General features: G+C 47.6%; 105 protein-coding genes, 1 tRNA gene and 1 pseudogene. 56 read left to right on the top strand and 51 right to left on the bottom strand.

Annotated elements, in window-relative coordinates:
* Window positions 1-146 precede the first annotated feature (146 nt).
* The gene (locus KME12_10955) at window positions 147-971 is read left to right on the top strand and encodes a mechanosensitive ion channel family protein (GenBank protein MBW4488295.1); all 825 of its coding nucleotides are present in this window, start codon (window positions 147-149) and stop codon (window positions 969-971) included.
* A gap of 354 nt (window positions 972-1,325) precedes the next feature.
* On the opposite strand, the gene KME12_10950 is transcribed toward KME12_10955, so the two are convergent.
* Together KME12_10950 and KME12_10945 are read right to left on the bottom strand one after the other, a co-directional pair.
* Window positions 1,326-2,777, bottom strand: a complete 1,452-nt coding sequence (locus KME12_10950) for a TIGR04222 domain-containing membrane protein (GenBank protein ID MBW4488294.1) — start codon at window positions 2,775-2,777, stop codon at window positions 1,326-1,328.
* 198 nt (window positions 2,778-2,975) lie between these two features.
* The gene (locus KME12_10945) at window positions 2,976-4,259 is read right to left on the bottom strand and encodes a glycosyltransferase family 1 protein (protein MBW4488293.1); all 1,284 of its coding nucleotides are present in this window, start codon (window positions 4,257-4,259) and stop codon (window positions 2,976-2,978) included.
* Window positions 4,260-5,536: 1,277 nt separating this feature from the next.
* Between KME12_10945 and KME12_10940 the strand changes: the two genes are divergently transcribed.
* Both KME12_10940 and KME12_10935 read left to right on the top strand, forming a co-directional pair.
* Window positions 5,537-5,628: transfer RNA gene (locus tag KME12_10940), tRNA-Ser, on the top strand.
* Window positions 5,629-5,766: 138 nt separating this feature from the next.
* The gene (locus tag KME12_10935) at window positions 5,767-7,098 is read left to right on the top strand and encodes an ABC transporter substrate-binding protein (GenBank protein ID MBW4488292.1); all 1,332 of its coding nucleotides are present in this window, start codon (window positions 5,767-5,769) and stop codon (window positions 7,096-7,098) included.
* A 143-nt stretch (window positions 7,099-7,241) separates the two neighbouring features.
* On the opposite strand, the gene KME12_10930 is transcribed toward KME12_10935, so the two are convergent.
* Together KME12_10930 and KME12_10925 are read right to left on the bottom strand one after the other, a co-directional pair.
* The gene (locus KME12_10930; GenBank protein MBW4488291.1) at window positions 7,242-8,096 is read right to left on the bottom strand and encodes a hypothetical protein; all 855 of its coding nucleotides are present in this window, start codon (window positions 8,094-8,096) and stop codon (window positions 7,242-7,244) included.
* 343 nt (window positions 8,097-8,439) lie between these two features.
* Window positions 8,440-9,390, bottom strand: a complete 951-nt coding sequence (locus KME12_10925; GenBank protein ID MBW4488290.1) for a class A beta-lactamase-related serine hydrolase — start codon at window positions 9,388-9,390, stop codon at window positions 8,440-8,442.
* Window positions 9,391-9,572: 182 nt separating this feature from the next.
* Here KME12_10925 and KME12_10920 point away from each other — a divergent pair, with 182 nt between their 5' ends.
* Window positions 9,573-10,307 (top strand): C40 family peptidase, encoded by a 735-nt coding sequence (locus tag KME12_10920; GenBank protein MBW4488289.1) that lies wholly within the window; start codon window positions 9,573-9,575, stop codon window positions 10,305-10,307.
* A 127-nt stretch (window positions 10,308-10,434) separates the two neighbouring features.
* The gene (locus KME12_10915) at window positions 10,435-11,451 is read left to right on the top strand and encodes a glycosyltransferase family 2 protein (protein ID MBW4488288.1); all 1,017 of its coding nucleotides are present in this window, start codon (window positions 10,435-10,437) and stop codon (window positions 11,449-11,451) included.
* Window positions 11,452-11,457: 6 nt separating this feature from the next.
* Here KME12_10915 and KME12_10910 read toward each other — a convergent pair whose 3' ends face one another.
* Window positions 11,458-12,597 (bottom strand): glycosyltransferase, encoded by a 1,140-nt coding sequence (locus tag KME12_10910; protein ID MBW4488287.1) that lies wholly within the window; start codon window positions 12,595-12,597, stop codon window positions 11,458-11,460.
* 363 nt (window positions 12,598-12,960) lie between these two features.
* Here KME12_10910 and KME12_10905 point away from each other — a divergent pair, with 363 nt between their 5' ends.
* The 5 genes from KME12_10905 to KME12_10885 all read left to right on the top strand — a co-directional run bounded on the left by KME12_10905 (window position 12,961) and on the right by KME12_10885 (window position 16,047).
* Complete coding sequence (locus tag KME12_10905; GenBank protein ID MBW4488286.1) at window positions 12,961-13,392, top strand: hypothetical protein; 432 nt, start codon at window positions 12,961-12,963, stop codon at window positions 13,390-13,392.
* Window positions 13,393-13,457: 65 nt separating this feature from the next.
* Complete coding sequence (locus KME12_10900) at window positions 13,458-14,165, top strand: tetratricopeptide repeat protein (GenBank protein MBW4488285.1); 708 nt, start codon at window positions 13,458-13,460, stop codon at window positions 14,163-14,165.
* A 225-nt stretch (window positions 14,166-14,390) separates the two neighbouring features.
* Window positions 14,391-14,756 (top strand): hypothetical protein, encoded by a 366-nt coding sequence (locus tag KME12_10895; GenBank protein MBW4488284.1) that lies wholly within the window; start codon window positions 14,391-14,393, stop codon window positions 14,754-14,756.
* On the top strand, window positions 14,756-15,394 hold the full coding sequence (locus KME12_10890; GenBank protein MBW4488283.1) for a GNAT family N-acetyltransferase: 639 nt from the start codon (window positions 14,756-14,758) through the stop codon (window positions 15,392-15,394). The genes KME12_10895 and KME12_10890 overlap by 1 nt, the downstream gene beginning before the upstream one ends.
* A 71-nt stretch (window positions 15,395-15,465) precedes the next feature.
* Window positions 15,466-16,047 (top strand): hypothetical protein, encoded by a 582-nt coding sequence (locus tag KME12_10885; GenBank protein ID MBW4488282.1) that lies wholly within the window; start codon window positions 15,466-15,468, stop codon window positions 16,045-16,047.
* A 322-nt stretch (window positions 16,048-16,369) separates the two neighbouring features.
* On the opposite strand, the gene KME12_10880 is transcribed toward KME12_10885, so the two are convergent.
* From KME12_10880 to KME12_10870, 3 genes are all read right to left on the bottom strand, one after another.
* On the bottom strand, window positions 16,370-16,756 hold the full coding sequence (locus KME12_10880) for a hypothetical protein (protein MBW4488281.1): 387 nt from the start codon (window positions 16,754-16,756) through the stop codon (window positions 16,370-16,372).
* Window positions 16,750-17,298: an HNH endonuclease gene (locus KME12_10875; GenBank protein ID MBW4488280.1), complete on the bottom strand. Its 549-nt coding sequence runs from the start codon at window positions 17,296-17,298 to the stop codon at window positions 16,750-16,752. The genes KME12_10880 and KME12_10875 overlap by 7 nt, the downstream gene beginning before the upstream one ends.
* Before the next feature lie 62 nt (window positions 17,299-17,360).
* Window positions 17,361-17,546: a hypothetical protein gene (locus tag KME12_10870; GenBank protein ID MBW4488279.1), complete on the bottom strand. Its 186-nt coding sequence runs from the start codon at window positions 17,544-17,546 to the stop codon at window positions 17,361-17,363.
* A gap of 163 nt (window positions 17,547-17,709) precedes the next feature.
* Between KME12_10870 and KME12_10865 the strand changes: the two genes are divergently transcribed.
* Window positions 17,710-18,045, top strand: a complete 336-nt coding sequence (locus KME12_10865) for a hypothetical protein (protein MBW4488278.1) — start codon at window positions 17,710-17,712, stop codon at window positions 18,043-18,045.
* 65 nt (window positions 18,046-18,110) lie between these two features.
* Here the strand turns inward: KME12_10865 and KME12_10860 are convergent, their stop codons facing one another.
* Both KME12_10860 and KME12_10855 read right to left on the bottom strand, forming a co-directional pair.
* Window positions 18,111-19,433, bottom strand: coding sequence for an MATE family efflux transporter (locus tag KME12_10860; protein ID MBW4488277.1), 1,323 nt, complete (start codon window positions 19,431-19,433; stop codon window positions 18,111-18,113).
* Window positions 19,434-19,438: 5 nt separating this feature from the next.
* Window positions 19,439-19,672, bottom strand: coding sequence for a hypothetical protein (locus KME12_10855; GenBank protein ID MBW4488276.1), 234 nt, complete (start codon window positions 19,670-19,672; stop codon window positions 19,439-19,441).
* A 168-nt stretch (window positions 19,673-19,840) separates the two neighbouring features.
* Here KME12_10855 and KME12_10850 point away from each other — a divergent pair, with 168 nt between their 5' ends.
* The gene (locus KME12_10850) at window positions 19,841-20,602 is read left to right on the top strand and encodes a hypothetical protein (protein ID MBW4488275.1); all 762 of its coding nucleotides are present in this window, start codon (window positions 19,841-19,843) and stop codon (window positions 20,600-20,602) included.
* Window positions 20,603-20,729: 127 nt separating this feature from the next.
* Window positions 20,730-21,365 (top strand): type I restriction endonuclease subunit R, encoded by a 636-nt coding sequence (locus KME12_10845; GenBank protein ID MBW4488274.1) that lies wholly within the window; start codon window positions 20,730-20,732, stop codon window positions 21,363-21,365.
* Between the two features lie 485 nt (window positions 21,366-21,850).
* Here the strand turns inward: KME12_10845 and KME12_10840 are convergent, their stop codons facing one another.
* Entirely contained in the window at window positions 21,851-22,066 is a 216-nt protein-coding gene (locus KME12_10840; GenBank protein ID MBW4488273.1) for a Nif11-like leader peptide family natural product precursor, read from the bottom strand.
* Window positions 22,067-22,829: 763 nt separating this feature from the next.
* On the opposite strand from KME12_10840, the gene KME12_10835 reads away from it, so the two are divergent.
* From KME12_10835 to KME12_10825, 3 genes are all read left to right on the top strand, one after another.
* Window positions 22,830-23,255, top strand: coding sequence for a hypothetical protein (locus KME12_10835; GenBank protein ID MBW4488272.1), 426 nt, complete (start codon window positions 22,830-22,832; stop codon window positions 23,253-23,255).
* A gap of 97 nt (window positions 23,256-23,352) precedes the next feature.
* Window positions 23,353-23,904: a heme NO-binding domain-containing protein gene (locus KME12_10830; GenBank protein MBW4488271.1), complete on the top strand. Its 552-nt coding sequence runs from the start codon at window positions 23,353-23,355 to the stop codon at window positions 23,902-23,904.
* Between the two features lie 7 nt (window positions 23,905-23,911).
* Window positions 23,912-25,246, top strand: a complete 1,335-nt coding sequence (locus tag KME12_10825; protein MBW4488270.1) for a GHKL domain-containing protein — start codon at window positions 23,912-23,914, stop codon at window positions 25,244-25,246.
* Window positions 25,247-25,333: 87 nt separating this feature from the next.
* Here the strand turns inward: KME12_10825 and KME12_10820 are convergent, their stop codons facing one another.
* Window positions 25,334-26,149 carry a hypothetical protein gene (locus KME12_10820; protein MBW4488269.1) on the bottom strand — a complete coding sequence of 272 codons (816 nt, stop codon included), beginning with the start codon at window positions 26,147-26,149 and terminating at the stop codon, window positions 25,334-25,336.
* A 254-nt stretch (window positions 26,150-26,403) separates the two neighbouring features.
* Here KME12_10820 and KME12_10815 point away from each other — a divergent pair, with 254 nt between their 5' ends.
* The gene (locus tag KME12_10815; GenBank protein MBW4488268.1) at window positions 26,404-27,243 is read left to right on the top strand and encodes a fatty acid desaturase; all 840 of its coding nucleotides are present in this window, start codon (window positions 26,404-26,406) and stop codon (window positions 27,241-27,243) included.
* 323 nt (window positions 27,244-27,566) lie between these two features.
* Here the strand turns inward: KME12_10815 and KME12_10810 are convergent, their stop codons facing one another.
* The gene (locus KME12_10810; protein ID MBW4488267.1) at window positions 27,567-28,292 is read right to left on the bottom strand and encodes a LuxR family transcriptional regulator; all 726 of its coding nucleotides are present in this window, start codon (window positions 28,290-28,292) and stop codon (window positions 27,567-27,569) included.
* A 111-nt stretch (window positions 28,293-28,403) separates the two neighbouring features.
* Between KME12_10810 and KME12_10805 the strand changes: the two genes are divergently transcribed.
* The 3 genes from KME12_10805 (at window position 28,404) to KME12_10795 (ending at window position 29,867) form a co-directional block, all read left to right on the top strand.
* A complete protein-coding gene (locus tag KME12_10805) occupies window positions 28,404-28,868 on the top strand; it encodes a hypothetical protein (protein MBW4488266.1) in 465 nt (154 codons plus the stop codon).
* Window positions 28,869-28,984: 116 nt separating this feature from the next.
* A complete protein-coding gene (locus tag KME12_10800) occupies window positions 28,985-29,401 on the top strand; it encodes a glutathione S-transferase domain-containing protein (protein MBW4488265.1) in 417 nt (138 codons plus the stop codon).
* Window positions 29,402-29,462: 61 nt separating this feature from the next.
* A complete protein-coding gene (locus KME12_10795) occupies window positions 29,463-29,867 on the top strand; it encodes a hypothetical protein (GenBank protein MBW4488264.1) in 405 nt (134 codons plus the stop codon).
* A gap of 19 nt (window positions 29,868-29,886) precedes the next feature.
* Here KME12_10795 and KME12_10790 read toward each other — a convergent pair whose 3' ends face one another.
* From KME12_10790 to KME12_10780, 3 genes are all read right to left on the bottom strand, one after another.
* Window positions 29,887-30,420 carry a PspC domain-containing protein gene (locus KME12_10790; protein ID MBW4488263.1) on the bottom strand — a complete coding sequence of 178 codons (534 nt, stop codon included), beginning with the start codon at window positions 30,418-30,420 and terminating at the stop codon, window positions 29,887-29,889.
* A 424-nt stretch (window positions 30,421-30,844) separates the two neighbouring features.
* Window positions 30,845-33,064 carry a HAMP domain-containing protein gene (locus KME12_10785; protein ID MBW4488262.1) on the bottom strand — a complete coding sequence of 740 codons (2,220 nt, stop codon included), beginning with the start codon at window positions 33,062-33,064 and terminating at the stop codon, window positions 30,845-30,847.
* 112 nt (window positions 33,065-33,176) lie between these two features.
* Complete coding sequence (locus tag KME12_10780) at window positions 33,177-33,437, bottom strand: carbohydrate porin (protein ID MBW4488261.1); 261 nt, start codon at window positions 33,435-33,437, stop codon at window positions 33,177-33,179.
* A gap of 118 nt (window positions 33,438-33,555) precedes the next feature.
* Here KME12_10780 and KME12_10775 point away from each other — a divergent pair, with 118 nt between their 5' ends.
* Window positions 33,556-34,314: an alpha/beta hydrolase gene (locus KME12_10775; GenBank protein ID MBW4488260.1), complete on the top strand. Its 759-nt coding sequence runs from the start codon at window positions 33,556-33,558 to the stop codon at window positions 34,312-34,314.
* A 236-nt stretch (window positions 34,315-34,550) separates the two neighbouring features.
* Here KME12_10775 and KME12_10770 read toward each other — a convergent pair whose 3' ends face one another.
* The gene (locus KME12_10770) at window positions 34,551-34,763 is read right to left on the bottom strand and encodes a hypothetical protein (GenBank protein MBW4488259.1); all 213 of its coding nucleotides are present in this window, start codon (window positions 34,761-34,763) and stop codon (window positions 34,551-34,553) included.
* 54 nt (window positions 34,764-34,817) lie between these two features.
* Between KME12_10770 and KME12_10765 the strand changes: the two genes are divergently transcribed.
* The 4 genes from KME12_10765 (at window position 34,818) to KME12_10750 (ending at window position 38,964) form a co-directional block, all read left to right on the top strand.
* Complete coding sequence (locus KME12_10765) at window positions 34,818-36,422, top strand: ATP-binding cassette domain-containing protein (GenBank protein ID MBW4488258.1); 1,605 nt, start codon at window positions 34,818-34,820, stop codon at window positions 36,420-36,422.
* Window positions 36,423-36,435: 13 nt separating this feature from the next.
* Window positions 36,436-37,338: an ATP-grasp domain-containing protein gene (locus KME12_10760; protein MBW4488257.1), complete on the top strand. Its 903-nt coding sequence runs from the start codon at window positions 36,436-36,438 to the stop codon at window positions 37,336-37,338.
* A 211-nt stretch (window positions 37,339-37,549) separates the two neighbouring features.
* Window positions 37,550-38,095 (top strand): RNA 2'-phosphotransferase, encoded by a 546-nt coding sequence (locus tag KME12_10755; protein ID MBW4488256.1) that lies wholly within the window; start codon window positions 37,550-37,552, stop codon window positions 38,093-38,095.
* Between the two features lie 23 nt (window positions 38,096-38,118).
* Window positions 38,119-38,964, top strand: coding sequence for a GNAT family N-acetyltransferase (locus KME12_10750; protein MBW4488255.1), 846 nt, complete (start codon window positions 38,119-38,121; stop codon window positions 38,962-38,964).
* A gap of 64 nt (window positions 38,965-39,028) precedes the next feature.
* On the opposite strand, the gene KME12_10745 is transcribed toward KME12_10750, so the two are convergent.
* The gene (locus KME12_10745) at window positions 39,029-39,673 is read right to left on the bottom strand and encodes a GIY-YIG nuclease family protein (protein MBW4488254.1); all 645 of its coding nucleotides are present in this window, start codon (window positions 39,671-39,673) and stop codon (window positions 39,029-39,031) included.
* A 216-nt stretch (window positions 39,674-39,889) separates the two neighbouring features.
* On the opposite strand from KME12_10745, the gene KME12_10740 reads away from it, so the two are divergent.
* Both KME12_10740 and KME12_10735 read left to right on the top strand, forming a co-directional pair.
* A complete protein-coding gene (locus KME12_10740; protein MBW4488253.1) occupies window positions 39,890-40,255 on the top strand; it encodes a cupin domain-containing protein in 366 nt (121 codons plus the stop codon).
* A 543-nt stretch (window positions 40,256-40,798) separates the two neighbouring features.
* Window positions 40,799-41,395 (top strand): retroviral-like aspartic protease family protein, encoded by a 597-nt coding sequence (locus KME12_10735; GenBank protein MBW4488252.1) that lies wholly within the window; start codon window positions 40,799-40,801, stop codon window positions 41,393-41,395.
* 327 nt (window positions 41,396-41,722) lie between these two features.
* On the opposite strand, the gene KME12_10730 is transcribed toward KME12_10735, so the two are convergent.
* Window positions 41,723-41,881 (bottom strand): hypothetical protein, encoded by a 159-nt coding sequence (locus tag KME12_10730; protein ID MBW4488251.1) that lies wholly within the window; start codon window positions 41,879-41,881, stop codon window positions 41,723-41,725.
* Window positions 41,882-42,255: 374 nt separating this feature from the next.
* Entirely contained in the window at window positions 42,256-43,656 is a 1,401-nt protein-coding gene (locus tag KME12_10725) for a PQQ-dependent sugar dehydrogenase (protein ID MBW4488250.1), read from the bottom strand.
* A gap of 452 nt (window positions 43,657-44,108) precedes the next feature.
* On the opposite strand from KME12_10725, the gene KME12_10720 reads away from it, so the two are divergent.
* Window positions 44,109-44,330, top strand: a complete 222-nt coding sequence (locus KME12_10720; protein MBW4488249.1) for a Calvin cycle protein CP12 — start codon at window positions 44,109-44,111, stop codon at window positions 44,328-44,330.
* A 113-nt stretch (window positions 44,331-44,443) separates the two neighbouring features.
* Here the strand turns inward: KME12_10720 and KME12_10715 are convergent, their stop codons facing one another.
* Window positions 44,444-44,683, bottom strand: coding sequence for a hypothetical protein (locus KME12_10715; protein MBW4488248.1), 240 nt, complete (start codon window positions 44,681-44,683; stop codon window positions 44,444-44,446).
* A gap of 297 nt (window positions 44,684-44,980) precedes the next feature.
* On the opposite strand from KME12_10715, the gene KME12_10710 reads away from it, so the two are divergent.
* Together KME12_10710 and KME12_10705 are read left to right on the top strand one after the other, a co-directional pair.
* The gene (locus tag KME12_10710; GenBank protein MBW4488247.1) at window positions 44,981-45,205 is read left to right on the top strand and encodes a hypothetical protein; all 225 of its coding nucleotides are present in this window, start codon (window positions 44,981-44,983) and stop codon (window positions 45,203-45,205) included.
* 28 nt (window positions 45,206-45,233) lie between these two features.
* Window positions 45,234-45,500 carry a hypothetical protein gene (locus KME12_10705; GenBank protein ID MBW4488246.1) on the top strand — a complete coding sequence of 89 codons (267 nt, stop codon included), beginning with the start codon at window positions 45,234-45,236 and terminating at the stop codon, window positions 45,498-45,500.
* 20 nt (window positions 45,501-45,520) lie between these two features.
* Here KME12_10705 and KME12_10700 read toward each other — a convergent pair whose 3' ends face one another.
* Window positions 45,521-45,967, bottom strand: a complete 447-nt coding sequence (locus tag KME12_10700) for a hypothetical protein (GenBank protein MBW4488245.1) — start codon at window positions 45,965-45,967, stop codon at window positions 45,521-45,523.
* A gap of 187 nt (window positions 45,968-46,154) precedes the next feature.
* Here KME12_10700 and KME12_10695 point away from each other — a divergent pair, with 187 nt between their 5' ends.
* Window positions 46,155-46,388 (top strand): hypothetical protein, encoded by a 234-nt coding sequence (locus tag KME12_10695; GenBank protein MBW4488244.1) that lies wholly within the window; start codon window positions 46,155-46,157, stop codon window positions 46,386-46,388.
* A gap of 73 nt (window positions 46,389-46,461) precedes the next feature.
* On the opposite strand, the gene ugpC is transcribed toward KME12_10695, so the two are convergent.
* Window positions 46,462-47,568 carry a sn-glycerol-3-phosphate ABC transporter ATP-binding protein UgpC gene (ugpC, locus tag KME12_10690; protein ID MBW4488243.1) on the bottom strand — a complete coding sequence of 369 codons (1,107 nt, stop codon included), beginning with the start codon at window positions 47,566-47,568 and terminating at the stop codon, window positions 46,462-46,464.
* 3 nt (window positions 47,569-47,571) lie between these two features.
* On the opposite strand from ugpC, the gene KME12_10685 reads away from it, so the two are divergent.
* The 3 genes from KME12_10685 (at window position 47,572) to KME12_10675 (ending at window position 50,281) form a co-directional block, all read left to right on the top strand.
* Complete coding sequence (locus KME12_10685; protein MBW4488242.1) at window positions 47,572-47,856, top strand: hypothetical protein; 285 nt, start codon at window positions 47,572-47,574, stop codon at window positions 47,854-47,856.
* Window positions 47,857-47,894: 38 nt separating this feature from the next.
* Window positions 47,895-49,685, top strand: a complete 1,791-nt coding sequence (gene typA / locus KME12_10680; protein MBW4488241.1) for a translational GTPase TypA — start codon at window positions 47,895-47,897, stop codon at window positions 49,683-49,685.
* A gap of 302 nt (window positions 49,686-49,987) precedes the next feature.
* Window positions 49,988-50,281, top strand: coding sequence for a hypothetical protein (locus KME12_10675; protein MBW4488240.1), 294 nt, complete (start codon window positions 49,988-49,990; stop codon window positions 50,279-50,281).
* Between the two features lie 249 nt (window positions 50,282-50,530).
* On the opposite strand, the gene KME12_10670 is transcribed toward KME12_10675, so the two are convergent.
* The 4 genes from KME12_10670 to KME12_10655 all read right to left on the bottom strand — a co-directional run bounded on the left by KME12_10670 (window position 50,531) and on the right by KME12_10655 (window position 53,374).
* Window positions 50,531-51,526, bottom strand: a complete 996-nt coding sequence (locus KME12_10670) for a hypothetical protein (protein MBW4488239.1) — start codon at window positions 51,524-51,526, stop codon at window positions 50,531-50,533.
* Between the two features lie 2 nt (window positions 51,527-51,528).
* Window positions 51,529-51,960, bottom strand: a complete 432-nt coding sequence (locus KME12_10665) for a hypothetical protein (protein ID MBW4488238.1) — start codon at window positions 51,958-51,960, stop codon at window positions 51,529-51,531.
* Window positions 51,961-51,979: 19 nt separating this feature from the next.
* Window positions 51,980-52,375, bottom strand: coding sequence for a hypothetical protein (locus tag KME12_10660; protein MBW4488237.1), 396 nt, complete (start codon window positions 52,373-52,375; stop codon window positions 51,980-51,982).
* Between the two features lie 99 nt (window positions 52,376-52,474).
* Window positions 52,475-53,374, bottom strand: a complete 900-nt coding sequence (locus tag KME12_10655; protein ID MBW4488236.1) for a hypothetical protein — start codon at window positions 53,372-53,374, stop codon at window positions 52,475-52,477.
* A gap of 357 nt (window positions 53,375-53,731) precedes the next feature.
* Between KME12_10655 and KME12_10650 the strand changes: the two genes are divergently transcribed.
* The gene (locus tag KME12_10650) at window positions 53,732-56,002 is read left to right on the top strand and encodes a PAS domain S-box protein (GenBank protein ID MBW4488235.1); all 2,271 of its coding nucleotides are present in this window, start codon (window positions 53,732-53,734) and stop codon (window positions 56,000-56,002) included.
* 10 nt (window positions 56,003-56,012) lie between these two features.
* On the opposite strand, the gene KME12_10645 is transcribed toward KME12_10650, so the two are convergent.
* The 5 genes from KME12_10645 to KME12_10625 all read right to left on the bottom strand — a co-directional run bounded on the left by KME12_10645 (window position 56,013) and on the right by KME12_10625 (window position 61,307).
* Entirely contained in the window at window positions 56,013-56,921 is a 909-nt protein-coding gene (locus tag KME12_10645; GenBank protein MBW4488234.1) for a MoxR family ATPase, read from the bottom strand.
* A gap of 126 nt (window positions 56,922-57,047) precedes the next feature.
* Entirely contained in the window at window positions 57,048-57,983 is a 936-nt protein-coding gene (locus KME12_10640; protein MBW4488233.1) for a bifunctional riboflavin kinase/FAD synthetase, read from the bottom strand.
* Between the two features lie 76 nt (window positions 57,984-58,059).
* Window positions 58,060-58,968 (bottom strand): MBL fold metallo-hydrolase, encoded by a 909-nt coding sequence (locus tag KME12_10635; GenBank protein MBW4488232.1) that lies wholly within the window; start codon window positions 58,966-58,968, stop codon window positions 58,060-58,062.
* Between the two features lie 248 nt (window positions 58,969-59,216).
* Window positions 59,217-60,029, bottom strand: coding sequence for a 5'/3'-nucleotidase SurE (surE, locus tag KME12_10630; protein ID MBW4488231.1), 813 nt, complete (start codon window positions 60,027-60,029; stop codon window positions 59,217-59,219).
* Window positions 60,030-60,110: 81 nt separating this feature from the next.
* Window positions 60,111-61,307, bottom strand: coding sequence for a transposase (locus KME12_10625; protein MBW4488230.1), 1,197 nt, complete (start codon window positions 61,305-61,307; stop codon window positions 60,111-60,113).
* Between the two features lie 298 nt (window positions 61,308-61,605).
* Here KME12_10625 and pheS point away from each other — a divergent pair, with 298 nt between their 5' ends.
* A complete protein-coding gene (gene pheS / locus KME12_10620) occupies window positions 61,606-62,607 on the top strand; it encodes a phenylalanine--tRNA ligase subunit alpha (protein MBW4488229.1) in 1,002 nt (333 codons plus the stop codon).
* Window positions 62,608-62,648: 41 nt separating this feature from the next.
* On the opposite strand, the gene KME12_10615 is transcribed toward pheS, so the two are convergent.
* Window positions 62,649-65,900: an EAL domain-containing protein gene (locus KME12_10615; GenBank protein MBW4488228.1), complete on the bottom strand. Its 3,252-nt coding sequence runs from the start codon at window positions 65,898-65,900 to the stop codon at window positions 62,649-62,651.
* A gap of 431 nt (window positions 65,901-66,331) precedes the next feature.
* Window positions 66,332-67,621 (bottom strand): phosphopyruvate hydratase, encoded by a 1,290-nt coding sequence (eno, locus tag KME12_10610; protein ID MBW4488227.1) that lies wholly within the window; start codon window positions 67,619-67,621, stop codon window positions 66,332-66,334.
* A 241-nt stretch (window positions 67,622-67,862) separates the two neighbouring features.
* Here eno and gloA point away from each other — a divergent pair, with 241 nt between their 5' ends.
* The 3 genes from gloA (at window position 67,863) to clpB (ending at window position 73,587) form a co-directional block, all read left to right on the top strand.
* The gene (gene gloA / locus KME12_10605; GenBank protein ID MBW4488226.1) at window positions 67,863-68,297 is read left to right on the top strand and encodes a lactoylglutathione lyase; all 435 of its coding nucleotides are present in this window, start codon (window positions 67,863-67,865) and stop codon (window positions 68,295-68,297) included.
* Window positions 68,298-69,409: 1,112 nt separating this feature from the next.
* Entirely contained in the window at window positions 69,410-70,789 is a 1,380-nt protein-coding gene (locus KME12_10600; GenBank protein MBW4488225.1) for an iron uptake porin, read from the top strand.
* A 131-nt stretch (window positions 70,790-70,920) separates the two neighbouring features.
* Complete coding sequence (clpB, locus tag KME12_10595; protein ID MBW4488224.1) at window positions 70,921-73,587, top strand: ATP-dependent chaperone ClpB; 2,667 nt, start codon at window positions 70,921-70,923, stop codon at window positions 73,585-73,587.
* A gap of 66 nt (window positions 73,588-73,653) precedes the next feature.
* Here clpB and KME12_10590 read toward each other — a convergent pair whose 3' ends face one another.
* From KME12_10590 to KME12_10580, 3 genes are read right to left on the bottom strand one after another with little or no spacing between them, the layout of a single operon-like run.
* Window positions 73,654-74,649 carry a glycosyltransferase gene (locus tag KME12_10590; protein MBW4488223.1) on the bottom strand — a complete coding sequence of 332 codons (996 nt, stop codon included), beginning with the start codon at window positions 74,647-74,649 and terminating at the stop codon, window positions 73,654-73,656.
* Window positions 74,650-74,682: 33 nt separating this feature from the next.
* Window positions 74,683-75,660, bottom strand: a complete 978-nt coding sequence (locus KME12_10585; GenBank protein ID MBW4488222.1) for a glycosyltransferase — start codon at window positions 75,658-75,660, stop codon at window positions 74,683-74,685.
* 34 nt (window positions 75,661-75,694) lie between these two features.
* Complete coding sequence (locus KME12_10580) at window positions 75,695-76,690, bottom strand: glycosyltransferase (protein MBW4488221.1); 996 nt, start codon at window positions 76,688-76,690, stop codon at window positions 75,695-75,697.
* A gap of 159 nt (window positions 76,691-76,849) precedes the next feature.
* Between KME12_10580 and htpG the strand changes: the two genes are divergently transcribed.
* From htpG to KME12_10540, 8 genes are all read left to right on the top strand, one after another.
* Window positions 76,850-78,835 carry a molecular chaperone HtpG gene (gene htpG, locus KME12_10575; GenBank protein ID MBW4488220.1) on the top strand — a complete coding sequence of 662 codons (1,986 nt, stop codon included), beginning with the start codon at window positions 76,850-76,852 and terminating at the stop codon, window positions 78,833-78,835.
* A 105-nt stretch (window positions 78,836-78,940) separates the two neighbouring features.
* Window positions 78,941-81,598 carry an O-antigen ligase family protein gene (locus KME12_10570; GenBank protein ID MBW4488219.1) on the top strand — a complete coding sequence of 886 codons (2,658 nt, stop codon included), beginning with the start codon at window positions 78,941-78,943 and terminating at the stop codon, window positions 81,596-81,598.
* Window positions 81,599-81,696: 98 nt separating this feature from the next.
* Window positions 81,697-81,933, top strand: a complete 237-nt coding sequence (gene rpmB, locus KME12_10565) for a 50S ribosomal protein L28 (protein MBW4488218.1) — start codon at window positions 81,697-81,699, stop codon at window positions 81,931-81,933.
* A gap of 618 nt (window positions 81,934-82,551) precedes the next feature.
* Window positions 82,552-88,560 (top strand): hormogonium polysaccharide biosynthesis protein HpsA, encoded by a 6,009-nt coding sequence (hpsA, locus tag KME12_10560; GenBank protein MBW4488217.1) that lies wholly within the window; start codon window positions 82,552-82,554, stop codon window positions 88,558-88,560.
* 42 nt (window positions 88,561-88,602) lie between these two features.
* Complete coding sequence (hpsB, locus tag KME12_10555; protein MBW4488216.1) at window positions 88,603-89,286, top strand: hormogonium polysaccharide secretion pseudopilin HpsB; 684 nt, start codon at window positions 88,603-88,605, stop codon at window positions 89,284-89,286.
* Between the two features lie 113 nt (window positions 89,287-89,399).
* Window positions 89,400-90,335 carry a hormogonium polysaccharide secretion pseudopilin HpsC gene (gene hpsC / locus KME12_10550; GenBank protein ID MBW4488215.1) on the top strand — a complete coding sequence of 312 codons (936 nt, stop codon included), beginning with the start codon at window positions 89,400-89,402 and terminating at the stop codon, window positions 90,333-90,335.
* Window positions 90,336-90,380: 45 nt separating this feature from the next.
* Window positions 90,381-91,064 carry a prepilin-type N-terminal cleavage/methylation domain-containing protein gene (locus tag KME12_10545; protein MBW4488214.1) on the top strand — a complete coding sequence of 228 codons (684 nt, stop codon included), beginning with the start codon at window positions 90,381-90,383 and terminating at the stop codon, window positions 91,062-91,064.
* Window positions 91,065-91,169: 105 nt separating this feature from the next.
* Window positions 91,170-91,742, top strand: coding sequence for a prepilin-type N-terminal cleavage/methylation domain-containing protein (locus KME12_10540; GenBank protein ID MBW4488213.1), 573 nt, complete (start codon window positions 91,170-91,172; stop codon window positions 91,740-91,742).
* 86 nt (window positions 91,743-91,828) lie between these two features.
* On the opposite strand, the gene glgB is transcribed toward KME12_10540, so the two are convergent.
* From glgB to KME12_10525, 3 genes are all read right to left on the bottom strand, one after another.
* Window positions 91,829-94,135: a 1,4-alpha-glucan branching protein GlgB gene (gene glgB / locus KME12_10535; protein MBW4488212.1), complete on the bottom strand. Its 2,307-nt coding sequence runs from the start codon at window positions 94,133-94,135 to the stop codon at window positions 91,829-91,831.
* Between the two features lie 377 nt (window positions 94,136-94,512).
* Window positions 94,513-94,797 carry a hypothetical protein gene (locus tag KME12_10530; GenBank protein ID MBW4488211.1) on the bottom strand — a complete coding sequence of 95 codons (285 nt, stop codon included), beginning with the start codon at window positions 94,795-94,797 and terminating at the stop codon, window positions 94,513-94,515.
* A gap of 435 nt (window positions 94,798-95,232) precedes the next feature.
* On the bottom strand, window positions 95,233-95,379 hold the full coding sequence (locus KME12_10525) for a hypothetical protein (GenBank protein ID MBW4488210.1): 147 nt from the start codon (window positions 95,377-95,379) through the stop codon (window positions 95,233-95,235).
* 698 nt (window positions 95,380-96,077) lie between these two features.
* Here KME12_10525 and KME12_10520 point away from each other — a divergent pair.
* The 4 genes from KME12_10520 to KME12_10505 all read left to right on the top strand — a co-directional run bounded on the left by KME12_10520 (window position 96,078) and on the right by KME12_10505 (window position 101,254).
* A complete protein-coding gene (locus tag KME12_10520) occupies window positions 96,078-98,285 on the top strand; it encodes a GAF domain-containing sensor histidine kinase (protein ID MBW4488209.1) in 2,208 nt (735 codons plus the stop codon).
* Window positions 98,286-98,437: 152 nt separating this feature from the next.
* On the top strand, window positions 98,438-99,148 hold the full coding sequence (gene rpiA, locus KME12_10515; GenBank protein MBW4488208.1) for a ribose-5-phosphate isomerase RpiA: 711 nt from the start codon (window positions 98,438-98,440) through the stop codon (window positions 99,146-99,148).
* A 64-nt stretch (window positions 99,149-99,212) separates the two neighbouring features.
* On the top strand, window positions 99,213-100,394 hold the full coding sequence (locus tag KME12_10510) for an aldo/keto reductase (protein ID MBW4488207.1): 1,182 nt from the start codon (window positions 99,213-99,215) through the stop codon (window positions 100,392-100,394).
* 98 nt (window positions 100,395-100,492) lie between these two features.
* Window positions 100,493-101,254: an HAD family hydrolase gene (locus tag KME12_10505; protein MBW4488206.1), complete on the top strand. Its 762-nt coding sequence runs from the start codon at window positions 100,493-100,495 to the stop codon at window positions 101,252-101,254.
* A 121-nt stretch (window positions 101,255-101,375) separates the two neighbouring features.
* On the opposite strand, the gene KME12_10500 is transcribed toward KME12_10505, so the two are convergent.
* Window positions 101,376-102,821 carry an isochorismate synthase gene (locus KME12_10500; protein ID MBW4488205.1) on the bottom strand — a complete coding sequence of 482 codons (1,446 nt, stop codon included), beginning with the start codon at window positions 102,819-102,821 and terminating at the stop codon, window positions 101,376-101,378.
* 326 nt (window positions 102,822-103,147) lie between these two features.
* Here KME12_10500 and KME12_10495 point away from each other — a divergent pair, with 326 nt between their 5' ends.
* From KME12_10495 to KME12_10480, 4 genes are all read left to right on the top strand, one after another.
* Window positions 103,148-104,455, top strand: a complete 1,308-nt coding sequence (locus tag KME12_10495) for a sodium:proton antiporter (protein MBW4488204.1) — start codon at window positions 103,148-103,150, stop codon at window positions 104,453-104,455.
* Between the two features lie 145 nt (window positions 104,456-104,600).
* Window positions 104,601-105,503 (top strand): 2-carboxy-1,4-naphthoquinone phytyltransferase, encoded by a 903-nt coding sequence (menA, locus tag KME12_10490; protein MBW4488203.1) that lies wholly within the window; start codon window positions 104,601-104,603, stop codon window positions 105,501-105,503.
* Window positions 105,504-105,524: 21 nt separating this feature from the next.
* A complete protein-coding gene (locus tag KME12_10485) occupies window positions 105,525-106,508 on the top strand; it encodes an o-succinylbenzoate synthase (protein ID MBW4488202.1) in 984 nt (327 codons plus the stop codon).
* Window positions 106,493-107,965 (top strand): 2-succinylbenzoate--CoA ligase, encoded by a 1,473-nt coding sequence (locus KME12_10480; GenBank protein ID MBW4488201.1) that lies wholly within the window; start codon window positions 106,493-106,495, stop codon window positions 107,963-107,965. Before KME12_10485 ends, KME12_10480 begins: the two co-directional genes overlap by 16 nt.
* Here the strand turns inward: KME12_10480 and KME12_10475 are convergent.
* From KME12_10475 to KME12_10450, 6 genes are all read right to left on the bottom strand, one after another.
* Window positions 107,934-108,359, bottom strand: a complete 426-nt coding sequence (locus KME12_10475; protein ID MBW4488200.1) for an acyl-CoA thioesterase — start codon at window positions 108,357-108,359, stop codon at window positions 107,934-107,936. The two genes, KME12_10480 and KME12_10475, sit on opposite strands and share 32 nt — an antisense overlap.
* Window positions 108,360-108,372: 13 nt before the next feature.
* The gene (locus tag KME12_10470) at window positions 108,373-108,990 is read right to left on the bottom strand and encodes an HD domain-containing protein (GenBank protein MBW4488199.1); all 618 of its coding nucleotides are present in this window, start codon (window positions 108,988-108,990) and stop codon (window positions 108,373-108,375) included.
* Between the two features lie 48 nt (window positions 108,991-109,038).
* On the bottom strand, window positions 109,039-109,530 hold the full coding sequence (locus KME12_10465) for a pentapeptide repeat-containing protein (GenBank protein ID MBW4488198.1): 492 nt from the start codon (window positions 109,528-109,530) through the stop codon (window positions 109,039-109,041).
* 48 nt (window positions 109,531-109,578) lie between these two features.
* Complete coding sequence (locus tag KME12_10460; GenBank protein ID MBW4488197.1) at window positions 109,579-110,334, bottom strand: fatty acid desaturase; 756 nt, start codon at window positions 110,332-110,334, stop codon at window positions 109,579-109,581.
* A 189-nt stretch (window positions 110,335-110,523) separates the two neighbouring features.
* The gene (locus tag KME12_10455) at window positions 110,524-110,721 is read right to left on the bottom strand and encodes an NblA/ycf18 family protein (GenBank protein ID MBW4488196.1); all 198 of its coding nucleotides are present in this window, start codon (window positions 110,719-110,721) and stop codon (window positions 110,524-110,526) included.
* 172 nt (window positions 110,722-110,893) lie between these two features.
* Window positions 110,894-111,295, bottom strand: coding sequence for a DUF4112 domain-containing protein (locus KME12_10450; GenBank protein MBW4488195.1), 402 nt, complete (start codon window positions 111,293-111,295; stop codon window positions 110,894-110,896).
* A gap of 176 nt (window positions 111,296-111,471) precedes the next feature.
* Here KME12_10450 and KME12_10445 point away from each other — a divergent pair.
* Window positions 111,472-111,777, top strand: a pseudogene (locus KME12_10445) (hypothetical protein).
* A gap of 86 nt (window positions 111,778-111,863) precedes the next feature.
* On the opposite strand, the gene KME12_10440 reads toward KME12_10445, so the two are convergent.
* From KME12_10440 to KME12_10425, 4 genes are all read right to left on the bottom strand, one after another.
* On the bottom strand, window positions 111,864-112,313 hold the full coding sequence (locus KME12_10440; protein MBW4488194.1) for a methylmalonic aciduria and homocystinuria type D protein: 450 nt from the start codon (window positions 112,311-112,313) through the stop codon (window positions 111,864-111,866).
* Between the two features lie 213 nt (window positions 112,314-112,526).
* Window positions 112,527-113,522 (bottom strand): DUF1517 domain-containing protein, encoded by a 996-nt coding sequence (locus tag KME12_10435; GenBank protein ID MBW4488193.1) that lies wholly within the window; start codon window positions 113,520-113,522, stop codon window positions 112,527-112,529.
* A 288-nt stretch (window positions 113,523-113,810) separates the two neighbouring features.
* The gene (thiS, locus tag KME12_10430; GenBank protein ID MBW4488192.1) at window positions 113,811-114,050 is read right to left on the bottom strand and encodes a thiamine biosynthesis protein ThiS; all 240 of its coding nucleotides are present in this window, start codon (window positions 114,048-114,050) and stop codon (window positions 113,811-113,813) included.
* On the bottom strand, window positions 114,043-115,131 hold the full coding sequence (locus KME12_10425) for a thiamine phosphate synthase (protein MBW4488191.1): 1,089 nt from the start codon (window positions 115,129-115,131) through the stop codon (window positions 114,043-114,045). Before KME12_10425 ends, thiS begins: the two co-directional genes overlap by 8 nt.
* Window positions 115,132-115,343 lie beyond the last annotated feature (212 nt).

Raw genomic sequence — 115,343 nt, 5'->3', positions numbered from 1 at the left:
TTGCAGTGTCAGCAGTGACGAACTGAGCTGAGTTAGCAGAAAAGCGATCGCCACAGGCTCTCTAATTCAGGCTAACTGCATCAATTCAGACCGCTAAACGCTAAACTTTGGAGCGTTAGATCAGTGCTACATCCTCGACATTGTCTATGACCGTTTTGCTTGCTGCCGTCACACCGCAGGTTGCCCAAAACCTGATTGAATTGGCTTTTGACATCGTACCGAGAGTCTTTGGGGCCATTGGTATCTTGGTCCTAACTCGCTTAGCGATCGGGGTCGTGGGGCGCGTTATGCGGCGAACCCTCAACCGCACCGAACCCACCATCCGCAAATTCCTGGTACAAGCCTCCGAAATCGTCACCCTAGTCGTAGGCATTAGCGCCGCCCTGACCGCCCTGGCCATTCCTACCGCCACCTTAGTCACTGTAGTGGGTGCCGCCGGACTCGCGATCGGCTTAGCGCTGCAAAACACCCTGTCTCACTTCGCAGCGGGCATTATGCTCATCACCTTTCGACCCTTTGAAGTGGGCGACTATGTGGAAGGCGCAGGCGTATTTGGCATCGTCGATAGCATCGGCCTGTTCTACACCACCCTAGTCACTCGCGATAACGTCAAAATCACCGTCCCCAACAGCAACCTATTCAGCGGCACCCTAAAAAACATGACCACCTTGGGCACCCGCCGCGTCGATTTAGAAATTGACATCGGCGATCGCCCCATCGACTCCACCATCACCCTGTTGCTCGCCCTAGTCCTCCCCCACCCCCTAGTCCTCAACGATCCCAAACCCACCTGCCACGTCCACACCGTCTCCCCCACCACCACAGTCCTCTATCTACGACCCTGGTGCGCCGCTGAAGCTTACGAACAAGTGCGATCGGAAATTCAACAAATGGTCAAAGAAACCCTACAACAACTCGATGCCACCCCAGATCCCGCCATAGAGCCAGAATCCGAGATCACCGACTACTAAAACAGCCCCCTAAACCTGACAACCAAACCAGCCAACCCAAACACTCCCGAAGACCTCCCGACAATAGGCCCCTACTATGTACTCTGACAGCAAGGCGGCGTCTAGAAATAAAGAATCCCGAACCTAGCCCCCCTAGCCCCCCAGACTTGGGGGGAACCTGCTTAAAACCTTCAGTAGCAAGGAATTCAGCCCTAACGGACATACCAGAAAAAGGGTAGGGCAAGGAGTTAAACCCCATTGCAATTTTCTCCTTGTTTAAATGAAGCCACCCTGCCACAATGCACTCTGGAGGGGGTTTGGGGGAGAATTCCCCAAGGCTGTTTCTCCCAGAGCTAAACCGTGAACCCCTTCTCTCTAACCCCCACAACCCCCACATCCACCTCCACTACATCCACCCCCGCAACTTCCACTGCTACAACCACTACTACCGCAGCCACCCCCACCATCGAAACTGCTACTACTCGAACTAGTTGAATGACTTAGAACAAAGCGTAAATCTGCAAAGGATTGGCTTGACAAAGATGCAGTCCCAAAAAGAGCAAATGCTAATCCTACTGGGCTGTGCTTCGCTTGACTGTTTAAAGCTGCTTGTTTCAAGCTGGCATTCTGCTGCAATAAAGTTTGCACAACTTGCTGTCCAAAACGACTTAAGCCAACTGGAGTTAAGCAGCGAATCGCTGCAAAGGCCGTAAAAAGGCAGAGAATCATCAGGAATCCTACTGGTTTGTGACGTTCAAGACCAACGCTAATCTTGCTAATCCCTAGCACCAACAAAGCAATAATGGACAAAGCTGGAACCCATTGCGCCAGAAACGCTCGCCAATAAGGTAATAACAATCCTCTTTCTCGCAGGCGATCGCCAACCTCCTCAGCAATATTGGTTACGGCTCCTCTAATGTGGTACACACTCCCGTTGGCTCTGGCTGCTGTTTCAACTGCCTGTTCTAGAGGATGCCTCTCTTTAGGCAAAGCTTCGGTAACGGATAGTGCTTGAATTTTGGACTTAGGTTGTAAGTATCGATGTTGCACTAACTGAACAATTGCTGTCTCCACTGCTCGTTCTCGCCCTGCCGCTAAAAACGCAATTTCGTACAAGTCGAGATCAGAGGAGGCAACTGCACCTTGGCTTGGGAAGCGCAGCAGCCAACGCAGTAAACTGGCAAACCCTACCACTGGGATCGCCAACATCATATAAAACCCTAAAAATTCTGGCCCTCTGAAATTAAGTGGATTTTCCAGCTCCAACCTCATCAGTGGCGTGCAGCCCACAATCGCCAGAGCAAGTATCAGTGCCAGAAGTGGGATCGCGGGCTTGGGCAGTTTTAACTTCGACAAAACCCAATAATGCTGGGGATCAACCTGAATTAACTCTGCCTCTTGGGCAAAGCGCAAATGGGCTGGAGGCCAAATATCCGTAGGGGGCGCTTCACCAAACCAAGCTGTATAACTTGCAAGGGTTTGGTTGTACCAGTCGTCAAACTTTTCTTGCTCGGCGTTGCCACCCCTCGTCGGTTCGTGGTGTAGTGGGGTGCCTAAAACCTTGGAACAAAACTCTTCCCAGTAAGAGCGAGTATAGGTCAAGTGGAGATGCCAAGCTTGGTCTACCTGTTCGGAAGGGCTGACCGGATGCCCTGCTACCACTGCCAAAAACACAAACTTTTTGTATTCCTGAATAACTCGCTGAGTGTACTCAACGCTCCACTTATTCTCACAGGCTAAGCGTTTGCTAAAAGAAAGTGAGTCATGGGGGTTATCAAGTGAAAAAGCTTGAATCCGCTGATACAGCTCTGCTTGTTGCAAGTTCATTTCTGTTAGCTAAAGCTTGATAATCTAGGTTGATGCAAACCAGACCCAGCCTAGCAGTCTGTTAAGTTAAGTGTCCTCAGTAGCAATTTTGGCAAGCGAAGCACGGGGAAGAAAAGTAAAAACCTGACAACTGCACCAAAGCACAGCCATCAGGCTTCATCGAGTTATCACCTCAAGAACTAGTTAAGACCTAGTGGGTTAAGCCCCCACTTGCTGCAACTCCTTTTTTAACTCCTTCTCCGCAGGTTGGCTCATCAGCTTCTGATACAACTCACTCAACTGCGAAGCGACACCTTCCCAGCTGAAGTAAGTTTCTACCCGATGTCTCGCCGCCACTCCTAGCTGATTGCGCCAAGTCGCATCACTCAAAATGCGATCGATCGCCTCAGCAAAAGCCGCATCATCTTGGGGAGGTGCCAGCAGACCCGTCTCTTCTGGGACTACCGTAAATTGCAAACCACCCACATCACTGGCGATTACAGGGGTACCACTCGCCATCGCTTCAATTGCTACTAGACCAAACGGTTCGTAATGGCTAGGCACCACACAAACATCCGCAGCAGCGTAGTAGGTGGGTAACGTCTCGTCACCCAAACGGCCAGGGAAAGTGGTAATTTCGCTCAGACCTAACTCATTGACAATACCCTCAATGCGATCGCGTTCCCTGCCATCACTTTGGCCCGGACGGCTACCGCCACCAATCACCAACTTCAGGTCAGCTTGACCACGCAACTGTGAACGACCCACCGCCCGCACCACGGTTTCAATGCCTTTGCGGGGATCAAAGCGCCCCACATAAAACACCACCTTAGAGTCGGGATCAATCCCCAGCTTTTGCCGTGCTTCTAACTGCGAGATGGAGCCAAATCGGTGAATATCCGTACCGCAAGGGATAATGTCAATATTGCCGCGAGTTGAAACATGCGATCGCATATGCTCCCTCTCTTGGGGGCTAGTTGCCACAATGCGCTCAGCCGTTTCCAAGCAAGCCTTTTCCGTTGCCAGACGAGTGCTCGCAATTAAAGGAATCGTGGAGATTGACTTGTACTTCACCGCTCCCAAAGAGTGGTAGGTATGCACTTGCTGAATCTTCTTGCGTTTCTTTAGCTCCATTCCTACCCAGGAAGAAAGCCAGTAATTGGTGTGAACCACAGGATATTCAATGCCAGACTCTTGCTGAAAATCGAGAAACTTTTGCACAAACTCTGGGAGGAACTCGAAGATCTCATCGCGAGGTACAAAATCCTCAGGGCCTGCAACTAAACGAATGGTGCGGCAGTTAGGAGCATGCTCCACAATCTTGGGTTGATTGGGGCTACTTTGGCGGGTAAACATATCAACCTGCCACCCTTGACGGGCTAGCGCTTCACCTACCTGCCGTACGTAAACGTTTTGTCCCCCAGCCTCTTCTTTACCAATCTCAATTGCAGGGTCGCCGTGGACAGAAATCAGGGCGACATGCTGATTTTTCAGAGGAAACATGGCTTTAAGCTTGTACCTAAAGTTAATAAAAAACTGAGCGAAATGGCTATCAAAATTGCTTTTGCTCTTAATGATTCAAATCCTAGGATTTGCGACTGCTGAAGGCATCAGTCAGAGGATATACTTTGCCAAAACCAGGCTTTTGACAGCAAATGGAATCAGAAGACTAATCGAGTGTATTTTTAAATGACCAGCTCCGGAGAACCACGTTTTGTCTTGTGCATGGAACGTCTCCCGTCGCTAAACTTCAATGAACTTGTTGCTTGAAAACCTGATATAGCCTATAAAAACTACAAATTGATCACGTAGCTATTTCAGATCCCAGAATCACTGAATTGAGTGATTCAGCATTGTTGCACCAGAAGGTTTGTTGAGCTTGCTCGATAGTATACTACGTTAATTCATTATTTTCAAAAAAACAGTGAAATCCCTGATTGGGATAGCAGTTCATTCATTTCGAATCAAGATTTAATTGCTGTTATCTAAAAAAGCGATCGCCATCACAATTACATATAAACCCAGGCAAAACATTGGCAAATTACACTTAGTAATTCCATTTAATAATCACGCCTAGTTAAGACCAGCAGGGATCACACTAGAATAACGCCCTCAGTAGGAAAACAGAGTAACAAGTTATGCCTAAGAGGCAGTTCCTGGCACCCTGTACGCCACCTGTATTAGCCGAGGGATGATTTCGGTAGATGCTTCAGCAAAGGCTAGATGAATAAAGAAAATATTAATTTTTGAACAGCAAAATTTACTTGTCATCAACTGAGGAACCGCACCGGAAGATGCAATGAACAAGCACTCTACCTCTGAAATTTAACGAATTAGTATCAAATCTACGAAGGAGTTGCGAGATATAGCAATCCTTTTTGATCGAACGGGGTGCAGGGGTTCCACCTCTGCATAGGGGCGTTGCCTTGTTCACAAATTGTTGTGATCTATACAACTCGCGATCGCTTGCGCTTAGCAGCATAACCACCCAAGCCAATCCAAACTGTATCCAGCCGAACCATAAGCTGCACCTATTCGATCTGGTACAGGTTGCTGGCAGGTTTGAAACTCTCAGCTTTGTCAGCAAACCCAGGAAGACAACCAAAACCAACTTTTCATACGCTCTCTGAAAAAAATAGCTAAATAACTGCAACTGTGGGGTAGAATGATTAAGCTTCATGGCCGCGACTTACCGCAGAGCCAGCACACTGTCTGCCAAAAGTTACAGATTGCTGTGTTCGTTTTGAGAAAAGTCTGCTATGATAGTTTACCGTCACCCTGGAGAGGTGGCTGAGTGGTCGAAAGCGGCAGATTGCTAATCTGTTGTACGAATCGTAAGACCGTACCGAGGGTTCGAATCCCTCCCTCTCCGTTCCAAAAGAACATTTACGACTGAGGCTCAGAAATATCTGGGCCTTTTTTGTTTTTAGCAGTCTGCTCATCACAAACTTGAGTTTCCCCAGCAATTCAGTCATGATTCATTTGCACCATAGAAGAGTACTGGGTTCAAATGAAAAATTTTGCTTCAGCAAGTGGTCTGAGGCCGCGCCTAGCAATCACTTTAGCCATCACAACTTTAATTACAGGTTTATTAGCGACTGCCTGCCAAGATGCGACTAACACCAATCAAGGCAGCCAAGGCCAAAATAACTCGACTGCCTCTACAACGAATGCCAAGGGATTAAAAATTGGTTCTCTGCTGCCAGCTACAGGGGACTTAGCGCCCATCGGTCAAGCCATGTTAGCTTCTGTGCCCTTGGCCGTGGAAAAAGCTAACCAATGTGGAGGAGTGAATGGTGAACCTGTAACGCTGGTAGCCGAGGATGACCAAACTGATCCCACCGCAGGTGCCGAAGGGATGACGAAGCTGGCTGAAGCGGATAGAGTCGCTGGCGTGGTCGGCTCATTTGCCAGTAGCGTTTCTAGCGCCGCTGTGGATGTGGCTGCTCGCAACCAGGTAATGCTGATTTCACCCGGAAGCACCAGCCCTGTCTTTACAGAACGGGCGAAAAAAGGTGACTTTCAAGGATACTGGGCTCGAACCGCACCCCCCGATACCTATCAAGCCAGAGCTTTGGCTAAGTTGGCGAGCGATCGCGGCTTCAAACGAGTTTCGACCATCGTGATCAACAACGACTACGGAGTTGGCTTCGAAAAAGAATTTGTGGAAGCCTTTAAGAAACAAGGCGGTACAGTGGTCAATGAAGCCAGACCCACTCGCTACGATCCTAAAGCCACCACCTTTGAAACTGAAGCCGCCGCTGCCTTTGGGGGCAAACCGGACGCAGTTGTGGCAGTTCTCTACGCCGAGACAGGTAGCCTATTATTGAAGTCTGCTTATGAGCAAGGCTTGACGGAAGGGGTGCAGGTTATGCTGACCGATGGCGTCAAGAGTGATGAATTTCCCAAACAGGTCGGCAAAACGAGTGACGGTAAATTCATCATTACCAACGCGATCGGAACCGTGCCTGGAGCCGATGGCAAGTCTTTAGATGCCTTAGCCCAACTCTGGCAGGAAAAGAAAGGTCAAGCCGTGAGTGCTTACGTCCCGCATTCTTGGGATGCCACAGCTCTGTTAATGCTAGCGGCAGAAGCAGCTAAAGCTAACACGGGAGCAGGCATTCAAAGCAAGTTGCGGGATGTAGCCAATGCGCCCGGAACCGAAATCTCGGATGTCTGTGAAGGATTAAAACTCTTGCGGGCAGGCCAAGACATTAACTACCAAGGTGCTAGCGGCAACGTTGACATTGACGAAAATGGAGATGTTGTCGGTAGCTACGATGTTTGGAGCGTCAAAGACGATGGCACGTTAGCCAATGTTGGTAAAGTGCAACCTGAGTAAAGAGTAGGCGCGAGAGCTAGACCCGTTTAAAGACTGGCGATCGCCCTCATTGGTAATTAATTGTTAATCGGCCTTAAACTAAACCCCCTGAAGCTGTTACGAGCTAGCAGGGGGTTTTAAATTTCCTAAGGGATGACTAGAACTTACCGAGAAGTGAAGTTATAGCCAACTCCTAACAGAAGGCCAATGTCTGTATCGTCCAATACAGCGGCATTCACAGCAGCAGTGGCAGTGAATTGTGGAGTCAGAGGCACGTCTACACCACCAGTCAGCAGCAGCCTAACTACATCACTATCTCCAGTTGTGATGGCAACCCCTGCGCCCACATAGGGAGCGACAGAAATGCCTACATCATCAGTCGTGTAGCTAGGGAAGTCTAAAGTAACTGGGATCAAGATATCAGCATCATCGCCAATCATCACTGAAGGTCTGACCGAGATGGTAGGAGTTAATCCAATCTTGCTGAGGACTGTGAAGTTCGTATCACCCAGCGCTGTATCCCCAGTAATGCCCACATTCAGACCCGCACCAATATAGCTAGAGCCAGAACGGGTAGCACGACCAGGCTCAATCGATTGAGCGACTTTAGGCGCTTCCGTTTCAGTGGTAGGAGCGATCGCTTCGACTGGGCTAGAAGGAGTAGCAGTTTGTTCAGTTAACACTTGAGCAGATGTAGCAGTGGTTCCTGGGACTGGTGCTAATTTTGCTGTTTCCGCAGGCATATCTGTAGATACGTCAGATACGTCTGCGACTGTTGCAGGTGCCATTTCCGTGGGAGCAGTTTCTGCCTGAATCGTACCCAAAGGGCTAGTAGATTCAGTGTGGTTGGCAAATAACACTGGAGATGTGGTGCTGAAGGAGTAAGTATCTGCCGAGTTGGAATCTGAGGTTGCAGTCACATCCACAGTTTCTGCTTGGGCCGACAAGGTACCACAAACCATTAATAGAGCGCTGAGGCTGAGTAAGGAAGAAACACGTCCGAAAAAAGTAATATTCACAGGCACTCCTCAATGTGTGTTGAACTAAAACTAGGTCAATCTATAGTTTTAGCTAGCTCACGTTTATCTTTTGCTATAGGTAAATGTATCGGCAAATTGGTCACCGTTCCCCCAATTTAGGGAATTTTGAACAATTTCGACACATTCTTAAGACATAGATTCCATTTGAACCTGTTTGGCAGGATTATCAGCTTGTAGCGACTTTTACCGAAGCTTTAATGGCTCCTCCGTAGTTATAGTGCTACGCATCAAGTTTGGGGCAAAGGGGGTGTGGGGGCTTCGCCCCCAGCCAGGGGTTTCACCCCTGCACCCCGTCTTAACCTTTATCAGTACTGCTATAGCTTTAATCTTTAACACCGCTAAGGTCATCCATCACAGCCACGATTTGCTGCGACACAAATGGCAAGATCGCTTCGTTTTGGCTATGGGCTTTGCCCTCTGTAAACACAACTAATAAGTAAGGCTGTTTCCCATCTGACTCGATATAGGCGGCATCGTGACGCACTTGGCTGGTAAGCCCTGCCTTAGACCAAACCTGGGCTGACTGAGCAACACCTGCGCCTAAAAAACCAGTCACTTGATTTTCGGGATCTGCTGCCAAATCGTTCGGGTTGAGACTGCGCTTCATCAATGCCATCATGGCTTGCGATCGCTCGGACGAAACAGCCACCCCTCCCACAATGCCATGAACCAAACGCGCCGTTGCTTCTGTCGTCAGCATATTGCGGTTTTCTATCAGTTCTCCGAGGAAGGCCCGCTCGCGACCGTAAGCACCATCGCACCAAGTTTTCTGGTTGAGATTAACGGTTTCCAGTTCTGGCCAGCCCAAGGATTGAAAATAGCGGTTCACCAGATTGCGCTGCTGCTTCCAAGTTTCAAAGGGGCCAGGGGGTAGTTCTGGGCCGCTGGTAGTGCCAGTCAAAACATCGACCACTAAACTGGTGGCATCGTTACTGGAATCTACAATCATGTCGCGGGCCGCTCGCTCCAATTCCGCTGACGACTGAATCATGCCTTTCTCTAGCCATTCGTGCATCGCGACTAGGTAAAACAACTTCACGATACTTGCCGGATAGATCCGCTCTAGACCTCTATAGCTAAAGCCTCTAACTTCGTGGTTCCAGAAGGCTTCTGGGCTTAAGGCTCCTCCGGTATTCACGGAAACTGGGGCATCGTAGACAATCCAGGTTAGGGCAATTTGATTACGAGCTAAGCCAGAAAATTCGGCCCAGGTAGCTTCTAGGACGCGATCGCCTAAAGTTTGCAGTTGTTCGTCTTTGCGGAAAAATGTCATTTTGACTTGATGGATGAACTCAGTAAACAGATGACTAGATTGCAGCAGAATAGCTTGCGATCACACAATTAATTTTGAATAGTGCCAATGATATGAGTACTTTTCCACCGTACCTGGTTTCAGAACCCGAATGCATAATAGCTAAGGGCCTATCCCCCTATCCCCACTCAATTTGTTGATCAATGGTTTCTTTGAGCGATTTACAAGCGACTTTCAATACTGATCCTGCTCAAAAGCTAGAGTATCAGTGCCAAGCCAACTTAAACCTTTATGACGGGCCAGAAAGCGATCGCTTAGCCACTCAAGCTGCGGTTGGCAGACATCTACAAATTATCTCCTTGCCAGCTACAACCCCTAGGACTGCTGATAGCGCCGCTATTCAAGTGCGTTTGTGTGAAGATGACTATCCAGGGTGGTTACGGACAACAGATATTCGCGAACTTGTTGTGGCCCCTATGCCCTACCAAGCGATCGCACTCAATGCTACAGAAATTCAAGCTCGACTGCCAGAAGCGATCGCTTTCGTCTACAAAGCGATGGAGCAACCCAATTACTATTTCTGGGGCGGCACTGTAGGGCCAAATTATGATTGCTCTGGGTTGATGCAGGCCGCTTTTGCGTCTGTCGGGATTCAATTACCGCGAGACGCCTATCAACAAGAAGCATTTACTCAAGCGATCGCCATGACCGCCTTACAACCAGGAGATCTAGTTTTCTTTGGTTCTCCAGAAAAAGCAACGCATGTGGGGCTATATGTGGGAGATCAGTCTTATCTTCATAGTTCTGGCAAAGAGCAGGGTCGAAATGGGATTGAGAGCGATCGCCTGTCTGAGCAGGGAGATATTGTGAGCCAAGCTTATTATCGACAACTACGCGGCGCAGGTCGTGTGATCGCGAGTTACCAACCACAAAGGTGAGCTGTAGTTGAACGAGGTGAAACGAGCTAGCGCAAATAATCAATCAGTCAATGTAGAGATATTGATAGGATGTACCCTAGGTCACACTTGAGTATCTTGAGAGTCGCGAGGATCAGCAATTACCACAATGAGTACTTCATTTACCACTAAGACTCAGATCCCCAATCCAGCTTTCTCTGATCCAGCACTTCAAGTCTCTGTCATCGTACCCATCTATAACGAAGTAGAAAGCCTTCCTCACTTAATTGAGGCGATCGCTACGTCTGTCACTGAAAACCAAATTAGCTACGAAATTGTCTGTGTTGACGATGGCTCTAGTGATGGCTCGACTGAGTTACTCAAGCAACTAGCCCAAGCTCGGACTGACTTACGGGCTGTGATCCTACGACGCAACTATGGACAAACCGCAGCAATGTCGGCTGGCTTTAAGCATGCCCGTGGCAAGGTATTGATTACCTTGGATGGCGATTTGCAAAATGACCCAGCAGACATCCCTCACCTACTGGCTTGTTTAGATGAAGGATATGACTTAGTTAGTGGTTGGCGTAAAGCTAGACAAGATGCGGCTTTGACTCGGCTCCTTCCTTCCAAAATTGCTAACTGGCTGATTGGTAACGTGACGGGGGTGAAACTGCACGACTATGGCTGTTCTCTCAAGGCTTACCGATCGGAACTCGTCGCCGACATGAATCTCTACGGTGAGCTACATCGATTTTTGCCAGCCCTGGCATTTATTGAAGGAGCAAGGATTACCGAAATTCCTGTGCGGCATCATGCTCGTCGCTTCGGCCAGAGTAAGTATGGCTTGGGTCGGACGCTCCGAGTTTTGATGGACTTATTCACAATCTTCTTTATGAAGAAGTTTTTGACTCGCCCCATGCATGTGTTTGGCAGCTTTGGCTTAGCTTCAATGGTGGCTGGAGTGCTGCTAGGGAGCTATCTAACTTTCCTGAAGCTGGGCTTGGGTCAAAGTATTGGCGATCGCCCTTTGCTCATCCTGGCGGTGGTGTTGTTGTTGGCAGGGATACAGTTGTTTAGCTTCGGCTTGCTGGCAGAACTGCTGATGCGAACTTATCACGAATCTCAAGATCGACCGATCTATCGGGTGCGAGAAGTAGTGGAAGCAGAATCAGAAACAGCCTAGCGATCGCTAAACAAAAGGGTCGCGTTCTGTCTCTACCCCGCTGGCATTGTGGGCATCAAGAGCTTGAGCAATAAACCATTGCAGCCGATCCACAAACACGGATTCGGCAAATTCCTCAGCTCGCTCGATGCAAGCCACTGAAGAAAAACGGAGTCCTTCAAATTGCTTGAGGGCGTCGATCAGGCTCTCGACCGTGGGTTGGGGAAAGAGCAATCCGGTTCTGTAATCTAACACCACTTCCCGCAATCCACTTTGCTGAGAAGCAATGACAGGGATACCATGTCCCATCGCTTCCACCGCTTCTCTGCCAAAGTCGGCACTGCTACAAGGAAAAACTAGAGCTTTGGCTTCTGCGTAGAGGCTAGGCAGAGCTTCTTCTGGAGCTTCTCCTAAAAACTTCACCTCAGGGCCAGCAAGACTACGCAGCAAGTCCAAATATTCTGCATCATTGCCTGTGCCGACAATCCACAGTGGACGATCAAGCTGAGTGCAAGCCCTGACCACCAGATCAACTTGCATCTGACGGGTTAGCTTGCCGACATAGAGGTAGTAGCGATCGCCTGCTTCACCTTCGCCATGCACTTTGATTGGGGGTGGAATCACCTCCGCTGGATGGTTGTAAAACTTCTGGATGCGACGGGCAACGGTGCGGGAGTTGGTGATGTAACGATCGACTCTTTGGGAGGCATAAAAGTCATATTGCCTCAAGCGAGTATCCAGCCAAGTGTCATACCAACGTGGATATGGGCGCGATCGCAAGCGTTCCCAGAGATGGCGGGGCGGTGTGTGGCAATAGCTGACATGCAATGTTTCGGCTCTGGTCAAAACTGATTTACTCAAAAAATCGCCGGAAGAAGAAATCACCAGATCAAATTCGGATAAGTCTAGGTTCTCCCAGAAGTAGGGCAGTAAGTCCCGCCAACGGTGGGGATGGCGAGTGATACCAGGTAACTTTTGAGCTAACGTGGTCCGAATATCCCAATCCGTAAAACGTTTGGCATCGGCACCTAATTGTTGATAATCCACAAAAGCAGTGTAGAGCGGTGCTTCTGGGTAGAGACGATGGATCACCTGTAGTACCCGCTCTGCATCTCCGTACTCGCGCAGGTAGTCATGCACCAAAGCCACTTTGATGTTGGCTGCCATCCTCTTGTTATCCCCCTCACCTGAATTGCTGGCAAACATCGCTGATTGCAGATGCTTCCTTGTTACTTATAGCAAGAGGTTGAATCAATTGAGTACGAGAGAAACGGAAGATCCTTGAGAACCCGCGCGGGTAGTGCTCAAAATTGCTAATGACGACGGAAGGAACTCCCTAATTTGTAAGGGTTTCAGAAACAGGGGCATTACATCTTAGGCACTACCTCCACGCGATCGCTTTGAGTTTTCAGATGTTGCTGGCACAAATGTTTTTCAGGCATAATTACGTTAAGTACTACTAAGAGCCAGCTATTTGAAGTTAAGCTTTTTTAAGCTGAAATCTAGTACTTTGAGCGAATGAACAAGATATTGGCACAAATCAAGTATCTAACAGGAGCCACTCTGATATTTCTGTTCCTTATTGATCTCGTGGTAGCTCAAATAGCTGCTTCGACTTCTCCCAAGGCTCTTCCATCTCCATCACCATCTACTCTGCAACAATCTAGTTCATCTTCTTCACTATCAACCCAACAGCGAGAAGAAGTTGAAGAAATAATAGAAAAAAGCAATAAAGTTGGTGAGCGTGTTCAATCTGAGGTTGATCGTGCTGTAAATCGCTCGACAAGCTTAATTGATATTCTTATGGCAGGAATGGGAGTTTTAATTGCGGTACTAACTTTAATTCCTATTGCTTTGGGGATAGTTGCATGGTTTTTACGTAAAAGCCTGGTTGAGCAATTGGCATCTGAAGTTCGAAAAGAATTAACAGAGAGTACGAAAAAATACAAAACACGGTTTTAGAAGCTCAAAGTGTTGTAGAAGAGCTTAAACAAAAAACTTCGATTGCAAAACAAGAAATTGAAGTAATGAAAAGTGATACAACACTTCGAATGAGACGTATTGTATCAGACACTCAACTAGAGAAAAATCGGCTTACAGGCTTAGTTAATGGAACCATATGCTCGCTGTTGTTGAGTTCAAATCAGTCATCTTCTGAAGAACCTCAAAAAATCCAAGATCTAGCCAGAAAGGTTGAATTTCTCCAAAAATCTCTCCAAAAAGCAAGTCCTGAGTTGTTTTTCACTGCGACCGACCACCTAAAACAAGGACATGCTTTTCTCTCGGAATCAAGATTCTTAGAGTCAATCGCATCCTTAAACAAAGCAATTGAGCTAGAGCCTAATAGCTTGGCTGCATGGAATTTGCTTGCTACAGCTCAAAATGCATCAGGAAGCTACAAGGAGGCAATTGAATCTTTAGATCGAGCAATTCACTTACAACACAATAATGCTCAAGCTTGGTTTGTCCGTGGTATTGTATTTTCCAATTTGGCTCAGTATCAAAAAGCAATTAAGTCTTTAGACCAAGCGCTCCAAACTGAATATGAAGATGCATACATTTGGTATGCCAAAGCGAGATGTTACGCATTGCAAGGTAATGCTGCCTTAACAGTTAGATGTCTGAGATGGGCAATTAACTTTAATCCTAGCTGTCGAGCAATGGTAGCTTCTGATCCGACTTTCTCTCAAATTCGAGAAGATGAAGAATTCATAAATTTAACTACGTACAAGTAAAACTGATTTACTCAGCTCTTAGCTAGTGCAGTAAGTCTCCTCACTATGCTCTAGAGAACTTAATAGTAGAGAAACTAAGGAAGAAGTATCGATAGTTACGTTAACCCTCAGGGAATTTTAGGGTAAGTATCTGTAATTAACCCCTTACGAGTGGTATTCATTACCTGGAGTGGTATTGGATGCCATTCACAAAACCATCCTCTCACAACTCGACAAGAACCCTAAATGAAACTATTAACCTCTCTAACACTGACGGCTATTACTTTAGTAATCGGTACCGTGGTGGCTCCACCAACTCAGGCTTGGTGGCCAGAAGGAGCGACCTTATCTGAGATGATTCCCCTCGGTACCTATGTGCGGAGTGATGGTAAAGAGAGCATCACCCTGACTAACACAACCACAAAAACTTGTAATGCCCGTGGTTGCTTGACTCGTAAAATTGCCAGTAAGGAGCTAGGCCCCTACTGGATGGCTTTTGATGACGATGCTTCAGAGGCCAATGGCTATTTCCGCTATGAACCGCGTCAAGGCTTCTTGGAGTATCTGACGAAAACGCGACAGTATAAGTATTATGAATCCCGCTCTCGTTAGTGACTGGTTGCGCTAGCGATTGGTCCTCAATTCAGCGCGATCGCGTAGAAGCTCGGAACCTCCTCAGTCCAATCTTAACCATCATGGACGTTAACATCCGGCTAGCCCGATTAGAAGACCGCGATCGCATGATTGATTTGCAAACAAAGGCTTTCAGGACGCTCTGCTCTGCTGACTACAATCCGAAGCAAATTCAGGTGTTGGTTGAGGGACAAGCCTTGTGGCGGGGATCGAATGAAACGGTTTTTCTGGCTGAATATAAAGCTGAGTTAGTGGGTTTTTCGGGTCTGTCAACGAAGCAACGACAGATTACGGCTGTTTATACCCATCCTCAATTTGCTCGGCAAGGTATTGGTAGCCAGGTTTTGCAAGCATTAGAAGTAGCTGCAATTGAGAAAGGATATCGCTCTCTCTGGGTGCTGTCATCGCTGACGGCTGTAGGTTTTTACCAGGCCCAAGGTTATAAGCTGATCCGCAAAGATGGCTTCTGGGCTGAGGTTGGCGAGTGGATTCCTTGCTTTATGTTGGAAAAGCAACTTCTCCCAACTGCCAGCGCAGAAAAACATTCTACCTATGTGCCTCTGATCCTATTGATGGGGCTGTTAGCCGTTGGTTTGATTTTGGCATTGCTCAGGTAGAGTTAGCGATCGCTTCTATTACTGCCTATCATGACAGTACTAAAAAACCTGGCATAGCAAGGGTGTTTAACATGACATCAAGTGAATCAAATGGCAGCAATGTGATTGAAGTAGACGGGATTGGGTTTGAAACTTCGGTGTCGCCAAGAGTATTACCCATCCCGGAAGCGAAGCGCGGTGCTTTTACTTTTGCGCTACTTGGTGTTCGCATTACTAATCATACGCAGACCTCCTTTTACTTTTCAGGGAATTTTTTCTCCATGCGTCCAGAAATGATTGCACCCGACGGGCAATTAATGCGGACAGGTATCAGCTGTGAGCGATATAACCCACCTCTTGAATCTGACTATTTTCTGGTACTTCCCGGAAAAACAGTAACTTTGTCCTGTCATGCCTATCTGTTTTGGATGCAAAATCGGAAGAAAAAGCGCGATCGCCAGTTGATTCTAAATATTCCTTTCCCAAGCCAAGACATTTATAGTTTTTCCCCCCTGTATCCAGGTACCTATCAGTTTCGGTTCAATTATCGTGAATTTCCTGAAGAGGGTCCTTTGGAGTGGATGGAACCAGGAGTCTCACAAAGAATATTAGAAAACCTCTGGACAGGAGAAGTACTCACTCCACTGGTGGAGCTTCAACTTGTTCAGCCATAAGATTAGTTGTTGCTTTTCTTAATGCTTTTAAGACAGTAGTTGATTTTTATTAAAAGAAACTTGATCCCTAGGAAATAGTGAAAATGCATCGAAAAACGTATTTGCTAATCGGTTTGTCAGCAAATCTGCTAGTAACACTGACGAATCAGTCGGCGATGGGCTTTACCCGTCAGTTTGGCAAAGGCGCTACCTCTCGTTGGTGTTAATAGCCAAAGCAATGTGCCTCGTATCCTGTTATTGTCTTTAATAGTTTTAGAGAGGATAGATATCTACCCTCTCCCGTGGTACAAATTTAACGTTGCTGCTGGTTTAGCTCATCTGCTCATAATAAGAACGAGACTTGCGTTTGGCTTACTTGCCAGAGCTTGTGGAGCAGAAACTCCAGGCGATCGCTCATGACTGCAATAAAGATACCTTCATGAGCATCTACTTCTGGAGCGATCCACATACCGCGCAGACTGACTTCAACGGAGTCCTCGCAAACGGGGAAGAGGGCAATCGCATCTCCTTTTTCTCGTCGAATTGTCGCTTCCAGTATCGGTAATTCTGGGAGATCGGCAGGGAGCAAGAAGGCGGCTCGACTGGGTTCAAAATGCAGATTTTGGTTCATGCGTAGCGCTAAGATGGCGCGTCGGGCTACCAGCTCCTCAGGAGATTGAGCCAGTCGCTCTAAGTGCAAACCCAGGTCGGTGTAGGTGAGTTTCAGCATGGAGGTTCCTCTTTACGAACTTGCCAGAACTGTTCAGCGAAAGCGATGGTGGGATGAATGGGCGCTTTGGGTTTGGTGCGGAGGATCATGCCTGCTTCATGGGGAGTGCGGTCTCCTTTGTGCTGATTACACCGTTCGCAGGCTATAACTACGTTGTCCCAAGTGTGTTTTCCGCCTTTCGATCGGGGAATGATGTGGTCGATCGTCAAACGCTTGGTGCTGCCGCAGTACTGGCAAGTGTGGTGGTCTCGCCGCAGAATTTCGCGCCGACTGACGGCTGGGATTTTCCAGATCCGCTCTGTGCTGGCAACCGTGAGGCGAATGTGATTGGGCACATAAAAGATTGAGTTGGGAGAACGAACTTGCCAACCTGCCATATCTTCTGCTGTATCTTCTAGGGTCATCGGTTCTGCCTTACCAATCACCAACAGGGAAATTGCCCGCTTGATGTTGATGCGGCTGAGGGGGAGGTAGTTCTTGGAGAACACCACCACCGATTGCTCTAAAACATTCGTTGTCATCCTCACGGTTTGACTCCTCATACTAAAAACCCCCACTTCTGTTGAGTAGAAGCGGGGGCTGGAAAACACTATTGGTGAGTTTTCTAGTCTTTTGTGGGTACAGCATTTCTAAACCTGTACCGCCCGCTTCGTCGCTCTACCTCTTTTCTGAGGCCAAGCTGCCGATTAATGCCATCAAATGGTCGCTGCGATCCTGCCAATCCTTTGCCTGCACCCGTTGCTGCTAGCGATAGGCCATAGCCTGCTGCCAACAAAAATTCCACGGGCATGTTTATCGAGTTCCAACTGCGGGGGCAATTGGCCGTATGCCGTGGATTGTGGGTGGTGGGTAAAAGACTCACTGAAGACTCGCTCAACCGATAAATTTGCATTTGACTGTTTACATACTACACTTGTATTACAAGCATGTCCAGATCTTAGAGGAAAAAAATCATGCATACGATTACTCGCACCCCCACCACCGAAATGGAAGTTACTAGTATTCGCTTGGAACGCGAGCTAAAAGAGCACCTGAAAGAATTGTCAGGAAATCAAGGCTATCAGGCATTAATTCGCGATATTTTGTGGGACTTCGTGCGACAGAAGTCTGGCAACTCTCAACCCCAAATTTCGCTCTCAGATATCCGAGCCAGCGTCGATGCCACTGCTCAACAAGAAGAACGCTGCGCCCTTACAGGCAAGTTAATACGACCGCAAGAACCCATGTTATTGGGCTTTACCACCAAAGGAGAAATGGTGCCTTTGAGTATAGGCAGTTTGCCCAAATAAGTTTTTGGAGGAGGCTGCTTGAGGTACTGCACATTCAAAATAGAATTCAAGCAGTCTCCCAATTGCTAAATCGATCGCAAAGATTCAGGCACTTGTTTCCCTAGCATCAAAGCTCTTGTGGTCATAAATAGAGTCAGCGCAAACCACAACAGATGGGTGTTTTGCCAGTACCAAGCCGCGATCGCCACAGGTACAAAACCCACCACAGCCGCTACCACCACCGACTGCCGCAAAATTTTCCCGGCTGTTAAGCCAATAAAATAACCATCCAACATATAGGCGATCGAGCCAAAACCTAGAACGGGTAATAGCCACACTACATACTGATTAATTCCCTGCAAAACATCGGTATGGTTGGTGAGCAGCCCAAAGAAAAAATTAGGGTTAAGGATAAAGGCGATCGCGAATCCCAACCCCAATCCAAAACTGGTGCCACCCGAAATCCACAGCAGTAATCGTAATTGCTCATTTTTGCCTTGACCGCGAAAGATACCCGCTAAACTTTCAGTGGCAAAGGCGAGGCCATCAATAAGGTAAGCCGCCAGCGTCACGACTTGCAACAAAACAGTGTTCGTCGCTAAAACAGTGGTGCCAAAGGTAGAACTGAGGTTGGTAAAGACGGCAAAGGTGGAAATCAGGGCAAAGGTACGGATGAGAATCTCGCGATTGAGCGTGAACGCAGCTTTAAGAGCAATAGGTTCCCAGATTTTAGAGGCGATCGCTTGTACCTGTGACCAACGAATTTCTCGCCATACAAGCCACATACCAGTGAGTAACATGAGATATTGGCTCAATGCGGTAGAAGCTCCTGCTCCGGCACTTTCCCAGCCCCAACGCACCACAAAGAAGTAATCCATAAAAGAATTCGTGAGGCTGCTAATGGCAGAGAGCAATAGGACTTTACCGCTCTGCTCTCGACCTAAAAACCAACCGATCAGCACAAAGTTGATCAATGTGGCTGGAGCACCCCAAATTAAAGCATTGTAATAAGCTTGACCCGCTAGCTTTATCTCCGTTGTAGCGCTAAGGAGGGTAAAACCGATCGCTCTTAAGGGCACTTGTAATAGCAGAATTATTAAGCCTATCCCTAAGGCTACTAATCCATGTCGCAAACTCACAAGCAATGCCGCATCGCGATCGCCCCTTCCTACGGCTTGAGCAGTCATCCCAGTAGTGCCCATGCGGAGAAAGCCAAAGGTCCAGTAGAGATAGTTGAACAATACAGTCGCTATAGCCACTCCTGCCAAATGTCGGATTTCTGAGAGGTGTCCCAAAAATGCCACATCGACCAATCCTGCCAATGGCACCATCAAGTTGGAAAAGATATTGACGATCGCTAACCGATAGAAGCGACGCAGAAAAGGAGGAGATGGCGAGTTGGCAGACATGCGCCCTACAGCTTTCCTTCAAACCGCTGATACCAAATGATATTCGCCGCTACAGTAATGATCAGAGCAACACCGCCTCCAACCTCCGCCAACACGGGGTTGTAATCACCACGGCTGAGAGTTTTCATCCAGAGATGGGTGTGATCGGAGGAGACAACTAGATCTGCAATTACGGGGAAGAGATAGATCAGTGCTGCTCCCACAATCAGCCAGCCCACCATTGAGGCAAGAATGAAAATAGTTTTGGCTTTAGATTGGCTACCCATAAGCGATCGCACTAGACAACTAAAGTCGAGATTAGCATGGAAGATGTACTGTGGCGGCTCTGTTGTAGATTCTGGTTATATGGTTATATGCTATGGAGAATGAGAAATATAAACTCCTGCAAAAATTTCTAACCTTCAAAAATGAATGATATCGAGATTCTTAGAAAGTTTTTAGAAGTTCCATTAGAAAGTTCAGAACCTATTTTTCAATACTTTCTAGGTATCCCCGATAAAGAGATTGTTTTTCGAGGAGAACGACCAGAGCGGTTTCTTTACATTAGAGGGCAGCGCAAGAATAAAGTTTTGCTAGTGGCTCATGCTGATACAGTTTGGGATAACTTTGGTGCAATATCTGACAATGCAAAACATGAACTGATTTTCTCAAATGATGTTTTTCAATCTTCAAGCTCAGTCTATGGAATTGGAGCTGATGACAGAGCAGGATGTGCAATCCTGTGGTTACTCAAGGACTTAGGCCATTCACTACTAATCACTGATGGTGAGGAAATTGGAGGTCTAGGAAGTAATTGGTTGATGAGTGATCCCAAGAATTCTGATATTGCAGACGAGATTAACTCTCAACATCAATTCATGATCCAACTCGATCGTCGTCATGGCTCAGACTTTAAATGTTACTCAGTTGGTACAGATGAATTTCGGGACTATGTGCAAGGTATGACCGGATATACAGAGCCCGATCGCTTCTCTTATACGGATATTGTGACGTTATGTCGAGAGATTACTGGTGTTAATCTCAGCGTTGGATATCGTTATGAACATTCGCACAAAGAAAGCCTGTCTGTAGACGAATGGCTAAATACACTAAACATATGCCGAAGATGGCTCTCTAAAGAAGCCTTGCCACGCTTTCCTCTGAGAAAAATTTCTGCTAAAGCTGAATAATGGGAAAGCAAGTTGCATCTCTAACACAGCTTGTAGATAAGGGGCGATCGCACCATCAATAAATCGCACAAGAACAAGCACAGGAGTAGTTTGATACCATTGGGTGTAACCCTGCGCGATCGCCACTATGACAGTTGCCATCACTGACGCTATTACAACAATTGCTGAGGCAGAACGACGATTTAACCTGGCAAGAACTGAAGATGAAGCGTTTTTCTTAGAATGGCAGGCTGGGTTACCGGAAGTTACAACGGTTGAGCAAACAGCTTTAGATGAGTTGCGACGGCGATATTTATATCAACGCTCGGAAGGGCAACTACTGGAAGGAACCGTCACATTATTGCTGGCCTCTCCATTGCTAGCGATCGCAGGCTTTTATGACCCACCATTTCGGGTAAGGGCAGAAGAATCGGTGCAGTTAACGCTGAATGATGGAGAAGAGGTGCTGCAAGGGCGAATCGATGTGTTGGTGCTGTTAAATCAGTTTTGGGTTGTAGTATTGGAGTCCAAGAAAACTGCACTATCCGTCTGGGCTGCTCTGCCTCAAACGCTCGCCTATCTTATGGCAAATCCCCAACCCGAAAAACCGAGTTTTGGCATGGTGACAAATGGAGATGACATTCTATTTGTAAAACTGGTGCAGTCCGAACGTCGGCTTTATGCCCTATCGCGTGTATTTGCACCGTTTACTTCCAATCGAGAACTCTACAATGCTTTGCAAATCTTGAAGCGGATTGGTTACGTGATTAATGTTGCGAGGTAAGCGATCGCACCTATCTATTCTCTATCATAGATATCAAAAGGAAGTGATTAAGGTAGAAGGCGATCGCTTCATGTCTTAACTCAAACTGCATTTCGCGCTTTGTCTAGTAATTTCTTTGGTCATTGCCCCACCAATGCCCCCTTGAGTCAGCCTAATTAGCCATAATGGGATCTTAGGCTGACTTAAGAGGGTGACAAAATGAAAAATTTACTGACTTTTTCCGCCAAAATTAGTTGTCCAGGGTTATTATGCGGAAAAACTTTCCACCTAAATGCCTCAAGAAACTAATTATGCGGAAACTTTCCATCTAATCACCTCGTAGGGGATCTTAGCGGGAAAGAGTACACCTAATTAATAGTTAGGCCTATGAAGAGTTATGAGAGCTGCTCAAGAGGGCGTTTAATTCGGGTAAAGATACTCTTGATTTGAAGCAAATATGGTGTTTATTCTTCCTGTGCTTGTACAATCAGACATTCCAAAAACATTTAATTATACTCCCCAGGAAGATCGGTTTTTACAACAGTAACTCCACCAAATTTCTTTCCTGACATTCTCAGTAATTCATCACCTGAAAATTCAAAACCAAGTTTTAGTGCTATTCGCGCAACATCATCTGCAGTTGATGCTTTGAGCACCTCGTTCTTAAGTGCAGGTTCAGACTGCATTTTCTTTAAAAACGCCTCAAGTTGATCTAAAGCCATATTTGAAATTCCTACAGCGTTTCCCACTCTAGTGAGGTACGAATCAAGATCTTAGATCGGCATATAGCAAATGCTTCAGGGCTTTTACTGTACCTCATCAGACTGAAAAGGGCTGTATTCTCGTTAGCTGCTTATATTAAGCAGGGAAACCATTACAGGCTTCAAGCAAATTCTACTATTCTTTTAAGATATAGGCAATGAGTGGAACTCCCAATTGCAAAATCCTTTGTTGAGGCGGTACAAGTAACACATCACGCAGTCGGCTTTTAAGAGTTAAGTTTCGCTGCTTTTAGTACGCCTAGTCCCAACTATTTACAGCATTGGACGCACGGTAGATTCGCTGGTTTTTTCCGCAATTTCCCAGTACGCCGATGAGTTCACGGCTGTTATCAGAAAAATAACATTGCTTTGGTTGGTGAGATGGATTTTAGGGCGATCGCCATTTGTCTTGATGACTTTAATGAAGTTGATTTCATCGGCTCTAATGCGGTTGGTAGGGCGATCGCTTTTATGGGGGAGCAGTACACTTAATAGTAAATAGCTAGGCTGGTAAAATTACTGCATATTGCCTCACGAATGAGTCGTATGCAGTCAAAATAGGAGTAAGCAATGGAATCAACGTTCTTGCTTCACAAGCCAGTCAGTTATGGCAGTTCCTTAGCAAACTCCGTCTTCTTAACGATACTTTTGATCCACATCATCGCCGGGCGATCGCACCGATCTCAGCCCTTATCGCTTTCAGAACGGTAAAACAACTATCACGATGCTGCCTGGTCTACTTGTCGCGACTGGGCTAGTCCTCACGGCCATCATCGCTTTGCGCTTAAATCCCTGGACTGGGGCACTGTGGATGATCTGGACGTTCATCCTCATTGTGGTTATCATGGCGCGATCGCCCTCATCTCCAAATCATCAGCGTGCGACAGATGTGGCAAAACATCGCCTTGGTATGAGTTGTCTGGCAGCTTTCAGTTGGTGGGGAGCACTTCAGGGGTTCGGGCCAGCGATCGCCATAGCGATTAAGGGTGATGATCTCTCTACCAGCGCCTACCTGGGTAATCAACCTGGCTCATTTTCGCCAGCGTTTTTTCTCTTTCTCATTGGCTGGGCACCATTCTTTATCCTCGCGGCATATCTGATCTGTCGCTTCACCCAATTGCGATTGACTGCAAAAGTGGGCAAGCTATAGATAGATTATTTTGGCGATCAACCTTCCAGAGACTTAGTCTCAAAAGGTTTGCAGGCAAACTACGCAGCCGTTTTGAAACTGCACCACAGGAGATTTTATGTACGGTTTAGTCAATAAAGCAATTCACGATATGGTTTGTACTCGTTTCGGTGAAGCAACCTGGAATGAGATTCGGCATAAGGCTGAAGTCGAGGTGGATACGTTCATTAGCATGGAGTCTTACCCGGATGATTTGACCCACAGACTGGTGAAGGCTGCGAGTCTGGTTTTGGATCTACCTGCTTCAGCAATCATGCAAGCCTTTGGCGAGTTTTGGGTACAATACACCTCCACGGAAGGGTATGGTGAGCTGATGGACATGAGCGGTGATACACTTCCCGAATTTTTACAGAACCTGGACGACCTGCATACGCGAGTTGGAGTCAGTTTCCCCCAACTCCAGCCGCCCTCTTTTGCCTGTGAGGATGTTGAGGAACAAACGCTACACCTCCACTATCATTCTCATCGAGAGGGATTAGCTCCAATGGTGGTGGGATTGGTAAAAGGCCTGGGTACACACTTGAATACGGATGTCGAAGTCACCCAGACTCAAAGCAAGTCAGACGGTGCAGATCATGATGAGTTCACTATCCAGTACAAACCCCACTGAAGCTTGCATGCAGCCTCATTTCACGTTGTCACCCCAGTTGCTGGCGAAAGCATTTCCTTTTCATTTTGTGTTTAAGGGCGATCGCACAATTGTTCAAGCTGGAGAGGTCTTGCAGCGGCTTATTCCTGACATCATTGGGTCACCACTCGACCAGTGCTTTCAAATTAAGCGCCCCATTCTGCAAACTGCTGATTTTGCGGCTCTGAGTAAGCAATCTCACAGCATATTCATGCTGCAATCGCTCCATAGTGAAATGGTTCTCAAGGGGCAGATGATGCCTGTTGAGGACTGCGAGGTTATTTTCTTTCTGGGGTCTCCTGTGGTTACGGAAATTAGCCAGCTTAATCAAATTGGCATCAAACTAAAAGACTTTGCAAGTCACGATTCTGCTGCTGATTTTCTCTTTCTTTTGCAAGCAAAGAGTCGGTTAATGGATGAGCTAGCAGAACGAGAACTGAAGCTAAAAGATACTTTGAGAAGTAAGGAAGAAATTGCGCTACTGGCAGAGGCGAGAGCTAGAGACGTAGAACAGGCTCTCGAAAACTTACAGAGAACTCAAGCCCAACTGATTCAGGCTGAAAAGATGTCTGGGCTGGGCCAAATGGTGGCAGGGATTGCCCACGAGATCAATAATCCAGTTAACTTTATCAACGGCAATCTCACCTACACAGACAAGTATGTTCAGGATCTACTTACCCTAATCGAACTCTATCAACAGCGCTTTCCTCAAGGCTCTCCGGAAATCACTGATTTCATGGAGGAGATGGATCTGGAATTTGTGTTGAGCGATTTACCGCGTCTAGTGACATCAATGCAAATGGGAAGTAGTCGGATCAGAGATATTGTGCTGTCATTACGCAACTTTTCTAGATTAGATGAGGCAGACCAAAAAGACGTAGACCTACATGAAGGTATCGACAGCACACTGCTAATTCTCAACCACAGACTGAAGCAGGAAGTTAAGGTTATTCGAGAATATGGAGCCCTACCCAAAATTCTGTGCTATCCAGCTCAGCTCAATCAACTATTTATGAATATTCTCTCTAATGCTGCTGATGCCTTGCTGGAGAGGGATATAGCATCCAAGCAGATTGTGGTCCGAACTAGTGTAGATGGCTTGAACCATGTCTGTATACGCATTCAAGATAACGGACATGGAATTCCTCCTGAAATTAAAGAGAAGATTTTTAATCCCTTCTTTACGACAAAACCTGCTGGCAAAGGGACAGGATTAGGGCTATCAATCAGTCAGCAAATTATCGCAAAGCATCATGGCACAATCGAAGTAGTTTCTGAGTTGGGAAAGGGAACTGAATTTATGGTTAAAATTCCAATTTTTTAATCTTAGTGTTTTTTCTAAGTCAGAGATAATGCGCGATCGCTCTTACTCGCTCTCCACCATAGATATCAAAAGGACATTCTTGATCATTTATTTTGGCAGTTTTGCGATCGCCTCCAGAAGGGGGATTACAGATGCAGAATAAAATCGCTCTCGATGAACGCCGCCTGCTTCAATAACTCGAAAATAGCCCGTGATACAGTTTCGTTGCACAATATGTCCATCAAGGTGATGTAGATCATCCCAATCTGCTGTATTACCAATTGCAATCGGTTGCCAAGGTTTATTCGCTTTTTCAGGGCTTTGAATTCCTTGAGCATGAGCGAGAAGCCCAATGATACCAGGGACTAACCGTGCATATCCAGTATATCCATCATGAGTGCAGTTCACCTTTAAATTATCAAAAACGCCAGGATTCAAAAGTCCATTCGTTCCAACTGCGGTACATCCTTTTACATTGAAATAGACTTGACTCAACACTAAATCCCATCTAAGAGAGTGATAATTTAATGCGTAATACCGAGGCTCTATATTCTGAAGTTGAGAGAGTGTATTTTTTTGAGGATAAGCTGCACCTAATAAAATCACACTATGAAAATTGGAGAAATTAGGACAAAGTTCTAATGCTTCTAGTAGGATCGCACCGCCAAGACTATGACCAGATAGTATGACTTCTCCTTGTTCGGCTGCAATTGCCTCCATCAATCGAGCCGCAACTTCTTTGACGCGATGCCCAGACTCATGGAAATTGGCAACTAGCTTGGTTGGATTTCCTTCTAAGGTGTTCCACTTAAACTCTTGAATCTCTAAATTCCACTGAAGTTTCTTGGCAAATTTCCGGTATTGATTGGTGATAAGCGATTCTGGCTCAAGTTCTGCAAACCCATGAACATGAATTAGCTTCATAGAGGTTCTCCCGTTTGTCAAACTAGCTCACCTAGAGTGCCCGCATGAGCTATAGAAAACTCTTCGTTTCAGGTGTGCCTATCGCGGCCAAACAGGAGAGTTAGGCATCAAAACAGTGAGGCAGGTTCTAGGGCGATCGCCCAACCATTTTTTAGGAATATGCAGGCAGAAAAAGGACACATAACTGTACAATTGAACAGGCTTCTAACAAAGTAATTTTTGTCGCTAAGCCATGTTCGCCTACTTACATAAGAATGCGTGCCAGAAAAAAAGTCGATTACTACCTAATCGCGTTCATCTTGTTGGTTTTAGCGGCTGATTTGGTCATTTTTCTATTCAGTCCTACTATATTAATCCCTATTGTTTGGGCGATCGCCAGTCTCCCTCTCAAAGGATGGATCTGTAGCTGGAACCATCACCATCAACATTGCAAATTCTTTAGTGTCTCCTGGGCCAACCGTCTGATCGAACTCATTATGGGGTTGCATACGGGAATTGTCGGAGAAACCTGGGTTCTGCACCATACGCTCGGCCACCATCTTAACTATTTAGACCAAACCAAAGATGAATCTGCCTGGAAAAACGCCAATGGGAAATTAATGTCCCATCTGGAATACACCTTTAGAGTAGGAATTCTGGCCTACCCGATCGCATTGAACGTAGGGAAACGCTACCCAAAATCCCGAAACAAGCTGATTCAGAACATTCTTCTGACGGCAGTCGTGTTGGGGTTACTGGCTTGGATTAATTGGGCCAATACTTTAATCATTTTCATCATTCCGATGATCGTGCTGTTATTCCTGACCGCTCACGTCACCTATCACCATCATGCTGGACTGGATCAAGCAGATCCTTATCAAGCAACTTATAACATCACAGATCGTTGGTACAACTTTTTTACGTGCAATTTGGGATACCATACCGCTCACCACCTTCAATGTGGGCGACATTGGAGCGAATTACCCCAGTTTCATGAGGAAATCAAAGAAAAAATTCCCTCACATTTGTATCAAGACCCCGGCTTCCCCTTTTCACTAATGACAAAGATTGAAAAAGCATTCTCACGACCATCCAGCAAGATACCTAATTTTTGATGGGGCTTTTGCTTTAATCAGGGCGATGTTAAGTAAAGAGGAACGATGCCATTGCAAGAACTCGCTTTACTCACCGACGCGATCGCAGTTGTAGCTTTTCTCTATGCATCCGTGGGCCACGCCGGAGCATCGGGATATATTGCTGTGCTGTAATGTCGATAGCATCGCTTTCGCCTAGCACAATTAGACCTGTCGCTCTAGTTCCTTTCGCCTTCCTGGGCGTGGAATTGCCCGTGAAACTTGGGTTCTGCACCCTACAATCAGCCGCCATGATCTCGTAAGCGCTGGCTGTCCAATTACCATTGAAAGAAAACAGACCACAGTCAGACTAGATGGGATGAACGAAGCCTTGTGTCTAGAAGCTGTGCAACCATTTCTGCACGGGATGAGACCTCAAGCTTACGAAACATGCGCTTTAAGGCTTGCTTCACAGAATTTTCTGTAATCCAAAGTTGATGGCCAATTTCTGCATTGGTTCGCCCTAAAGCCACTAATTCGGCAATTTGCAATTCACGAGGGGTCAGGCGATCGCGGCTAAGGGGTTGACACTGGGGCTCCAAAGCTAGGTTTTGCGCGCATCGTACAGTGGCTGTCCAAACGGATAAGTGTAAACAAACGGCACTTAAATCAGCTAAATCTTGGTGATTAAAGGCAGGCATTGATTTATCACGGGTACAGCCCACTGAACCTACTAATTGACCCCGATCAATGAGTGGCCCTGCCATAACATGCCAATGATCAGGACGAGGACAAATGATTGCCCATGCCTTGGGTGATGTCACCACTCCTTCATGGACAGGCGTATGACGCTCCGCCACATAACGCGCCACGGGATTATGTTCGAGGGATAAAGCAATGTTCAGGACTTTTTGAAGATTGCGATTCTTCAAAGGAGAGGCTGCGCCAACGGCTAAAAGCTGGTCGAAGAAGAATATCCCTGATCGCTTGGCTGCAAAATACTCACCAATTTTTGGTGCAAGGTGCGATCGCAAGTCATCTTCATCTTCTAGCTGGTGAATTTCTTCAAACAAAAGCTGCAAGGAAATCATCGTTGTACCTCAAAGAGTACTCGATCGAGGACTGGGCGCAGTGGGTTGCCATTCCTAGTATAGGAATAGATTTTATTGCAAGCGTTATGACAGTAAAACAGGCAGTTTGACATGACCATAAACTCGGAAATTGATTGCGGTTCTCTCGGAGCTGCGCCCAGTAGCGATCGCACTTCTACCTATTGGATGCGGATTGGCTTATATACAATTTCAATCATCTTTAATCTCTGCTTGATTGCTCAATTATTAACGGTTGGGGTTGCCTACTTCAACAATCCTGCCTGGTGGGATGTTCATGTTTGGTTAGTGCGGGGGTACAGTGGGCTGTCGTTAATATTGCTAGGAGGGTCGCTGCTTGTTCCTTTCTCAAACAGAATTCGATCGCTCGTAGCCAGCCTACCTATGCTACTTGGACTCCAGTTTTGCAGCATTCATCTCCACACTCCTCTGCACCTGGAGGTACTCCATCCTCTGATTGGATTCACGTTACTCTACGTTTCTTCCAGCCTTGTCCATCGTTTATCGCGTGAGGTGTTTAACAAGCCCGATAAGCCAGATGCGGTGACTGAATCTTAGAGAGCCTTTGGAAAAGATGTATCAATACTTGCTCGCCTTGATAGGGAAATTGGTCTATTCTAATGGGCGAGCTTGTGATGAATAAAGCGCAGTATGACATTTAGCAGCATTGTTGCATTATTCAGTGCAATAGTTGTCTTGGCTTCTATTCACAGCGTCAGCGTGTTAGCTGTCTCCACTCGATCAGCCACATTTGGCTTCATTCATATAGCTATCTTTATGCCGCTGTGATTGGTACAATCGTGATCCAACGCCTCATTGTGCCTACTCAAGGTGGCCAACCAGACGAGAGCAAAATTCAAGCTGCGATCGCCCCTGCCAAAACAGCCTTAGGAGCAATTGAGTCACTAACGGTTGGCAGTCCCTATCTCTTAGGCAGCGAGATTAGTATTGCTGATTTCTTTTTGATTCCAATCTTTATCTATTTTTCGCAAACTCCAGAGTTTGATGCGATTACGGCTCAAGCTCCCAAACTCCAGACCTGGTGGAAAACAGTGAGCGAACTACCTGTGGTCAAAAAAGTATGTGCCTAAGTTGCGATCGCACTTTTGACGATAGATAGAACCATTCTATGAGCAAGTATTAAGGAGGAACATGACAGAGCAGTACCAAATGATTGCAATCGCCCTCCTATCTTGGAGCCTCCTTGATACGCTTATTTGGGTCGCCGTAGCCCAACTCGTACTCAACTACGGACAGCTTCAGAATGCAATCGCCTTTGGAGCCATTTTCGGGGCAGTGCTAGGCTTAGTTGTGGGAATCATTGGAGTTGCTGTAGTGACCCGCACTCGCTCTCCCTCTGTGTTTCGCTGGATTGTGCTGGGGTCGATGGTAGGTGCAGTTGTAGCAGTACTGGCGCTCTTGGGAATTGGCGGTTATCCGCAGCGATCGCAAGCAGATTTATCATTGATACTTTTAGGCCCCCTGAGTTTAGTCATAGGGACAGCTTTGGGCATCTTAGGTGCTGTAGCGTTATGGCGTTGGAGACGATCGCCATAGCCTTCCGACTCCTGACCAACTATGAAAGTTGGGGTTCCAGCGGAAATGCCAACCACAACCAGAAGTACAACGGTAGGGCCAATATCGGCATGATGACTGCTAAAGCGACTGTAGCAATTCTGACCCCTAGAAGTGGTAGGTGCCAAAGTTGAGCGATCGCTGTACAGACTCCCGCAATCACCTTATGACGATGGCTACGATAAAAGACAGCAGTTGGGCTTGGGGATGCTTGCCTTCCTTGACTTGAGCTGACCACTTTGAGCACTAAAGAGATCACAAGTCCTATGACACCCAATGCACTGGATGGAATTGTAATCATTAGACCCCAGGGGGCAAAAGTCATAGCCGTGATCAAATCACTTAGTTGGGGATTTTCCGCGCACTTGTAAATCGTGATGTCCACATCACAGCTAAAGCATTCAGCCAGAGCCAATCCTCCCCAGCCCATGAGGAGTGGTACAGCCCCATAGAAGATGCAAATGCCCAACAGAAGCAAATGCCAACGCAGTGACAGAGAGCGGCGAACGGCGATCGCCCCCAAAGCAGGCCCCATAAAAAGGAGTAATCCAACCAAAGAAAAGGATACAGTAGAGCCGACAAAAAATAGGAGTTGAGTGAAAACAGTATTAAACGCTTCAACCACGGCAGTACTGGGGATTGCTGATGTTTATTGAGTCCAGAGTGAGCTACAGGTTAGTAACCTCCTCGCCCCTAGTCAATCAGCTTATGTTTTTTCCAATCCATCGGAATCGCCCAGTCAGGTCATCTGCATGAGCGATCGCTTGCCTAAATCCGAACCCTTGGGGGCACTCGCCCCCAAACCCCCGCTGAAGGACGGTTGCGTCCTCCAGACCTCCTCCAAACGAAGCTGAGTGTAGTGTTTCGAGTCTGGGTTAGGAGTCTGGCTATTGGCTATTGTTTACCCTATTCACCCCTCATCCCTCACCCCTCATCCCTCATCCCTCATCCCTCATCCCTCATCCCTCTTTCTCCGCTCCCACTAGTGCTACCGACTGGCTTTGCTGCCAAATTGGGATCTGAATGGTAAACTCAGTTTTCTCTCCTAGGATTGAGAAACAACCTAATTGACCGTTATGTTTTTCAGTAATAATTTGGTAGCTGATTGACATGCCCATGCCTGTTCCTTTACCAATTGCTTTTGTGGTAAAGAAGGGATCGAAAATGCGTTGCTGAATCGCTAGCGGAACACCAGGGCCATTGTCTGCGATCGCAATTTGCACCCATTGATCATCAATAACAGCGGTGCGAATTGTAATCTGGCTAGGTTTGACCTGCATCCCTTGAGACATTCTGTTGGCATTATTCTCTTCCATTGCGTCGATCGCATTAGTGAGAATGTTCATGAACACTTGATTCAGTTGGCCCGCATAGCATTCTACTAGGGGGAGATCGCTGTACTCTTTAACCACCTCAATTTCTGCTCTGTCTGGGTGAGCTTTGAGGCGATGCTGCAAAATCATCAGCGTACTATCAAGACCTTCATGGATATTCACAGGCTTGATCTCTGATTCATCCATACGGGAGAAGTTTCGCAGGGACAACACAATCTGACGAATGCGATCGGTGCCTACTCTCATGGAAGACAACATCTTGGGTAAGTCTGTTTGTAAAAACTCCAGATCGATCTCTTCAGCCATAGTCTGAATCTCAGAAATAGGCTTGGAATAGTGCTGTTGATACAGCTGCATTAGCGCTAGCAAACTTTGAGTGTATTCCTGTACATAAGTGAGATTGCCATGAATAAAATTAACTGGATTATTAATCTCATGGGCGACCCCAGCAACCAGCTGGCCCAAGCTAGACATTTTCTCGCTCTGAAGGACTTGAGCTTGAGTGCGTTGCAACTCCCCTAAGACATTTTTGAGTTCAATTGTACGTCGTTCTACTCGGTCTTCCAGTTCTTCATTGCTTTGTTCCAGAGCTGCAAATGACTCGCGTAGCTGCCCTGCCATGTGGTTAAAGGAAGTAGCAAGGATGTTGAATTCTCCAATGCCGCTATCTTCTACCCGCTGATCTAAGTCCCCAGATGCCATTGCTTCACTGGCTCGATTTAGCCGCAGAATCGGGCGAATGATCCAGCGGGAAGTAAAAAGGCCCAATACAGAAGCAACGCCCAAAGCTCCTAAACAAAGCCAAATGGTGCTGCGAGTATTAGCATTAATTTGGCCCATGAAGGCGCTATCTGGCACGCTCATCACAACTAGCCAATCCAAGCCATATTCATCGCGCCAGGGAGTAATGTGGACATGATGCGACTCTCCCTGTAGATCAAGCTGTAATTCCTGAGTGGCCTTGATTTTGGAGGAGTTGTTAAAGCGTTTTTGGATTTGTTGGGCCACTTGTTGTACGACCGGATCGGAGCTATCGATCGCTTTTAGCCGCTGAATCTCTCCTTTAACCAACGTGAAAGGTTGTGCTTCCCCAGAGTTAGCAATTAAGGTTCCGTCTTGCTCCAAAATGAAAACTTGGCCCGTTCGACTGACTTCTAAACTCCGCAAGAAATTACTGAGCTTTAGGAGAGAAACATCAATGCTGACCATGCCCAGCAATTGATTATTCGCATTGTAGATGGGACGACCCGCTGAGGTGGCAATATAAACCTCATTGGGATAGTTAATCACATAGATCGGAGACCAGATTGGTTTACCTGCTTTGACTGGGCCTGTGTACCACGGTTGTTGAAAGTTGCTCCAATCCAAAGTTTCTAGCACATGAGTGCGATCGCCCTGACTATCTAATGCATAGCTAGTCCAGTTATTGGGAGGTTTAGCACTCCAATCATCCATCGTGACCGTTTTGCCATCATAACGAGCGGCTCCCACCCCCTCACCTGTGGTCAGCCCAACGCCGATGTAGCTGACATCATAGGCTTGCATTTGGTGCCAGAAATACTTGCCAAGCATTTCGCGATCGCGGACATCCAGCAATCCCATACGAATCGCATCAGCATTAATCTGGGCCACCTTATGTGGAACCGACAGATAAGAATCTAAGTGCTGATCAACCGTGTTGCTTGTGCGTTCCATCAACTGCTCCGCCAACTCATTGACCGCTTTCTGCCCATTCCTAAAGGAGAGATAGCCAACGAGCCCCACCGCCCCAAAAATTTGCAAAACAAATGGAACAATCAGCACAAGCTGCAATGGTAGCGCTTTAGTTTTGCTGGAACGAAGCATTTTTATGACCAGAATTTACGACTCATGCCGATGTAGTCTAGGCTCAGAGTTCCCAACTCGTTTGGTGATGTATCGCTCAACCTGTTAGCAATACTCTTCTTTACAGGGAAAATTAAAAACTAAATTGTGCCCGAAAATTGCCCACATAAATATTGGGATTACTGTCAAAATTGTTAGGGTTAAAGATAGCATAGAAGGCTGGAACGATCGCCACATTATCATTCAAAGGGTAATAGTAGGAAGCTTCCAACTCCAATATGGTGCCACCATCGCCACCACCCGCCACAAAATATTTATGCCCTTTGGTGATTTCCTCGACGCTTGTTGGTGAGTCAGCTATTAAATCTGATCCGTTCAGAGTTAGGTGAGGAATACGAAATCATTAAGGATCGCGATTTATGATAGAGGCGATCGCTACTTTAATGGCGGAGAGAATCGGGGTGCTGCGATGATGTCCATATTCCTTTTTTGATTCTTTTCGATGAGGTGATATGCCCAAAGTTCATGTCAACGGTCTTGATATCAACTACAAAATTTATGGTGAAGGAGATCCACTCTTAATGATGATGGGTCTCAGCTTTAGTTTGTTAGATTGGGGCACTAAACTCCCAAAACTACTGGCCCAGCATTACAAAGTCATTTTGTTTGACAACCGAGATGCGGGAGAAACGAGCCCAGCGACTGGAACCTATACCACAGCTCAAATGGCAGGAGATGCCGCAGGTTTATTAAAAGTGTTGGGTGAGACGAAAGCGCATGTGTTCGGCATCAGTATGGGTGGTATGGTAGCTCAACAATTTGCCCTCAATCATGCTGACCAACTCAACAAATTGGTTTTAGGCTGCACGATGGCAGGCGGCACTTGTAGCCAGTTTAATCCTCCTGCGGGACTTGGGAATGGCAGCATTTTAGAGCAGCTTTTTCCGTTAGAGTTTTTGCAAACGAATCAAAGCCGTTTAATTGAATTTTTTCAAACCACTGCACCCTACCACAGCCAAGGAGAAGCGCTGATCCGCCAGTATCAAGCGATGAGCACCCATGATACCTGTGACTTGTTAGATAAAATTACGGCTCCAACGTTGGTAATTACAGGAGATGGCGATCGCATTATTCCACCACAAAACAGTGAGTTTTTGGCTCAGAATATCCCTGCTGCCAAGTTAGAAGTGCTTGCAGACGCAGGTCATGCCTTCTGCTTCAGTCATCCGGAGGTTACAGCAGCGGCAATCATCAATTTCCTACAGAGCTAGTGATTGATTTAGTCTGTATGCTTCGTCCTGTCTATCCCTTATTCATAAACCAAATTTCGGGGGTATGCCTACAGTGAAACTGAATCTCTCAGTATTCAGCAGTTGAGCGATCGCCTTGCTATCGTGAGTGGCATTGTGATTCGCTTTAAGCAAGATCGAACAGAGCTAGAGCGCTTCGGGTTAGCTTACACAATGCGGCAGGAAAGCGATGGTTGGAAGATCGTTGTCGGAGCACTTTATAAATTGGAGACATCATCATGAGCAGTTTCTCCAAGTTGTAGCAGCCACAACGGCTTTAAACACCCCAAAATAGTGGCATTTTTATTAGAATTTTGTAGTATGGGAGCGCTGGAAGACTGGGCATCCGGAATCGGTTGGAAGGCAATTGTAGTTCGAGATTGACCGACTACAGTTAGTTGTTGCGTAGATAGATTGGAGAACAGAGCCATGAAGAATCTCACTTGGAATATTGGCGATCGCTTTATCCAAGTTGAGGTTTTGGTATGGAATCGAGAGTTCTCTTGCGGGCAGAAAATCTTAGTTACAACTTAACGGCAGATAGAACTTTATTTCAGGGGATTGACGTTAGCATTCAAGTGGGCGATCGGATTGCGCTTGTTGGCCCGAATGGTGTTGGTAAATCGACTTTGTTACAGTTGTTGGTAGGCCAGCTACAGCCTACTTCTGGCTTTGTTAGTCAAAAAGACAGCATCTACTATTTGCCACAAATTAGCACATTACCCATAGAGCAAAAACAGCAGACTGTGTTGGAATGGCTCAGCTCGATCGCTGATGACTGGTGGGCGATCGCTGACATCTTAGAGACCAAATTAGCAACGGTAGTAGATCTCTCCCTCCCAGTTGCCAATTTGAGCGGGGGTGAGCTGACCAAGCTATTTCTAGCGGTTGGTTTGGTGCAAGAGCCACGCATCTTGTTACTGGATGAGCCAACTAATCACATGGATCTAGAAGCGCTGGAGATTCTCAAACGGTTTCTCCACGAGTTTTCTGGCGCTTTTGTGATTGTCTCGCATAAACCTTTCTTCTTAGATCAGGTCGCGAACATCACTTGGGAGCTAACATCGACAGGCATTCAGGTTTACGGGGGTAACTTCTCGTTCTACAAAGCGCAAAAAGCGATCGCCCAAGAGAATGCCGATCGCTCCCATGAGGTAGCTAAAAAAGAACTAAAACGGGCCAGAGAAGCAGCGCTCAAAGAACAGCAACGAGCAGCGCGATCGCAACGAGAGGGCAGATTACAAGCTTTCGACAACAGTATGAGCAAAGCGGCGAAACGTTATTTTGCCAACCGAGCCTCGGCAACCGCAGGAACGGCGGGCCAAAAACATGATGCAGCACTAGCCCAAGCTCAGCAGAAGCTGGTAGAAACCAAAATCAAAACCACCAAAGCCACGCTGATTCGTTTGGAGGAGAGGCCACGCAAAGTCAGAAATTTGATTGATATCCAAGGTGCTGATCTAAGAGTGGGCGATCGCACTTTGATCAAAAACATTCAACTACACGTAAAAACAGGCGATCGAGTTACTATCTTGGGAGCCAATGGTTCTGGTAAATCAAGTTTAGTGAAAGCGATTCTGGGATTGGCAGGAACAGAGGCAGTTCTAGAGGCAGGAGAAGTGCGGCTAGCGCCAGACCTACGAGTAGTTTATCTGGATCAAACTTATGGCGTAGTCGATCGCCAGAAAACCGTCTTAGAGAATATGCAAGCAGCCAATCCCCAACTGAGCTACCAATTGCTCCGCCAACAACTGGGACATTTTCTCTTTTTCAATGAAACGGTGTATCAATCTGCTGCTGGGTTGAGTGGTGGCGAACTGGCTCGACTGGCGATCGCGATGATTAGTATCTCAGCAGTAGATTTATTGATTTTGGATGAACCCACCAATAATCTAGATACTGTTACTGTGGAGCCAATGATTACAGCGCTGAATCAATATCAGGGTGCTCTGTGGGTGATCTCCCATGACCTCGATTTTCTCAGCCAGATCGGCATCACCAAAGCCTTGCGATTAAACAATCAAGCTTTGCAGCCGACAACCTACCTTCCTGGCGACCCAACGAACTTTTATCGAGAATTGCTTGCGTAATTAGAGATCTCCTATGCAGTTTATTTTTTGTGCTGATCCGTTTGATATTCGCCAACCTGATTGTGACTATGTGACGGAGTGCGAGGCTGTGAAGAGCCTTGGGTTTCAGCCTGCTCTGATTGACTTTGAAGCATTAGTGAATGAACAGAACCCTGGGAAAGCAGTTCGCAAGGTGCCCGTACAGCCCACCGAACAAATGGGGCTCTATCGAGGCTGGATGCTAACACCCACTCAGTATCAGCAACTATTTGAGGCACTGGCACAGCGGGGAGTTCGGTTGCTGAATGACGCGACTGCTTACAAGCATTGTCATTATTTGCCAGAGTCTTACTCCATCATTGCGCCTTGCACACCCAAATCTGTGTGGCTAACGCTCAATGGAGAATTGGACATGGATATAGTCATGTCTTTACTGCGTGATTTTGGCGATCGCCCGCTTATCCTCAAAGACTTTGTGAAATCGAGGAAACATGAATGGCATGAGGCTTGCTACATTCCGCAAGCATCCGATAAAACCGTTGTGGAACGAGTCGTACGTCGGTTTCTGCAACTCCAAGAAACAGGGTTGAATGAAGGCTTAGTGTTTCGAGAATTTGTAGACTTTGAGCCTCTAACCACCCACTCCAAAAGTGGCATGCCGCTGACTCAAGAATTTCGTCTCTTTTTCTTGGATGCTGAACCAGTTTATGTGAACAAATATTGGGATGAAGGAAATTATGCAGAAATCTGTCCACCCATGACGCAATTCTGTGAAGTGGCTCAGGCCGTACAAAGTCGTTTCTTCACAATGGATGTAGCCAAGCGCCTAAATGGTGACTGGATGATTGTAGAACTCGGTGACGGTCAAGTTGCTGGATTACCAGATAGTGCTGATATTGCTGCGTTCTATCAGGCTCTCTCAGCTTTTTTGACTTGACGTGTATTACAATGTAGTGTAAACTGTATTATAATATTGATTAACTCAAAAACAAAAGCGATCGCGCTCGCCGTGCATTAGAGATGAGCGATCGCTAGATTTCTAATGTGTGTAAGGAGGTGAAAATCAATGAAATTAGCAAAAGCATTGATCCTCAGAGCCGATTGCCAAAGTAGATTTGATTCATGAGTTCGTGCACCGATTTGTCTAAATGAACCGCGATCGCCTAGTCAAAGTCAGCAAATACCTCAGCAAACATCTCCGTCATCAACCAGAACGCCTAAATTTGGCTCTCGGTGCGGGTGGTTGGGTTGCTGTCGATGAATTGCTCACAGCCTGCGCTCAGCATCAGTTCCCAATCAGTCGTGAGGAACTAGAAGCAGTCGTGGCGACAAGTGATAAGAAGCGCTTCTCTTTCGACTCCACAGGTGAGCTAATCCGGGCCAATCAGGGTCATAGTGTGGAAGTAGATCTGCAACTAGAGCCGCAGTTGCCGCCGGATATTTTGTATCACGGGACGGGCGATCGCGCAGTAGAGATGATTCTGCAATCAGGTCTGCACAAAATGTCTCGGCATCATGTTCACCTCTCCCAGGATGTGGAAACAGCTCGAAAAGTGGGTGCTAGACACGGTCGTCCGGTGGTGTTTGCGATCGATGCAGCGGCAATACATCAAGCAGGGTATCTCTTTTTCTGTGCGGAAAATGGCGTTTGGCTGGTGGATCATATTCCATCAGAGTACTTAACGATTTTGTAGACAGCTCCATTCAGGAGTCGATCATGCAACTCCAACGGTTTCAGGATGCCAAGCAATTTTATGAGCATAGCAAAGACTATTTGATCAGTTATGAAGCCGATCACAGCTTGCTGTTTGCCATTACTAACACTTTGGTACATCATCCCAAGCGTTATCCATTTCCGCTCTACTTGGCAACGGTAGAAGTAGATGATCAAGTTGTTGCCGTAGCAATGCGGACACCTCCGCGCAAGTTAGTGCTATCTAAGATGGCTGATTTGCAAGCTGCTGAACTAATTGCTCAAGACATCTACCAACACCAGAAGTCTTTGCCTGGAGTGCTGAGTTTAGTAGCGGAAGCGCAAGCTTTTGCCTCTGCCTGGGAGGCTTTGACACAGCAACCCTATAAAGTGTCCCTTAACCTGCGAGTGCATCAACTGCAAATAGTCCAGCCTGTCGCTCAAGCATCAGGGTATCTACGGCAGGCGACGGAGAGCGATCGCGACCTCTTGGTGCAATGGAACCATGACTTCCAGATGGAAGTATTCAGGACGCTGGAGGAAGATCCCGAGAAAATGACGGAACGCCAAATACAGCGAGGAGTGGCTTATCTCTGGCAAGACCAAGCTCCTGTTTCTCTAGCTTGTGGTCGTCCTTCAACCCCGCATGGCGCTACAATTGGCCCTGTTTACACCCCACCTGAACATCGAGGAAAAGGATATGCGACTGCCTGTGTCGCTGCCTTGAGTCAGCAACTCCTTGAGCAGGGATATCATTCCTGTTTCTTGTTCACAGATTTGGCAAATCCTACCTCTAATCACATCTATCAGATGATTGGCTATCAACCTGTGACAGACTGGCGAGATTACTCATTTGATGACCTCGCTTAGTTGCCGATCCCGCTCTCCCTGAAATCTTTGCTCTAGGCCTATTTAAGGAATAGCAAAGGGGACATCAAGACTCAACCACACCACTCCAATCATCATTCTCAACGGCTGCTTTTAATTTCTGCCGACGCTCCTCTTCTGACTCATTCGGTGTCTCCTGCAAATCTAATTCATGGCTGAGAGTGTTGTCCGCCATAGCCTTGCGTAACTTGAGCTTTTTATCCTCATAAGCCTGACGCTCTGCTGTTGACATACTCGCTTGTGCCACCTCACCAATTGTTTTCGCCCAAGTTCCACCTTCTGCTTGATTCCCAGGCGGAACCTGCTCCAGTACGGCAATCCATTCATCTCGCAGTGCTTCCATTGCCTGCCGCGTCGGAAACTTAAACGGCTGAACTCGTATAAAAGCACAGGTTTCCACGCCATGCTGAGAAATGTGTCCCTCTAGCGACTGCTGCACATCGCGAGAGTAGCCGATGTACTGGGTCTGACGATCAGCATCTAAAACGGCGTAGACTCCTGCTACCTTAACTCTGTGGGTGTGCGATCGCCAATTTTCGGCTGGAACCACTTCAGCCCCCTCAGTCACCAGTGGCAGAGATGTAGGGTCTGAGCCATGCTCATCATCAGAACTATAGAGAAAACCATGTAGTCCTTGGTGAGCGGCTGGAACGTTCTGGTCTTCAAGGGGGACGTTTTTTTCGGATTCCACAGGATCAGTCTCGGTTGAGTCACTTAAGCTTGACGAGAACGATCTTACTTCTATTTAGACTCAGGGTGCGGGCACGTTAATCTGTGGGCGGAACCTCTGTTAGTTGTGGTTGAGACAGTGTTTTCGGTCAATCAGTGAGACAATCTCAGGTCAGCAAGCTCTAAAAGCAGCACTGTTTCTGCTGATGGAGCGAGTTTCCCATCCTGAGAGGACAAAATGAGTACGACTAGGATATTTCCCAGTTCTCAATTTCTTCAGCCGACAGAGGACGAACCTATTCGCTCGGTCGTTACGGAATCTAAGGATGCTGTCGTCGTTGCCTGGTACATCAAACCAGGACAGACAATTCTCCCCCATGTCCATCCCAACGGACAGGATACTTGGACTATTTTGAGCGGCAGGGGAGAATATTATCTAGATCAAGGAGGCTCTACAAAACCTATTGTTGCAGGAGATGTAGTAGTCGCCCACTTAGGATGCGTCCACGGAGTATTTAACAACGGTGAGGAGCCATTAGTTTTTATTTCAGTTGTGTCGCCAGCCAATGCGGGGTATCACCTTGTCCCCTTAGAAGATGTTTAGGGGCGATCGCTAGCTACAAAGCACTTGTCACTTTTTTTACCAACAAAAGTAGCAAAGCTTCACATTAATATTAAGAGATATTGTGATTTGACTCCTTATATTGTGAAAGCAATTGCTTTCTTTAGGCGGTTATGTTAAACAACAAAGATAGGCTTTAGGCCAGCGTGTGTTCTAATTCGGTAAGTTCCTGTTTATACTCGCGTTTTAGAGGGTGCCACTAGCTACCAAAATGAACTAGCAAGGTAAATAGGTTGATAGATGCAACTCAAAGTTGAGTGGGAATACTAAACTCATCATCACAGGAGCCTTATGGCTCAGAGGCTCGGCATTTTAGTCGGGCTTTTTTTATGCTTAGCGAATCTCAAAATTGATCGCGCGACTAGAACGCAGAATGGTCAGACAGTAAGCTGTATGACTTTCTAGTAGGTTCACGGTAAGGTATGTTCTTTAATAACCCAGCATCCAGGCAGCAATTTTTGGGGAGATTGAGTAAAAATGCACCTGGAATGGGGACTCTAAAAAAGAACTTCTAAGGCTTAGGCAATGCTGAGATTCTTCTGTCTAACTGCTGTATTGGCTGCTGCTCTGTCGCCGTTGTTACCCCGTTTCTCAACTGCTGCGATCGCTCAGGAGTTAGATGGTTGTTACATGCTTAACCCTGCTGGCCGAGCAATCGATCTGTCCAAGCTTTGTGGAAATGCTTCTGGCAGCACTCCATCTTCTAATGGCACTCTAGCCACCTTTACCAGAACGAATACTTTACCTCCAGGGCAAGTTTTTCAAACCAGAATTCTCCGGCGTGAGGCTGGCACCCCCATCATTGGCGTCACCTTCAATGGCAACCAAACCTTTGAAATGATTGTAGACACGGGTGCTAGCGGGACAGTCATCACCCAGCGGATGGCTGCTATGCTGCGCTTAGTTCCAGTCGCTAAACTCAAGTTTGATACTGCCAGTGCTAAAGGCATTGAGTTACCGTTGGGTAAGGTTCACACGATGGAAGTCAATGGTGCAACCGCTCAAGGACTGCTAGTGGCGATCGCTGGCCCTCAGCTAGAAACAGGTTTACTCGGTCACGACTTTTTCGGCAAGTACGACATCACCATCAAGCGAGACGTAGTTGAGTTTCGAGTCCGGTAGAGCTTTGCAGATCTCCTGAATCCCTAATCCATAACATGAGAACTATCGTCTGTTTAGGTACAAGAAATCGCTAAGCCAAAGAAAAAAGCATTCAGTCAGCGGCTGAGACGTAAGCCCAAATGACTGAATGCTGCCGAAGTTAGGAGATTGAACGCTGACGAACACCAGCGACAAGATTTTAGAAAGTAAAGGCAGTTCAAACTGTGCCAATAACTACATCAGAGATACAGAACTGACCTGATCCATCGAATCGGCTGAGATCGGATTAGCTGAGATCAGATCGGCAGAGGTAGAGGCAGGTGCGATCGCTGGATGGAACAGATTTAGCTAGCGACGGAAGCCCCGCGCTGTACTTGAAAAGTCAGCGTCGGGATAGGGAGTCCGGCGATGAGGAGTCTCACCCCGAACGATGCCATAGGCGGGTGGAGTAGGTGAGCGACGAATCGCCAACCTATCGAGCAAATAAAAGGCTTGAAATCTTTTCATGGCAAGGATTCCAGGGTATAATACAGATGGTTTAACAACCCACCTGACCGCATCGAACAGACAGGCAAACTTCAAAGTAGAGGTTCGACTCTTGCCGCAGACAGATCGGTAGCTCAGGGAAGCTGTTTTCTCCAGCTGGTTGCCATGGCGTAAATCCAAGAGAAGCAAAAGCAAAAGTTATCAACCTGTGGAAGGCGGGTTGCTGCCTGGGTGGTAGGCAACTATCACGGGAGTCAGTGGGATGTGCTGCGAATGCAGGCATGACCAAAACCTCCAGAAGCTGCATCAGACCAATACTTTGCTTGCAAGGTGGAGGCAGCGGCTGTTGAAACAGGAAGCCCGTGCTGTATTGCTTGCAATCAGCGTCGGGTACTTCACATGCCTTGGTATTGGATGCGGTAGATTCGACCATTGGCTTCTTCGGTGACTAGCAAACTGCCATCAGGTAGCACCAACAGACCAACAGGCCGCCCCCAGGTGGTAGGCCCACTCGGATCTAGAAGGAATCCGGTTAAAAAGTCTTCGTAATGTCCTTCAGCACGGCCCTCGGCATTGAAGGGAACAAACACGACTTTGTAGCCTGTGCCTTGATTGCGGTTCCAAGAACCCCGAAACGCCACAAAAGCCCCATTGCGATACTTCTGAGGAAATGCGTTGCCGTCATAAAACTGCAAACCCAAAGCAGCAGAGTGAGCTTGAAACAGCACATCAGGCGTACGAGTTTGAGCGGCTAATTCTGGGCGATCGCTTTTCCCATTTGTGGCATGACGGGGATCAAGCAAATTGGGAGCGAGGTAAGTATAAGGCCAACCGTAAAATTCTCCTGATTGCACTTGAGTGAGATAGTCAGGCACTAAATCGTCCCCTAGCCCATCTCGCTCGTTTACCGTGGCATGCAGCGCCTTTGTCCCCGGGTGAAAATCCAGTCCTACAGGATTCCTAAGGCCATAAGCCCAGGTTTGTTGATTCGAGCCGTCTAAATTCATCACCTGCACAGAAGCACGAGGGAGTGGCTCCGTGTCCGCGTTGCTCTCCGAACCTACAGAGACATAAAGCTTTTGTTGATCAGGAGATACGACGACATTGCGCGTCCAATGTTGGTTGTAGCCTTCTCCAGGCAGTTGAGCAATGGGTTGACCTTGACCTGTGAGCTGCTCTTGACCCGGTTGATAAGGAAACCGCAGCACAGCATTGGTGTTACCCAGAAAGAAAGCGTCTTGAGTAAAGGCCATACCTAGTGGCAAAAACAAGCCATTGCTGGGTCCAGCAAAAGTCTTTTTGACATCAGCCACCCCGTCCCCATTACTGTCACGGAGCAAGCGAATGCGATTTTGCCGAGTTTCAGTCACCAGCACCTCTCCATTGGGGGTCAACGCCAGCCACCGGGGTCTATCGAGTCCTTCGGCGAACACATTCACTGTGAAACCTGCGGGAACGCGCAGCACTGGATTATTGGGAACGGGAATGACATCCGGGCTTTTAGAAGCGCTGTTGGTGGCGTAGGGCTGGGGTAAGTCTGCCACCGTTAAGCGAATCGGAGTGGGTGAAAGCGTTTCTGTAGGAACTAAATTCTTGGGAGGTTGAGCTTGCGTCGTTAATTGCTTCGGCGAAGTTGGAGCGGGGGTCGTGGGACCCTGGGCCGCTAGGGGTGAGTTGAGCTGCGATCGCTCTGGCAATGTCGTACCCACCTGGCTACAACCTGTGGCAGTGAGGAGGAGTAGCGTCAGTGATAACCAATGAGCAGAAGCTAGGGGCACAAGCTGAGGCACAGGCATGGTAGAACTCTAAATCCAGCAAAATCAAGATCAACAGAACCTTACCTTAGTAGGCTACAGAGGTAAAAAGCGAACCCTTACCCGCCTACTTCCTCAGGCTAACAATCAATCTTAGACATTGCAGAAGACGGGTCTCCAACCTCTACTCAACGATGCATTAAGAGCCTATGTCACCAAGCCGTAACTTATTTCCTGAGGCAGAAATGAAAGTAGGGTGATAGCAGGCGATCGCGGGTTAGCATTATAGTTGAGTTAAGAGACGGCAAGAGTGAACTTCCAGAAAGTCCTAAATCTTAAAAAATAAGACTCAATCTGGTTATTCGGTCTTGGCCTCTTGTATTACTGTGAATAGCTGCTTAAATAGCCTGACAGGATACCTAACCTCAGAAGCTGACCAGCTGACGAGTTCCTAACCCTAGCGCAAAGACAACTAAGACGAAACCGAAAAATCCATGAGCGATATTCAAAAGCAAATCGAACAAGAACGGGACCAAGCGCGTGCCGTTTGTGACACCAGCGGTAGCACTTCCGGCGAATGTGCTGCTGCTTGGGATGCGGTTGAAGAACTCCAAGCTGAAGCATCGCATCAACGTCAATCTAAGCAGAAGAACTCTTTGGAACAGTTTTGCGACGATAATCCAGATGCCGCTGAGTGCCGAGTCTACGATAACTAGACCCCTAAAACACTCGTGGTTGATTCCATAATCAAGACTGCGATCATTAAAACCATCTGAAAACTCAAACTCGTGTGACAGGGTTTGAGTTTTTTCATGGCAAAATTCTGCCCCTAGCTATCCGATTTTGCCGTCAAAGTACAGTCAATCATTCGCCAAGCACTCCGAAACTGGCGGAACAACTCCTGACTCGCCGTAGTTAAGTCTCCATCCGAGGCGATCGCTCCTCCCTGAATCACCCTGCCGCCATCGGTTTGGAAGTTTAGTCTCAGCTCTCCATTCTCATCTTTATCAATGATGAGACGGCCCTGAGCGATCACCTGCCCCGCTTGACTGGAAATAGCACAACGCATTATCAAGTACTTCCAAATAATTCTTTTACTGCTTTAAGTGGCATAAGCCTCAAATTCAGCAAACTGAGGCTTATCTTCTCATAATTCTTGACTTTATCAAAACGTTCGAAGTGAAGAAATTACGATTCTACGGCAAGTGCAGCTTTATTCAAGCTCTGATACCAACACAGCCAATACTGAGAAATTGATGTAGAGATATCACGATTCAAATTATTTGTTAATAAAAGTTGCAGTTACTTGACTGGGTTGCTAGATTATGCACAGAACTACTGAGCTGCCGATCGGGCGCTGGCATCAATGAACCATCAGTCACTCTCAGAACTCACCCTTTTTGTCACTCAATTAAGGCAAGGAATTTGGTTCTTGGGCATTCCATCTTGGCTATTTGGTTTCGTTGATCGCAGCGTTGCCTCCTGGGCAGATCAGTCCTTGTCTGCCGGGGATTTAATTCAAGTATTCACGGCAGCATTTTTCTTGGTCAGTTGGCTATTGCTGAAACCAACTGCCAAGCTACTTCCCTAAGTTCTCTCGACGCATGGTGAGGAGTACTATGACTAGACAAATGTGCTGGCTACCCGTGGGGCAAAAGGATGACGAAAAGTTGCTGCACTTACGCATGCAGCCGCATCAACCTTGGCAACCTTACCAATCTTTTCCTCAATATGCCGTGCCCGACTATCAAGTTCCAGGGGGTTCCAAGGGTTGGGCAACTTATCAAAGATTACTAAGAGAAGGTTGGACTTTAGTCTCCACAGCGACGGCTCAATCACAACTTGTGGCCCATCGCCAACCCAGTCAACCTAGTCATAGATACTAGCTTTATAGATAAAACCGAAGCTAGGTTTGAGGCTCTAAAAAGCTGTAAAGAATCTCGTCTGGATCGTCGTACATGTCGTCATCATCATCATCTGCGACAGTTAGCACCTCAGGCTGGATGTGATTCGCCGCACTTTGGGGTTGAGCAGAGTTAGGTGGGAATTGCCCAACGGAAATTGCTGACCTCAGAGTTGGAGTAGATAGCTGAGGAGTGGCGATCGCCTGCTTTAGGGCTGCCACTTGCTCGTTGAGATAGGTCACTTTGGCTTCTAGACTCGCAATTCGCCCTATGGAACTATCTACGGCTGGTAGCTGGTTGGGGAGGGGGATGGAGCGAAAATGGGCTTCCAAAATTTCAACGATGGCTGCTTTTAGCGATCGCTTGCCTCGACTCGCTTTGTAGGCGTTAAGATGCTGTCTTAATTCGGGCGATAGCTTAACGGAAACTTGATGCTTATCTTTTGCCATTGCTGCTCAAATAATGGGCGGGTAATACGATCGTAGCGCTGGAGAAGACAATCTCAATACAACTACCTCTTTGGGATGTAACATTGCTGTCAACTTCCGGCTGCTTCCTCACTTAGGAGAGAAGGCAAGTAGAGACATTTTCGCTTTCATTAAGTAAAGAAGCAGCAAGAGCTTGAGGAGTTGGGCAGTGTTAACTGATCACGAGCATGTACGGACCGAACAAAACAGAATTAGACGTAAGGATCTCATCCGGAGTTTGACGATTGGTATCTTACTGGGGATAGTAGGCGGTCTGCCTATTGGCTGGTTTGCTCACCGAGTTTACTTCCAGCAACGAACGGCACAAGTTTTACTCTGTCGTCAAAATCATATTGGGCAGCCAGAAGTTGAGCTGAAGTCACTTTGCGGCTCAGTCTATTAACTCAGTTGATATAGCAATCCCATAGGGTTGTGAGGGGTACCTCCAGAAACGTGTCTCTCACAAACCACCAACCCTATTTAATTGGATACAGCCGTTCGCCTGTAGCAGCGTCAAATATAAATAGTTGAGCGAAGTCAATTTGCAGACCCAAGTGATCGCCTGGGCACACCCGAACCTCTGGACTAACCTGCAAGTTGATCACTGAATTCGCTGCATTAGCTGAGCTTGCGGGTAGAGCAGCTCGAATCAAGATTTCTCGTCCCAGGGGTTCAACAACACTAACTTCAACGGTTAAGTGTGAGTCTTGTAGGTCAGACACAACACGCAAATACTCTGGCCGAATACCGAGATCAACTGCTTGACCTAGCTGGAGAGAAATTTGGGTTGCGATCGCTGAAGGACAAGCAAAAGATTGGTCTGTCAGGTGAAACGCTGCATCCTCATAGGTGGCAGAAATAATATTCATGGGCGGATTGCCCAAAAACGTCGCTACCATCCGATTAGCAGGACGAGCATAAATAGTTTGGGGAGCGCCAATCTGTTGAATGTGGCCTTGCTTCAGCACTACAATCTGGTCCGCCAGGGTCATAGCCTCCACTTGGTCATGGGTGACATAAATGGTAGTGATACCCAAGCGTTGGTGCAGTTGCTTTAGTTCAGCCCGCGTATCATCGCGCAATTGAGCATCCAAGTTAGAAAGCGGCTCATCTAGGAGAAAAACTTGCGGCTTGCGAGCGATCGCCCGTCCTAACGCCACCCGTTGCTGTTGACCGCCAGAGAGTTGCTTCGGTTTGCGATCGAGCAAATGGGCAATATCGAGCGATCGCGCCACCGATTTCACTCGTTCCTGGATGGTTTGCAAGTCAGTTTTTCGCATCTTCAAGCCAAAGGCCAAATTTTCCGCCACGCTCATGTGGGGGTATAAGGCATAGTTCTGAAACACCATCGCCACATCGCGTTGACGTGCGGGCACTTGATTCACCAGTCGCTCGCCAATGTAGAGATTGCCTGAAGTGGCTGTTTCTAACCCTGCGATCGTGCGTAGAATCGTAGACTTGCCACAACCTGATGGCCCTACCATCACCCAGAACTCGCCATCTGGCACCTCAAAGGTGATGTCTGCGATCGCGACTGCCTCTTTAAATTGGCGGGTGATTTCCTCTAGTCGAACCTTTGCCATTGTTTGCCCAACTTGTCCCTGCGACTTGCCCCACTGCGATCGCACTTTAGCTCAAAATCTACTTGGGTTCCGGAGATTGATAGGAGTTACGTTGGGCGATCGCTCAACTTGCCAAGACATTTCTCCGGTAATTTCCCCTCCGGAGGTGTGGCTTTCCCCTATACCTCATACCTCAATAAAACTTTCATGCCTTGGTCAAGTAAGCTAGAATTTATTAAGTCTTCTTTACAGGAAGATTTAAGCTTCTTGCGGGAAAACTTAATTCAAGAAGCCTTGACTTTTCTCTAGAATCCTAGCTCTTTATTCCTTAACGCTGGAACTTTTCTATGTCTCTCCCCATCCGCAATGTCGCCATCATTGCCCACGTTGACCACGGCAAAACTACTCTTGTCGATGCACTGCTCAAACAAGCTGGCACATTCCGTGAAGGAGAAGAGGTTCCGGATTGCGTCATGGACTCCAACGATTTGGAGCGAGAGCGCGGCATTACTATTTTGTCGAAGAACACTGCGGTTCGCTACAAAGAAACCCTAATTAATATTGTTGACACCCCTGGTCACGCAGATTTCGGTGGTGAAGTCGAGCGTGTCCTAGGCATGGTGGATGGCTGTCTGCTGATTGTAGACGCCAACGAAGGCCCCATGCCACAAACTCGTTTCGTACTGAAGAAAGCTCTGGAAAAGGGTTTGCGTCCCATCGTATTGGTCAACAAAATCGACCGTCCTCGTGCTGACCCCCACACCGCAGTTGATAAGGTCTTGGATCTGTTCCTAGAACTCGGTGCTGACGACGATCAGTGCGATTTCCCTTACCTGTTTGCTTCGGGTCTGGAAGGCTACGCCAAAGAAACTCTAGAAGAAGAAGGCGTAGATATGCAGCCTCTCTTCAATGCCTTCCTACGTCACGTCCCCCCACCTGTGGGCGATCCTAGCAAGTCACTGCAATTGCAGGTCACCACGCTGGACTACTCTGAGTACGTAGGTCGGATTGTGATTGGCAAAATTCACAACGGTACGATTCGCGTTGGGCAGCAAGCAGCATTGGTAACTGAGACGGGTGAAATTGTTAAAGCCAAGATCAGCAAGCTGATGGGCTTTGATGGCCTAAAACGGGTTGATATTGCAGAAGCGACCGCAGGCAACCTTGTGGCAGTGGCTGGCTTTGCCAATGCCAACATTGGTGAAACCATTACTTGCCCCAACGAGCCTCAAGCGCTGCCTTTGATTAAGGTGGATGAACCAACCTTACAGATGACCTTCTCGGTAAACGACTCGCCGTTTGCGGGCCAAGAAGGTAATTTCGTCACATCTCGTCAGGTGCGCGATCGCTTGATGCGAGAACTAGAAACCAACGTAGCTCTACGGGTTGAAGAAACCGATTCTCCCGATCGCTTCCTGGTTTCGGGTCGGGGTGAATTGCACCTGGGCATCTTGATCGAAACCATGCGCCGGGAAGGCTATGAGTTCCAAGTATCTCAGCCGCAGGTCATCTACCGCGAAGTCAGCGGTCAACCTTGCGAGCCGTTTGAGAATTTAGTTCTCGATGTGCCCGAAGAAGCAGTCGGTAGCTGTATCGAGCGTTTGGGTCAGCGTCGCGCTGAAATGCAAAACATGATGGTCAGCCCCAACGGTCGGACTCAGCTGGAGTTCGTAGTTCCGGCGCGTGGTCTGGTGGGCTTCCGGGGTGAGTTTATGCGGCTGACTCGTGGCGAAGGCATCATGAACCATAGCTTCCTCGATTACCGTCCTTTGGGTGGTGATATTGAGGCCCGCCGCAATGGTGTGCTGATTGCGTTTGAAGAAGGAACCGCTACCTTCTACGCTATGAAGAACGCTGAAGATCGGGGTGCTTTCTTCATCACGCCAGGTACCAAGGTGTACAAGGGCATGATTGTGGGTGAGCACAACCGCCAGCAAGACCTAGAACTCAATATCTGTAAAAGTAAGCAGCTGACCAACCACCGAGCTTCCGGGGGTGAGGAACTAGTACAATTGCAAGCTCCGATTGATATGAGCCTAGAGCGGGCATTGGAGTATATCGGTCCCGATGAGTTGGTGGAAGTTACCCCCCAATCCATTCGTCTCCGCAAAGTCACCAAGAAACTAGCCAAGCGTTAAGGTATCAATCATTGTTAGTTTCAAAAGAGGCGTGCAGTTAGCTGTGCGCCTTTTTTAGTGGGAGCTATCAGTTGTAAAAATCCTCAAGGGGCAACATGCCTGGAGGGGTTGACATCCATAAATCTATATAAACGGCTTAACTACGGCTTACTAGATTAAGTGTTTTCCCGGTGATTTTAAGAACTAAGTTAGTGGATTCTATAGGCACAGGCAAAAACGCGACTGACTTTTAACTGTGCAGTCACCAAGAATTACGCTGAGCAGCACCCTAGTTCATTACCAAGGAAAGGAAAAGCCAATCTATGAGAGACAAGCTTAGAGAGCTTATTGGGCAGCCAAACGTTTGGCTCTGTCTCGGCGGTACGAATACTTGGATCAAAAACGTCCAAATTCTTGATGTGACGAATAAAACGGTGACGTTCCGATATGAGGACGAAACTGAGAGAGAAAAGAGACTTTGGGAAAAGACAACTCGAATCAAAAATATTACTGAAGTAGAAGTCAAACTTGTGGCGTATCCCAAAGACAGCCAAAGAGTGGCTCACATCAGAGGTAAGCTCTCCAATCTCTTAGAGCAAGAGATAGAGCAGGAATAACTGAAAGTAGCATTTTAGGTAGGACTGGGCAGTGGGACATCGCCGCCTAAGCCAATGCTTACCTCTCTGAATCTCGTCTCAAGGTGTGTTATCTACCTTGCGATCGCGTTACTACAGCTTTTCATTAAAACGATCAAAAACAAAAAAGTCGAGGGTTATTAAACTCACCTCGACTTTTTTGTGCGTTGAGGAAAGTGCCAGGAGCCACCGATCGCACCAAATAATGCAGTGTGTACACTCCACAAATCTTCACGGGTCTAAGTCGTAGAAAACGATTTGAGTTGCCACCGCTTCTGGTGTGGGAGGTGGAGCACTAGCCGATGTTTGGAGTGGCTGGGGTGAAGCTACCGCAGCGGCTGGTTTCTGATATTGCTGTTGATGCAGGGCGATCGCTCTGGCAATGGCTTGCTGCCGCCGTTCTTGGTCACGAGAAATGCTATAGACATTGTTGCCGAGACCAGGGGCATTCCACTGACCTGTATCTGGGTTCAGAAACGATCGCGTCCTAGCCCACAAGACTGCATCTGAACCCCGCAAGCCCATTTTGTGAGCAGCCTCTAGCCAGTCGATATAGCCGCCGCGATCGAGAGCTGCTAAGGGAGCTTGATTCGCTAAATCGATTGCATTCAGTTCCTCTTCCAGGTTTAACTGCATGCCTTTGGCGGCGGCTTGCTGTCGCACCATTGTGGCTTGCTTGGCTAATCGTTTGAGCTGCTTCTCATCCGCTGCTTCCGGAGAGGGGGCACCATGCTGGTAAGAAAAAGAGCCGAGATTCCAGACACCGTTGCCTGGATCTACATGTCCGTAGTAAGCCCTGGTGCGATCGCCCATCGGGGTTCTGGTACCCTCAGCACTACCCACAGCTTTGGCAACCAATGAGTTGACACCTCCCTCAAACAAATCAGCGGGTGCAGCTGGCACTGGTTCAGAATCAGTGGCTGCGATCGCAGAGGTAGTCCTAGGGGAACTGGGGTTGGTGGTAGCTGGGTTGGGCGGGGCTGGGGTTTCTACAGCGGGTGGGGCTAGGGCAAAATCCAGCTCACTTTCTCCAATTTCTGTCGCAGGTTCTAAGGCAGTAGAGGGGGACGTAGGAGCCTGACTTAAACCCTGAGCCATTGCAGTGGCCGCCAAATGTTGTTCAGAGGAGAGACTAAAGTCTAAGCCGACATCATCTGCTTGTGCAGCCTGAGCTGTGCCCAGCGTGACCACAAGCAAGCTAGCGGCAACAAAATGATGCTGTTTCATGGTTATCTGGTTTGATGCTGTTTAAGAGTGCGCTCCAAAATGCTTCGAGAAGGTTCGACAAAAGCCCAAGTGCCATTGGGTTGTTTTCGCAGCGCGGCAAACTGTAAGTAGGTACCCGCTCCAATGACATCCCCTCGGCGCACATCGCCTACCTGGGGTTGCTTCAGGCCACAAAGTCGAAATAGGTAAGCTGGCACCTCATCACTAGAAAACAAAACACAGTTACCTTGGTACGGCTGCACCGACCCAGTAAACGGCGCAAACACGGCTTTACCCCCTAAAAAAATGGAAATATCGCCCAGACCTCCGGCAACTTGATAACCCGCGATCGCGCTACCCGGTTGGAGTTCCCAGGTTTGAGCCAATTGGATTTTCTGAGGGGTTAATTCTGTGGTTTTCTGACGAGAGCAACCGAAGCGCAGCAGGGCCAAGATGGCGATCGCCACAGCCAACCTAACGAAAACTAAACCGATACCCCGCATACTCATCGCCCTCATACAAAATCACTAACCAAGTCTGGGGGTCAAACTCTAAGGGATAAGCTTCTCGCTCGGCCTTGACACCAGCGCGGACTTCTAATTTCGGTAACTTGCAGTAAGGGGCTTTCAAAATCCCCTGTACTTTGCTTTTGCGATCGCGCTCTGGAATCGTGAGAAGTTTGGCTAATTGTTCTCTAGAGAGCGTGGACTTGGATTGCACAATTTCTTGGCAAACTTCGCCATGATTTTTGGCTTTGACAACTCCATGCAAATCCAGGAATAGACTCAAAACTGCGACAACCAGTCCACTCACGAGCAACGGTTTGAAGAGGGATTTCAAATCTAGCCTCTGAAAGCGATCGCGTTTCATCTGTCCTTCGCCCCTGGTAATGCTTCGACTCTAGAACCTAGCTCCATCCTCACCACCACACCTGCCCTACTGCCCCAGATATTGCAAAGATTCCAGGCATTAGAGCCGCCCTCCCAACCACAAACCCGCTACGACCAATAGCAACCGATAGGCCCAAGGAACGCCAGTGGCTGAATTGAACACAGCTTGGTACGTGGTGAGTAGAGCCACTACAGTAATGAGCAGCATTACAGGTGGCCAAAAGACGGGATAAGCCTGAATCAGGGTTTGTAAACCTATGCGAGCTGCTGCTGCGATCGCCACCCAAATAGCAGCATCACTTAGGATGGCCGACATACCCACGGGTAGCTGAACTCCAGCCCTGAACCAGCGACGCACTTGCCGCAGCCAACGGTGAGCGTTCCACCGGAACTGAGAGTTTCGCAGAGTCCGGGTTGGATGACTACGAAGACGGAGGCGAGTTGGACTTTTTTTCCGCTGCTTCAGTCGCCGTAATAGTTGAGCCGTTGAGGTAGCGTTCTGCTTGGCTTGGGCTAGATCCGCCGTCCCACTCGCCTGCTCAGAAACCGCTTGGGCTAGAGGGACTGCGTTGCTCAGCTCTGGGTTTAGGGTTCCAGAAGGCTCCGAGTAGTTTTCTTTAGTCATGGTTTTAAGCTGTGCCATCGCTGCTCTCAGTTCGGCAGATAACTGCTCAACCCGAACCGCTTGCGCTTCAATTCGCTGAGCTATATCTGCTGACAAGGCAGAATCTCCACTCGACAACTTGGGCTTAATGCGTGGGCGATGCAGCGGACGCGGGGGCGTTACAGTTGAGGGAGGCATTTCTGCCAGAGGTGGCAAAGATTCAACAGTTTGACTATAAGATTTTTCGATCGCAGTAGCTCGGCTGACTGCATGAGCTAGCTGAATCATGCGATTAGCGGGGAACGATGCAGATTGCTTCAGTTGACTGCGTCCGGTCCAGGTTCTGTTTCTTCGAGTTGGAGCAGGTTCTTTCATGGCACTGGGGGTAGCTAACTTCGACGCTCTAGGGTGAATCACCTTAATAGTACAAAAGTACTATTAAATAACAGGACTATACTATAAAACTTGCAACAATGTCAGCCGTATTCCGAGGCGATCGCTTTTTACAGCAGTTAGAACGTAAAAACTGTAATTTCCTACCCTAAAACTGTTCTCAGTGCTGCTAAATACAGTACTGAAGACGAAATTAAGCGCAAAATTTAAGAGCATTCTTCACCCGATTCGCCTAGCCCAGTCCGAAAGTATGCTGCTCAGCCGCGCATCCTCTTTCTAGAACGGGAACTTTAGCTATAGCCTTCCTAACGTTGCTCCTGAAATTAAGTCGCCAGCACTATGTATGCTCAAGCCATCAAAATTTTGCTAGTAGAAGATAGTCTGACTGACGCAACCTTTCTACAAAAGATTTTGCAGATTGAAACCAGTGTTGCTGCTTGGGAAGTGGTACACATAACGCAACTGAGCGATACGCTCACCTACTTGCGCGAAGACGAATGTGACGTTGTCCTCCTAGATCTTTTCCTTCCCGACGAGCAAGGTTTAGAAACCTTACAGCAAGTTCAGGCCACTGCCCCTAACATCCCAATTGTGGTCTTGACAGGACTCGATGATGAGGCGATCGCGATTGAGACCCTACGGCAAGGTGCTCAAGACTATCTCGTCAAGGGTCAAATTGAAGTTAATTTATTGGTGCGATCGATTCGCTACGCCATTGAACGCAGCCAAACGCTCAAAACCATGCAGCGGCAATCAGCCGCGATCGAAGCGGCAAGTGATGGAGTGGCAATCCTAAACCAAGATGAACAGTTCATCTACCTCAACCAAGCGTACGCCGAGATTTATGGCTATGACAGCCCAACGGATTTACTAGGGAAAACTTGGAGGCTGGTTTATGATGACGCTGATCTCAAAGGGATGGCCCGCCGAGCGGCCTTAGATTTGCAAGATAAAGGTTCTTGGCGGGGCGAAGTGATCGCTAAGAAGCAGGACGGTGAAAAATTCTATCAAGAGTTGTCGCTGACTGCGATTGATAAGGATGGTTTTGTCTGCATCGTGCGAGATGTCACAGAGCGTAAACGGGTTGAAGAGGCATTACAGTTTACGCAATTTACCGTAAATCATGCCGCAGAAGCCGTGATTTGGACAGAACCAGATGCTCGCTTTGTCTATGTCAATGAAGCAGCTTGCCAGATGTTTGGTTATACCAAAGCAGAGCTGTTAATGATGACAGTTTTCGATATTGCTCCTGCTTTATCGCCCCAAGATTGGCAAGCAGATTGGGGCCGACTCCAACAACAAAGCTCTTACACACTGGAAACCTTGAACCGTCATAAAAAGGGCCATTTTTTCCCGGTGGAGGTAACTCGTAACTATTTAGAATTTCGAGGCCGAGAATACAACTGTGCTTTCATGCGCGACATTACTCAACGCAAACAATTTGAACAAGCGCTGCGTGAGAGCGAACAACGGTTTCGGCTGTTGGCAGAAAATTCAACAGATATGATTTCACAGCATGCCCCTGATGGCACATTCCTCTACGTCTCGCCTGCCTGTCACTCTTTACTAGGCTATGAACCGGAAGAACTACTAGGTCGCTCCGCCTACGATTTTCATCATGTGGATGATTTAGAAGCAGTGCGCCTCATCCACGACACCATCTTAGAACTGCCAGAAACCTACTCAGTGTCTTATCGCTTCCGCCATCAGCAGGGGCACTATGTCTGGCTAGAATCAACTGCAAAAACGATTCGGGCATCCGAAACACAAACGATTCAAGAAATCCAGATTTCTTCACGCGATATTACCGATCGCAAGCGAGCTGAAGTCGATATTCACAACGCCCTGGCCAAAGAAAAAGAACTCAGCCAACTGAAATCTAATTTTGTCTCAATGGTTTCTCATGAATTCCGCAACCCACTGAGCGCGATCGTGTTGTCAAGTGAGTTACTAGAACGCTATGCCCACAAAGTCAACGAGGAGCAGAAAGCAAAATATTTCCAGCGGATTCATGCAGCAACTAAACGCATGACCGAGTTACTCGACGAAGTTTTGATTATTGGTCGGGCTGAGGCTGGACAACTAAAGTGTCAGCCCATGCCGTTGATCCTAGAAGACTTTTGTCAGGAGTTAGTAGAAGAATTGCGCCTCACTGTAGGCCAACAGTATCCGTTAGTTTTTACTAGCACCAATGACGCCACAAACGCTTATATGGATGAAAACTTGTTGCGGCATATTTTGGGCAACCTAATTTCCAATGCTGCCAAGTACTCTCCCCTTAATAGCAACATCTATCTAGATGTGTCTTACGAGAACGACTCTGTAGTTTTTCAGATTCAGGATCAAGGGATTGGCATTCCTGAAGAAGATCAGCAGCGGTTGTTTGACTCATTTTACCGAGCGACCAATGTAGGAACGATTCCAGGAACAGGTTTGGGCTTGGCGATCGTCAAAAAATGTGTAGATGCTCACCAAGGACAGATTTCGGTCATCAGCCAGTTAAATGCGGGAACCACGTTTGCTGTCACATTACCGCTACACAGTTCAGCGCCTGCCTGCACAATTCCCCTTGATGCGCCAGCGTTTGATCAGGTCCAAGAATTAGCCTGAGGACTAGGAATTAAGGAATAGGAATAGAGTGTAGCAAGCGATCGACGATCGCCCGTCCACGCTGCCCTCTGGCAGGAATGATGCGATGCGACAGGACATGGGGGGCCAAAAGCTTAATATCGTCGGGAATGGCATAATCGCGGTCTTCTAGAAAAGCCAAGGCTTGTGCGGCTCGTTGCAGGGCAACGGTTCCCCGTGGACTCACCCCTAGATTAATTTCCTCATCTTCGCGGGTCGCTCGAACTAAGTTCAAAATGTATTGCTGCAAAGAAGGCTCTACTTTGACCGCAGAACACAAGCGTCGTAATTCCTGAATATCTTCTAGAGATAAACAAGGTTTTAATTCGTTGACGCTAACGCCAGATTGCAAGCGTTGCAACATCTGCAATTCTTCTTGCTCACTGGGATAGCCCAGCGTTAGAGAGAGGGCGAAGCGATCCATCTGGGCTTCGGGTAGCGGAAATGTACCTTGGTACTCCACTGGGTTTTGAGTGGCAATGACAAAAAACGGGCTTGGGACAGGCCGAGAAGTTCCATCTACTGTCACCTGCCGCTCTTCCATCACTTCTAGCAGCGCTGATTGGGTACGAGGCGTGGCTCGGTTAATTTCATCGGTCAGTAGCACGTTCGCAAAGACAGGCCCTGGGAGAAACTCAAATTCACCAGAGCGGGGATTCCAAATATTGGTGCCTGTAACATCGCTGGGCAATAAATCAGGGGTGCACTGCAAGCGCTGGAATTTACCGTCAATCGAGCGCGCTAAGGACTTAGCCAACAGAGTTTTACCAACTCCCGGCACATCTTCTAGTAAGGCATGCCCTCCAGAGATGAGCGCGACTAAGACTAATCGGATGGCATCGGCTTTCCCCACAATCGTTTGACTGAGATTTTGAGTTAGCCGTTCAATACGCTCTCGCATGACTGGTTTTTGCTCCCTAAGGGTGACCCTTGATTGATCATGTCAAAATTTAGCCTGAGTGAGGATGGGAAGTTTACTGGATTTACTTCCTCAATGAACACTTCAGGCTGCTCGATAGACGTTGGCTTAGACACTAGGTGCGGTAGCCAAGAGCGATCGCGCAGTTAAGCAATCTGCTTGAATCTGATTTTTTAACGCCTCTAGAGAAGCAAATTTTTGTTCTGGGCGTAAAAAGTGCTCTAAGCTGACGATCAACGTCTGACCATACAAGTCCCCGTCCCAATCTAACAAATGGACTTCAACAGTGCGACTGATGCCATTCAAGGTAGGACGATGACCAATATTCATCACTCCTAAATGCGGGCTGGGCAAGTGGCTGAGCGTAGGACTGTGTACGCGAACGGCATAGACTCCATGTTGCGGTACAAACTTTTCGGGCGGAAGCTGAAGATTAGCGGTAGGAAACCCAATGGTTCTACCCAATTGCTGCCCAAACGCGACTTGGCCCACCAAAGTATGGGAACGTCCTAAGAGGCGATTGGCTCGGTTTAGGTCGCCTGTTTGCAGAGCCTCCCGAATATTAGAGCTACTGATGCGCTCATCTGCACAGGTGCAAAGCGGAACAGGGGTAACGATAATCCCAAAGGTGGCGGCGATCGCTTGTAAATCTGCGGCAGTTCCAGTACGTTGCCGCCCAAAGCGAAAGTCAACTCCCACACTAATTTGCTGAGCCTGGAGTCGTCGGACCAAAATTTCTTTGACAAATGCTTGGGGGCTTAAATCTGCCAACTCGCGATCGAACGGGAGTAGTACAAGTTGCCGAATCCCCATTCCTTTGAGCTGTAAAACTTTTTCGTTCAGGGGCGTCAACAACGCTCTGGGTTGCCCAGAAAAGAATTCTTGAGGATGGGGATTGAAGGTGACGACTGTAGGATAAGCCAGCTCAGAAGAATTTAAGACAGGTTGAATTACCTGCCGATGCCCTCGATGGACGCCGTCAAAATTTCCTAGGGCGACAGCAGTTGGCGTTAAAACAGATGTTAGAGAAGAAGTGACCCACACGCTTTACATTTTGACACATAGCAGGAGCTTGTGAACGAAAAGATTTGGCTGACCAGAAGTCTCGCAGCAGAGTTCGTTAAGCCGAGGCAGAGATGGTCGCCTCGACGACCGATGGTTCTAGTTCTGCTTCGGGCAACGTAGCGACAGTGGTGAGCTGAATCGATAATCCTTCCCAAGCCATCAGGCTATTTGGAAAAACTCGTGCTACCTGTTCTCCCACCTGATCGAGAAAATCATCATTGTGGATCGGGTCGTGGTGGAAAATAACCAGCTTTTTCACCCCTGCCGCTTTGGCTACCTTGACGGCTTCTTGCCAGGTAGAATGCCCCCAACCAACCTTACTAGTCTTGGGTGAGTGGTATTCTTCGTCGGTGTAAGTGGCATCGTAAATCAAAACATCGGCTTCTCTGGCCAACCAGAGTGCGTTTTCATCTAAGCGGTCTGGGAAATGCTCCGTATCGGTGACGTAGGCAACTGCATGATTCTTCCAACTGACTCGATAACCAATGGCTTCACCAGGGTGATTCAGTGGTGCATTTTCGATGGTGATGTCGTCAATTTGCAGAGGCTGGCCAACCTCAATGCTTTGAAAATCCAGCTCGGCTCCCATCACTTGGAGGGGCACCGGAAAGTTAGGGTGAAGCATCTGATCGTTCAAACGCTGCTCCACATCGGAGCCATTCGGCGCGATCGCCCCATAGATATGAAAGCGATTTCCTTTAATAAAAGCAGGGGTAAAAAAGGGAAAGCCTTGAATATGATCCCAATGAGAGTGCGTAAAAAACATGTAAGCTTCTACAGGCATAGCGGATAACATGCTCTGCCCTAAAACCCGCAGGCCAGTGCCACCATCAAAGATCAGTCGATGACCATTGACGCGCATCTCAACACAAGGTGTATTGCCGCCGTAGCGAACAGTTTCAGACCCAGGACAAGCAATACTGCCCCTGACTCCCCAAAAATTAACTGTAAATTGGTTATGCATGCTCTAGATGAACTTGATTGCAGATTAATGCGGAGTCCTCATCAGCCCGATGGCTCACTGACCTCACCCTGGCCTCACACTGGCTATTACAAACGTTGAATCTACAAATAATTTAGTTTGGAGAAACTCCTGTATGATTCCAACTTAATTAAAATTGTTCCCTTTGTTAGTGATCGAAGCCCTACTTTTAAGAGATTTTCGCCACTTGACAGAAAACTCCTGCCCGAAAGACCTATTTATTTCTGCGATTAAAGCAATGGATAGTCCGGGAACTTTACTTGCCACTTCTGTAAATTGGTGAGTCCGTCTACAGAAGTTAAGTTGTATTGGAGTGGAGTAACAGTAATGTAGTTGTTACGAATGGCTTGCACATCCGTAAGCGCCTCGTTACCCTCTTTGAGATCGACTTCATCCGTGACATCCTCTAGCACTTCTCCCGCCAGCCAATAGTAGGTTTTGCCCCTAGGGTCTAGGCGTTTCTGAAAAATGTCTGTGTAACGTCGAACGCCTTGGCGAGTAATGGCAACACCCATGATGTCTTGTAATGGGACTGCGGGTACGTTGACGTTTAGCAGGACGAGCTTAGGCAAGGGGTGTTGAGCCAGTTGAGTCAGTAAGGTTTGCGCGAAGTGTACGGCTGGCTGAAATTCTTTACAGCTAAAACTGGTCAAACTAAAGGCAATGCTGGGGATTCCTTCAATTACCCCTTCCATCGCCGCTGAGACTGTGCCTGAGTAGAGCACATCAGTCCCCAGATTAGAACCGTGATTAATGCCAGAGAGCACAAAATCTGGTGGATTGTCCAGCAGTGCTCCTAAAGCCAACTTAACACAATCTGAAGGAGTTCCTGAACAGGCCCAAGCCTTGACGCTGGGATGAAAGACTGATTCGACTTCTTCCGCTCGGATGGGGCTATGCAGGGTTAAGCCGTGGCCTGTAGCCGATCGCTCTCGATCGGGGCAAACAACTGTCACTTCATGACCTGCCTCAGCCATCCCATTCGCTAGGCTGCGAATTCCTAAGGCATAAATGCCATCGTCGTTACTAACTAGGAGTCTCATGGAGTAATTCGACGCAATAATATAAGGTCAACGGATCTACCAAACTTTGATTGTGCGTAACGTCTTCCCGACACTGACCGCTTAGACGGTACAGCGCGGACTTTGCAAAAGCCCAGGAAGTTTTAGTAACCCGCCAGCCATCTTGCAAGATAGCCAGGAGCCTCCAGGCTGTATTACCGACAACCCGATTGTTTTAATATTTCTCGCCCCGTTCAAATCAGCATCCCCGTGCCAGCCACAATGACCACAAGCAAACCACTTACCATTCCGGTACGACTCCCCTTGGATGGGGTGGATGCGCAGGCATTGGTGGCAAGTTTGACTGGTATAGGCAGGATTGACCATCACGACCTTCACCCCCGCGCCCAAAGCCTTGTACTCAATAAACAATCGCAGTTGGTTGAAGGCCCAACTGTTCGACCGTCTCCGCTCGGTTTTATTGCGGGGTTGTTGGTTTGTGCGTTCACGGATACCCGTCAAGTCTTCCAGCGCAATGCTGGCTTGCTTAGACTTGGCAGTTTGAACGAGACTTTTCGAGATGTTGTGATTCAACCAGGCTTGAAATCGACGCTCACGACCAGACAACCGTTGCAGCAGTTCACGCACTCGACGGCGTGTACTGCGTGTGCCCTTACTGGCTTTGTGTTGGAGCTTCGCTCTCAAGTTGGCATAGTGGTCACGCACTTTGTGGAGACTCTTGCCTTCCCAGGTTTGCCCCTCAGAAGTATAGGCAATGTCAGTCCTGTCCAAATCTACGCCCAAAACATCTTTGTTCTTTTGCGGTGGCGGTTCCGACTCCAGGCAGATTTGAAGGTAGTAGGAACCATCCTGCCGTTTAACCAACGTGGCAGATTTTGGGCTAGAGCCTTTGAGCGCCCCGACTTGGTAGTTGCCAATTGCCAATTCAAACCGCTCACGACCCTCAACCGTGGTGAGCGAAACCGTCCAGTCCTTCTCTCGAAACGAAAAGATTCGAGCGTCGTACGTGACAAAGCCAATCCTGAATGCTTTGACTGGGCGGTTCTTTTTCTTCGCAACTTTTCGAGAGCCTGCCACTCGTCTGCATACCTGTTGAGCCAGGTTGCTCGACAGACCAAAACGAGCGCGAACTTCGTAATAGCAAAGAGATTGCAGCTTCACTGCATTGACTATCTGCTCAGGCGTGTTTTGGTTAACCCAATTCAACGCAAGCCCAAAAGCATCGAGTGTCGCATCCAGTTTTTGGGCTTGCGACTCGTCGACCTTGAGTTTGCAGGAGATAGTCAGGACTTGACTCATGCCCCTATTTTACCTCATCAGAAGAAGTTGTCTGTATGCCCGATAGATTATTGTCCGACTCCGTTCCTACGCCGGACTCGCATTCCTGCCGACGCTCGGCTTCGCCAGAGTGCGGGACTCCTGCTGCTTTAGCTAAATTCCGAGGCAATAAATTGACCCCAGCTGCCAGGGGACAAAATGCTACCTGGGGAAACCTTGTCCAAAACAGAACGCTAGCCTCTAAACTGACATTATGTAGAGCGACGTTTCACGGGTAAGCGTTGCACTCAAGATTATTGTTTTACGAACCACCCCTAGCATGACTCATCAGACTAGCGATCTGGAAGCCCAATTGGAAGCGCTGCGCCAAGAAGCGCAACAGGCGATCGCCACTGCCGAAACTCTGGATCAATTAGATCAACTCCGTGTCAAGTACCTGGGGAAAAAAGGCCAACTCTCCCAAGCCCTCGGTGGTATGGGCAAGCTACCACCTGAGGAGCGTCCTCGGATTGGTGCTTTGACCAATGAAGTCAAAGAAGCTTTGCAAAATGATTTAGATGCTAAGCGCACAGCTCTCCAAGCAGCCCAAATTCAAGCCCAGCTCGAAGCTGAGACTCTGGATGTGACAATGCCGGGACTGTATCGGCCTCAAGGGCGAGTGCATCCGCTGAACAGCACGATGGACCGAGCATTGGATATCTTTACGGGTTTGGGCTACACCGTGGCTCAAGGTCCAGAAATGGAAACCGACTACTACAACTTTGAAGCGTTAAACTTCCAACCAGACCATCCAGCCCGTGACATGCAGGATACGCTGTATTTGACGGATGGGAATTTGTTGCGGACTCACACCTCGACGGTGCAAATTCGCTACATGGAAGAAAATGACCCATCCATCCGAGTGGCAGTGCCAGGACGGGTGTATCGCCGGGACACAGTGGATGCCACCCACTCCGCTGTCTTTCACCAAATCGAAATTTTAGCTGTGGACGAAGGGCTGACCTTCTCGGATCTGCGAGGCACAATCAAAGTCTTTCTAGAAGCCATGTTTGGTGATGTGCCCATCCGCTTCCGTCCGAGTTTCTTCCCCTTTACCGAACCCTCGGCAGAGGTAGACGTGCAGTGGAAAGGACGCTGGTTAGAAGTTTTGGGTTGTGGCATGGTAGACCCCAACGTCCTGAAAGCAGTTGGCTATGACCCAGAAGTTTACACTGGGTTCGCGGCAGGCTTTGGGGTAGAACGTTTGGCAATGGTACTGCACCAGATTGATGATATCCGGCGTCTTTACAACAGCGACCTGCGATTTCTGCGGCAGTTCTAGCTGGATGAGGTCTAGTTGGTTGAGGGGTAAACTCAGGTGCCTCAAACCTGGGCAGTGACTCGATCTTGCGAAACCAAAGTGGGTGGAAATTGCAGGCAATGGTTTCGCAAGAAGGCTGTGGCGTCCGGCACCGCTAAGGGAGGACTGAGCAAGTAACCCTGGATGGTCTGGCACTGGAGCGATCGCAACCGCTCTAGTTGAGCTTGAGTTTCCACGCCCTCAGCAATCACATTCAGATTTAGCCCTTGTCCCAAAGCAATCACAGCACTCACAATGGCAGCATCTTGAGAATTGATCGATAAATCCCGGATGAAAGACTGATCAATTTTGAGGGTATGGAGCGGAAATTTCTTCAAATACCCTAACGAAGAGTAGCCTGCGCCAAAATCATCCATCGCTAGGGAAACTCCCATTTTCTCTAAGTCATGCAAAACTTCACAGGTAGAGTCAGCATTTTGCATGACCGTTGTTTCGGTAATTTCAAGTTCTAAGAATTCAGGCGAGAGTTGGCTTTCGGCCAGAGTGCGAGCGACAATTTCGACTAGTTCAGGTTGTTGAAATTGCCGCGCTGATAGGTTGACAGAGACCCGCGATCGCACAAATCCCGCCTGTTGCCATTGCTTTGCCTGCTGACAAGCAGTTTGCAGCACCCATTCTCCAATCCGCACAATTAGCCCATTTTCTTCAGCCAATGGAATAAAACCCTTCGGATCTAGCAACCCCAGCTCTGGATGCTGCCACCGCACCAAAGCTTCCATACAAGTAATCTGTTGGTTGAGCAGATTTACTTGCGGTTGGTAATAAACCACAAACTCACCACGCTCTAGAGCATGATGCAAGCCACTTTCTAGCTCCAAGCGAGCCGATGCCTGAGCATTCAAAGCCGTAGTGTAGAACTGGTAGTTATTTCGCCCCTGGTCTTTGGCCTTATAGAGAGCGGCATCGGCGTTTCTGAGCAATGTGGGTACATCTTCGCCATCTTGCGGATATAGAGCAATGCCAATGCTACTGGTGATATAGAGATCGTGTCCCTCCAAATTGAAAGCAGGTTTGAGCGACTCTAGAACCCGTCGAGCAATTTTGCTAGCCGCTTCAGGACAGCTGAGGTTAGGCAATAACAGCGTAAACTCATCTCCTCCCCAACGAGCCACAACATCACCCTCTCTAAGGCAACTAGCAATGCGCTGAGCCGACAGTTGTAAAAGGTGGTCTCCCACGGCATGGCCCAGAGTGTCATTGATAGTTTTGAATCGATCTAAATCGAGAAACATCACCGCCAAATTTTGACCACTGCCTCGCGCCTGAGTTAGGGATGGCAATAGCCGATTGTTGAAACAAATCCGGTTGGGCAAGCCTGTGAGTAAGTCATGAAAGGCTTGATAGCGAATGGTGGCAGCCGCTTGCTCTCGCTTCAAAGCCCCGCCAATGCTGGCAGCCATCGCAATCAAAATAGATTCTTCACTCTTTGACCAGCAGCGTTCTGTCGTACAGTCGTCGAAGCCGATGTAGCCCCAGAATTGCTGATCGATCAAAATTGGCACCAGTAGAATCGAAAGAATTCGATCTAGCGCCAAGAGTTCCTGCTCAGCAGCAGGAAAGTCACAAGTCAGGCCACTGATGGAGTGACCCGTTGATAAAGCTGCATACCAGCGGCTGAGACCAAATTCCTGGTAGGACTGGTTTTGCGAATGCGCTTGATGAATGGTGGGGGCGATCGCCGACCGCGTCCATTCAAACCGTATACTCATCGCCAACTCAGCCGTGACAGGATGGAGATGATTTTCGTAGATATAAACCCGATCCACTCCTGCTGCCGTGCCTAGAGTGCCTATTGCTTCCGCGATCGCGGCTTCATAATTAGTATTGGTTAATAGGTGCCGAGTCGCTTCTGCTACACCTTGCAGCAACCCCTCACGCTTATGCAACTCCTCCTCTGCTTGCTTGCGGCGGGTGATATCCTCAACCGTACCTTCATAGCCAACCAACTGGCCTCGATCATCTCGGATGGTTCGAGCATTTTCGGAAATCCAGATCACGGTACCATCTTTGCGGTAGATCTGTGACTCAAAGCCCCATACAGCTTCCTGGGTTTGAATCAGATGCATAAATTCAGCTCGGCTGCTAGGGTCAACGTAAAGTTGCTGCTGGATATCAGTTAAGGTCGCCTTCAACTCCTCTGGCGAGTCATAGCCATAAATCGTTGCCAGCATGGGGTTAGCCGTCAGATATTGCCCATTGGTCGTCGTTTGAAAAATCCCCTCAACCGCATTCTCAAAAATGCTCCGATACTTCACCTCAGCTTGACGGAGGGCTTCCTCAGCTCGCTTACGCTCCGTAATATCTTTCACCGCCCCTAAAATTCGCCCCACTCGCTGTTGCACCGCATCCCACTCTGGTCGGGCATAGTCCCGTAACCAACAAGTAGCGCCAGATTTGGTGATAATGCGATACTCCAGCACACTAGGCTGATTAGCTGAGATATTTTGAGCAAATGGATAAGTTAGCGCTAAATCCTCTGGATGAATCAGACTGACCCAACCGCCTAACGCATTAATTTCATCCAGCGTGTAGTCAGTAATACGATAAAAAGCTTCCGTAGCCCACTCAGTTACCAGTTGGCCATCCGGTTCAATTCTGACCGAGTAAACGTAGTCAGATGCCATATCCGAAATAGCCCGATGGCGGGCCTCACTCTCTCGCAGCGCTTGCTCTGCTTGCTTCAGTTGCAAAATCGCACCCAATTGGGCTGTTACTGCTGTCACCAATTCCACCAAGCGCTGATCTGTAGAGCGCGCTTCAAACATGAAAAAAACGAGGACAGCCACCACTGCCCCTCGCGCCAAAATGGGAACGGCCAGACTCGCTCTGAGTCCTGCCTCTAGAGCAATTTCAGTTCTCAAAAAGCTAGTTGGGGCTTCCTGAGAAACATCTTGAATCCATTCTGGTTTTTGCTTCGCCCAAACTCGTCCAGGCAAACCGACTCCAGGTTGGAACTGCATCTCCTGACTGAGCGTTCTAAACTTGGAGAGCGAGGTAGATTGGCTGTACCAAGCCGAACTACATTGCAACTGAGTTTGGGTTGAGTCAGCTAACCAAGCCTCGCCGTACTTCCACCCTGTGGCTTCGCATACCTGTTGCAGCGCCACCTGCAAAGCGGTTTCCAAATTGGCAGACTCACTAATAGCCAATGAAATAGTTTGTAAGAGTTTGGTTTCTTCCTTAACCCGCTTGAGCAGGGAACTCGCTTTGGTCGGGCTCTGACTTGCATTTACAGAATCTTGTTGCTCAACCATGTCTTTCGAAGTGTTGCTCACTGCCAGAACGGGCTGCCAAACCCAAACAAATCTAAGTAAAGTGTAATTTTTTTTACCCATCCCTCTCCATTCAAGCGAGAAAATTAAGGACTGTCAGCAACAAACTACACAAAACAAGAATTATCACCAGCAGGCTCCAAGCAAAAATCTAAGTAGGTAATAGTATTGTGGCCAGCATATTACCTGTTGTAGCTTGTCTTAATCCAGACAAAAAGGCACCCCCTACTCATAGTAGAAAGATGCCTCATAACTTCAACCACTAATCCAAAAAGCCCTTTTGGAGGGGGACTGGGGGACGCAACCGTCCCTCAGCGGGGGTTTGGGGGCAGGTGCCCCAAGGGTTCGGTTCTTACCTAAAAATTGACAGCTCAAACTCGTTGCTGCTCCAGGAGTTTGATCGAGCCCACCCTTTACCGAGGCCCCAACCCAATCGCGCCCGCATAGATTGCCTGCTTACCCAACTCATCCTCAATCCGGAGTAGGCGGTTGTACTTCGCCACCCGTTCACTGCGGCAGAGCGAGCCCGTCTTAATTTGACCCGCACGAACCGCTACAGCCAAATCCGCAATCGTCGTATCTTCGGTTTCACCAGAACGGTGACTAATGACGGAGCGGTAACTGTTGCGGGTGGCTAAATCGATCGCCTGCAACGTTTCAGTCAAAGAACCAATCTGATTCAGCTTAATCAAGATCGAATTGCCTGCCTTCTGGTCGATCCCCTGCTGTAGCCGAGTGGGGTTGGTGACAAATAAATCATCCCCGACTAGCTGCACGCGATCGCCCAACTTCTGAGTCAACAACTGCCAATGTTGCCAATCATCTTCATGCAAGCCATCTTCAATCGAGACGATCGGATACTGACCTGCCAACTTAGCCAGATAATCAACCATCTCGGCTGGGGTATGAGCAGCGCCATCATAGACATACTGACCGTCTTTGTAGAGTTCGCTCGCGGCTACATCCAGCGCCAATGCTACTTGCTCTCCAGGCTTGTAACCCGCTTTCTCGATCGCTGCTATCAATAAATCCAAAGCTGCCTGATTAGACGCTAGGTTGGGGGCAAAACCACCTTCATCCCCTACCCCCGTTAGCAATCCCTGAGCCTTTAGGACGCTACTGAGCGAGGAAAACACTTCTGCTCCCCAGCGCAAAGCTTCACGAAATGAAGGAGCCCCAATCGGGACAATCATAAATTCTTGAATGTCCACATTGTTATCTGCGTGCGCTCCACCATTAATTACATTCATCAGGGGCACAGGCAGCAGGTTCGCCAGCGGCCCACCCAAATAACGGTAGAGCGGCAGACCTAGAGCTTCGGCACCCGCTTTAGCCGTAGCCAAAGAGACCGCTAAGATCGCATTTGCCCCCAGATTGGCTTTATTTTGCGAGCCATCTAGATCAATCATGGCGCGATCGATCGCTTCTTGATTCAACGCATCACAACCCATCAAGCGAGGCGCAATTTCTTCGACGACGTTCTGCACCGCTTTCTGTACACCCTTACCACCGTAACGGTTTGAGTCCCCATCGCGTAATTCATGCGCCTCAAAGCTCCCTGTTGAAGCACCGCTGGGAACCTGTGCAACTCCAACAGCACCATTCTCCAGATACACTTCCGCTTCAATAGTCGGACGTCCGCGTGAGTCTAGGATTTCGCGCGCCCGAATGGAGTAAATGGCGGTCTCTGGTGTATCAATCATTCCCTCTGTACCCTCTGAATAAGCAGAATTGCAACTGGCTTCAACCTGGCGGTATGTTGACGATTCACCCGCTGGCGGTCAGCCTAAAATGGCAAACAGCCCGATTGTTAGAATACGTCCAAACGGACACCCAAAAGTGATCTTAGAGAGTTCTGAATTTTAGACTGGTAGTTTTACTTACGGATCTGTCCCAGATTCCGGTGAGTGCTCAAACAAAAAATGTAAAGCGGGAGAAAAAATCATGCGACTACTCCACACAATGCTGCGGGTTGGCGACCTAGAAGAATCACTCAAATTCTATTGCGACATCTTAGGCATGAAGTTGCTGCGTCGCAAAGACTACCCCGGTGGCCAGTTTACCCTTGCCTTCGTAGGGTATGGCGATGAAATTGACCACACCGTGATTGAGCTAACTCACAACTGGGGAGTGGAGCAGTATAATCTCGGCGATGCTTATGGCCATATTGCCATTGGTGTGGATGATATTTACGCTACCTGCAACACCGTTAAGGAGCGCGGTGGTAAAGTTGTGCGAGAACCAGGGCCAATGAAGCACGGCTCCACTGTGATTGCTTTTGTGGAAGACCCCAGTGGTTACAAGGTGGAATTAATTCAGCTTGGAACTCAAGGCTCAACATCAACTCAGCAAAAAACCGAGCCTGTGACAGCTCACTAGCCAGTTGCGATCGCGGGTAGAGTGCGGCATGACCCTCTAGCTCACAACTAGTCAGTACAGTGTCAGTACAGTAATTGACACTCCCACGGCTAAAGCACGTGGGATTCTTGGCTCTACGAAACCACTTAACTTAGAGTCCTTGCGTCATCTAGGCCAGAGGTGGGATTCTCCCCAAGCGTGACTTCGGGCATGCCCTACCCTAGTTGCATTGCTGCAAGTCCTGTTGAGATTGAAACGCATTGGTTTCAAAAACTGATTCGCCTAGTTCCTGTAAATCTTTTACCTGCTGCCAGGAGGAAGCTAGAACAATGCAGCAGAACCGCATAGATTTAATTGCCAAGGTTCAGCACGTCTTTCGACAGCCAGGTTTTTTGAGTGGTTGATTACCTTTGCCACTAGAATGAGTATAGCATTTACCTATACAAATGAGCGGAAGACAGTTAAACATTAGACTCCCAGAGCACGAAATTAAGATGCTTGAGTGCTATGCCAAGAAAACGAAAAGAACCAAGACAGATGTGATTCGAGAGTTCATTAGGTCATTGGACAAGTAGCCTACCTAGCTGTTCGTCTTCGACTCACCGCCTTATATCCCACCGCCAAAGCATGTGGGTTTTACAGCGATTTCTATAACTTGACAGTAAATAACTTGTGAAGGTCAGCCCTAAGTTCCGGTTTTTAGCTGCTATTTAGGAACTTCCTGGATAGCAACCCCTTGAAGGAGTGGCAGAGTGAGGAGAATCCATTGGGTCACTGGAGGGCTGGGTAGTCTAGGCCTTCTAGCACAGTTTTCGATGAATGCTCAGGCTAAATTACCAAATACCCCAGAGCCAGCCCCAAAACCCGCTATAGATGCAACGATAGACATCCCTCAGCCGCTCATTCTGCTTCAGGGCGGGGTGTCTAACTCTAACTTTGCTGCTCCTGCCTTGACAAAGGCACAGATTGAGACCAGCCCAACGCAGTTAGAGTTTGCCTCTAATGACGCGATCGCCCCCTTAACCGTCGCCCCCTTAGCAATAACTCCCTTAACCGTCGCCCAGCCAGCAATCCCAACTTTCTCGGACTTGCTCCCATCTGCCGCAGCAGCTCCAGACATCAGCGATCCAGCAATGGCTCAAGTGAATTCTGTCTCAGAGCTATCAGATGTACAGCCGACCGACTGGGCCTATCAAGCCTTGAAATCTTTGGTAGAGCGGTATGGTGTGGTTACAGGCTATCCGGATGGCACCTTTCGGGGACGGCGATCGCTGACTCGCTACGAATTTGCCGCCATTCTGAATGCCGTTTTTGCTGAAATTAATGACTCCATTACCGGAGGCCGTCGCACTGATTTAGAGCCAGAAGATGTTGAGACGTTGCAGCAGTTACAAAGCAGCTATGGTCTAGCTTTGAGTAACTTGCGCGATCGCTTAGCAGGCTTGGATGGACGAGTCACTGAGTTGGAAGCCAACCAGTTTTCCACCACAACCAAACTACAAGGACAAGCCATTTTTGCCCCCACCCTAGGCACACAAGCTTCACTAGAGTTGGTGTCACGAGTGCGGCTAGACTTACTCACAGCTTTGCAACCGGATGCTCTCTTGCTAACCCAACTAGAAATGGGTAATGGAGCCACTGATGCGATCGGTGAAGTGCATAACCGTGACCAAAATTTGTTAGGAACCATAGGCTTATTAGCTGACGGTGGCGGATTAGAGTATATCGAAATCGAGCAGACACCACGAGTCCGCAAGCTTTACTACACGTTCCGCCCTCGACCGGACTTGGTGGTCAGCCTTGGCCCTAAAATTGTGCCCAGCGACTTTATTGATCGCAATCCCTTTGCTAATGACTCCGCCGTTGACTTTAGCTCTGGCTTTTTCATCAACAATCCCTTGATTGTGCAAAACCAAATCGATCGCTTGGGTGGGGCTGGTATTGCCTTAGATTGGCAACTCTCTAGCTCTTGGGCCTTGCGATCGCTCTACGCCGCAGCCGATGGCGACAGCCCTCAGAAAGGCGGGTTATTTGGCGATCGCAATCAAGCCAGCGTGGAACTAGAATACACCCTGAGTCCGGCTGGGAGCGTGCGCTTACAATACACCAACGCTACCCTTAACGACACCCAAATTGAAGCCATTGGGATCAATGCAGACTGGGCTTTTGATCGGACAACGGCAGTGTTTGGCCGCTACGGTTCTGGATCTTACCAAGGCTTTAACTCGGTGTTAGCCAGCAACTTAGATTTACAGCCGCAAACCTGGGCTTTAGGCGTAGTATTTCGCAACTTAGTGATTCCAGGCTCTTTAGCGGGGGCTGCCGTCGGTCAACCTTTCATCACCAATGATTTAGGGGACGCCACCCAAACCAATTTTGAGCTGTTCTATAATCTCTCCATTAATGAGCACCTAAGCATCACGCCAACTTTGATGTGGGTGGCTAATCCAAACAACGATGCGACCAATCCTGACGTTTGGGAAGGAACGCTACGGACAGTTTTTTCCTTCTAATCCAGCGATCGCCTAAATTTTGCGGGTAGAAGATGCGTGAAACAGGCGAAATATCCGGTGAGATGGCGTAGGGCAGGTTGTTATACTAAACGTCTGGGGACAAGCTTTTTCACAGGAATTCTTTTTAGAACATGCAGCCCACCGACTCTAGCAAATTCACCGACAAAGCCTGGGAAGCGATCGTTAAATCTCAGGAAGTAGCCCGTCGCTTCAAACACCAACAGCTAGAGGTGGAGCATTTAGTCGTTGCTCTCTTGCAGCAAGATGGACTGGCGAGCAAAGTGTTTGATCGAGCGGGTGCAGATTCAGCCCGACTCCTCCTGCAATTAGAAGAATTTGCCCAACGCCAACCGCGCGTCACAGACGATGGGCAGCTCTATTTGGGTCGGGGGCTAGATTTGCTGACTGATCGGGCCGAAGCCACACGAGAATCCTGGCAAGATAGTTTCATCTCAGTTGAGCACCTACTCATTGGCTTTGCCGAAGACGAACGCATTGGTCGGCGCTTGCTCAAGGCAGTTAATCTAGACGCCAAGCAACTAGAAACCGTAATTAAGACAGTTCGGGGTAGCCAAAAAGTGACAGATCAAAGCCCTGAGTCTCGCTACGCTGCCCTAGAGAAATATGGTCAAGACCTAACAGAACAAGCCAAATCAGGCAAGTTAGATCCTGTCATTGGTCGCGATGACGAGATTCGTCGAGTAGTTCAAGTCCTGTCACGCCGTACCAAGAATAACCCTGTCCTGATTGGAGAACCCGGAGTCGGTAAAACGGCGATCGCCGAAGGGTTAGCTCAACGTATTGTCAACGGCGATGTCCCCGAATCCCTCAAAAACCGTAAACTCATTTCGCTTGATATGGGTAGCCTGATTGCGGGCGCTAAGTATCGCGGTGAGTTTGAAGATCGCCTACGGGCTGTCTTGCGCGAAGTTATGGACTCCGACGGGCAAATTGTTCTCTTCATTGATGAACTCCATACCGTGGTTGGCACTGGAGCCAGCCAAGGCACTATGGATGCGGGCAACTTGCTCAAGCCAATGCTAGCGCGGGGAGAATTGCGCTGTATTGGAGCCACTACGCTTGATGAGTACCGCAAATACATCGAAAAGGACGCAGCTCTGGAACGGCGTTTCCAGCAGGTTGTGGTCAATCAGCCTAGCGTTGAAGATACCATTTCTATCCTGCGCGGCCTAAAAGATCGCTACGAAACTCACCACGGTGGGGTGAAAATCACCGATGCGGCCTTAGTGGCGGCGGCGACTTTATCTGATCGCTACATTGCCGATCGCTTCCTCCCAGATAAGGCCATTGACTTGATCGATGAAGCTGCGGCCAAGCTGCGGATGGAAATTACTTCCAAGCCCGTCGAGTTAGAGGCGATCGATCGTCGTTTGATGCAGCTAGAGATGGAGAAACTGTCCCTAGAAAATGAAGGTCAACGCGCGATCGCAGGTGGTTATCGAACTTCACGGGAACGCCTGACTCGAATTGAGCAAGAAATTACAGAGCTGAGTGAAAAACAGCAACAGCTTTCTGGTCAGTGGCAAACTGAGAAAGAAGCCCTAGAAGGCATCAAAGCTTTGAAGATGGAGGAAGACCAACTCAGAGTCCAAATTGAACAGGCGGAGCGGGCTTATGACCTGAACAAGGCAGCTCAACTCAAATATGGTCGTTTAGAATCGGTGCAACGCGATCGCGAATCCAAAGAAGCGCAACTCCTAGAAATTCAATCTCGCGGCTCTGGTCTCCTGCGAGAGCAAGTCACCGAGGCTGATATTGCTGAGATTGTCGCCAAGTGGACTGGCATCCCTGTCAATCGTCTCCTAGAATCAGAGCGGCAAAAATTGCTCCAGCTAGAATCCTACTTACATCAACGAGTCGTGGGCCAGGATGAAGCGGTAGAGTCAGTATCCTCGGCCATTCGTCGAGCTAGAGCAGGGATGAAAGATCCCGGTCGTCCGATTGGTTCTTTCCTTTTCATGGGGCCCACTGGGGTTGGTAAAACTGAACTGGCTCGCGCCTTAGCTCAATCCTTGTTTGACACCGATGATGCCTTGGTGCGCTTAGACATGTCGGAGTATATGGAGAAGCACTCAGTCTCTCGATTGGTTGGTGCGCCTCCAGGTTACGTCGGCTACGAAGAAGGGGGGCAGCTATCCGAAGCAGTTCGACGGCATCCCTACTCTTTGGTGCTGCTTGATGAAGTTGAAAAAGCGCATCCAGATGTGTTTAATATCTTGCTGCAAGTACTCGATGATGGTCGCATTACCGACTCTCAAGGTAGGCTGGTTGACTTCCGCAACACTGTGATTGTCATGACCAGCAACATTGGCAGCGATCACATTTTAGATGTTTCAGGTGATGACTCCAAGTATGAAGAAATGCGGGTTCGAGTGTTGCAAGCCCTGCGATCGCACTTCCGCCCCGAATTTCTCAACCGTGTTGATGACATCATCTTGTTCCATCCGCTCAACCTGGGCGAATTACGCCAAATTGTCGGTATCCAGATCAAACGCATCCAAAAACTACTGTCCGACCAAAAAATTACCCTGGAACTGACAGAAGCAGCCCAAAATCACATTGCCGATAGTGGCTATGACCCCGTTTACGGTGCTCGTCCACTGAAGCGAGCTATTCAGCGGGAACTCGAAAACCCGATCGCCAATAAAATTCTTGAGGGTGCTTTTGTTGAAGGAGATATTGTTACCATTGATTACCAGAGTGGTAACGTAATTTTTGAGTCCAAAAATGACAGGAAAGTTCTAGAACTTGAGACAATGTCTTCCAAGAAAAATTGAAGCTCTTAGTCCTGAACGTTTTTCTACGCAAAAGCTTCTATTGCTCTATAGTCAGTAGGGATGAAACTAGTTTAACGGTAGGAGATCTTTATACCTCCGATACACCTTCTTAGTGCTATTAATTAGTATCTGTGAAAACTGTGTGGGTAGTAGTCCGCCTATCAAAACTTTAAATAGGACAATTACTACGACTCTTGATTGAGTCATGATAGAGCTATCGGCACTAATTGACCGCCAGAAATAGCGAGCAGCTTGCAAACTTCTTTGTTGGGTAGGTTGACCCTCCAAACACTTAAAGGTTAAGTATTTGTAGATCTCGCTCAAGCTACGCTTCTTTAGCGATTGCAATTCCTCTGGCGCTTGACTGAACGCTCGTTCAATTACTTGTAGACAAGCTGCTTCTAACTTAACTACATTACTGGAGAGAGAGTTTGTAGAAACTCGATATAAAATTTGTGGAGCCGTGACCACTACAAAAGGATATTTAGCTGCCAGTCGTATCCACATGTCCCAGTCTTCAGCTGAGGAAAGAGTCTCATCAAAATTCCCTACTGCCTCTAAAGCTTCTCGACGAATGAGGGGGTTAGATCCGTGCTCTAAAAAGTTAAGAACTAATATTTTACTATAGACATTCCCCTCCCATGTTAAACGCCTACCTATATGTAGGAACCGATTAGATTCATCAACGAAATCGCTCCAACTGTAAGCTAAACTTGCTTGTGGGTTACCTTGCAACGCTTTTAGCTGGGATTCTATCTTATCTGCTGTCCATAAATCATCGGCATCTAAGAAAGCGATAAATTGCCCCCGTGAGTGTGAAATTCCACGATTCCGAGTGGCAGAAAGACCGGCATTTTGATATGAGAATACCTTAATTCTGGAATCCTGAATCCCAGAAATAATTTCTAAGGTTTTATCCTGAGAGCCATCATTAATTATAATCAACTCAAAATCAGAAAAGGTTTGAGACAGAACAGAGGTGATGGTCTCTTGGATTGTTTTTTCACCGTTATAGACTGGGATGATAACAGAAACTATTGGCATGCTAATAAGCCGATCCATAATCGATTAGGAAGCAATAGGGACTCAAGGAATTTAAACTTGAATATGGCCTAATAAGGAGCTAGTGTTAAATAATTTTTCGTGCTTAGTTATTAGAAAGTGGGCTCCTTTGGAGGGTAATACTGTGATTAATATAACTTTAAAGATTACTTTCATACTAATTCTGAAAAGAAGTAAATCAGAACTATGTTCTATAGCTTTCAAAAGGTATAGAATAGCCAAAAAACTTATAGATCGTTTTGGATAGCCTTCCAAAACTCTATAAGTAAGATATTTATATAAATTAGATTTACTGCATCTTTTCAGGCTTTGTAAAGAAGCAGGAGCTCGGCTGAAAGCCTGCTCAATAACTTGGAGACAAGCTGTCTCTTGCCGTAAAACATTCGTAGACATAGAATGAGGTGAGAGCCGATATAAAACATGAGGATACGGTACAGCTACGAAATCATAATGTTTTGATAGCCTCAGCCACATGTCCCAGTCTTCGGCAGCAGAAAGAGATTCATCGAAACCTCCTACTGCTTCAAGAGCATATCGGCAAATTAAAGCGTTAGAGCCGCTTTCCAAGAAATTTGCGAGGAGAAGGTTGGGATATACGTTACCAGTTATTGCAATGCGACTGCCTATTCGTACAAAATCACCAAACTTATCAATCAAGTTAGTCCAACTATAAGCCACTGCTGCTTGAGGATGCTCTTGCAGTATCTTCAAATGTTTACTTAACTTATCAGGAGCCCATAAATCATCTGCATCCAAGAAAGCAATATACTTGCCACAAGAGTGGCCAAACCCGCGATTTCGGCTAGCTGACAACCCAGCGTTAGAATAGGAAAAGACTTTTATTCGAGGATCTGAAATACTAGCGACAATGTCTAGTGTTGAGTCTTGAGATCCGTCATTAATAATAATGAGTTCAAAATCTACAAAGTCTTGAGCCAAAACAGACTCAACTGTTTCCTTAATAGTTTTTTCTCCGTTATAGACTGGGATAATTACAGAAATAGTAGACATTTCAGCTCAACTCCATTATCTACTTGTAGATTTGCTACAAGCCCTCCGGATCTACGCGCACATAGCCTAACAAAGCTCTAGAGTTAGCTAGGCCTTTAACTTCTGAGAGTATGAATTTAGCGTACTTCGAAGGTAGAGCAGTAATAATTAAAATGTTAAGCACTATTTTTAAAACAATCCGCCTCCTCATTAAAGCAGGATCATACTTAATAGCATTATAAAGGAGCCAAGCAATCTCCAATCCTCTCTTTCTACTAAGAGGTTCATTCATAATTCTAAAAAGAGCACACTTATAAAAATTAGCAATACTGTGCTGTTTGAGAACTGCCGATAGCGGCTCAGGAGCTTGATGAAAGGCTCTCTCTCTCACAGCCAAACTAGTTTCTTCCATTCTGCGAATGTTAGTACACATAGAATTAGAAGAAAATCGGTACAGAACATGTGGTGCTGCCACAGATACAAACTGATAACGAGCTGCTAGTCGTAAGTAAAGATCAAAATCTTGACTGGCAACTAACGATTCATCAAAACCGCCAACTGCAACATAGGCCCCACGCCGAATTAGTGTATTGGAGCCGCTAACTATAAAACAGCATAATAAAAGTTTTGCATATACCTTACCATTAGCGACTGTATAGTCTCCTTGACCTAAACGCTGACCCGACTGATCAATTATGTCTGTCCAACTATAAGCTACTTGTGCTTGCGGATTTTCCTGCAACGCTTGCCATTGAGCCTCTAGTTTTTCAGGGGTCCAAAGATCATCTGCATCCAAAAAGGCGATAAACTCGCCAGTAGTCTGAGCAAAACCACGATTACGGCTAACGGCAGCACCTGAATTAGGATAGGAAAAGACTTTGATCCGAGGATCGACGATGTGCTCAATAACATCTAAGGTTTTGTCTGTGGAGCCATCATTGACGATGATTAGCTCAAAGTCTTGCAAAGACTGCTCCAAGACGGAGGTCACAGTTTTTTGGATCGTGGTTTCGGCGTTATAAGCTGGAATAATTACAGACACTAAAGGCATAGTAGTCCAGATATTGCTAACTCAAGAAAAGACCATTTCTGTTAATGAGTACGGGAATCCGAACGAATTGAGTATGGAGGTCTTAGATCCAAACTAAAGGCGATCGCTCACAATCATACTTGAAACAATCTAAACTCAACCGTTCACTGAACAACACCCATGGCAACTATTCTGGAACAGGGCAACATCAGCATTCATACTGAGAACATCTTTCCAATTATCAAGAAGTGGCTCTACTCCGACCACGAAATCTTTCTACGAGAGCTAATCTCAAACGCCGTTGACGCGATTCAGAAGCTGAAGATGGTTTCTTACGCTGGGGAATTCTCTGGCGAGGTGGGGGAGCCGGAAATCCAAATTACGCTTGATAAAGACCAGAAAACCCTCTCTGTCTCTGATAACGGAATTGGCATGACGGCGGAGGAGGTCAAGAAGTACCTCAACCAGGTAGCCTTCTCCAGTGCGGAAGAGTTCGTTGAAAAGTACAAAAACTCTACTGACCAACAAATTATTGGTCACTTTGGCCTTGGGTTTTATTCCTCGTTTATGGTGGCAGCACGAGTTGAGGTTGATACTCTCTCCTACCGGGAAGGTGCCCAAGCGGTTCACTGGTCTTGCGATGGCTCAACCGAATTTAGTCTCGAAGAATCTTCTCGATCCCAGCGGGGGACTACGGTAACCCTAACTCTTCAAGAAGAAGAGTTGGAGTATCTGGAGCCTTACCGCATTAAGCAGCTAGTTAAAACCTACTGCGACTTTATGCCAGTGCCGATCAAGCTGGATGGCGAGCAGATTAATCGGCAAAAGGCTCCCTGGAAAGAATCTCCTAGCAACTTGACTAAAGAGGACTATTTAGAGTTTTATCGTTATCTTTATCCTTTCCAAGAAGAGCCGCTTTTATGGGTACACCTCAACACTGATTACCCTTTCGTGGTCAACGGCATTCTTTACTTCCCTAAGCTGAAGCCAGATGTAGATGTGACCAAAGGGCAAATCAAGCTGTTTTGCAATCAAGTTTTTGTGAGCGACAATTGCGAAGAAGTCATTCCCCGGTTCTTATTACCTTTACGGGGTGTGATTGACAGCGTTGATATCCCGCTGAACGTTTCTCGCAGCTTTTTGCAAAACGATCGCACGGTCCGGAGAATTGCGGACTACATTGCTAAGAAAGTGGGCGATCGCCTCAAAGAACTCTATCGAGATAATCGAGAAGAATATGTCCGCTGCTGGCAAGATTTAGGCACTTTCGTCAAGTTTGGTTCCATCAACGACGACAAGTTCAAAAAGCAAGTCGAAGATATTCTAATCTATCGCACCACTGCTGATTTGAAGCCAGCCAGTGCTGATACGCCTGCGGTGGAAGTGCAGTCTGAAGAAGGAGATGCTTGGCAAACGGTCACTCCTGCTCCAGAAGCCAGCTCAGGACCATCCTACACCACCATCAAGGAATACCTAGAGCGTAACCAATCGCGCCAGGAGAATCGAGTCTTTTACTGCACCGATGAAGTGACCCAAGCGACTTATGTAGAGTTGCACAAGAAGCAGGGATTAGAAGTCCTATTCATGGACTCCTTTATTGATACCCACTTCATCACCTTCTTGGAGCGGGAATATTCTGAGGTTAAGTTCTCGCGCGTGGACTCCGATCTCGATGACACCCTCATTGAAAAAGATCAAGCTGCCGAAATTGTTGATCCCAAGACCAACCAAACTCGTGGCGAGCAACTGAAGGAATTATTCCAAAAAGCCCTCAACCGACCCAAGCTGATCATTCGTACCGAAAGCTTAAAGTCGGACGATCCGAAAGGAACCCCTCCCGCGATCGTACTCTTGCCAGAAGCTTTGCGTCGCTTGCAAGAAATGAATGCTTTAATGCAACAACAACTCGCCCAGTTTCCTGAAGAGCACGTTTTGCTGGTAAACACAGCTCACCCATTGATTCAAAATCTGATTAATCTGAGCCAAGGCAGCATTATCCAGCCGGAAGGTCAATCTGATTCCAGCGAACTCGCCAACATGATTTGTCAGCACGTCTACGACTTAGCCCTAATGTCTCAGAAAGGCTTTGATGCTGAAGGGATGAAGGCATTCGTGGAGCGTTCTAATCAGGTGTTAACCCGCCTGACAGAGCAAGCAGCGAAGTAAGCCAAATTGAATCTGAGATCAGTGAGATAGAGGTGCGATCGCGCCTCTATTTTTTTCGACTCAGTCTTTCCGCTACCCTGAAGGGAATGCCCCACCTCATCAGCTATGCCTAAACTCCACCCCCACGTCAACTACGAATTTTTACGCCAAGGTCAATGGTTGCTGGGAATTGGGCTATTGGCTCTCGCAGTTTTTATTGTCTTACCCGAAAGCTATGGGCTGATGGTATCTTGGCCTTGGGTCGCTCTGTGGCAGTTAGGCTTTTTAGCGATCGCTGCTTGGCTTTTGTGGCGCTTAAGGCAGTTTCAATCTCCCTTTCGGCTCTTAGGGCATCATCTTGACTGGGCTGTAGGTTTGAGTGCAGTTTCTGTAACACTTTCCTCGCTATTTGCTTTTAAGTCGTTACCCTCATTTTGGTATTTGGCGATGGTGGGGGGGTATGGGTTAACCCTTTACGCTCTGACTAACTGGTTAACAGGGATGACAAAAGATGCAACAGCAGCGGAAGTAGCGGAGAGCGACTCCTCCAACCATCGGCGTTGGTGGCTTTTAAATGGGCTTGGCATTGCTGGCTGGTTAACGAGTGGCATTAGTGTGGTGCTGTGGGGGCTATATAAAAATACATTTACAGAACCAGTTAACCCTTACCCTCTAGGACACCACAATTTTGTTGCTGGCTATCTTGTCCTTACCTTGCCTGTGTTGTTTGTTTTAGGGTGGAGACAACATAACTGGTTGCGGTGGCTGTGGTTTGGTGGGACTGGGTTAGCGATCGCCGCCTTATACACTACGGGATCGCGGGGAGGGGCTTTGGGCTTCCTAACTTTGTTAATGCTAGGAACTGCCGCTCTAGTGATAGAAAATTGGCATACCAAATCCCTACGCCAGCCAGCATTTCGTACATTAGCTGCTGTTGGGGTTAGCTCTGTTGTTTTATTGGCCTGTGCTGTGCTAGTGCTGACTAACCCTAGAGTTCAACGCCTGACCTCAGCAATACTTTCAGGTAATACCGAAGGAAATGCTCAATTTCGCTTATTTACGATCGAAGCTGGGCTTCGCTTATGGCAGCATCACCCCTGGCTAGGCATCGGATTAGGCAATACCATCAAGCTCTATGATGTGTACCGACCGATTGAAGCTGGGATCACTGCCTTTCGGGTACAGCAATTACACTGCACACCCATTCAACTTTTAGCAGAACTAGGATTATTAGGCTTAGGAATATATCTGTTATGGCTTGGCCTATTACTGCATTTGAGTTGGAAACTTATTGGGCATTTCAGGCGGCAACTCTCCAACGTTTCTAGCAACGTCAGTGATCGCTTAGCTGTTTACGGTTGTAGTGCAGGATTGCTAGGTTACGCCACTAGTAGCCTGACGGATTTTCAACTAGAAAATATTGCCATTAGTTTAACCATTACAGCCTTGATTGCGGTCTTAGCGAGTTTAGGGGATCAGCTTTCTGCCCCGCTTGTGATCACCAAATCACCCTTCAGAAGGTTACTGAGTCTAGCTGGATTCACTCTAGCTCTGGCAGCACTAAGAATTTGGGTTCCCAACGATGCAGCTATGATATTAGCCTATGCAGGCAACTCTAATTTGCAAACTGGTAACTTGTCTGACTTTTACCGTCAGTGGTCAACTGCCGCCAAGATTGTGCCTTGGGAACCCTACTATCACTTTCAACTAGGGGCGCAACTGGCTGACGTTATTGCGGTACGTGATTCTGCATCCACAATTAATCAGGAGTCCACCCCGAAGTCTGCTCTTCCGAGTGTTCCTGAACCAAATCTTCAATATCAGCAACAGATTGCTCAGTTGGCTCAAACTCATTTACAGCAAGCTATCACCTTAGCTCCAGCTGATGAATTGTTTAACCGTTACCTGGGAGCCTGGTTGATCGATCGTGACCCTAAGCAAGCAGTGGAAAATCTGCGCCGCGCTGCCCAGCTCACCCCTCGAAAACTCTATACCTACGCTTTGCTGGGAGTTGCCTACTTTAACCAGCGAGACTACTCAAAAGCCACTAAAGCTTTTGCTTTGGAAGGGTTGATCAATCCTGAATTTTTGACCACTGAAGTTTGGCTAGACCCCAACTTCAAAGCCTTGCAGCCCCAAGTGATGCAGCAGACACTAGCCCTGTACAGAGAATGCCTCAGTCGTATAGCCCCTAACGAACCTGCCTATATTCTAATTGCTCAAAATCTGAGCTTATTAGAGTGGTGGACTACAGCCACAAGTTCAACTCAATCAACTCACTGGGAAATACAACGCTTCAGCCCCCTTGCCCAAGTGATTGTATTGATTGACCAAGGTCAAAATTCGCAAGTGTTCGGGCTTCTAAACAAGCTTAGTCCTGTAGAGGCGACTCAGGAATCCATCGCCTTATTGCAGGCATGGCTTTTACCTCAGAAATATTTAGGTGGGTTGCAGAAGCACATGCAGACTAATGCTCTCAAAGATGCTCTAGAAGCGTTACAAACCAGCATTCAGCAACATCGGCAGATTCGTCCTTGGCTCCTCTCGATGCATAGCTACACCAAGGCAATTAGTGAGCGAGTTGGTTTCTTCTCCTACCGCAACACTAATGGCCCAGATTTTATAGAGGTGCCGCGATCGCTGCCCATCAATGTGTTAGTCCACAATTTAAAACTATTCAATCCGGTGGGTACCGTGCCTATTTTTGACCAAACCCTAGTAGCAGCTCAAAAGGATTTACTGGGTTTGGACAGACCCTCATTGGTCCAGCTAAGCGGAACATGAGGGCAAATCGAAGTCAATCTGATGGAGATTGTGAACAGTTATATACAATAGAAGACTGTGTCCAAATTTATAGACTATTCGTCGAAAGGTTGCTTGCTATGAGTCGTAGATGTCAATTAACGGGTAAAAAAGCGAATAACGCTTACGCAGTATCCCACTCGCACCGTCGCACTAAAAAGCTTCAGGAAGTCAACCTACAGTGGAAGCGGGTTTGGTGGCCTGAGGGCAACCGCTGGGTTAAGCTGCGTCTTTCAACTAAGGCCATCAAAACCTTGGAACACAAAGGCTTGGCTGCGATGGCTAAGGAAGCAGGTCTCAACCTCAATCACTACTAAGCTTCCTCTATTCTCAGTAGCGATGCCTGTAAGGGTTTTGATACTACCCCTACGGGCATCTTTGCCTTTGATACATTTGCTAGGTTTGCCCAGTATTACAAATCCATATTTTATAAAAAATAAACATAAAAAAACTAAATTGATAATTTAAAGCTAATCTTGATCGAAACTGATAGTTTTGTCCGAACAAGTGGGTAATATAGTTTCGATTGACTTATACACAATCTTTATAAAGTTGTGATGAAGGTTAATCTACAGCGCTGGCTCTATTTTTTGTGTGTCCCTTCTAAATCAACCCGGCTAATAGACTCATGCTGTTGATTGACTATATTAAGCAGAGATGTGGAGTCAGTTCATTTAACTAATAAGTCAATAAACTACAGCCTTGCCGGAGTTTGATTCTACGGTGTGGTGATTTTCTCAATTGAGCTTATAGAGTCTTGGCTTGCTAAGACAGAACGAATTAAGTCTGGTTGGAAGAAGAACGTTAATTTTAGAATTCTCAAGAAACCGCCTTGAACTCTGCTGCCTAGTTCTGCTCAACCTCTAACTTTTCTCTAAATTTTTTTCTCTTACTTTCAAAGTACAGAACATTTCATCTGGAACAGGAAAGACACCATGTCAACTCGTCAGCAACCCAAGACCAAGCGTTTAATGAACTGGCTTTTGCGCAGCCTATTAGTTGTCGGTCAGCAGCCACAAGGCGCTAGCCAAGGTTTTGTGTTGCCTACTGTAGTCATGGTGACGCTAGTAGTAGTGCTGCTGACCACAGCAATGGTCCTGCGATCGTTTGATCGATCTAAAAATGCTAGTAACTTCCGGGTTAACGAGACCGTCTTAAACGCCACGTCGCCTGCGCTCGATCGCGCTAAAGCTAAGATAGACGCTTTATTTGCTGATCCAGCCTTGCCAAGAGGCACACCGTCTGAAACGGAGATGTATACCGCGATCGCTTCTAAGGAAAGGTATACCTTTGGGGACGAAACCCGTTTGAAGGTGGCTTTTGATATTGACGGTGGGGGTATTAGCACAGCTGCTGCTCCTTTACAGAACCAAGAAGTTGTTACTACAGCATGGCGCTTTCCTGTAGACACTGACAACAACGGTAAATTTGACAGCTACACTCTGTATGGCGTTTATCTACGGAGCCCCAGCATAGGTTCTAACGGTAACTTCAACCGACCCAGGAACCCGCTAGAGGCAAGATCAGCGCCTATGGTGGACGATCGCGTCCTAGATACCGCATGCAAAAATGCTTTTGGTGGTGCTAATAGTACTTCAACATTTTTGAGCAGTACTGGTTGGTACCGAGTCAATGATGTCTTAAAGAAAAGCTTTTTTGTTTATGCTGCCACTGTTCCGTTAAATAGTAGTGATGCGATTGTTGGTACTAACGCTGCTCGATATGAAGCCTATAAAGGGAATAAAGGATTTTCTGCCTTAGAGTTACAGCAGGATCGCAGCCGAATTCCTATTTATAACGCCGCAGTACTGTACGAAGATGACCTAGAAGTTTCCCCCGGTCCTGAATTTCGGTTAAATGGTCGGGTATTTACCAATAGCAACTTACTGACTGGTAAAACTAGTGGAGATATCCAGTACTACCAAGTGAGTGGCACCAATTCTTGCTACATCAAAAATGAAGAAAATAGCAAGATCGTCGTTGGTGGTAACGTTGGCTACGGCAACTTTACAGGTGATGCAACTTCGGGCGGAGTGCGAGTTGATCTCCATCGGGCCGGCACAATTGGTTCTGACAACATTGGTAGCGATCGCAGATCTGCAGGTAATCTCTCGACTGAAATCTCCTACAACAGTCAAGTTTACACAGAACGGATTGACTTTTTGGTACGCTCTGCCCTTGTCAAAGGTGGTGCTCAAACTATCACTGGCGTTTACCCAAACCAAAAGGCGGTATCACTTGATCCAGATGACGTCAAGAACAATATCGGGAGCCGACTTAACAGTGATGCCTCTCTAGACCCAGGTGCGGTACGCCAAGAAGAATTGGAGCGCTATTTACGGCAGCGCACCCGTCGTGTTCCTTACATCGAAGCAGCCATTGGTAGCTCTATTATTGGAACCACTGTAAATGGAGTGGCAATCGCGGATGCTAATACAGATGGGATTGCAGATGCTAACGCGGGTATCTTTCCCACCACTGGGAAGCTAAGACCCCCCGATGTTTGGGCCATGCCGATTGGGGCAGATGGTGTAACCAGCGCAGGCTACACTGGCTTGACCTTAAAGGGGGCTGGCACCACGATGGAAATGCCGATGACAGAACCGAAAAAGCGAAAAGAGACCTACAATCTTCAGGAAAAGTTGTTAGGCGATCGCGTTTTTGTAGGCAATAACCTGCCTTTCCTCCGGTACCTTACTGGTAGTGACAGTTTTGTCGGTCAGAGAACCCCCCACGAGCTAACTGGCAAAACCTGGGATGATGGCCCAGGAACTCGATATCGGGAGACTCGAATAGAAGAGCTACCCGACTTAGGGGTCACAAACCGTAGCGGTTTCTGGGAAAAAGCTACCACAGAGCAACCAGTCAATGCCCTGGATAACGTAGGTGGTTTGCGAGTCATTACGGGGGCAGGTATTTATCACAATACCTCCTCAGCAGTAGCGAACATTAGTGGTAAATCTTGGTTTGACGACAGAACGCTTGGGAAGCCAAATCCATTCCGCTCCGGTAACTTAGCCTCAGGTCAACCTGCCCCCTTCGTGAGCCAAGATGCTACTAATCTAGCAGGAGCAGTCACTGCTACAACCCGCTACACCATCGTCCAGCCAGATTCAATGCCCATGACTCCTGGTGCGATCGCTGGTACCGATCTCGCAGGTGTTGCCGTTACTACCAAACCAGACCTGCGGATGCGGGCGACAGCAGTTTATCACTACAAAAACAGTACAGGCATTGACCAAATACCCATTGCTTGCATCAGCAGCTACTACGACCCGACCAATGCCACAACTGCTAACAACCCAGCCACTGCGCCTTGGAATAATGTTGCAGGTGGTCAGTCTAATAACGGAATTGTTTATGGGCGTCCGTATTCTGATCTCACTGGCAGGTCCACCGCTGTTGCAACTTATCTAGTTGAACTAAAAGCGCAAGCACAAATGATGTTCCCAAATGGGCGCATCGCCAACGAGCAGTTACAAAATGCTTTGAAGAAGCTGACGTCAGGTGGCTCTCTAATAAGCAGCAATAATCCTCTATCTTTAGCAGAAAACGCTGCAATTGATACTGCAATTTGCTCGCTCAAAATTCTTGATGGCACCATTGGTGCACCAGGCGCGGGCCTAGCACCTAACTTTTCCATTCCTCACGGTGCAATTAGAGAAGTTTCATTCTTAGATGCTCGTCAAGTCAAAGCAGTTGATGGGGCACCAAACTTATCAATTAGCTCAGCATCCAGCACTACCACGGCTCGTACCTATAGTATGGGTAATACTGGCACCCTAAAGAAAGGGGATGTTGTTACCATCGGAGGGTTTAAGGATAATCTAGCGACGACTGGTATTAATGAGGCAGATCTCAACGTTACACGCGGAACCATTACAGCGGTTGCAGCTAATAGCAGCATCACTGTTTTAGGAGGTACTAGCACTGCCATTTCTGCTACTAATGGTGCTGCTGCCAAGATTTTAGAAGCCCTCACTAGCGATTACAATCTCAGCATCGAGGAGCGCCAACCTTTAGAAGTGCGCGCCACAGCCATTGACCTAAACGCTATCAAAACTCCGGTTGGCGGCTCCTCTCCGAATGAGTACTTGTTTCCAAATAGTGGCATTATTTACGCCTCTCGTGACGATGCACTGCTAGATCTGAGTGCCCCCCTATCCAGTTCATCGGCAGAAGCTAAACTCACTCAAAAACGCAACAGCCCAGTAGATTACCGTCTTGATCCTTCCCGCCGCCCCAACGGCATCTTGTTAGAAAACGGGGGCAGCTTAGGTCGAGAGACTAACTACAGACCCGAAGAAAAGGGTTTAGTGCTAGCTACAGATTTGCCTGTTTACATTGAAGGCAACTTCAATCTTCATACTCAAGAAGAGTTTACAGATCCCTTAGGGGCTGACTGGGGTAACTTTTACCCTCGTGCTGGAGTAAACCAAAACTTTGCTTGCCGTATCGGTCAGTACGCTGAATGCGATGCTGGCGATCCTTGGCGACCAGCCACAGTTTTGGCTGATGCAATCACTCCCCTTTCTGGTACTTTCCGCTTTGGTTTCCGGAATGAAGGTGACTATGACTTAGGCAACCAAACTGGTAGTAAAGAGTCGATTGTGAGTCGTCGGCGCAATGGTTTCTGGAACAACGCCTTCGCGATTAATGGCCTCAGTAGTGGAGGCATTACCGTAAACGCTTCCACTCCGACCGATGCTGCCTATACGGTTGCTACCGCCAGCAATGCAGTTGATAGTTCCTACTTCAGCAACTTTGTGACTCCTGTTCAGCGACGTGGCACCGTTCCGACGTATGTCATGGAAGTTTGCCGCAAGCTGCCTATCTCAACATGTGGTGCAAAGGATTGGGTTGTTGGCTTTGATATCAATGGTGATGGAGATGTGGGAGACTCCATTCTCATTGCTAGTACTACCTACAATGAGCAAACTGTCACTGCTAAAGATTTGGGAAGAATCATCAACCTTTCCAGAACTAATGCAGGCTTAGCAAGTGCAGATACTAATAATGACGGTATTGTTACTAATGCTGAACTCAACTGGCTAACTGCATACACCACGAATGGTAATACTAAGAGTGTTGCAGAACGGTTAGGGGCAGGAACAACCGCTAGACCGATTTTGCAGGCAGCAGATCGACGCTATGCTCGTCGCGTTGCTTTTGGGCGCGATCTCTATAACGCTTTGGTATTTACAACTATCCTAGATACCACCGTGAATCCGAACGTTTCGCGGCCTGTTGCAAAGCCTATGGGGGTAGGTTGTCCAGTTGATGTCACTGGTACCAAACCTGTTAGTAATGGTTGTCAATATCCCAATACCACAACCAGAACCCAGAACACCCACTACGGTACACCGGAAAATAATGCTCTCTGGTATAAAACTACAGATAGCATAGTCGGTCTACCAGGAGACAACCCCAGTAGCACGTTCCAGACTGAGCGGCCACTTTACTACTTGCCTCCCGACGAAGGTGGTGCCAAGCTAATTTTGCCTAACTTGCCAGATATTGCCCCAATCAATATCCTTAACCAAGGTTCGCCTGCACCATCAGACTTTACAGTTTGCGTCAACCAGAGCAAAGGTCTTGCTTCTACCGAGTACCAAGCAACCATACCTGTTACCGCTGAAGATACAACCTGTAGAAGCATGATTCAAAACGGAGGTGCTATTGACTTAGCGGTTGATGGATTACTGAGTGCTAGTACTACTCCTACTGATATTGCCTACAACGCAGGAACTAATAGATCTATTACCACCAATGCCTTTGGGGGGTATGACTACACCTTCAATTACAACGATGCGAACAATGATGGCATGACGGTAGTTAACTTCTCAGGTGCCACCACGTTTGAGAATGGAAGTACCATTACGCTTGATGCTGGTAGTGAGTCCAACGCCGTATTTGTGATTCGAGCTGGGTCATCGCTCAATATAGGTGGCAACTGTAGTGCCAGCCAAATCAACAGTACGGTTGCATGTAATGGGGTTGTTCTTAAGCTTAACGGCAACATTAGCCCGAACAATATCATCTGGGTGACGAGTGGTTCTGTAGACCTTAATAATGCGAACTCGGATAGACCTTCACAGTCACCTCCCTATCAAGCCACTCATATCAGCGGCACTTTCATGGGTAAAGCAGGGGGTGTTGATATCGGTGCTAACGTCAATATTGACGGTGGACGCTTTTTAGGCTTCTCTAACATCGGCAAAACTGCGGAGTCAACTGGTAGCAACACTTCTACAGTTACGGCTTCTGCGGATGATGGACAGCCCCTGGTGAATCCAGTAGTGCAACTGCAAGTACCAACTGGCAATCCTTCCAACACCAGTACCAGAGTCACGGTCGCGGGAGCAAAGTTTAACCTTCCTAACGTCACCATTAACGAAGTAAGAACAACAAAATGGCTTGCAAAAGCACCAGGAGCAACAACGTTTAACTTAGTGGCTGCTGCTGGAGATACCCCAGCTCGTCCAACCGAGGATAACGGTGGTTTACACAACCTCCTGCGTTTCCTAGAGACGTGGGACGGCACTGAGGTGAAAGCATTTGGCTCGTTTGTGCAGTTCAAGCGTAGCGTCTTTGCAACAGCTCCCTTCCAACCCATCTTTACTGCAAACACTGGGCCTGGCGGTCTATTTGCCTATCCCCAGGTTTACAAAATAGGAAATGCTGGTGGTCAGCTACCGTACTACGAACCACCCAATCGTAACTGGGGTTTCGATGTGGCTTTACTCAAGCAAAGACGACCAGACTTGTTAGCTGAGCGCTTCTCCACCGAACCTGTCCTCGCAGCTAATGAGTTCTTCCGTGAAGCTTCCCGCGATGACAAGTGGGTACAGCAGCTACTGTGTGCCAAGACCACTGATAGTACCCCCGTCAACGCTATCAACGACAGTGAGCGTCCTGCTAACTGCCCCACTGGTAATTGGTAAGACGTAGATTTAGTTCTGACTTTGTAACTCTGGTGGCTAGCAATGACAAAAAGTATTCGTCAACTCAAGCAAAAATCTGCTCACTCCAGTCAAAGTGGTTTCACTATCTTGGAGTCTTTGATCGCAATTGTTGTTGTTGCTATCCTGCTCTCCGCGATCGCGCCTGTGATTGTGCTCTCTGTAGCAACCAGGGTGCAAGCGAGAAGAGTAGAGCTAGGCACTCAAGCCGCCAGAGCTTACATTGATGGTTTGCGATCGGGGAGCATTACCCCTCCCCCTCCTGCTAACGTAGCTATTGATCCCAATATCGCTACTTTTAATAGCTATGCTGCACCCACTCCATCTGCATTAGCTTGTGCCAATAACAACTACTGCACAACTCCAGCTCCAACAGCAGGTTTGTATTGCTTCGATGGCAATGCTGACAACGTCTGTCAGAACAATAAACCAAATGATCTAATCATTCAGGCTGTTCGCTATAACTCCACTTCTGTAGATGCTGCAAGAGGCTACCTTCTAGGGGTTCGGGTTTACCGCGCCGATGCCTTCCGAGACACTAATACGATCCTAAGAAGTGATACTTCAGCTTCAGGTAGGAGAGCACAACAAACCTTTCGGGGAACTTTAGGACAGCGTAAATCCCCCATCATCGAGCTAACAACCGAAGTTAGAGCAAGCGCGAGTTACGATAATTTCTGCCAACGCCTTGGCGGTTGCAACCAGTAATCAAGGTATTAGCTTCAAGCTAAGTTTTGCCAATTCAGTATTTAGTAAAACAGGGGAGAACCGCAGATATGATCAGCAGCCTTAGGTGGCTTATTAAGACTCAGCTCAACCGAGTGAAACTGCCTCGATCAAAAAGTAGCGGCTTTACCCTGATCGAATTGCTGGTAGCGATGATTATCTCAGCGATCGTTCTTAGTGCCTTGCTGACTTTCATGGTTGATATTCTCCGGACAGATCGCCGAGAGCAGGCAAAGTCAAGCTCCGAACAAGAATTGCAAGCAGCTCTAGATTACATCACTAGAGATCTCCAGCAGGCAGTTTACATCTATGATGCTACGGGTGTTGCTGCAATTAGAAACCAGTTGCCTGATCCATCAGCTACAGATGAAATGCCAGTCCTGGTTTTTTGGAAACGTGAGTTTCTTCAAAATGCACGTCCAGTCTCCACGGGCTTTGATGACCAGTTCGTTTATTCCTTAGTAAGTTACTATCTGATTAAAGACCCTAGTTGCCAAACCTCTTCTTGGTCTTGCACTGCTAGAGTTGGCAGGTTTCAAGTTAAAGATGGCATTTCCACTGAGTCAGGTTATCTAAGCGGTTATGAGCCTGATGCTGGATTTAGGCTCTTTAGTATTGGTAGTTCTAATAGTATCTCTACTTCCATGAATCAATGGACAAAGAATGGCACTTACTCTACAGGAATTGATACCCTAGTTGACTTTGTTGATCACACGAAAATAAGTGATGTTTCTGCTGGTGCTCAAACTGCTCTAAATCCTGTTTGTCCATCCAATACCCAGCAGATTCCTCAATATGGTAGTGGTAGCGGTGGCTCAGTTGCTACTGAGGCCTTTAAAACAGGGAGCTTTTATGCCTGTGTTGATTCAAGTAAAACGATCGCCAAAGTCTACCTGCGAGGCAACGCTTTTGCTCGCACGTTAAATAAGAGCCAAATGGCGAGTCGAGCACAGTATAGGCAAACCCTTTCTCCTTTCTTTCCAAATGTAAGTGCCCAGGTCCAAGGACGGGGTTTGTTAGGTTCCAATTGACCGCTAGATCTTAAGTTGGCGAGAGTTAGCAAGTAGGAGAGTCGAATGCAAAATTTCAAATTATCTAAAACCTTATCTCGATTCTCAGGCGGTGCAGCCACTCGTAAAAATGCACTACATGGCTTAGGGCGATCGTCTCAAGCTGCTAACTCCGGTTTTACCTTGCTGGAACTTTTGGTGGTTGTAATTATTATTGCCGCGCTCGCCGCAATCACAGCTCCTGGCTGGTTAACTTTCGTGAATCGCCAGAAAGTTAGCAAGGCTCAAGATCGAATTTTTTCAGCACTTCAGGATGCCCAAACCACGGCTAAAAAACGAAAATTAACTTATCAAGTTAGTTTTAGAAGGACTACAGCTGGTGTGGCGCAATACGCGGTTCATCCTTCCTCCGTTCTTGCGGCTAATCTAGATGCAAACGCCTGGAAGAATCTTAGCCCCGAAGAGAGCGGCAGAAATAAAGCAGGCCAGTTATGGGTTGGAACAAATATTAGTTCCTCTGGGATCAACAAGTCTGGTACTCCAGGTGCCTTAGCATCAGGGAGCTATGCCAGCGTTGTTTTTGACTACTTCGGTACTCTTCCGATTGGTAGCGATACAGGTTTAGATATTACTATAGCTCTACCTCAAGGTAATAACTCAGCTCAATCAATCCAAGGCACCAAGCGATGTGTCAAGGTTACGTCTCTACTAGGTGCAATGACCACGGACCGTGCCTCTGGGTGCAGCTAAATTTTATAAAACTTGTTTTTTAGTTTCAAGATTGCTACCGTAGAAAATTCAAATTTCTGGGCACCTTAAGTAAGATTCCAATGCTTGCATGGGTGCTCTTGTTTTATGAGATTTTACACTTACGATTTCTTCTGGAAGTTTTTTTGCCGTAAATCAGAGAATGAAGAATTAGTTAACTCAGGATTTACACTTCTAGAAGTTTTGGTAGTAGTTCTAGTAATAGGTAGCCTTAGTGCGATCGCCGCTCCAAGTTATCTAGCTTTTTTGAATATTCAATCCCTCAACTCTGCTCAAAATGCAGTATATCGATCGCTGCAAGAAGCCAAAAGCAATTCCATCCGCCAAAAACTGACTTGGCAGGTTAGCTTTCGTGAACAAAATGGCATGTCTCAGTGGGTAATTCATCCTCAAAACACAAACCCATTGCTATTAAATTGGCACAACTTGAGCCCTACCGTACAAATTGATGATGCAGAAACTACGTTCACGCAAAGTGGTGGTATCTGGCGGGTCCAGTTTAACTACAAAGGCAACGTGAATGGACAGCTTGGACGAGTAACCTTAGCGTCTCGTCAGGGAGGTAAAGCGAAGCGCTGTGTGTTGACCTCTACCCTAATCGGCGCAATTCGTACAGCTAAAGAAAATCGTTCTCCACAGAACGGAAAGTTTTGCTATTGAGCTAAAAAATAGAACTCCCATCACTTGTAAAACAGAGAAGGGCGTAGCTCTACAAGTAATGAGAATTTTTGCCAGTGTAAAAGAAATTAATTGGCGTTCAGTGTTTTTGCCTTAGCCGCTTCTGTTTTTTCGCGATCGAGCTTCAAAATGACAACGCCTAAAGGTGGCAGACATAGGTCTATTGAGTAGGGGCGATTGTGGTAAGACCATTCTTCTGTCCATTTACCCCCTAAGTTACCCATATTGCTGCCACCGTATTTGCGGGCATCACTATTAAACAACTCTGTATAGAAACCTGCTTCTGGTACTCCAATCCGGTAGTGGGCGTGAGGTTGAGGTGTAAAGTTGCAGATGGTCACTACGAAATCATCAGAGTCCTTAGCTTTACGAACAAACGAAACTACACTGTGACGATTATCGCTACAATCAATCCACTCAAACCCATCAGTCGAGAAGTCTTGAGTATAAAGTGCAGGTTCACCTCGATAAAGATGATTGAGGTCACCTAGAAACTGCTTGAGTTTTTGGTGAGAGTCGTGTTGTAAAAGGTGCCACTCCAAGTCAGCCCAAACATTCCACTCACTCCACTGACCAAACTCCATACTCATGAATAGAGTTTTCTTGCCGGGATGGGTGAACATGTAGGCATAGAGACATCGCAGGTTCGCAAATTTTTGCCACTCGTCTCCTGGCATCTTGCCAATCATGCTACTCTTGCCATGCACAATCTCGTCGTGAGACAGCGCTAACATAAAGTTCTCGCTGAAGGCATACATGATGCTGAAGGTGAGATTGTTTTGATGGAACTGGCGAAACCAAGGGTCCATGTTGAAGTAGTCCAGCATGTCATGCATCCACCCCATGTTCCACTTGAGGTTGAAGCCTAAACCACCGACATAAGTGGGCCAGGAAACCATGGGCCAAGAGGTAGACTCTTCAGCGATGGAGAGTACACCCGGAAAATAACTAAAAATGGTGTGATTAGTTTGACGTAAGAAATCAGCGGCTTCAATGTTTTCTCGACCACCGTATTGGTTAGTCAACCATTCTCCTGGGTTGCGACAGTAGTCGAGATAGAGCATGGAGGCGACTGCGTCTACTCGGATGCCGTCGATGTGATATTTGTCGAACCAGAAGAGGGCGTTGGCCACTAGGTAATTCCGGACTTCATGCCGACCGTAGTTGAAGACTAAGGTACCCCATTCTTTGTGTTCACCTTTTCGAGGATCTGCATGCTCGTAGAGACAGGTGCCATCGAAGTTGGCTAAGCCGTGACCGTCCTTGGGGAAATGTCCTGGGACCCAGTCCACAATAACCCCAATACCGTTTTGGTGACACTGATCAATGAAATACATCAAGTCTTGAGGGGTGCCATAGCGGGAGGTGCAAGCGTAGTAGCCAATGACTTGATATCCCCAAGAGCCATCAAAGGGGTGCTCGGCGACCGGGAGAAGTTCAATATGAGTAAAGCCTAATTCTTTGACATAAGGGATCAGGCGATCGGCCAATTCTCGGTAAGTCAAGAAGCGCGCCCCAGGCTTGAGGTCTGAGACGAGCACCACAGGCTCAGCTTCACCATTGGGGAGTCGGGCTGGCTCGGCGGAGGAACCGTGTAACCAAGAACCCAGATGGACTTCGTAGACTGAGATGGGTTGGGTTAGCGGTTCTGTGTGGCGACGCTGCTCCATCCAATCTTGATCATTCCAGGTGTAATTATCTAGGTTGGTGACAATGGAAGCTGTTTTGGGGCGAATTTCTTGCTGGAAACCAAAGGGATCAGATTTTTCGTAGATGTGTCCCGCTTGGTTTTTAATTTCGTATTTGTAGCGATCGCTCTCTCCCAACGCTGGAATAAACAATTCCCAAATACCAGAAGGCCCCTTCCGCATCTGGTGCTTACGACCATCCCAATGGTTAAAGTCACCCAAAACTGAGACGTTACGAGCGTTAGGAGCCCAAACTGCAAAGTAAACTCCCTGGACTCCCTCTACCTCAGCGAGGTGAGCCCCTAGTTTTTCATAAAGGCGGTGATGGTTGCCTTCAGCGAAGAGATGCAGATCAAAGTCTGTGAGGTAAGGAGAGCGGAAAGCATAGGGGTCGTAGATAACGCGCTCATGCTCTCCCTCTTGGATGCGTAATTGATAATTGGCTAGCTCTGGCGTATCAATCGTGCATTCAAAGAAATGAGGATGGTGGATAGGTTGCATGGCATGCTCTGCCCGCTCCTCTGGAAGAATGACCCAGGCTGCGTCTGCATTGGGCAAATAAGCCCGCACGACCCAGACAGTTTTGCCATCCCGTTGCAAAGTATGGGGACCCAGAACTTCAAAGGGGTCATGGTGCTGGTTCCAAACAATTCGCTCAATTTGCTCAGGGGCGACGGTCATCGACATGAAGCTACCTACCTAAATGAAATTACTGAATACGTTCCTCAAAGGGAAGAAAAGGTTTTGTAATAGGGCGTATGGCTATCCGCTAGAGACTATAGTTTGAGTTTGAATTACAGGAGCTGAAACCTGTAAAGGTGCAAAACCCAATTGTAAAAATCAAGTAATGAACTGTAGTAAACCGTAGCAAATCATAGCTAAAGTCTCAAATCATCTATCGAAATCCAGACATTCTTATGGTATTCAGGAAAAGGCTGCTGGGGTAAATCCTTTTTCCACTAGTAATCTTGACTAATTTCTACAACATCCTGCTGAGGGTTAAATTGAGGAATACCAAGGTAGCGATCGCTTACCAGCCTTACAGCTTGCCGTAGCAGAGTAGGTTAGCGGAGTAAAAAAGGGAAAAAGGTTCGAATAAACCTGCGTAAGCGTAATAGAGTAATCGTTCGCTTGACTTGAGGGGATAGCTTGGGATCAATCGGAGGGCCTGCTTCCAGTTGAGCTTGCAACTCAGCGTACTGAGCTGGGCTTAGCGGCTTACCATCAACAGGCGATCGCGCCTCTATAATAATTTCGGTTCGCAGAATTTCTTCAGGAATATCTTCTGCCGGTGGCAACGCATGAGCAGGGTAATCAGCGAAAGCAGAAACTCCTATAGTAGAACCAATAACGGACGTAGCTCCGAGTCGCAAACCTAAAACTAGTATCTGCTTCTTAGAATTCATCCAGACAGCCTTTTTCTGTCATCCTAAGCTAGAAAGCGGTGATTCTGAACTAAATTGATAATTTTTTTTGACTAACCTAAAAAGCAATAAGCTCACAAGAGCCAGAGGATCACTGCGTGGAATGTTTACCAAGCTTGATCTTTGGACTCCTGTAAGCTACCAGTTTGATTAAAGAGTTGTTGGATGGTTGACCACCCGAAACCTTGGCCCAAGCAAAATAACATCGATATCAGAATCGTACGATGCCAAAGCTCTATCTTGGACGGAGCCTAGGTTGTGAGGAGCAATCTCCTTTTACATACCTTGAAAACAGCTCTCTTAGTTCAGGCAACCTGGGATGCTGGCATAAGAAATGCTGCTTCAGGTATAAGCAAAAACTTAAGGAGAAGTCGTCGGAGAGGTGGTTGGAACTGGCTCTGTCCCGGGGGAAGGGCTAGTGGTAGTATCGCCACCGCCCTCACCACAAGCTCCCAAAGCAGCGGCCAAGCTGAGCACTAGGGCAAGGCTAATAAATTTCTTATTCATACACTCCTCTTTCACTAACTACGACAATTTTCTAGTTGAATACAGCACTGTGTTCACTCATCCCTGCTGGTAACAGCAAGAGACTTGAGTGACTGATTGTTTGGAGGGTAACTCCGAACGGCTCTACACAAAGTAGGTCAGTTCAGGCTGTAGTACCTAACTTTAGCAATTCGTCTACCGAGATTGCTAGGATACCTGATTAGCTACTAACTATAAAACTAGTATTTTCTCAGTTCCTTTAGGTACTCAGTTAGTTGTAGCATAACTTAAGAGCTTCCAGTCTAAGATGACAGAAAGCTAGTTTCTCAGGATGCTCCTCAAAACCCTAGCGGCCAGCCGTGACGGTGCTCTACTCTACAGGCCCCAGCTGAGGAAACTAGGAATCAATCAGGTGGAGGCTTCAGCCTCAAAATAGAAAAAAGCATGAACCTGAGGCACTTGAAGCCGTTACCCAGGCTCGCAGGTTAGCAAGTAAATAAAATTTTTCAGAAGTATAGTTTGTTGCCAAGCCATTTTTGTTGGCAGACCTGAGGGAAACATAAAAACCGGAATTAGAGGGTTACCCAACTTAGGAAATGTCAAATAAACTACTGAAGTTTTTGCCTAAAGGCGTCATCTTCATAGAGATTTCATAAAAGACGCTTGCAAGTCTTATCTAGAAGTGTGCATCGGTCAGATGGTAGACTCTCTAGTGCTTTATGCTCTTTCCCCTGTTGCACCGTGTGTTTCCTTTTACTAACGTTTCCAATCGGTTAGTTATCAGTCAATATCACCAGCAAAACGCGCTTCTGCGTAAAATTGTTGACCGCATCCGTAATTCTTTGGAGTTGAAAGTTGTACTTCAGACAGCGGTAGATGAGGTCAGTACGCTGCTGAATTTGGACTACTGTGCTTTTTTTTGGTACTTCAGTGATACTTGCCGAGTGCAAGTGGTTTGTGAACGGGTGCATAGCGATCGCGGTGGGTCTCAGTTAGGCTACATCCCTCTAAGTGCTTTTGGAGATGCGGCTGAGGCGATCGCGCAGAGTCAGTTAATTGTCAGCTCTGGTGAAGTTTACTCTGCCGCTGGCATTCACTGGCTGAGTCGATGGTTCGCAAAATGGCGAAGCATTGAGAAAGGGTTAAATTTTCAGGTATTGGAAGCAGGGGCTAACTTGTTAGTACCCGTTCAAGATCAAGCAGATTCTATTGGTTATTTACTGTGTCTCTCCGATCAGCCCCGTCGCTGGAAAACGGCTGAGGTTGAGTTTGTGCAGTCTTTGGCGCAACAGCTAGAGATCGCGATTCGCCAAGCCCGACTTTATGAGCAGACGCAACGGCAAGCTCAACGGGAGCAATTGGTGAATCAAATTACCAGCCAAACTCGGCAAAGTTTTGATCTAGAAACAATCTTGACGCAGGCGATCGCGCAACTTCTAAAAGCACTAGAGGCCGATCGCTGTCTAGTTCACCTCGTAGAAGACCACAGTGTAGAGGACCACAGTGTAGAGGACCACAGTGAAGTTGAGCCGTTAGGCAGACAACTAGAACCTGTTCTAGACAAAATTCCTGGAGTGGCATTTCGCCGCAAACACTTGTATGAAATCTGTCGAGATGCTTTCTCTCCTTCTATTGAAGACTTTGATACGCATGGCCCTATCACTCAGTGGGTGATTCAGCACCGTCAGCCTGTAGTAATGATGGATGTAGCTCAGGATCAGCGGGTTGGCCCTTATAACGAGGAATACAAGCAGGCGCAGATTCAGTCTTCGTTGGTGATACCTGTGCAAGCAAGTGGCATTCTGCACGCCATTTTGTACCTCAATCAGTGTTCGCATACGCGCTATTGGTCTGATAACGATCAGCAATTAGCTCAAGCCGTCGCCGATCAGTTAGCAATTTCTATCCAACAGGCCAATCTATACGCTCAGACTCAACAGCAAGCCTTGGAGAGTGCAGCCCAGGCTGAACATTTAGCCAGAACTTTACGAGAACTGCAACTCACTCAAGCTCAGTTAATTCAGAGCGAAAAGATGTCTAGCTTGGGCCAGATGGTAGCGGGGGTCGCTCACGAAATTAACAACCCAGTCAGTTTTATTTACGGCAATGTTCCTTATGTTGAGCGCTACATTGATGAACTGAGCCGAATTTTGGCTGCTTATCAAGCGCACTATCCCCAACCCGCTCCAGAAATCCAAGCTTTGATCGAGGAGGTAGAACTAGGTTTCTTGCTCAAGGACTTACTCCGTATCCTCCAGTCGATGAAAGTGGGTTCCTCGCGGATTCGGGAAATTGTGTTGTCGCTAAGAAACTTTGCTCGCCTAGATGAGTCAGGTCGCAAAACTGTGAACTTGCACGATGGCTTAGACAGCACTTTAGCGATTGTGCAAAATCAGTTGAAAGATGACATTGAGGTGGTGCGACAGTATGGCACTTTGCCTTTGTTAGAGTGCTATCCGCGACAACTCAATCAGGTTTTTTTAAATTTGGTGACTAATGCGATCGAAGCGCTCAGTGGTCCGGCAACCCAGCCCAAAACCATTACGATTCGGACAGAACTCGTGGTGGGTGCGTTAGGAGGGGAAAACTTTGCCCGAATTGCGATCGCGGATAATGGCCCTGGAATTTCTCATGAACTCCAATCCAAGATCTTTGATCCCTTCTTTACTACCAAGGAAATTGGTCAAGGCGCTGGCCTAGGACTGACCGTAAGCTATCAAATTGTGGTCAACCAACATCAAGGGCAACTCCGGTGTGAATCGGAGCCAAGTCAAGGATCTAGGTTTGTGATTGACCTGCCTGTGAAATATTTTCACTTATTGTCCAATCCCCCAGCCTTAGAGCCACTCCCTACTCTAGCGTCTGAGTTTGCGCGGATGGCAGAAGCGATCGCATCGGTGCCAACAGCAATTTCTCCAGAACCATAATCGAGAGCAGTTATACTCATGGATTTCTAGACCCCACTCTTACTTTTTGCAAGGGATGTAAAAGCGCGAATTGGCTCAGTAGGCTAGGCAGGGAGTTCACTTTAAGTCATGCTATAGCATGTCAATGAATTAATCTGCAAGGAGCTTTCGGAATGACCGCGTCAGTAGACCCCATTCAGTTAATGAAGCAAGAAGTTGCCAAGGCCGCAGCCGCCCGTGTGCACTCCGGTTCAATTGTGGGGTTAGGCTCCGGGTCAACGGCAGCATTGATGATTCAGTACTTGGGCGATCGCCTGCAAGCGGGAGAACTCAAAGACATTAAAGGTGTACCAACTTCTTTCCAATCTTCAGTGCTGGCGAAGCAGTATGGCATTCCCTTAGTCACGCTAGATGAAATTGAGTTCATTGATATCGCAATCGACGGAGCAGACGAAGTTGACCCGCGCCACAATTTGATCAAGGGCGGTGGTGCTGCTCATACTCGCGAAAAAATTGTGGATGCATTAGCTAAAGAGTTCATTGTGGTGGTGGATAGCTCTAAGCTGGTTGATCGCTTGGGCACAACTTTTAAGCTGCCTGTGGAAGTGATCCCAATGGCTATTACTCCTGTGGCAAGAGCGATCGAGAAGTTAGGTGGCAAGCCAGAACTACGGATGGGTGTCAAGAAAGCTGGCCCAGTCATCACCGATCAGGGCAATATGGTGCTGGATGTGAAATTCGACAGCATTGATAACCCTGCTGAGATGGAAAAGACCATCAACAACATTCCCGGGGTTTTGGAAAATGGTTTATTCGTCGGTCTGACCGATCTGGTGTTGGTCGGTGAAGTCATAGACGGGCAACCGATTGTGCGAGAAGCCTAGTCGAGATGAAATTGTGGGCGAACCACCATTCGCCCCTACCGTGGTAGAGACGCAGGGGTTAGAGATGCAGTATCGACGTTTTGGGCGGACAGAGTTGTCCATGCCAGTGTTTTCTTGTGGTGGAATGCGCTACCAATACAAGTGGCAAGATGTTCCAGAAGACGCGATTCCTGCTGATAATCAACAGAATTTAGCAGCGACGATTCGGCGGGCTGTAGATCTAGGAATCAATCATATTGAAACTGCGCGGGGCTATGGTAGCTCTGAGATGCAGTTGGGGCGAGTCTTGCCAAAGCTACCCCGCGACCAGTTGATCGTGCAGACCAAAGTTGCTCCCGTTGAAGATCCGCAGGAATTTTTGCAGACCTTCGAGCAGTCAATGGCTTACTTACAGCTCGATCATGTGGATTTGTTATCGCTGCATGGCGTAAATAATGCCGAGTTGCTGGAGTACTGCCTACGTCCCGGTGGTTGTTTAGAAGTAGCGCAGAAGCTGCGATCGCAAGGGCGAGTTAGATTTATCGGTTTTTCCACCCATGCACCGTTAGAAGTCATTTTGCAAGCGATCGCGACCGATCAATTCGACTATGTAAACCTGCATTGGTACTACATCAACCAAAATAATTGGCCCGCAATCGAAGCAGCCCAAAAGCACGATATGGGCGTATTTATCATCAGCCCGAACAATAAAGGTGGCGATCTCTACAAGCCACCGCAAAAACTAGTGGATTTGTGTGCGCCGCTCAGCCCGATGGTGTTTAACGACCTGTTTTGTCTAAGCCATCCTCAAATCCACACGTTGAGTATTGGTGCGTCTCGACCTAGTGATTTTGATGAACACCTAAAAACTCTGGAACTGCTCGATCGCGCCGATAAAGTTTTGCCCCCGATCTTGGCTCGTCTAGAACAAGCGGCAATTGACGTGCTGGGTGAAGAGTGGGTGAAAACTTGGCATATTGGCTTGCCTAAACCTGAGGAAACCCCAGGAGGCATGAACATTCACACGATTCTTTGGTTGCGGAATCTGGCGATCGCCTACGACATGGTGGATTACGGCAAGATGCGCTACAACTTGCTCGGTCAAGCGGATCACTGGTTCCCTGGTAACAGAGCTGAGAAAGTTGCCGAACTCGATTTGTGGCAATGCTTGGCAAATAGCCCCCACGCTGACAAAATCCCAGCATTCTTGGCAGAAGCGCATCAAATTCTGGGTGGACAAACAGTGCAGCGGTTATCTCAAAGTTGAGGCATTTTAACCGCTTAACCTTTGACCCTAATTGAGCTACAGTGCCAAAGGGCTAAACCCGCTTTTGGAAATCCTTTCATCGTTGGTTAACGGCTGATATGACCAAACTGCAAGCACTAATTTTTGATGTCGATGGCACCTTGGCGGATACCGAGCGGGATGGTCATCGGGTCGCCTTTAATCGCGCCTTTGCTGAAGCTGGATTGGATTGGGATTGGACCGTCGAGCTGTATGGGGAACTGTTAGCCGTTACGGGTGGCAAAGAGCGGATGAAGTTCTACCTCGACCAATATCGCTCAGACTTTCGGCGTCCTGACAATTTGGATGAGTTTATAGCAGGTCTGCACAAGGCCAAAACCAAGCACTACACCCAACTGCTCAGCGAAGGCAGCATTCCACTGCGTCCTGGTGTCAAGCGGTTATTGGATGAGGCTCGCGCGGAAGGGTTTCGCTTGGCGATCGCAACTACCACAACCCCAGCCAATGTCACGGCTCTTTTAGAAAGCACTTTGGGTCACGAAAGTCTGGCCTGGTTTGATGTGATTGCGGCGGGTGATATTGTGCCTGCGAAGAAACCTTCTCCAGATATTTACTTCTACGCCTTGGAACAAATGCAGCTTGCCGCTCAAGATTGCATTGCCTTTGAAGACTCACACAATGGCTTAATTTCGTCTGACAAGGCAAACCTTAAAACCATTGTGACGATTAACGATTACACCAAAGACCAGGATTTTCCAGGAGCTGTAGTAGTTTTGGATCACCTAGGCGATCCTGGTTTACCATTCACAGTGCTTTGTGGTGAGGTGGGTTGGACGACTTATATGGATATGGAATTGGTGCAGCATTTGTATCATCGCTAATACGGTAATACATCATCGGTAGGCGATCGCGTTTGTTTGCGATCGCTGCTGCACTGGCAGTTAGATTCGCCTGGAGGGGGCTGGGGACACTCGCCCCAAAGCTTATCCCAAAACAGAACCTTTAAACCAACGCCTGCAACAAAGCCTGCAACTTCAGCTTAATCTCCGTCAGCTCCTTCTCTGGATCAGACCCAGCCACAATCCCTGCTCCCGCATAAAGTCTGGCATAGCAGCCGTTTACCAGCGCCGAACGAATTCCCACGATAAACTCCCCATTCCCCTTGTGATCCAGCCAGCCTAAAGGAGCCGCATAGAGCGATCGCTCAAACGCTTCATAACCGCGAATTTGCTGGCAAGCAATATCTCTAGGAGCCCCTGCTACCGCTGGAGTTGGATGCAGCTCAGCCAGAATCTTGAGCAGTGGCACATCCGCTGGCACCGTCGCTTGAATGGGGGTGCGTAAATGCTGGATATTCGATAGCTGCAACAAATGGGGAGAAAGCGATCGCCTTGGCGTTAGGCCCAAGCGTGAAAGAGATTGAGTCAAAAAATCAATCACTACTTGGTGTTCCCGGATTTCCTTGTCACTGTTGAGCAATCCTCTGGCCAAGTTCGCATCTTCTAGCGCAGTTTTACCCCTAGGAAACGAACCCGCCAAAGCATCTGTCAATAACTCTTGATCTTGAATACTGAGTAGACGTTCTGGGCTGGCACCAATAAAGTTTTGCCCCTTACCATTACTCAGACAAAACACATAACAATCTGGATAGAACCTCCTCAAATTGCTTAAAGAATACACGACATGAAACAATGCAGGTGAAATTACATCAATCGCATGAGCCAAAACAATTTTGTTGAATTGCTTAGCCTGGATTGCTTCTAAAGCTGAAAGAACAGCCAACTTAAAATACTTTGTATCGGTAATGTCCCGTTGATCAAAAATTTCTTTTCTCTTAAAGCTAACTTCTGGAACTCGATATTTTATCGTAGTGATTCTTTGAAATTCATGCCAAGCTTTTTCAATTAAAGATTCTAAGTTGGCGCTAGCATCAATCAAAAAATTTGCAACTAACACATAGCGGTTTCCGTGGCAAGAAATTTGCCAGCAAGGCAAAAAAAGAGTTGCATTAGGAAAATAAATATTTTTAATCGGAGCTTCTTCAAAAAAAGTAAACCCACCTAAAAAGTGTGGCCCTGAGAATGGCAAACTCAGATCTCCTATTTTAATCGTGTTAGTTAGACAAGATTCAATAAAATTTTGAGCTTGAGCAAATCGGTGAGGGCCTTTTACTTTCAGACTGGTTGCAGCACCGATACCTGCGATCGCGCGACGGTTTGACTCCCCAATTGCTTCATCTTGCCCTCGTTTTTCAAAATAAAAACTGAGTTGACTGGGTTTGCTTAAGCAATGCAGTACAGCTAGCGGATCTATTGGATCAATTTCTAGAGAAATACTAGCAATTTGGGTGCATTTTTTCTCAATTGAAACTTGTTGACAAGCCAAGAGAAATTGATAGAGATCCTTGCGATCTTGAAATAGATTAGTCCGGTATGGTGTGACTGGCATGAAAGCGAAGATAGCAAATTTTTTTTGAAATTAGAGGCCCAAATCGTGATTCACAAGCGTGGTGCGATTAAGGGCAGAAGCCTCTTTTCCATCTAAGCACCGCAGCGCTCGGCAGACCAATCCTGCCTTAACACCCCGCCATATCCCAAGTTCGCATTAATCAGGGCGTGAGTTCCAGAGGATGCCAGAAAAGTTTACAGGTCAAGGCAAGTCATCCTTGCAGAGTAGCCAAGCGGCTCCAAAAACCTACTCTGGGATGATTAGGCCCGTAGGGAGAGGCCACTAAACTCAGAACACGTCTCAAAGTCCTTCAGGCAGTCGGTTTTGTGGATACCTATATTCTTAGTCTTTTGATCATTGGCTTGCTCCTGCTATTGATCACCTTAGGATCAGGCTGGATTAACCGTTTGCCCCTCTCTTACTCCCTGATTTACCTAGCCGTTGGTGTTTTGCTAGGACCTGGGGGTATCAACTTAGTCTCGCTGCGGCCTGATGCCAATTTTTTAGAGCGAGTGACTGAGTTTGTGGTGCTGATCTCACTCTACAGTTGCGGCTTAAAGATGAATCGCCCACTCAAGCTGTGGGCCTGGAGTTCTACCGCGCGGCTGATTGGCTTTTTGATGCCCATTTCTATTGGTGGGATCGCCCTGGTTGGCCATTGGTTTTTAGACCTCAACTGGGGAGAGGCCATTCTACTGGGTGCTATCCTCGCTCCTACCGACCCTGTACTCGCCTCAGAAGTGCAACTAGCTGACCGAGACGACCGCAATGAGCTGCGCTTCGGTTTAACTTCTGAGGGTGGCCTAAACGACGCTCTAGCCTTCCCTTTTGTGTATTTTGGCCTTCACTGGATTGAGGACAATAACTGGGAGAATTGGTTCAGAAATTGGGTCGCGGTTGATCTCCTGTGGGCGATCGCCGCAGGACTGGTGGTGGGAATTGTAGTTGCCAGAGTCGTCGCTTGGATCGACCAAAAAATTCAGCATCTGCGCCACGTAGACGAACTTTTTGAAGACTTCACGGCCCTCGGTACCATTCTTTTGGCTTACTCTCTCACAGAACTTGTCAACGGCTACGGATTTCTCGCAGTGTTTGTGGCTGGTTTGACTGCCCAGCGCAGTTATCAGAATCTAGAGAAGCCGCTTTCCCAACTCCATTTTATCGAGCGACTGGAGAAACTGGCAGAAGTCGCCGTCATTCTTCTGTTGGGGTCCCTGCTACGCATTGAACCCGTTCTGCGCTTCATCGACGAAGCCCTTTTAGTGGCAGGAGCGCTAATTTTTGTCATCCGCCCCGTTGGTGCCTGGATTAGCACAATCGGGGAAAAGTACACCAGTCTAGTGCCTAAAGGTTCGAGACGAAATTTCCGCGAACGCTTTCGTCCTACCACTCGGTGGCTGTTAGGTTGGTTTGGGATTCGAGGAGTTGGCTCCTTGTATTACCTCACCTACGCTTTTGGTAAGGGCTTGGAAGGCGAAACAGGTGAAATGATTGGTTGGATTACTTACTTAACCGTGGTGATTTCTGTACTGGTGCATGGCATCAGCTCGACTCCGCTGATGAAGTGGCACGACCAGAGTATTAGCGACATCTTGGAAGACGAAGAAATGGCTTCCTCATCTTCCAGCAAATAAACAGGTGGTTCCCGTAGGCATGGTTCCTGTAGGCTATGTTACGGGAGCCTATTTGACTAGAGGATACATCCCACGCAGGTGATGCGATCGCAGGGGTGCGGTTACAGGTTGAATTGGCTTCTGGCAACCGTATCAATTCTGTGGAATGACTACTAAATCTATTGCGCCATCAAGTTCAAATCATAAGTTATGGCTAGCGGCAATCAAACCGCCTATGTATAGTGTTGCTGTCATGCCAGTTTGGATTGGCACTGCCATTGCCTTTGCCGAAACCAAAAGCATTCATACTGCTATATTTGCTACTTTTTTGCTGGCATCAATTTTCATTTTGGCCTGGATGAACCTGAGCAATGATGTTTTTGACTCAGAAACAGGGATTGATACCAATAAACATCATTCTTTGGTAAACCTAACGGGAAATAAAGCCTTAGTTTATTGGATAGGAAATTCCTTTTTAGCTCTAGGAATTTTAGGAATTCTAGCGATCGCCTGGTGGCAGCAAGACCTTACTATTTTGGCTATTGTGTTACTTGGTTGCGCCCTAGGGTATAGCTACCAAGGGCCACCATTCCGCTTGGGCTATCAGGGTGTTGGCGAAATTATCTGCTTTATCTGCTTCGGGCCGCTAGCCGTTTCCGCTGCTTACTACAGTCAAGCTCAAGCTTGGTCATCCACGAGCTTAGTAGCATCAATCATTATTGGTAGTACGACTAGCTTGATTTTGTTTTGCTCGCACTTTCATCAAGTGAAAGATGATTTGGCTGCGGGTAAGCGATCGCCCATTGTGCGTCTAGGTACTGCTAGCGCAGCGCAATTAATTCCTTGGTTTTGTGGCACCACTTACGCCCTAACCTTAGTATTTGTACTTTCAGGTCAGTTTCCTATCGAGACTTTGCTCATTTTTGCTAGTCTACCTTTTGCCATCAAATTGTCTCGACATGTACAGAGCTACCACAATCAACCAGAACAGGTAAGCAACTCCAAATTCATTGCTGTAGCTCTCCATTTTTGGAGCAGTTTGTTGTTGGGATTAGGATTTGTTTTATAGCGATCGCTAACTCAAAGGACGATGGTCACGCAAACTCAATCCTGTGTTTTAGAATTTCGTCCCTATCACCGCTCCTTTCGCCAACCATTACAGACAAGTCTCGGTTTATGGAGCTTACGAGAAGGAATTCTCCTGCGCTTGACTGACTCAACAGGCAAACTTGGCTTTGGAGAAATTGCACCAATCCCTTGGTTTGGCTCTGAAACATTTGAGCAAGCGCTAGCTTTTTGCCAGCAACTTCCTGCTGAAATTACTGCTGAGCAGATTGCTACAATTTCAGTCGCATTACCAGCTTGTCAGTTTGGTTTCGAGTCTGCCTGGTTAATGTTAAATAACACGGCTAAATTCAAAACTCAAAACTCAAAACTCAAAGTTTCCTATAGTGCGTTGCTTCCTACGGGTACAGATGCTTTGGAAGCTTGGCGATCGCTTTGGCACCAGGGGTTTCGCACTTTCAAATGGAAAATTGGAGTTGTTCCTTTATCCACGGAACTAGAGGCATTACAAGCTTTACGCCAAGTTCTGCCAACTGCTGCTAAGTTGCGACTTGATGCAAATGGGGGCTTAACCCAAGAAGCCGCGATCGCCTACTTGCAAGTTTGCGATGAATTGAGTATCGAATTTCTAGAGCAGCCGCTTCCAGTCAGCCAGTTTCAGACCATGTTGAAATTGAGCCAACAGCACTCCACTCCCTTAGCCTTAGACGAATCGGTTGCCACCTTAGCCCAGTTGCAAACTTGCTACGAACAAGGCTGGCGAGGCATTTTTGTGATTAAACCTGCGATCGCGGGGTTTCCTTCCCAACTGCGACAATTTTGTCAGACTCACTCAATTGATGCAGTTTTTTCCTCAGTCTTTGAAACAGCCATTGGCCGAACCACAGGTCTAAGCTTGGCAACAGAACTGACTCCGGGCGATCGCGCCGTTGGGTTTGGCATCAATCATTGGTTTAGCGATAGCTGGGAACAACTTTCGGATTTTGAGCAGCTATGGAACAGCCTTTAGCATCTGATCCTTTTTCAGAACCTTTTCTGCTTTTGGAACATTTACAAATGCGATCGCAAACTGACTGGTTAAGCGGTGTTGACCAGTCAAAATTCACTCATTTAGCTCAGCATTTATTTCAAGAACTAACTCAACTCATTCGCCAAGGAATTACTCCGAAAATCTTTTTAGCCGAGCGATCGCCAGAGCAATTTCTGGCAGGTTTCATCGCCGCTTGTGCCGCCCAATGCCCCGTGTTTTTGTGTAATCCTCATTGGGTACAGGCGGAGTGGCAGCAAGTCTTGGATTTGGTAACACCCGATCTAATCTGGGGCGATCGCGACTCTTTAGCTCTCCCCTCAAATATTTCTGGCCTTTCAGTATTAGAGGACTTTAAGCAAATTCCCCCCAAATTTGGGGGGCTAGGGGGGCCAAGTTTAGATCAGCAAGCTTGGATCATGATTCCCACAGGGGGTTCATCTGGAAGAATTCGCTTTGCTATCCACACTTGGTCAACGCTGATGGCCTCAGTGCGGGGATGTCAGCAATATTTTCAAGTAGAGCAAATTAACTCTTACTGTGTCTTGCCCATATACCATGTCAGCGGCCTGATGCAATTTTTGCGCTCTTTTGCGTCTGGTGGGCAATTGGTAGTACAGCGCTTCAAGCAATTGGAAGCAGGGAAATTCAGCTCTGTTGATCCAGCCCAGTTTTTCATTTCTTTGGTGCCGACTCAGCTACAGCGCCTTCTAGAACGGCAAGAATTAACGCCTTGGCTGGCTCAGTTTCACACGGTTCTACTAGGCGGGTCTCCTGCTTGGAGTGCTTTACTCGAAGCCGCTAGACGCGATCGCATTCGCTTGGCCCCCACTTACGGCATGACCGAAACCGCCTCCCAAATTGCCACGCTCCACCCAGAAGATTTTCTGGCGGGTTATCAGAATAGTGGGCGAGTGTTACCCCACGGCCAAATTACCATCCGCAGCGAGTTTGGGGAATTGTTAACACCCGGTCAAATCGGCCAAATTACCATCCAAGCCAAATCATTGACACTGGGCTACTACCCACAAGTATTTGAGCAAGCTCAGTTTCAATCAGATGACTTAGGTTATCTCGACGAGCAAGGCTATTTGCATGTAGTAGGTCGCAGTAGCCACAAGATTATCACGGGAGGCGAAAATGTTTTTCCTGTAGAAGTCGAAGCAGCTATCCGAGCCACCCGTTTAGTCATGGATGTCTGTGTGATTGGCATTTCAGATGCTCGCTGGGGACAAGTGGTGACTGCCCTTTATATCTCTCAAAATCAAACGGCTCAAACTGATTTAATTGCTCATTTACAGACTCGTTTAAGTAAATTTAAGCATCCTAAATATTGGATTCCAGTTGAACAGTTGCCCCGCAATTCTCAAGGCAAAATCAATTACGAGCAAGTCCACGCGATCGCCCTTAATTGGCTTCAGAATCACTCCACTGTTTAAGCCATTGCCGCATCATCTCTGGTAAATTCTCCCGCTTCCTAATCGCTGGATTAATGCAAACGTGACGAGTGTTGGCTTGGCTTAAAGGGCGATCGCTGAGGCCATCAGCAAAAACTTGGTAATCAATCCTAAATTCTTGGTTGGAAATCAAGGTTGGAGTGAGATGAACTAACTCTTGATCACCGCAAAACATGGGACGAAAAAAATCGACTTCCGCATGGACAATCGGGATGGCGATCGCAGCATTGCTGAAAAATTCTTTCAAGTTAATTCCTGATGCCACTAAAGAAGCTTCATAAGCTTCATGACACATCGCTAGTACATTTGCAAAGTAAACAACACCCGCTGCATCTGTGTCTTGGAAGCGAATGGTTCGAGGATAGATAAAAGGCATTGATTTTCTAGATCTAACTGCTCACAGATTTAGCCTGTGCGGTATGTTGCAGATAACCTGCTGCCACACAATCCGCCACAATTTGCTCAACTAAGGGCCACAACTCTGGCGCACCTTCCTGAACAGGCTGCATTCGTCGCAACACTTGCTCCGATGTAATGCCATGCTTTTGCCAAGAAGCACCCCCCGTTTGCTGATTATTCAAAATCGGTTGCAGGCGATCGAGCGCAGCGGCAAATTTGGCTTCTGGAGTAGCTTGAGCTTCAAACTCTTCCCAGAGCGATCGCAACTCAGCTCCTTGTTCTGGAGGTAACAACCCAAACAGGCGATCGGCAGCCGCTAGTTCCCGCTGTGCCTTGCTTTGATTGCCGCTGAGGTCGTAGCAGAATGTGTCACCCGCATCAATTTCTACTAAATCGTGAATCAACAGTAATTTGACTGCCTGTAATAGATCCACTTCCGCAGGAGCATACTCAGCTAGCACGATCGCCATCAAAGCAATATGCCACGAGTGTTCAGCACTATTTTCTTGCCGTGAAGCATCGGTGAGGAGCGTTTGCCGCAAAATCCGCTTCAGTTTGTCAATTTCGACAATAAAGGCAATTTGTTGAGCGAGTCGGTTGGATGGCACAGCAAGCCCTAATAAGTTCTAACCAGGTTTCTACCATGCCTTAGTTATTTAAACGCAAGATTCCAACAAAGCACCACGCTCCTGTAAGTCTTGGCGCTGCTCATCTGTCAAACCCACTCCTACACCCAGGCGACAACCTTCCACCTCAGCCCCCACCCAACTGGTTTTGTTAAGCGTTGCCCCTCGCAGGTCTGCCTGTCTGAGATCAGCGTCCTGCAATTGAGCACGGATCAGGTCAGCCTTCACCAAACTACTACCGTTGAGCTTCGCACATGTTAAGTTGGCTCGAATCAAATTCACCCCATCCAACGCTAAACCTGCTAGCTCCACACCACGCAAATCAGGAAACTTGACTCGACTGGGGTCAGCAAAAAAGCGCATTACACAAGCCACATTAGCTGCTGTGTTGGGCATCAGTAACATGAAATCAGCATAGCGAGCTAATCCTAACTGTTTCAGGATGTGCAGGCGATCGCTCGGTGCTTGTTCAAGAAAACGGCTAGAGAAGGCTGGCAAATCTGAGGTGAAAGCAGGCAGCATACAGTCCTAGAATTTCTCAAAACACACTCTCTTATGATTTCAGATTTCTCATTCGGTTTTTCGCACTGCGGCTAATCCGTACCAAGGCACATCAGGATATTCGTGATGCTCCCAGTGGTAGCCAAAGTGATAGCAGGTAAGAAATGACCACACACTCGAACAGTTGATGCTAGTTGCCCGATGCCGATTGGCATAACCTGCTGTGGGTCGTCGATGAGGCAGATAAATTCCGAAGTAAAAGAGTTGGCAAGAACTTAAAAGCAGAGGCAACAACCAAAACAACAATAGATTCGCCAGAGAAACCTGAAACCCAAACAGCAACGTGTAGAAAACAATGCTCATGCCAACTAGCAAGATCCAACTTTGCTTGCCTGATAAGTAGCTTTTCATAAAGTGGAAATACCAAGCCCAAATGGTCTGAGGCTCTTGGTCATAAAAGTCTGGATCTTTCTCGGTCGCTGGAGCACGATGGTGCAAGCGATGGTTTGCTAAAAGATCCTGATAAGGTAAGAGGGCATAAAGAGCTGAAGCAACGGTGCCAATCCCTTCGTTAATCTGGCGATTCTTAGAGATAGTTCCGTGCATAGCATCATGAGCTGTAATGAACAGACCAGTATGCAAAAAAGTTCTGATTAGAATTGCAGGAATTAAACCAAAAACTTGTAGACTAGAAACATCAATGGTGAAACACCAGACTAAGCTGCCTAACCATAGGCTAATAATAGTGGCGGCAACTAAAATTCCTACATAAGAGGTTAAAGGAATCGTAGGTGATTCCTTTAATTCAAAATTTAAATTTTGCATAATATTCAATTACAAACTTAAGCGATCGCTCCTAGCAATCTGAGTTTATTTAAATTTGATTTAGGACTACGAGCATCTAATAAAAAATACTCAGTGCCAAATTTTGTAGCAACTGGCTCAGGGGGCGTTGAGGTTATAGATTGACTTCATCAAAATCAGAGTCATCAACGCCCTGTGCAACCTAGGAAGTTAGAGCCAATTTTCTGGGGTATCTAAGCCCCACTCATGCTTGAGAAATTCTTGATACATCTTCTCTCGCATCATCATTTGCTCATACAAGCTAACTAGAAACTCCTGAGCTTGTTCACGGGACATGAGCTGAACTTGATCTGCAAAGCTTCTAAGACTAAATTCTTGTTCTAAAGAGAGTTGGGCGGGGGAATTCATGACGGGCTCCTTTGCCAAGTAAAGCTGAGAGAGTGAGAGTGGGAAAATTTGAGCCGATTTTGTAAACCTATGTAAACAAATATAACAAACTATTTAAGAAATGTTTTCTATCTTCTGTAGGGTTATCTCTATACAACTCCAGGTACAGACGTAAATTGTGCGTGCTAGATTGCTAGCGAGGTACAGAAACAACCTCTGGAGTTTCCTCTAGGGCTGGGTCCACGATTTGCAAGTGCTGTTCTAGGAGCGCTAGATTCCGGATGTTCGATTTATAAAAAGCGTCGAACAGATCGCCAATCAAAGGTACAGAACCCACTACGGCTTCTAAGCCGCTGTTGAAGACCATGCGATACAGCACAGGTGCAGGTAGCTTAAAGCGGGCCGCCAGAAAAATGATGTAAGCCGAGAAAGCGGTACTTACCACATCTCCTGCCCCAGGGATCAACCCAATAATCGGGTCTAAACCAATCCGAAAACCGATACCCGGAATCCGAATTGCGGTGTCCATTAAGCGACTGAGCTTACGGATGCGATTGAGAGTGAGGAGGCGTTCAGCGTTGTTCATACTCCTAATCGTCGCAAAAGAAATCGGCGATCGCTTGTATCAGGAGAGAGAATGCCGAGGGGGGCATTGACTCGTCCTCCTGACTGAGTTAGGGGCGGCTAGATATGCAATTGGATAGGCAGCTATAAAACGGCGATCGCTCTCCCCGCTTCAGTCCCAGCGCGAACTGTGAGACAATCACATCTGTGTCTGATCTCTTGCAATCTGGCGAAATTCTTTATAGTCCCGGTGGGCACTTCTGCTACCGGATTATTGGTCCTTGCTGTCGTTTGTTTGACCGCGAACAGTTGCCTTGGCCCTGTTGTCGTTTGGAGTGGCGGGGCAAGGAACCTAGTTGGCGGCGCATTGGCAAGCGCTTTGTGCCTGATCTTGCAACCCAAACCCATCCTTCTTATTCGGTAGAAATTTTAGGTCAAGGTTGTGGCAAAACAATCGAAATCACGCTCTACCCTGTCAAGCTTTCACCCGCCCAGCAAGAGTGGTGGTACAGCACTAATAAAAGCTCCCAAGCACAATATCCACTTGAGACTGCTGGCTCTAGCTTGGTGGCTCAATCAACCTCATTAAGTTCAGGAAGTTAAAAGAGAGGATTGAGCAGGTAGCGATCGCTCACTTGGGCAGCTACCGTTTCTAGCAAGTCGAGAGGCGCGGAGGAGACCAGCACAGAGGGGTAGACGGCACTCTCCCAGTCGGGATGAATCACTAAAGTGCAGTTGCCTTGAGGGATAGTGGGGTACTGTAATGCTGCCCGCACCACCGCAACATCATCTAAGCGCAGCCGACCCGCAGGCGATCGCAGAGGCCAACCCGTCACTGGATCAAAGAGTTCTACTAGATGCCCCAAAGGTTCTAGTTCCAGCGCGACTTGGTAACCAAACTGCAAAAATTGGCTCCGTCCTTGCTGCTTCTGCATTTCTGTTGCCAAGGTTCGGCTCAGCATCGCACCAGAACATTGTTGGAGCACCACCAAAATTGACACTACAGGCTGCGGCCAACTGGGAAGCAATTGGTCAGTATAAGTTTGCATAAACTGTGTAGGCGAATGAACTGAATATTGCATTCGCATGCTGTGGGAGTTATGTGAGGAGCGATCGCCCTTCCACTTTATAGCGCTTGCCAGCAAGGTTTTATACATAAAAAACCCCCAATTGCATAACAACTGGGGGGATAAGAGTTTAGATTGGGTGATGCACTGGCTTTGGCGTGATACATCACCTGTCAAGACTTGCCTGATGCAACCTTAGACGAGTTTGAGGTTGGGATACTCGGCGAGCATGTCATCTGTGGTCAGGGTGTCATCCTCGGCTTGAGGAGTCCACAGAATTTCTACTGCTAGTAGTTGTTCGCTAGGAATAGCTCCAATTTGACTGAGCGCCCGTCGCAACTCGTCACTGTTGTTAATCGCAGGGAATTGGAATTTACCCTGGGTGCCAACTAAGATCGTCACCACAATGTACTCGCTGGGGGCTTGGGTAGTATTGGTCAAAGCACCCCCCGCTTCAGCAACGGTCAAGGCAGAGTCATTAGCTGACTTTAGTTGCCGACGGGTGTTGAAGTTGGTTAGTGTCTCTTCACCGAACTTACTGCGCTCTGCTAAAGCTAACCGATTGAACTGAGATTCAGCCGCGCTCAGACGAGTTTGCTGGCTTTCTGACCCCGCGTAGACCCAATACTCTGGGTGACGCAGCAAGGCGAGAGAGGATTCTTGCAGAACTTGGGTCAAGCCGTCAGAAGAGCTAGTATCAGCAGCTTCAGCAATACGGTTCAGGTCAGCTTGCAGTGTCCGAGCTTCAGCTAGAAGACCCACTTGCAACTTAGCGACTGACACAGCAGGGTTGCTAGAGTAGGCGTCTAGGCCCTCACCATCTGTACCCGCACTGACTCGCCGGAAGGTGCTAACTAGAAAGTTGGCGATCGCAAAGAAGATCAAGATACCAAATAGGCCACCTAATCCACCCGTGCCGCCTAAAAACGGAATAAAAAAGAAAGGAGAAGGGGTATAGCCGCCACCGTAGCCGTATCCGCCGCGATAGCCACCAGGGCCAGGAGTATAGCTACGGGGGGCAGAGTAAGTGGGGCCACGACTCGGAGCCCTAAAAGAGCCACCACCAATGCGTCCACCGCTACGGGCTGCCAACGCACCATCGGCATTACTCAGTGCCAGGGTTAGCACTAAGCCAACCAGAAGCACAGATTTGAACAAGGGTTTGATTACAGAAAAAAGTTTATTACGCATAAGGCGTGCCTATCCAAGCTGATGAAAAAACAATCGGCTCCGGCTAATTCCAAACTTCAATCTAAAATTTCAATTCGGAATGTTTTTAACCAGTTCATGATACTGGTGGACAACCACCTGCCTGCAAGTTTTAGGACTCGGCTTGAGGCGGCTCACCCTTTGTCAAGAGCCGTAAACCTAGGGCACATCTATACTGTACCGTCTTACCCACGGGGTAGGGCATCAGTCTGGAGGGAGTTATCCGTACTAAAGTTGCCTAGGTATCGCCCCTAGGTAAAGCAGCGATCGCTAACCTCCACCCACAATGGTGACAATCTCCAAGCGATCGCCTTCTTGGACTTCGGTCGCAGACCAAAACTGCCGATGCAGAATCTCACCGTTATACTCGACAGCAATTAAACGGGGGTTGAGGCCGAGTTGTTCTAACAGATTCGGTAGAAGGATAGAGCGGGAACAAGTTTGGGGTTCACCGTTCACTTGCACAGTAATGGCATCAGACAAATTAGACAGACTAGACAAATCAGACATGAGGCTTGGCAATACGTTCTTCGTAGGCGCGAATCGTTTGAATTCGGTGGAGCTGAGAGATGAAATATTGCGTAATTAAGGTGGGCTGCTCGGCTTGCATAATGGCTCGTACCACGGCCACCCGCTCAGCACCAGCCGCTAGAACATCATGAATATTATTGGTATCAACGCCACCAATCACAAACCAAGGCACTGTGGCATGTTCTTTGGCATAACGCACATACTCCAGACCTGCGGCGGCTTTACCCGCTTTAGTTGGCGTTTCATAAACTGGCCCCACGCCAATATAGTCAGCCCCTTCTTGAATCGCCTGTCGCATTTCCTCTGGGTTCGTAGTGGAGCGACCAATCAACCGATGCGGGCCTAACAACTGTCTTGCTGTAGCGATCGCCATATCTTGCTGACCTAAATGCACACCATCAGCATCCACAGCCAGTGCTAAGTCCACACGGTCATTAACGATGAATAGAGCGTTGTAATCTTGGCAAATTTGCCGCAGTTTTTTGGCATTACTGAAGCGCACATTATCGTCTGCGGTTTTGTCGCGATACTGCACTAGAGACAACCCACCTTGCAGCGCCGCCTCCACCGTGGCAAATAAGTTTTCGGAGGGGGAAGTAACGAGGTAGAGGTGCGATCGCTCTAGGAGTTGCTGCCGTTGGGGCACCAGCAAACTACTTTCTAGGGTGTAGACGCGATAGCGCATTTGTTTGCAGGCCATCCCCATTTCCGGGGTGTAAATCTTGCCGTATTCTTCCAGCACCCGGAGGGCTTCTTCGACACGACACAAGTTAACCTGCAAAACTTGCTCAATGCTAGAGCGCTGCTCTTCTTGCGGGTGAGTGAGTTCTGTCCCTGGATCGCCTGGTGTATCACGGGCCGCTCGCAGTTCTGGATCATGCCAACGCGCCAATTCCTGCCGCATTTGTTTGCACTCGTCAGTCAGCGATGCACTGTTGAGGCCAAATCGACACCATTCTTCGACGATCCTTAAGCCTTCGCGAGCCCGATCCAGATTGGCATCTAGAATGCGGTAGAGTGCGGGCTGCACGAGTTTACTCCCGGTAGGTCTATCGCCCATTAGAACAACCCCATTCCCATTAATGTTTCATCGTAACGTCAGATTCCCCCTTCGTGACATACTCCCGACACTGACCGCTTAGGCAGTACAGCGCGGGCTTCTCTTCCGAACCGTTGGCGCAGCCTGTGCTTTGCACTTATTGGGTTGAGCGTTTTTGAGTAAGGCGATGTCCAACCCTACTTTTTTAATGAGAATTGCCGCATTCGTATCTC

This window comes from Trichocoleus desertorum ATA4-8-CV12 (genome assembly GCA_019358975.1).
In the GTDB taxonomy this organism is placed as follows: Bacteria; Cyanobacteriota; Cyanobacteriia; order FACHB-46; family FACHB-46; genus Trichocoleus; species Trichocoleus desertorum_A.
This window is presented reverse-complemented; position numbering and strand designations above follow the sequence as displayed.

Bases quoted from the DNA above. Each gene is read 5' to 3' on its own strand.
- KME12_10955 (MBW4488295.1), top strand. From the start codon at position 147: ATGACCGTTTTGCTTGCTGCCGTCACACCGCAGGTTGCCCAAAACCTG.
- KME12_10950 (MBW4488294.1), bottom strand. From the start codon at position 2,777: ATGAACTTGCAACAAGCAGAGCTGTATCAGCGGATTCAAGCTTTTTCA.
- KME12_10945 (MBW4488293.1), bottom strand. From the start codon at position 4,259: ATGTTTCCTCTGAAAAATCAGCATGTCGCCCTGATTTCTGTCCACGGC.
- KME12_10935 (MBW4488292.1), top strand. From the start codon at position 5,767: ATGAAAAATTTTGCTTCAGCAAGTGGTCTGAGGCCGCGCCTAGCAATC.
- KME12_10925 (MBW4488290.1), bottom strand. From the start codon at position 9,390: ATGACATTTTTCCGCAAAGACGAACAACTGCAAACTTTAGGCGATCGC.
- KME12_10920 (MBW4488289.1), top strand. From the start codon at position 9,573: ATGGTTTCTTTGAGCGATTTACAAGCGACTTTCAATACTGATCCTGCT.
- KME12_10915 (MBW4488288.1), top strand. From the start codon at position 10,435: ATGAGTACTTCATTTACCACTAAGACTCAGATCCCCAATCCAGCTTTC.
- KME12_10910 (MBW4488287.1), bottom strand. From the start codon at position 12,597: ATGGCAGCCAACATCAAAGTGGCTTTGGTGCATGACTACCTGCGCGAG.
- KME12_10900 (MBW4488285.1), top strand. From the start codon at position 13,458: ATGAAAAGTGATACAACACTTCGAATGAGACGTATTGTATCAGACACT.
- KME12_10895 (MBW4488284.1), top strand. From the start codon at position 14,391: ATGAAACTATTAACCTCTCTAACACTGACGGCTATTACTTTAGTAATC.
- KME12_10885 (MBW4488282.1), top strand. From the start codon at position 15,466: ATGACATCAAGTGAATCAAATGGCAGCAATGTGATTGAAGTAGACGGG.
- KME12_10880 (MBW4488281.1), bottom strand. From the start codon at position 16,756: ATGCTGAAACTCACCTACACCGACCTGGGTTTGCACTTAGAGCGACTG.
- KME12_10875 (MBW4488280.1), bottom strand. From the start codon at position 17,298: ATGAGGAGTCAAACCGTGAGGATGACAACGAATGTTTTAGAGCAATCG.
- KME12_10870 (MBW4488279.1), bottom strand. From the start codon at position 17,546: ATGCCCGTGGAATTTTTGTTGGCAGCAGGCTATGGCCTATCGCTAGCA.
- KME12_10865 (MBW4488278.1), top strand. From the start codon at position 17,710: ATGCATACGATTACTCGCACCCCCACCACCGAAATGGAAGTTACTAGT.
- KME12_10860 (MBW4488277.1), bottom strand. From the start codon at position 19,433: ATGTCTGCCAACTCGCCATCTCCTCCTTTTCTGCGTCGCTTCTATCGG.
- KME12_10850 (MBW4488275.1), top strand. From the start codon at position 19,841: ATGAATGATATCGAGATTCTTAGAAAGTTTTTAGAAGTTCCATTAGAA.
- KME12_10845 (MBW4488274.1), top strand. From the start codon at position 20,730: ATGACAGTTGCCATCACTGACGCTATTACAACAATTGCTGAGGCAGAA.
- KME12_10840 (MBW4488273.1), bottom strand. From the start codon at position 22,066: ATGGCTTTAGATCAACTTGAGGCGTTTTTAAAGAAAATGCAGTCTGAA.
- KME12_10835 (MBW4488272.1), top strand. From the start codon at position 22,830: ATGCTGCCTGGTCTACTTGTCGCGACTGGGCTAGTCCTCACGGCCATC.
- KME12_10830 (MBW4488271.1), top strand. From the start codon at position 23,353: ATGTACGGTTTAGTCAATAAAGCAATTCACGATATGGTTTGTACTCGT.
- KME12_10825 (MBW4488270.1), top strand. From the start codon at position 23,912: ATGCAGCCTCATTTCACGTTGTCACCCCAGTTGCTGGCGAAAGCATTT.
- KME12_10820 (MBW4488269.1), bottom strand. From the start codon at position 26,149: ATGAAGCTAATTCATGTTCATGGGTTTGCAGAACTTGAGCCAGAATCG.
- KME12_10815 (MBW4488268.1), top strand. From the start codon at position 26,404: ATGCGTGCCAGAAAAAAAGTCGATTACTACCTAATCGCGTTCATCTTG.
- KME12_10810 (MBW4488267.1), bottom strand. From the start codon at position 28,292: ATGATTTCCTTGCAGCTTTTGTTTGAAGAAATTCACCAGCTAGAAGAT.
- KME12_10805 (MBW4488266.1), top strand. From the start codon at position 28,404: ATGACCATAAACTCGGAAATTGATTGCGGTTCTCTCGGAGCTGCGCCC.
- KME12_10795 (MBW4488264.1), top strand. From the start codon at position 29,463: ATGACAGAGCAGTACCAAATGATTGCAATCGCCCTCCTATCTTGGAGC.
- KME12_10790 (MBW4488263.1), bottom strand. From the start codon at position 30,420: ATGGGGCCTGCTTTGGGGGCGATCGCCGTTCGCCGCTCTCTGTCACTG.
- KME12_10785 (MBW4488262.1), bottom strand. From the start codon at position 33,064: ATGCTTCGTTCCAGCAAAACTAAAGCGCTACCATTGCAGCTTGTGCTG.
- KME12_10775 (MBW4488260.1), top strand. From the start codon at position 33,556: ATGCCCAAAGTTCATGTCAACGGTCTTGATATCAACTACAAAATTTAT.
- KME12_10770 (MBW4488259.1), bottom strand. From the start codon at position 34,763: ATGGCTCTGTTCTCCAATCTATCTACGCAACAACTAACTGTAGTCGGT.
- KME12_10765 (MBW4488258.1), top strand. From the start codon at position 34,818: ATGGAATCGAGAGTTCTCTTGCGGGCAGAAAATCTTAGTTACAACTTA.
- KME12_10760 (MBW4488257.1), top strand. From the start codon at position 36,436: ATGCAGTTTATTTTTTGTGCTGATCCGTTTGATATTCGCCAACCTGAT.
- KME12_10755 (MBW4488256.1), top strand. From the start codon at position 37,550: ATGAACCGCGATCGCCTAGTCAAAGTCAGCAAATACCTCAGCAAACAT.
- KME12_10750 (MBW4488255.1), top strand. From the start codon at position 38,119: ATGCAACTCCAACGGTTTCAGGATGCCAAGCAATTTTATGAGCATAGC.
- KME12_10740 (MBW4488253.1), top strand. From the start codon at position 39,890: ATGAGTACGACTAGGATATTTCCCAGTTCTCAATTTCTTCAGCCGACA.
- KME12_10735 (MBW4488252.1), top strand. From the start codon at position 40,799: ATGCTGAGATTCTTCTGTCTAACTGCTGTATTGGCTGCTGCTCTGTCG.
- KME12_10730 (MBW4488251.1), bottom strand. From the start codon at position 41,881: ATGAAAAGATTTCAAGCCTTTTATTTGCTCGATAGGTTGGCGATTCGT.
- KME12_10725 (MBW4488250.1), bottom strand. From the start codon at position 43,656: ATGCCTGTGCCTCAGCTTGTGCCCCTAGCTTCTGCTCATTGGTTATCA.
- KME12_10720 (MBW4488249.1), top strand. From the start codon at position 44,109: ATGAGCGATATTCAAAAGCAAATCGAACAAGAACGGGACCAAGCGCGT.
- KME12_10715 (MBW4488248.1), bottom strand. From the start codon at position 44,683: ATGCGTTGTGCTATTTCCAGTCAAGCGGGGCAGGTGATCGCTCAGGGC.
- KME12_10710 (MBW4488247.1), top strand. From the start codon at position 44,981: ATGAACCATCAGTCACTCTCAGAACTCACCCTTTTTGTCACTCAATTA.
- KME12_10705 (MBW4488246.1), top strand. From the start codon at position 45,234: ATGACTAGACAAATGTGCTGGCTACCCGTGGGGCAAAAGGATGACGAA.
- KME12_10700 (MBW4488245.1), bottom strand. From the start codon at position 45,967: ATGGCAAAAGATAAGCATCAAGTTTCCGTTAAGCTATCGCCCGAATTA.
- ugpC (MBW4488243.1), bottom strand. From the start codon at position 47,568: ATGGCAAAGGTTCGACTAGAGGAAATCACCCGCCAATTTAAAGAGGCA.
- typA (MBW4488241.1), top strand. From the start codon at position 47,895: ATGTCTCTCCCCATCCGCAATGTCGCCATCATTGCCCACGTTGACCAC.
- KME12_10675 (MBW4488240.1), top strand. From the start codon at position 49,988: ATGAGAGACAAGCTTAGAGAGCTTATTGGGCAGCCAAACGTTTGGCTC.
- KME12_10670 (MBW4488239.1), bottom strand. From the start codon at position 51,526: ATGAAACAGCATCATTTTGTTGCCGCTAGCTTGCTTGTGGTCACGCTG.
- KME12_10660 (MBW4488237.1), bottom strand. From the start codon at position 52,375: ATGAAACGCGATCGCTTTCAGAGGCTAGATTTGAAATCCCTCTTCAAA.
- KME12_10655 (MBW4488236.1), bottom strand. From the start codon at position 53,374: ATGAAAGAACCTGCTCCAACTCGAAGAAACAGAACCTGGACCGGACGC.
- KME12_10650 (MBW4488235.1), top strand. From the start codon at position 53,732: ATGTATGCTCAAGCCATCAAAATTTTGCTAGTAGAAGATAGTCTGACT.
- KME12_10645 (MBW4488234.1), bottom strand. From the start codon at position 56,921: ATGCGAGAGCGTATTGAACGGCTAACTCAAAATCTCAGTCAAACGATT.
- KME12_10635 (MBW4488232.1), bottom strand. From the start codon at position 58,968: ATGCATAACCAATTTACAGTTAATTTTTGGGGAGTCAGGGGCAGTATT.
- surE (MBW4488231.1), bottom strand. From the start codon at position 60,029: ATGAGACTCCTAGTTAGTAACGACGATGGCATTTATGCCTTAGGAATT.
- KME12_10625 (MBW4488230.1), bottom strand. From the start codon at position 61,307: ATGAGTCAAGTCCTGACTATCTCCTGCAAACTCAAGGTCGACGAGTCG.
- pheS (MBW4488229.1), top strand. From the start codon at position 61,606: ATGACTCATCAGACTAGCGATCTGGAAGCCCAATTGGAAGCGCTGCGC.
- KME12_10615 (MBW4488228.1), bottom strand. From the start codon at position 65,900: ATGGTTGAGCAACAAGATTCTGTAAATGCAAGTCAGAGCCCGACCAAA.
- eno (MBW4488227.1), bottom strand. From the start codon at position 67,621: ATGATTGATACACCAGAGACCGCCATTTACTCCATTCGGGCGCGCGAA.
- gloA (MBW4488226.1), top strand. From the start codon at position 67,863: ATGCGACTACTCCACACAATGCTGCGGGTTGGCGACCTAGAAGAATCA.
- KME12_10600 (MBW4488225.1), top strand. From the start codon at position 69,410: ATGGCTCAAGTGAATTCTGTCTCAGAGCTATCAGATGTACAGCCGACC.
- clpB (MBW4488224.1), top strand. From the start codon at position 70,921: ATGCAGCCCACCGACTCTAGCAAATTCACCGACAAAGCCTGGGAAGCG.
- KME12_10590 (MBW4488223.1), bottom strand. From the start codon at position 74,649: ATGGATCGGCTTATTAGCATGCCAATAGTTTCTGTTATCATCCCAGTC.
- KME12_10585 (MBW4488222.1), bottom strand. From the start codon at position 75,660: ATGTCTACTATTTCTGTAATTATCCCAGTCTATAACGGAGAAAAAACT.
- KME12_10580 (MBW4488221.1), bottom strand. From the start codon at position 76,690: ATGCCTTTAGTGTCTGTAATTATTCCAGCTTATAACGCCGAAACCACG.
- htpG (MBW4488220.1), top strand. From the start codon at position 76,850: ATGGCAACTATTCTGGAACAGGGCAACATCAGCATTCATACTGAGAAC.
- KME12_10570 (MBW4488219.1), top strand. From the start codon at position 78,941: ATGCCTAAACTCCACCCCCACGTCAACTACGAATTTTTACGCCAAGGT.
- rpmB (MBW4488218.1), top strand. From the start codon at position 81,697: ATGAGTCGTAGATGTCAATTAACGGGTAAAAAAGCGAATAACGCTTAC.
- hpsA (MBW4488217.1), top strand. From the start codon at position 82,552: ATGTCAACTCGTCAGCAACCCAAGACCAAGCGTTTAATGAACTGGCTT.
- hpsB (MBW4488216.1), top strand. From the start codon at position 88,603: ATGACAAAAAGTATTCGTCAACTCAAGCAAAAATCTGCTCACTCCAGT.
- KME12_10545 (MBW4488214.1), top strand. From the start codon at position 90,381: ATGCAAAATTTCAAATTATCTAAAACCTTATCTCGATTCTCAGGCGGT.
- KME12_10540 (MBW4488213.1), top strand. From the start codon at position 91,170: ATGAGATTTTACACTTACGATTTCTTCTGGAAGTTTTTTTGCCGTAAA.
- glgB (MBW4488212.1), bottom strand. From the start codon at position 94,135: ATGTCGATGACCGTCGCCCCTGAGCAAATTGAGCGAATTGTTTGGAAC.
- KME12_10525 (MBW4488210.1), bottom strand. From the start codon at position 95,379: ATGAATAAGAAATTTATTAGCCTTGCCCTAGTGCTCAGCTTGGCCGCT.
- KME12_10520 (MBW4488209.1), top strand. From the start codon at position 96,078: ATGCTCTTTCCCCTGTTGCACCGTGTGTTTCCTTTTACTAACGTTTCC.
- rpiA (MBW4488208.1), top strand. From the start codon at position 98,438: ATGACCGCGTCAGTAGACCCCATTCAGTTAATGAAGCAAGAAGTTGCC.
- KME12_10510 (MBW4488207.1), top strand. From the start codon at position 99,213: ATGCAGTATCGACGTTTTGGGCGGACAGAGTTGTCCATGCCAGTGTTT.
- KME12_10505 (MBW4488206.1), top strand. From the start codon at position 100,493: ATGACCAAACTGCAAGCACTAATTTTTGATGTCGATGGCACCTTGGCG.
- KME12_10500 (MBW4488205.1), bottom strand. From the start codon at position 102,821: ATGCCAGTCACACCATACCGGACTAATCTATTTCAAGATCGCAAGGAT.
- menA (MBW4488203.1), top strand. From the start codon at position 104,601: ATGACTACTAAATCTATTGCGCCATCAAGTTCAAATCATAAGTTATGG.
- KME12_10485 (MBW4488202.1), top strand. From the start codon at position 105,525: ATGGTCACGCAAACTCAATCCTGTGTTTTAGAATTTCGTCCCTATCAC.
- KME12_10480 (MBW4488201.1), top strand. From the start codon at position 106,493: ATGGAACAGCCTTTAGCATCTGATCCTTTTTCAGAACCTTTTCTGCTT.
- KME12_10475 (MBW4488200.1), bottom strand. From the start codon at position 108,359: ATGCCTTTTATCTATCCTCGAACCATTCGCTTCCAAGACACAGATGCA.
- KME12_10465 (MBW4488198.1), bottom strand. From the start codon at position 109,530: ATGCTGCCTGCTTTCACCTCAGATTTGCCAGCCTTCTCTAGCCGTTTT.
- KME12_10460 (MBW4488197.1), bottom strand. From the start codon at position 110,334: ATGCAAAATTTAAATTTTGAATTAAAGGAATCACCTACGATTCCTTTA.
- KME12_10455 (MBW4488196.1), bottom strand. From the start codon at position 110,721: ATGAATTCCCCCGCCCAACTCTCTTTAGAACAAGAATTTAGTCTTAGA.
- KME12_10440 (MBW4488194.1), bottom strand. From the start codon at position 112,313: ATGCAAACTTATACTGACCAATTGCTTCCCAGTTGGCCGCAGCCTGTA.
- KME12_10435 (MBW4488193.1), bottom strand. From the start codon at position 113,522: ATGCGTAATAAACTTTTTTCTGTAATCAAACCCTTGTTCAAATCTGTG.
- thiS (MBW4488192.1), bottom strand. From the start codon at position 114,050: ATGTCTGATTTGTCTAGTCTGTCTAATTTGTCTGATGCCATTACTGTG.
- KME12_10425 (MBW4488191.1), bottom strand. From the start codon at position 115,131: ATGGGCGATAGACCTACCGGGAGTAAACTCGTGCAGCCCGCACTCTAC.